The organism is Empedobacter sp. UBA7611 (assembly GCF_002484365.1).
Lineage (GTDB): Bacteria > Bacteroidota > Bacteroidia > Flavobacteriales > Weeksellaceae > Empedobacter > Empedobacter falsenii_B.
Window position 1 is genome coordinate 1 of sequence record NZ_DLJR01000069.1, and the last position, 89,193, is coordinate 89,193.

85 protein-coding genes and 2 riboswitches are annotated in these 89,193 nt (G+C 30.5%); of the genes, 36 read left to right on the forward strand and 49 right to left on the reverse strand.

What is annotated here, in order from left to right; genetic code table 11:
* Positions 1-289 precede the first annotated feature (289 nt).
* Together B3R94_RS11900 and B3R94_RS11905 are read right to left on the reverse strand one after the other, a co-directional pair.
* Complete coding sequence (locus tag B3R94_RS11900; protein WP_291101027.1) at positions 290-679, reverse strand: hypothetical protein; 390 nt, start codon at positions 677-679, stop codon at positions 290-292.
* 34 nt (positions 680-713) lie between these two features.
* The gene (locus B3R94_RS11905) at positions 714-968 is read right to left on the reverse strand and encodes a hypothetical protein (RefSeq protein ID WP_038334370.1); all 255 of its coding nucleotides are present in this window, start codon (positions 966-968) and stop codon (positions 714-716) included.
* 122 nt (positions 969-1,090) lie between these two features.
* On the opposite strand from B3R94_RS11905, the gene ligA reads away from it, so the two are divergent.
* Positions 1,091-3,085 (forward strand): NAD-dependent DNA ligase LigA, encoded by a 1,995-nt coding sequence (ligA, locus tag B3R94_RS11910; RefSeq protein ID WP_291101030.1) that lies wholly within the window; start codon positions 1,091-1,093, stop codon positions 3,083-3,085.
* Positions 3,085-3,642, forward strand: a complete 558-nt coding sequence (locus tag B3R94_RS11915; RefSeq protein ID WP_219034626.1) for a hypothetical protein — start codon at positions 3,085-3,087, stop codon at positions 3,640-3,642. The genes ligA and B3R94_RS11915 overlap by 1 nt, the downstream gene beginning before the upstream one ends.
* A 31-nt stretch (positions 3,643-3,673) precedes the next feature.
* Here B3R94_RS11915 and B3R94_RS11920 read toward each other — a convergent pair whose 3' ends face one another.
* Complete coding sequence (locus B3R94_RS11920) at positions 3,674-4,309, reverse strand: hypothetical protein (protein ID WP_291101033.1); 636 nt, start codon at positions 4,307-4,309, stop codon at positions 3,674-3,676.
* A gap of 254 nt (positions 4,310-4,563) precedes the next feature.
* Entirely contained in the window at positions 4,564-4,857 is a 294-nt protein-coding gene (locus B3R94_RS11925; protein WP_291101035.1) for a hypothetical protein, read from the reverse strand.
* Positions 4,858-5,218: 361 nt separating this feature from the next.
* Here B3R94_RS11925 and B3R94_RS11930 point away from each other — a divergent pair, with 361 nt between their 5' ends.
* The 7 genes from B3R94_RS11930 (at position 5,219) to B3R94_RS11955 (ending at position 13,062) form a co-directional block, all read left to right on the forward strand.
* Entirely contained in the window at positions 5,219-6,097 is an 879-nt protein-coding gene (locus tag B3R94_RS11930; RefSeq protein WP_291101037.1) for an IS982 family transposase, read from the forward strand.
* Positions 6,098-6,171: 74 nt separating this feature from the next.
* Positions 6,172-6,318, forward strand: coding sequence for a hypothetical protein (locus B3R94_RS14290; protein WP_407933552.1), 147 nt, complete (start codon positions 6,172-6,174; stop codon positions 6,316-6,318).
* Positions 6,319-6,378: 60 nt separating this feature from the next.
* Positions 6,379-6,549, forward strand: a complete 171-nt coding sequence (locus B3R94_RS11935) for a hypothetical protein (RefSeq protein WP_291101041.1) — start codon at positions 6,379-6,381, stop codon at positions 6,547-6,549.
* 145 nt (positions 6,550-6,694) lie between these two features.
* The gene (locus B3R94_RS11940; RefSeq protein ID WP_291101160.1) at positions 6,695-7,366 is read left to right on the forward strand and encodes a DUF4846 domain-containing protein; all 672 of its coding nucleotides are present in this window, start codon (positions 6,695-6,697) and stop codon (positions 7,364-7,366) included.
* 51 nt (positions 7,367-7,417) lie between these two features.
* Positions 7,418-10,864: an ATP-dependent helicase gene (locus tag B3R94_RS11945; protein WP_291101044.1), complete on the forward strand. Its 3,447-nt coding sequence runs from the start codon at positions 7,418-7,420 to the stop codon at positions 10,862-10,864.
* Positions 10,865-10,926: 62 nt separating this feature from the next.
* Positions 10,927-12,210: a glutamate-1-semialdehyde 2,1-aminomutase gene (gene hemL, locus B3R94_RS11950; RefSeq protein WP_291101047.1), complete on the forward strand. Its 1,284-nt coding sequence runs from the start codon at positions 10,927-10,929 to the stop codon at positions 12,208-12,210.
* A gap of 294 nt (positions 12,211-12,504) precedes the next feature.
* Positions 12,505-13,062, forward strand: a complete 558-nt coding sequence (locus B3R94_RS11955) for a hypothetical protein (RefSeq protein WP_038334399.1) — start codon at positions 12,505-12,507, stop codon at positions 13,060-13,062.
* 31 nt (positions 13,063-13,093) lie between these two features.
* Here B3R94_RS11955 and B3R94_RS11960 read toward each other — a convergent pair whose 3' ends face one another.
* Positions 13,094-13,408 (reverse strand): DUF4286 family protein, encoded by a 315-nt coding sequence (locus B3R94_RS11960; protein WP_125349519.1) that lies wholly within the window; start codon positions 13,406-13,408, stop codon positions 13,094-13,096.
* Positions 13,409-13,519: 111 nt separating this feature from the next.
* Between B3R94_RS11960 and B3R94_RS11965 the strand changes: the two genes are divergently transcribed.
* A complete protein-coding gene (locus B3R94_RS11965; RefSeq protein ID WP_038334410.1) occupies positions 13,520-14,902 on the forward strand; it encodes a dipeptidase in 1,383 nt (460 codons plus the stop codon).
* Between the two features lie 96 nt (positions 14,903-14,998).
* Complete coding sequence (locus B3R94_RS11970; RefSeq protein WP_291101053.1) at positions 14,999-16,150, forward strand: FAD-dependent monooxygenase; 1,152 nt, start codon at positions 14,999-15,001, stop codon at positions 16,148-16,150.
* Position 16,151: 1 nt separating this feature from the next.
* On the opposite strand, the gene B3R94_RS11975 is transcribed toward B3R94_RS11970, so the two are convergent.
* The 5 genes from B3R94_RS11975 to B3R94_RS11995 form a co-directional block, all read right to left on the reverse strand.
* On the reverse strand, positions 16,152-16,685 hold the full coding sequence (locus B3R94_RS11975; protein ID WP_260391972.1) for a dienelactone hydrolase family protein: 534 nt from the start codon (positions 16,683-16,685) through the stop codon (positions 16,152-16,154).
* Between the two features lie 28 nt (positions 16,686-16,713).
* Positions 16,714-17,241 carry a hypothetical protein gene (locus B3R94_RS11980; RefSeq protein ID WP_125349515.1) on the reverse strand — a complete coding sequence of 176 codons (528 nt, stop codon included), beginning with the start codon at positions 17,239-17,241 and terminating at the stop codon, positions 16,714-16,716.
* 25 nt (positions 17,242-17,266) lie between these two features.
* Complete coding sequence (locus B3R94_RS11985; protein WP_125349514.1) at positions 17,267-18,919, reverse strand: alpha/beta hydrolase-fold protein; 1,653 nt, start codon at positions 18,917-18,919, stop codon at positions 17,267-17,269.
* Between the two features lie 62 nt (positions 18,920-18,981).
* A complete protein-coding gene (locus B3R94_RS11990; protein WP_291101056.1) occupies positions 18,982-19,785 on the reverse strand; it encodes a helix-turn-helix domain-containing protein in 804 nt (267 codons plus the stop codon).
* Between the two features lie 16 nt (positions 19,786-19,801).
* Complete coding sequence (locus tag B3R94_RS11995; RefSeq protein ID WP_286473452.1) at positions 19,802-20,104, reverse strand: hypothetical protein; 303 nt, start codon at positions 20,102-20,104, stop codon at positions 19,802-19,804.
* A 169-nt stretch (positions 20,105-20,273) separates the two neighbouring features.
* Between B3R94_RS11995 and B3R94_RS12000 the strand changes: the two genes are divergently transcribed.
* The 3 genes from B3R94_RS12000 to B3R94_RS12010 all read left to right on the forward strand — a co-directional run bounded on the left by B3R94_RS12000 (position 20,274) and on the right by B3R94_RS12010 (position 22,583).
* The gene (locus tag B3R94_RS12000; protein ID WP_291066774.1) at positions 20,274-21,113 is read left to right on the forward strand and encodes an aldo/keto reductase; all 840 of its coding nucleotides are present in this window, start codon (positions 20,274-20,276) and stop codon (positions 21,111-21,113) included.
* A gap of 124 nt (positions 21,114-21,237) precedes the next feature.
* Complete coding sequence (locus B3R94_RS12005; protein ID WP_291101058.1) at positions 21,238-22,332, forward strand: hypothetical protein; 1,095 nt, start codon at positions 21,238-21,240, stop codon at positions 22,330-22,332.
* Complete coding sequence (locus B3R94_RS12010) at positions 22,320-22,583, forward strand: hypothetical protein (RefSeq protein ID WP_291101061.1); 264 nt, start codon at positions 22,320-22,322, stop codon at positions 22,581-22,583. Before B3R94_RS12005 ends, B3R94_RS12010 begins: the two co-directional genes overlap by 13 nt.
* Positions 22,584-22,830: 247 nt before the next feature.
* Here the strand turns inward: B3R94_RS12010 and B3R94_RS12015 are convergent, their stop codons facing one another.
* The 3 genes from B3R94_RS12015 to B3R94_RS12025 all read right to left on the reverse strand — a co-directional run bounded on the left by B3R94_RS12015 (position 22,831) and on the right by B3R94_RS12025 (position 26,717).
* Positions 22,831-24,897, reverse strand: coding sequence for a protein-disulfide reductase DsbD family protein (locus B3R94_RS12015; protein WP_291101064.1), 2,067 nt, complete (start codon positions 24,895-24,897; stop codon positions 22,831-22,833).
* The gene (gene tilS, locus B3R94_RS12020) at positions 24,891-26,198 is read right to left on the reverse strand and encodes a tRNA lysidine(34) synthetase TilS (RefSeq protein WP_291101067.1); all 1,308 of its coding nucleotides are present in this window, start codon (positions 26,196-26,198) and stop codon (positions 24,891-24,893) included. The genes B3R94_RS12015 and tilS overlap by 7 nt, the downstream gene beginning before the upstream one ends.
* Positions 26,199-26,309: 111 nt before the next feature.
* Positions 26,310-26,717, reverse strand: coding sequence for an RrF2 family transcriptional regulator (locus tag B3R94_RS12025; protein ID WP_038334449.1), 408 nt, complete (start codon positions 26,715-26,717; stop codon positions 26,310-26,312).
* A gap of 370 nt (positions 26,718-27,087) precedes the next feature.
* Between B3R94_RS12025 and B3R94_RS12030 the strand changes: the two genes are divergently transcribed.
* A complete protein-coding gene (locus B3R94_RS12030) occupies positions 27,088-27,522 on the forward strand; it encodes a hypothetical protein (protein WP_291101070.1) in 435 nt (144 codons plus the stop codon).
* Between the two features lie 4 nt (positions 27,523-27,526).
* Here B3R94_RS12030 and B3R94_RS12035 read toward each other — a convergent pair whose 3' ends face one another.
* The 3 genes from B3R94_RS12035 to B3R94_RS12045 form a co-directional block, all read right to left on the reverse strand.
* Complete coding sequence (locus tag B3R94_RS12035; RefSeq protein ID WP_291062864.1) at positions 27,527-28,165, reverse strand: LysE family transporter; 639 nt, start codon at positions 28,163-28,165, stop codon at positions 27,527-27,529.
* Between the two features lie 82 nt (positions 28,166-28,247).
* Positions 28,248-28,979 (reverse strand): alpha/beta hydrolase, encoded by a 732-nt coding sequence (locus B3R94_RS12040; RefSeq protein WP_291101073.1) that lies wholly within the window; start codon positions 28,977-28,979, stop codon positions 28,248-28,250.
* 105 nt (positions 28,980-29,084) lie between these two features.
* Positions 29,085-31,706, reverse strand: coding sequence for a valine--tRNA ligase (locus tag B3R94_RS12045; protein WP_291101076.1), 2,622 nt, complete (start codon positions 31,704-31,706; stop codon positions 29,085-29,087).
* A 171-nt stretch (positions 31,707-31,877) separates the two neighbouring features.
* Between B3R94_RS12045 and B3R94_RS12050 the strand changes: the two genes are divergently transcribed.
* Positions 31,878-32,243 carry a DUF1573 domain-containing protein gene (locus tag B3R94_RS12050; protein WP_221857201.1) on the forward strand — a complete coding sequence of 122 codons (366 nt, stop codon included), beginning with the start codon at positions 31,878-31,880 and terminating at the stop codon, positions 32,241-32,243.
* Between the two features lie 12 nt (positions 32,244-32,255).
* Here the strand turns inward: B3R94_RS12050 and B3R94_RS12055 are convergent, their stop codons facing one another.
* Both B3R94_RS12055 and B3R94_RS12060 read right to left on the reverse strand, forming a co-directional pair.
* The gene (locus tag B3R94_RS12055) at positions 32,256-33,857 is read right to left on the reverse strand and encodes an LIC_10190 family membrane protein (protein WP_407933553.1); all 1,602 of its coding nucleotides are present in this window, start codon (positions 33,855-33,857) and stop codon (positions 32,256-32,258) included.
* Positions 33,857-34,513: a metal-dependent transcriptional regulator gene (locus B3R94_RS12060; protein ID WP_291101084.1), complete on the reverse strand. Its 657-nt coding sequence runs from the start codon at positions 34,511-34,513 to the stop codon at positions 33,857-33,859. The genes B3R94_RS12055 and B3R94_RS12060 overlap by 1 nt, the downstream gene beginning before the upstream one ends.
* Positions 34,514-34,619: 106 nt before the next feature.
* Between B3R94_RS12060 and B3R94_RS12065 the strand changes: the two genes are divergently transcribed.
* The gene (locus B3R94_RS12065) at positions 34,620-36,674 is read left to right on the forward strand and encodes a TonB-dependent receptor plug domain-containing protein (protein ID WP_291101088.1); all 2,055 of its coding nucleotides are present in this window, start codon (positions 34,620-34,622) and stop codon (positions 36,672-36,674) included.
* Complete coding sequence (locus B3R94_RS12070; RefSeq protein WP_291101091.1) at positions 36,674-37,120, forward strand: thioredoxin fold domain-containing protein; 447 nt, start codon at positions 36,674-36,676, stop codon at positions 37,118-37,120. Before B3R94_RS12065 ends, B3R94_RS12070 begins: the two co-directional genes overlap by 1 nt.
* Positions 37,121-37,176: 56 nt before the next feature.
* Here the strand turns inward: B3R94_RS12070 and B3R94_RS12075 are convergent, their stop codons facing one another.
* The gene (locus B3R94_RS12075) at positions 37,177-38,358 is read right to left on the reverse strand and encodes a homoserine dehydrogenase (RefSeq protein WP_291101094.1); all 1,182 of its coding nucleotides are present in this window, start codon (positions 38,356-38,358) and stop codon (positions 37,177-37,179) included.
* A gap of 127 nt (positions 38,359-38,485) precedes the next feature.
* A riboswitch (SAM riboswitch) is annotated at positions 38,486-38,584 on the reverse strand.
* Between the two features lie 445 nt (positions 38,585-39,029).
* Positions 39,030-39,128, forward strand: a riboswitch (SAM riboswitch).
* A 43-nt stretch (positions 39,129-39,171) separates the two neighbouring features.
* Here B3R94_RS12075 and B3R94_RS12080 point away from each other — a divergent pair.
* The 3 genes from B3R94_RS12080 to metF all read left to right on the forward strand — a co-directional run bounded on the left by B3R94_RS12080 (position 39,172) and on the right by metF (position 44,127).
* Positions 39,172-40,170, forward strand: a complete 999-nt coding sequence (locus B3R94_RS12080; protein ID WP_180906737.1) for a homocysteine S-methyltransferase family protein — start codon at positions 39,172-39,174, stop codon at positions 40,168-40,170.
* Positions 40,158-42,821, forward strand: coding sequence for a methionine synthase (gene metH / locus B3R94_RS12085; protein ID WP_291101099.1), 2,664 nt, complete (start codon positions 40,158-40,160; stop codon positions 42,819-42,821). The genes B3R94_RS12080 and metH overlap by 13 nt, the downstream gene beginning before the upstream one ends.
* A gap of 349 nt (positions 42,822-43,170) precedes the next feature.
* The gene (gene metF / locus B3R94_RS12090) at positions 43,171-44,127 is read left to right on the forward strand and encodes a methylenetetrahydrofolate reductase [NAD(P)H] (protein WP_286476810.1); all 957 of its coding nucleotides are present in this window, start codon (positions 43,171-43,173) and stop codon (positions 44,125-44,127) included.
* 106 nt (positions 44,128-44,233) lie between these two features.
* Here metF and B3R94_RS12095 read toward each other — a convergent pair whose 3' ends face one another.
* The 3 genes from B3R94_RS12095 to B3R94_RS12105 form a co-directional block, all read right to left on the reverse strand.
* Positions 44,234-44,869 (reverse strand): tetratricopeptide repeat protein, encoded by a 636-nt coding sequence (locus B3R94_RS12095; protein ID WP_115000640.1) that lies wholly within the window; start codon positions 44,867-44,869, stop codon positions 44,234-44,236.
* A gap of 162 nt (positions 44,870-45,031) precedes the next feature.
* Positions 45,032-46,246 carry an MFS transporter gene (locus tag B3R94_RS12100; RefSeq protein ID WP_291101103.1) on the reverse strand — a complete coding sequence of 405 codons (1,215 nt, stop codon included), beginning with the start codon at positions 46,244-46,246 and terminating at the stop codon, positions 45,032-45,034.
* A 93-nt stretch (positions 46,247-46,339) separates the two neighbouring features.
* Positions 46,340-47,248: a helix-turn-helix domain-containing protein gene (locus tag B3R94_RS12105; RefSeq protein WP_291101106.1), complete on the reverse strand. Its 909-nt coding sequence runs from the start codon at positions 47,246-47,248 to the stop codon at positions 46,340-46,342.
* Positions 47,249-47,366: 118 nt separating this feature from the next.
* On the opposite strand from B3R94_RS12105, the gene B3R94_RS12110 reads away from it, so the two are divergent.
* A complete protein-coding gene (locus B3R94_RS12110; RefSeq protein ID WP_125349465.1) occupies positions 47,367-48,134 on the forward strand; it encodes a methyltransferase domain-containing protein in 768 nt (255 codons plus the stop codon).
* A gap of 42 nt (positions 48,135-48,176) precedes the next feature.
* On the opposite strand, the gene B3R94_RS12115 is transcribed toward B3R94_RS12110, so the two are convergent.
* Genes B3R94_RS12115 through B3R94_RS12125 form a run of 3 tightly spaced genes read right to left on the reverse strand, consistent with a single transcriptional unit; the run spans position 48,177 to position 51,630 of the window.
* Positions 48,177-49,364, reverse strand: a complete 1,188-nt coding sequence (locus B3R94_RS12115; RefSeq protein ID WP_125349464.1) for an aspartate aminotransferase family protein — start codon at positions 49,362-49,364, stop codon at positions 48,177-48,179.
* Between the two features lies 1 nt (position 49,365).
* Positions 49,366-49,917 carry a hypothetical protein gene (locus B3R94_RS12120; RefSeq protein ID WP_221856829.1) on the reverse strand — a complete coding sequence of 184 codons (552 nt, stop codon included), beginning with the start codon at positions 49,915-49,917 and terminating at the stop codon, positions 49,366-49,368.
* A gap of 39 nt (positions 49,918-49,956) precedes the next feature.
* Entirely contained in the window at positions 49,957-51,630 is a 1,674-nt protein-coding gene (locus B3R94_RS12125) for an OstA-like protein (RefSeq protein WP_291101109.1), read from the reverse strand.
* A 244-nt stretch (positions 51,631-51,874) separates the two neighbouring features.
* Between B3R94_RS12125 and B3R94_RS12130 the strand changes: the two genes are divergently transcribed.
* Positions 51,875-52,795, forward strand: coding sequence for a Dyp-type peroxidase (locus tag B3R94_RS12130; protein WP_115000647.1), 921 nt, complete (start codon positions 51,875-51,877; stop codon positions 52,793-52,795).
* Positions 52,796-52,856: 61 nt separating this feature from the next.
* Here B3R94_RS12130 and B3R94_RS12135 read toward each other — a convergent pair whose 3' ends face one another.
* Positions 52,857-53,309 (reverse strand): Fur family transcriptional regulator, encoded by a 453-nt coding sequence (locus tag B3R94_RS12135; RefSeq protein WP_038331681.1) that lies wholly within the window; start codon positions 53,307-53,309, stop codon positions 52,857-52,859.
* Positions 53,310-53,504: 195 nt separating this feature from the next.
* On the opposite strand from B3R94_RS12135, the gene B3R94_RS12140 reads away from it, so the two are divergent.
* Both B3R94_RS12140 and B3R94_RS12145 read left to right on the forward strand, forming a co-directional pair.
* Entirely contained in the window at positions 53,505-55,847 is a 2,343-nt protein-coding gene (locus B3R94_RS12140) for an ATP-dependent helicase (protein ID WP_038331678.1), read from the forward strand.
* 230 nt (positions 55,848-56,077) lie between these two features.
* Complete coding sequence (locus B3R94_RS12145) at positions 56,078-57,541, forward strand: alanine/glycine:cation symporter family protein (protein ID WP_291101112.1); 1,464 nt, start codon at positions 56,078-56,080, stop codon at positions 57,539-57,541.
* A gap of 53 nt (positions 57,542-57,594) precedes the next feature.
* On the opposite strand, the gene B3R94_RS12150 is transcribed toward B3R94_RS12145, so the two are convergent.
* The 11 genes from B3R94_RS12150 to B3R94_RS12200 form a co-directional block, all read right to left on the reverse strand.
* Positions 57,595-58,113, reverse strand: coding sequence for a YceI family protein (locus B3R94_RS12150; protein WP_125350085.1), 519 nt, complete (start codon positions 58,111-58,113; stop codon positions 57,595-57,597).
* A gap of 38 nt (positions 58,114-58,151) precedes the next feature.
* Positions 58,152-58,970 (reverse strand): 4,5-DOPA dioxygenase extradiol, encoded by an 819-nt coding sequence (gene ygiD / locus B3R94_RS12155; RefSeq protein WP_291101115.1) that lies wholly within the window; start codon positions 58,968-58,970, stop codon positions 58,152-58,154.
* A gap of 27 nt (positions 58,971-58,997) precedes the next feature.
* Positions 58,998-59,570 (reverse strand): YceI family protein, encoded by a 573-nt coding sequence (locus B3R94_RS12160; RefSeq protein WP_115000651.1) that lies wholly within the window; start codon positions 59,568-59,570, stop codon positions 58,998-59,000.
* A 216-nt stretch (positions 59,571-59,786) separates the two neighbouring features.
* Positions 59,787-60,086 carry a hypothetical protein gene (locus B3R94_RS12165; RefSeq protein ID WP_125350083.1) on the reverse strand — a complete coding sequence of 100 codons (300 nt, stop codon included), beginning with the start codon at positions 60,084-60,086 and terminating at the stop codon, positions 59,787-59,789.
* A 6-nt stretch (positions 60,087-60,092) separates the two neighbouring features.
* Positions 60,093-60,854 carry a type I methionyl aminopeptidase gene (gene map, locus B3R94_RS12170; RefSeq protein ID WP_115000652.1) on the reverse strand — a complete coding sequence of 254 codons (762 nt, stop codon included), beginning with the start codon at positions 60,852-60,854 and terminating at the stop codon, positions 60,093-60,095.
* Positions 60,855-60,990: 136 nt separating this feature from the next.
* Positions 60,991-61,248, reverse strand: coding sequence for a Txe/YoeB family addiction module toxin (locus tag B3R94_RS12175; protein ID WP_286473426.1), 258 nt, complete (start codon positions 61,246-61,248; stop codon positions 60,991-60,993).
* The gene (locus B3R94_RS12180) at positions 61,249-61,503 is read right to left on the reverse strand and encodes a type II toxin-antitoxin system Phd/YefM family antitoxin (protein ID WP_286473425.1); all 255 of its coding nucleotides are present in this window, start codon (positions 61,501-61,503) and stop codon (positions 61,249-61,251) included.
* 121 nt (positions 61,504-61,624) lie between these two features.
* Positions 61,625-61,921 (reverse strand): Dabb family protein, encoded by a 297-nt coding sequence (locus tag B3R94_RS12185; RefSeq protein ID WP_180906722.1) that lies wholly within the window; start codon positions 61,919-61,921, stop codon positions 61,625-61,627.
* 13 nt (positions 61,922-61,934) lie between these two features.
* A complete protein-coding gene (locus tag B3R94_RS12190) occupies positions 61,935-63,242 on the reverse strand; it encodes a DEAD/DEAH box helicase (protein ID WP_280045661.1) in 1,308 nt (435 codons plus the stop codon).
* A 27-nt stretch (positions 63,243-63,269) separates the two neighbouring features.
* Positions 63,270-63,803, reverse strand: coding sequence for an STM3941 family protein (locus B3R94_RS12195; RefSeq protein WP_291101119.1), 534 nt, complete (start codon positions 63,801-63,803; stop codon positions 63,270-63,272).
* An 85-nt stretch (positions 63,804-63,888) separates the two neighbouring features.
* Positions 63,889-65,652, reverse strand: a complete 1,764-nt coding sequence (locus tag B3R94_RS12200; protein WP_280045665.1) for an AMP-dependent synthetase/ligase — start codon at positions 65,650-65,652, stop codon at positions 63,889-63,891.
* Positions 65,653-65,773: 121 nt separating this feature from the next.
* Here B3R94_RS12200 and B3R94_RS12205 point away from each other — a divergent pair, with 121 nt between their 5' ends.
* On the forward strand, positions 65,774-66,160 hold the full coding sequence (locus tag B3R94_RS12205) for a hypothetical protein (RefSeq protein WP_125350079.1): 387 nt from the start codon (positions 65,774-65,776) through the stop codon (positions 66,158-66,160).
* 36 nt (positions 66,161-66,196) lie between these two features.
* On the opposite strand, the gene B3R94_RS12210 is transcribed toward B3R94_RS12205, so the two are convergent.
* Complete coding sequence (locus tag B3R94_RS12210) at positions 66,197-67,963, reverse strand: AMP-dependent synthetase/ligase (RefSeq protein ID WP_280045667.1); 1,767 nt, start codon at positions 67,961-67,963, stop codon at positions 66,197-66,199.
* A 105-nt stretch (positions 67,964-68,068) separates the two neighbouring features.
* A complete protein-coding gene (locus tag B3R94_RS12215; protein WP_291101124.1) occupies positions 68,069-68,722 on the reverse strand; it encodes a class I SAM-dependent methyltransferase in 654 nt (217 codons plus the stop codon).
* 107 nt (positions 68,723-68,829) lie between these two features.
* Here B3R94_RS12215 and B3R94_RS12220 point away from each other — a divergent pair, with 107 nt between their 5' ends.
* Entirely contained in the window at positions 68,830-69,411 is a 582-nt protein-coding gene (locus tag B3R94_RS12220; protein WP_291101127.1) for a DUF6642 family protein, read from the forward strand.
* Between the two features lie 206 nt (positions 69,412-69,617).
* Here the strand turns inward: B3R94_RS12220 and uvrA are convergent, their stop codons facing one another.
* Both uvrA and B3R94_RS12230 read right to left on the reverse strand, forming a co-directional pair.
* A complete protein-coding gene (uvrA, locus tag B3R94_RS12225) occupies positions 69,618-72,422 on the reverse strand; it encodes an excinuclease ABC subunit UvrA (RefSeq protein WP_291101130.1) in 2,805 nt (934 codons plus the stop codon).
* Between the two features lie 150 nt (positions 72,423-72,572).
* Positions 72,573-72,911, reverse strand: a complete 339-nt coding sequence (locus B3R94_RS12230) for a hypothetical protein (protein ID WP_280061379.1) — start codon at positions 72,909-72,911, stop codon at positions 72,573-72,575.
* A gap of 158 nt (positions 72,912-73,069) precedes the next feature.
* Between B3R94_RS12230 and B3R94_RS12235 the strand changes: the two genes are divergently transcribed.
* The gene (locus B3R94_RS12235) at positions 73,070-74,044 is read left to right on the forward strand and encodes a bile acid:sodium symporter family protein (protein ID WP_291101135.1); all 975 of its coding nucleotides are present in this window, start codon (positions 73,070-73,072) and stop codon (positions 74,042-74,044) included.
* A complete protein-coding gene (locus B3R94_RS12240) occupies positions 74,025-75,116 on the forward strand; it encodes a DUF3810 family protein (RefSeq protein ID WP_125350350.1) in 1,092 nt (363 codons plus the stop codon). Before B3R94_RS12235 ends, B3R94_RS12240 begins: the two co-directional genes overlap by 20 nt.
* Before the next feature lie 33 nt (positions 75,117-75,149).
* Here the strand turns inward: B3R94_RS12240 and B3R94_RS12245 are convergent, their stop codons facing one another.
* On the reverse strand, positions 75,150-75,818 hold the full coding sequence (locus tag B3R94_RS12245) for a head GIN domain-containing protein (protein ID WP_125350349.1): 669 nt from the start codon (positions 75,816-75,818) through the stop codon (positions 75,150-75,152).
* Between the two features lie 88 nt (positions 75,819-75,906).
* Positions 75,907-77,148 (reverse strand): peptidase T, encoded by a 1,242-nt coding sequence (pepT, locus tag B3R94_RS12250; protein WP_115000674.1) that lies wholly within the window; start codon positions 77,146-77,148, stop codon positions 75,907-75,909.
* A 64-nt stretch (positions 77,149-77,212) separates the two neighbouring features.
* Between pepT and B3R94_RS12255 the strand changes: the two genes are divergently transcribed.
* Together B3R94_RS12255 and B3R94_RS12260 are read left to right on the forward strand one after the other, a co-directional pair.
* Positions 77,213-78,079, forward strand: coding sequence for a hydroxymethylglutaryl-CoA lyase (locus tag B3R94_RS12255; RefSeq protein WP_115000675.1), 867 nt, complete (start codon positions 77,213-77,215; stop codon positions 78,077-78,079).
* Positions 78,080-78,215: 136 nt separating this feature from the next.
* Positions 78,216-79,586: a peptidylprolyl isomerase gene (locus B3R94_RS12260; protein WP_291101139.1), complete on the forward strand. Its 1,371-nt coding sequence runs from the start codon at positions 78,216-78,218 to the stop codon at positions 79,584-79,586.
* A 59-nt stretch (positions 79,587-79,645) separates the two neighbouring features.
* On the opposite strand, the gene B3R94_RS12265 is transcribed toward B3R94_RS12260, so the two are convergent.
* The gene (locus B3R94_RS12265; protein ID WP_219034590.1) at positions 79,646-80,188 is read right to left on the reverse strand and encodes a lipocalin family protein; all 543 of its coding nucleotides are present in this window, start codon (positions 80,186-80,188) and stop codon (positions 79,646-79,648) included.
* A gap of 125 nt (positions 80,189-80,313) precedes the next feature.
* Here B3R94_RS12265 and B3R94_RS12270 point away from each other — a divergent pair, with 125 nt between their 5' ends.
* Genes B3R94_RS12270 through B3R94_RS12285 form a run of 4 tightly spaced genes read left to right on the forward strand, consistent with a single transcriptional unit; the run spans position 80,314 to position 82,951 of the window.
* Positions 80,314-80,586: a DUF2089 family protein gene (locus B3R94_RS12270; protein WP_038331614.1), complete on the forward strand. Its 273-nt coding sequence runs from the start codon at positions 80,314-80,316 to the stop codon at positions 80,584-80,586.
* On the forward strand, positions 80,579-81,058 hold the full coding sequence (locus B3R94_RS12275; RefSeq protein WP_291101142.1) for a PH domain-containing protein: 480 nt from the start codon (positions 80,579-80,581) through the stop codon (positions 81,056-81,058). Before B3R94_RS12270 ends, B3R94_RS12275 begins: the two co-directional genes overlap by 8 nt.
* Positions 81,039-81,635 (forward strand): hypothetical protein, encoded by a 597-nt coding sequence (locus tag B3R94_RS12280; RefSeq protein WP_038331609.1) that lies wholly within the window; start codon positions 81,039-81,041, stop codon positions 81,633-81,635. The genes B3R94_RS12275 and B3R94_RS12280 overlap by 20 nt, the downstream gene beginning before the upstream one ends.
* Positions 81,632-82,951 carry a serine hydrolase domain-containing protein gene (locus B3R94_RS12285; RefSeq protein ID WP_291101145.1) on the forward strand — a complete coding sequence of 440 codons (1,320 nt, stop codon included), beginning with the start codon at positions 81,632-81,634 and terminating at the stop codon, positions 82,949-82,951. Before B3R94_RS12280 ends, B3R94_RS12285 begins: the two co-directional genes overlap by 4 nt.
* Positions 82,952-82,999: 48 nt before the next feature.
* On the opposite strand, the gene B3R94_RS12290 is transcribed toward B3R94_RS12285, so the two are convergent.
* The 3 genes from B3R94_RS12290 to B3R94_RS12300 form a co-directional block, all read right to left on the reverse strand.
* Complete coding sequence (locus B3R94_RS12290; protein WP_291101148.1) at positions 83,000-83,317, reverse strand: hypothetical protein; 318 nt, start codon at positions 83,315-83,317, stop codon at positions 83,000-83,002.
* A gap of 49 nt (positions 83,318-83,366) precedes the next feature.
* Positions 83,367-84,353 carry a lipoate--protein ligase gene (locus B3R94_RS12295; protein WP_291101151.1) on the reverse strand — a complete coding sequence of 329 codons (987 nt, stop codon included), beginning with the start codon at positions 84,351-84,353 and terminating at the stop codon, positions 83,367-83,369.
* A gap of 126 nt (positions 84,354-84,479) precedes the next feature.
* A complete protein-coding gene (locus B3R94_RS12300) occupies positions 84,480-86,339 on the reverse strand; it encodes a TonB-dependent receptor plug domain-containing protein (protein ID WP_291101154.1) in 1,860 nt (619 codons plus the stop codon).
* Between the two features lie 87 nt (positions 86,340-86,426).
* Between B3R94_RS12300 and B3R94_RS12305 the strand changes: the two genes are divergently transcribed.
* A complete protein-coding gene (locus B3R94_RS12305; RefSeq protein WP_291064375.1) occupies positions 86,427-87,908 on the forward strand; it encodes a PLP-dependent aminotransferase family protein in 1,482 nt (493 codons plus the stop codon).
* Positions 87,909-88,260: 352 nt separating this feature from the next.
* On the opposite strand, the gene B3R94_RS12310 is transcribed toward B3R94_RS12305, so the two are convergent.
* Together B3R94_RS12310 and B3R94_RS12315 are read right to left on the reverse strand one after the other, a co-directional pair.
* Entirely contained in the window at positions 88,261-88,716 is a 456-nt protein-coding gene (locus B3R94_RS12310) for a DUF4442 domain-containing protein (RefSeq protein ID WP_291064374.1), read from the reverse strand.
* 296 nt (positions 88,717-89,012) lie between these two features.
* A partial coding sequence (locus B3R94_RS12315) for a hypothetical protein (protein WP_291101157.1) occupies positions 89,013-89,193 on the reverse strand: 181 nt, incomplete at its 5' end.

Sequence of the window (89,193 nt, forward strand, 5' to 3'; positions counted from 1 at the left end):
ATACAAATGCACTACCGGTATATAATACAATATAAGATCAATAAATTATACAAGCATATTTTATTTATACTTAAATTATCTTCGAAAACGAATTATCATATTCGTAAAATAGAAGAAAATCAGTCCAAATTGGCATTATACAGAGGCTTTTGAAGAGTTTAAATTATTAATTAACTCAAAAAACAATATCATTATTAGGATAAAAATATTTAAAACACTGTAAAAATAAATTCTATCTAATCATCTTCGAGAGCAAATTATGAATATCGTAAACGAAAAAAGTCAAACTTTACAAAGTTTGACTTTTTAATTTATATTTCTTATAATGATGAATTAACACAAAAATGGACGAAAATAACCAAATCCAATAACCAAAAAGTGGTAAATCATATTCATGTATTTGTAAAATATTTATTCTTGTCAAATGATTAATTCCGTATAATGACATTTGAATAACAGCGATAATACCTAATATTAATCCTATTTTTTTCTTATAAAAAATCCAAGAAAATAATAATGTAAAGTTCCCTAACCAACAGATAAAATCAATTGGCAACTCTGATATCGTTATATATCCTAATATTAGATATGCAATTCCTAAATATTCTGCTTTAGACTCTCCAGAATAATATTCAACAAAATTAAAATTTAATAAATGAACAAGCAAAATTAAACTCACCAAATAAGTTAAAATACTTACAAATAAAAACAGATTACTTTTCCAATTTAGCTTCAAACTCTTCTATTTGCTTTTCCAGTTTTTTATTCTCTTTTTCCAATTTGTTTTGAGGACTAAACATTGCATAAACTAGCAAGCCTACTCCTACCCCCACAACAGCTCCAATTTTTTCGTTTTTGTTAATTGCTTTCGAAATTGCAATTCCTGCTGCTGCTCCAGTTGTTACGATAGAAACTGTATTTTCAAAACCTTTTGATTTTGTGTCCAAAACTTCCAATAAATTATTCATAGTTGATTATTTTTTTCAATAAACGTTGCAATAAATATTCCTAAATATAAATCATTCCAAATTATTTTAAAAATTGTTCGTATTAATTCAAGTGTTTATCTTTGTTCGGTAACATTTTTAGAATGGAAATACAAGACAAAATTTTAGCGCTTCGAGAAGAGCTTACTCAGCATAATTATAATTATTACGTTTTAGATAATCCGACAATTTCTGATTTCGAATTTGATTTGAAATTGAAAGAATTAAAACGATTAGAAGACGAAAATCCTATCTTTTTTGATGTTAATTCCCCTACACAACGCGTTGGTGGAATGGTTACAAAAAATTTTCCGACGATTACACACGAATTTAGAATGTATTCGTTAGACAATTCATATTCAGTTGAAGATTTACAAGATTGGGAAAAACGAATTGAGAAAACGTTAGGTGAAAAAGTAGAATTTGTTTGCGAATTGAAATATGACGGCGCTTCGATTTCTATTTTATACGAAAATGGTGAATTGACGCAGGCTGTAACGCGTGGAGATGGAACACAAGGTGATGAAATCACGAATAATATTCGTACGATACAATCTGTCCCTTTAAAATTGAAAGGAAATTATCCTGAACGTTTTTATATGCGTGGAGAAATTACAATTCCGCTCAATAAATTTGCTTCAATTAATGAAGAACGCGCTAATAATGGTTTAGAATTGTATGCAAATCCTCGAAATACCGCTTCTGGATCATTAAAATTACAAGATAATACCGAAGTTGCGAAACGTGGTTTACAATGCTTTCCGTATTATTTTATCGGAAATAATTTGCCTTATTCTACGCAATGGGAAATGCTACAAGCCGCTGATGAATTAGGTTTTAAGATTCCGCATACGTCAAAATTATGTACTTCTTTGGAAGAAGTTTTGGCTTTTGTAGATCATTGGGATATCGAACGCAAAAATTTACCTTACGAAACGGACGGAATTGTGATCAAAGTGAATTCTTTTTCGCAACAAGATGAATTAGGTTATACTGCGAAATCTCCACGTTGGGCAATGGCGTATAAATTTAAAGCTGAAGCTGCCGAAACCGAATTATTGAGCATCGATTATCAAGTTGGTCGTACTGGAGCGATTACGCCTGTTGCAAATCTTGCACCTGTTTCTTTGGCTGGAACAATCGTAAAACGTGCTTCTGTCCACAACGAAGATATTATTAAAAAGTTGGATATCCGCATTGGTGATATGGTTTATGTGGAAAAAGGCGGCGAAATTATTCCGAAAATTGTTGGTGTTAATACTGATGTTCGCAAACCTGGAACGGAAGAAATCGAATTTATTAAAAATTGTCCTTCTTGCGGAACAGAATTAATTCGTAACGATGGCGAAGCACAGCATTATTGTCCAAATGAGAATGGTTGTGAGCCACAAATTATTGGAAAATTAGAGCATTTTGTTTCTCGAAAAGCAATGGATATTGAGAGTATTGGTGGTGAAACAGCAGTTTTGTTACACAAAGCAAATTTGCTAAATAACATTGCTGATTTTTATACTTTACAAAAAGAAGATATTTTGCCTTTAGAAAGAATGGCTGAAAAATCTGCTCAAAATATTATTAATTCTGTCGAAAAATCTAAAGAGCAACCTTTCGAAAAGGTGTTGTATGCAATTGGAATTCGTCATGTTGGTGAAACGGTTGCAAAAAAATTAGTCAAACATTTTCAAACTATTGATCGTTTGATGAATGCAACAATGGAAGAATTGGTTTCTGTAACAGATGTTGGAGAAAAAATTGCAATTTCGATTAAGGAATATTTTAAAGAAGAACAACATCAAATTTTGATTCAACGTTTACGTGATTATGGATTGAATTTCGAGGTTGGTGAAGAAGCAAAACCTTTGTCAGATTCTTTGGAAGGCAAAACGTTTCTGTTTACAGGAACTTTGACAAAATTCAATCGAACTGATGCGCAAAAAATGGTGGAAGATCATGGCGGGAAAAATATTTCTGCAGTTTCTAAAAACTTAAATTTCTTGGTTGCTGGCGACAAAGCTGGAAGTAAACTGAAAAAAGCAGAAGAAATAGGAACAGTTGTCGTGTTGACGGAAGACGAATTTTTAAATATGATTAACGGCTAATGGAATCAGGATTAATTGCTGTCATTATATTCGGAATTGTATTATTGATTTTGATTCCATTTATCTATTATGGATTGCGAATGGCTGGCTACAACAAAGCTGCAATGATTGTATCACTTACGATATTTTTTATTGTGATGATTCCGATGATGAAATATGGTTACAGAAGTCAAATGTATTCCAACGATGATTTGAAAACCGATTTACATCAAGCTGGAATTGGTTTTAAAGGAAATTTAAAGATTGTATCGACAGATATTTCTGGAATTAAAAACATGAAACTAGAAACAGTTTTGATTATGGATTCTGCCGATGTCAATACAATTATTAATCGAATAGAAACTGATTCTCGCTTCAAAATTTCTCCAGAAACACTGAGTTTGAAAGAAGAGTTAGGCTCGAATGCAAAACATAAAACCAATAGAAATTATCGTTTCAAAGATAATTTTATTTTAGAAACTTACGGAATGTCTGATGATTACACGATTCGATATTCGGAACTGAAATTTAGAAAAGGAAATGACACAGTTTTCTTCAAAAAAGAAGAAGTGTATTAAAAAGATAAAATCCGTCAATTGACGGATTTTTTTATTCAAGATTATTTATTTCTGAGATATTAAAACTATGACTTTTTGAATTTTCAATTTTCCTTTTAATAATAGTGGAATCTACTTTCAATGTGTCAAAATTGAATGTTCGAGGTTCTAAATAATATAATTCTAAAATGGAATCTTTTCTATTTATTGTTCCGAATTTATATTGTTTATTAGTAATAGTATCAAAATATATTGTGTCATTTTTCAGATAGTATTTACCAACTTCTCGTGATGGGAAAAAACAAAACGAATTTACAATATAAATACTATCTGATTTAAAATGATAGCTGATACCGCAACTTGCGGTTCCTTCACTAAAAGCAAATAATTTATCCTTACCATAAATTGTATTATCAGTAATTATTCCTGATGGATATAGAAAAACTAAAGTCAAAAAAACAGTGCTAATAAAAACAGGTATTCCTTTTTTGAAATTTCTTTCAGCATCATCAAAATATTTATACAACTTTAGTATTGTAGAAATAATTAATCCTACGAATAAAATAAGCTCTATTAAATATAAAACAATCGCGAAAATTCCAGTTTCATGAATCCAAAAATGTTGTGTATTAATTAATAGAAACAATAACACTAAAGAACAAAAATGAAATGGATATAGTTTGAACATAAAACAAGTTAATCAAATTGTAATATAGCTATTATAAATCATTTATTTATAATTATTTTCCATCTTAATTATCTCATCAAATTCGTCCAAAGTATCTTTACTTTCAGTTTTGTAATTTTTAGATTTTCCTATAAAATGAATCAATTTTCTATCTTCAAAATAATAACGAAATTCTTCAATTTTCGATTTTTTATCATCAAATCCTTTCCAATATAAAGGAAAATTATAAGTGTATCTTGTTCAAAAACAAAAGACTATTTATCATTTAACAAATAATATTCGGCTAAATATTGACCTGATTCTCCAAATTTTCGAACCACAATTTTTTCTAATTTATCGTTCAAAAAATAATAATTAATAAAACCACCTTCGGTAGAATCATCAGTTTCAATTTCTTTTATTTTTGTCCAATTTTTAATTGAATTAATTCGACTAAAATTTGCTTTGTTTGTTTTGATTTCTTCACTTTTAATTTTGTCATTTTTCTGAGCAAAAGAAGTCATCACAGAAAATGTAACGACTGCGAAAAAGAATATTATTTTTTTCATCTAAATCAATATTTTATATAAACTATATGAGTAAAATTAGAGTATTTATTTTCGATATATTTTTACAAATCCTTTTATTAAGCTAAACACACCGATTATAAATCCTATGAGGATAAGAAGAAATCTAACAAGTAAAAAATATACATCATAATCATTTTTGTTATAATCCAAATTATAGCCATATCCAGTCGAGAATATTCCTATAATAAAAACACAGAGCGAACAGATAAAAAGTTTTGTATATCGATTTTGTTTGAACATCTTTAAATATTTCTACCCGTTGTGCATTTTGATTAATAAAGAATAAAGTTGTTCATTTGATTGAAAATCAGTAAATTGTTTTAACTACAAAACATTTACAATGAACAACTTACTTGCAAATTACGAAAGAATATTGGAAGTTCTACGAAAAATATCAACAGATACACTTTTAATTTATCAACGTAGAAGACCTAAACTTTTTGATTTAGAACTCATCAGTCTTGTCTTAACCGCTGAATTTATGGGTCTTGATAGTGAAAATCATTTATTTCGAAATCTTCCTAATGCGTTAAGTTGTAAAATTGAGCGTAGTATTTACAATCGTAGAAAACGTAGATTATCAGGGCAAATTAATAGTATTCGCCTCAAATTAGCGAAAGAATTTAATGAATTTGAAACTTGTTTCATCGTTGATAGTATGCCGTTGGAAGTGTGTAAAATAGCAAGAATTAATCGCTCGAAAATTTGCAAAGAACATCAGTATAGTGCACCAAATAGAGGTTTTTGTGCTTCTCAGCAAATGTCTTTTTATGGCTATAAACTTCATGCTATTTGTTCTTTAAATGGTGTTTTCCAGAGTATTGATATCAGTCCCGCATCTGTTCATGACATTCATTTTTTGAAAGATGTTAAAACTCAAATGTATGATTGTGTGCTACTTGGGGACAAAGGTTATTTGTCACAAACAATTCAAATTGACTTATTTAATGAAGCTAATATTCGATTAGAAACACCGAAAAGATCCAATCAAAAAGAGTATAAACCTCAGTTTTATCTCTTCAAAAAGTACCGAAAAAGAATTGAAACTTTATTTTCTCAACTATGCGATCAGTTTATGATTAGACGAAATTATGCAAAGACTTTCGAAGGGTTTAAAACCAGAATTTTAGCTAAAATTACTGCACTTACTGTGGTTCAGTACATTAATAAAACATACTTTAATCGAAATATTAATAATCTAAAAACTCAAATTATTTAAAATGCACAACGGGTATATTTCTATAAAATTCAATAAAATATACTAATTTTCAATCAATAATAATAGTGAATTTTATGCAATTTAGAGTCGCTCGACATACCAACCAAATCAATGAAATCAGGGATTTTTATATAAAAGTTTTAAGTTTTGAAATCCTTGGAAAGTTTAAAAATCACAATGGATATGATGACATTTTTATTGGAAAATCAGATTTAAGCTAGCATTTAGAATTTACAACAACTCACGAAAATATCGATCATCACTTTGATGAAGACAATTGTTTGGTATTTTATCCAACAACGCAACAAGAATATGACGAAATCGTTGAGCGTTTAGAACTTCATCAAATCAAACAAATAAAATCTAAAAATCCATATTGGAATAATAACGGAATTTCATTCTTAGATCCTGATGGATTTGTTGTCCTTGTTTCACCTTTGAGAATTAAATAATTTGAAAAAATATATCTGCTTCATATTGCCATTTTTCATTTTCAGTTGTAAAGATGAAAATTCTACGAATTCTAAAAATCATCAAGATTCAATTCAAAAAATTGTTGAGAAATAAAGTTTTATCAACGAAAAAGCGGATAAAATAATTGATCGATATTCAGTACCAAAAGGTTTTCAAAGAGAAAATTATAATCAAAATGAATTCGGATATTTTCTACAACATTTGCAATTGAAAGACTTTGGAACACTTGTAAAATTCTATAATGGAAACGAAAAACCTGTAAATAATGTGTACAATGCGGTGATTGATTTACCGATTGGAAACAAAGATTTACATCAATGTGCAGATGCAACAATGCGTTTGAGAGCTGATTTTCTCTACCAACAAAAGCGTTATGATGAAATCTCTTTCAACTTTTTATCGGACGGAAAACCACGCAAATTTACAGATTTTGCAAATGGAGATTATTCACCAGAAAATTATTGGAAGTATTTGGAATATGTTTTCAGTTATGCGAATACAGCTTCTCTAAAAAATCAATTAGAGTCGGTAAAATATAATCAAGTAAAAATTGGAGATATTCTTTTACAACAAGGAAATCCTTATGGACATGCTGTTATGGTAGTTGATTTAGCAAAAAATGAACAAGGCGAAAAAATTGTTTTACTCGCCCAAAGTTATATGCCAGCTCAAGAAATTCAAATTCTTAATAATCCAATGGATAAAAAATTAAATCCTTGGTATAAATTACAACAAGGTAAAATTAAAACTCCAGAATGGTTGTTTACAAGTGATGATTGGAAAACGTGGGATTAAACGTCTTTTTAATACAATATTTAGTCTTAATTTTACACCAAATTAATCGCCGTGAATCGAGAAGAAATAGGAAATCAACTGCTAAATGAAGTTTTACAAATTCAACTTGCCAATAAACCAATCAATTCTAAATATTTAGATTTAAAACGTTTGGTTGAAAATATTGCATTTGAGTTAACAAAAAACGAAGCTTTACAGTTTTCTAACTTTTTCTCGAAGCTATCTTTTATCTGTAATCAATACCAAGTTTCTACTAAAATTCATTCGTTTCGTAAAACTGCTCAACGAATTCTGAGCGAGAAATACGAACCGACAGAACACGAATATTTTACACATTATAAATATATTGCAGATTTTATTTCTTCGATTTATGAAGTAATGATTCCAGCAGAAATTATCTACTATTTTCCTGAAAAAGAATTTTATACAAACAAAATTCTTACTCGAAATCGGGTTAAAAAATTGCGTGTTCAAGTGATTGAAATTAAACGAGATTGTTTGATTTGCGATCATGAAGATAATGAAACAGAAGAAAATATTACAGTTCAAATTGATGAGGATGGCGTAAATGAAAACTTTACTTCTATTGAGGATTTTTGGGTTGGTGCACAATTAAATTTAGTCAATTCGACGATTGATGAAGAAGGAATTTATCATCCACGTTTTATCATTCTCGAACCAGATTATTTGGTTGATATTTCGGCAATTGCTGAATGTTTTCAGGATTATGGAACTTCTGAATTGCATTATATTCAGAAAAAATTTGAAGAAGCGCCAAATAGTAAACACATTCGTTTAGGGAATTTTGCCAATTCAGTAGTCGATCATTTTTCAACGGAAAACATTGAAAACACAGATTTTAATGATATTTTCAAGAATGATTTCAAAAATTATCCATTAGAATATACGGCTTGCAACGATCTAGCGAATCCACAAGACTTGAAAGATTATTATCTGGAAGCTAAAGGTCATTTTGACCGTATTCAAAAAGTGTTGACGGAGGATTTTCCTCAATATGATATTTCGTTGGATCGTGCATTAATAGAGCCTTCATTTTTGTGCGAACAATATGGTATTCAGGGTCGTTTGGATTTATTAGACATTAATCCCGAAGGAAAAAATAAAATTATCGAGTTGAAATCTGGTGGTGCACCTTTTCCTGATGACGGAAAAAGTGTCAAGCCAAATCATGCGACGCAACTCTTTTTATATTACCAAATTATTGGTGTTTTGTATGATTTAGAGTTTAAAGATGTCACAAAAAACACCGAAGGTTATATCTTCTATTCGAAAGTATATCAAGGAAATTTACGTTTTGATGTGCCAACTTTAGCGCGAGTTCAACGTATTTTTGATTTACGAAATCGAATAATTATCAATGAAAATCGGTTAGCAAATCATACATTAACCGATATTGAATCAACTATTTATTCGATTAAACCTGCCAATTTTATCAAACGAAAAATTAATCCTCGTTTCAAAGAAATTTTAGAAGAACAGTTGGATAAATTTATCTATCCGATCAAAAATAGTTCACCGTTAGAAAAAGCTTATTTTTATTCGTTTACGAATTTCATTGCGAAAGAGCAATATATGGCGAAACTTGGTTTGGGACAATCAACTTCTAACAACGGTTTGGCGAGTTTATGGCTGAATACTTTCGAAGAAAAAAACAATAATTTCGAGATTATTTATGATTTAGAAATTATAGAAAATCATATTTCTGATCCAAAACGTGAAATCAAGTTAAAAAGAACCAATCCTGCGAATGATTTTATTTCGATTCGCGAAGGTGATATTTGCATTCTTTATCCAAGAAATAATTTCAAAGATTCAGTTTTAACAAATCAGGTTTTTAAATGTACCATCAAAAGTATTTCGAGAGAATTTATTGTGTTACGTTTTCGTTATCAACAACCTAATACACGCTTTTTTGATTCGTTTGATTCATCAGGAAAATGGGCTTTGGAGCGCGATTTTATGGATTCTTCTTTTGTTTCGATGTACCGAAATCTGTATGGATTAATTCATTCTTCGAAAGCAAAAAAAGATTTGATTTTAACGCAATCTATTCCAAGAAATCAAATGGATTATGCGTATTTTAACTCAAATCTTTCGGATGAACAAAATCGAATCTTGAAAAAAGCGCTTTCTTCTAAAGATTATTTCTTGTTGAATGGACCTCCAGGAACAGGAAAAACATCGATTATCATCAAAGAGTTGGTAAAAGAAATCTACGAGAAACAAGATTGTAATATTTTGCTTTTGGCGTATACAAATCGTGCGGTTGATGAATTATGTGAATCGATAAATTCGGCTATTTCTGATCAAATTGAACAAAAATTTATTCGAATTGGAAACGAATTATCTACTTCTCCTGAATTCCATTCAAATTTATTGAATAAAATTATCGAGCAAAAAGATGCTGATTTAGAGCAAAAAGGAGAAAAATTTTCGAGAAAAACGATTCAAGATATTATTCGTAAACAACGCATTTTTGTTTCGACGGTTGCTTCAATTTCGAGTAAAAATGATATTCTGAAATTAAAGAAATTTGATACAATTATTATTGATGAAGCTTCACAAATTTTAGAACCACAAATTGTTGGAATTCTACCAAAAGCAGAACGTTTTATCATGATTGGTGATCACAAACAGTTGCCTGCAATTGTTTTGCAAAATCCTGAATTAGCAAAAACGAACAACGAATTATTAGAAAATATTGGTTTAATCAATCGTAAAAACTCAATTTTCGAACGTTTGTACGAATTTTGTGAACGAAATAATTACGAAAATGCATTTGATCAATTAACTTATCAAGGAAGAATGCATGCAGAAATCGCGGATTTTCCGAACAATTATTTTTATGATGGAAAATTAAATGTTGCTTATGATATTCCTAATTTGAATGATGAGGTTAAGCAAAGTTTAAATCGTCAACGTGCAGATTTACATTTCGAAAACTACAATCAATCAAATGATTTACAGAATTTTATCACCAATCATCGTTTTGCGTTTATCAATGTGGACGAAAATCCTTATTTGCCTTCAACAAATGAGCAAGAAGCCGATTTCATTGTCAAATTTGTACAAGAAATTATTCATTTATACGAAATCAATAAAAAAGAATTTGATCCGAAGAAAACGATTGGAATTATTGCACCTTTCCGTAATCAAATTGCATTAATTAAACAGAAATTAGAATTAGCAAATATTCCAAATCATGAACAAATTACAGTTGATACTGTTGAGCGTTACCAAGGAAGTCAGCGCGATATTATTTTGTATAGTTTTGCGGTAACATATCATTCACAATTGAATGCGTTGGTGAATATGAATGACCAAGGAAATGTTGACCGAAAACTAAATGTGGCGTTAACACGTGCAAAAGAGCAATTATTTTTGATTGGAAATCAAACGATTTTGAAAGAAAATCAATTGATTAAAACATTAATTGAGTATTTAGAAAATAAATCTTCACATAAACTTATAATCTAATCAAAATCACTTCATAATTCATTTAAGATTCAGTAAATTTGTGCAACTATTTTTGTAAAATTATGTTGTATCAAAGAAGTAGCGCATTATTCAAAGACGCGCAAGAATATATTCCAGGAGGTGTAAATTCTCCTGTTCGTGCATTTAAATCTGTTGGAGGAACGCCAATTTTTATCAAAAAAGCCGAAGGTGCTTATATTTATGATGAAGATGGACGTGCTTACGTAGATTACATCAATTCTTGGGGACCAATGATTATTGGGCATACAGATCCGCGTGTTTTGAATGCGACTGTTGAACAAATGAAAAATGGTTTTTCTTTTGGTACACCAACTGAATTGGAAACTGAAATTGCTAAGTTAATCACATCCGTTGTTCCAAATATCGACATGGTTCGTATGGTGAACTCTGGTACAGAAGCGTGTATGTCTGCAATTCGTTTGGCAAGAGGTTATACAAATCGTGATAAAATTGTAAAATTTGAAGGTTGTTACCACGGACATTCAGATTCATTTTTGATTAAAGCTGGTTCTGGTGCTGCAACTTTTGGAAATCCAAATTCTCCAGGTGTAACGCAAGGAACAGCGAAAGATACGTTGTTGGCAGAATACAATAATTTGGAAGATGTAAAAGCTTTATTCGAACAAAATAAAGATGAAATTGCAGCTATTATTGTTGAGCCAATCGCAGGAAACATGGGATGTATTGTTCCAGAAAAAGGTTTCTTAGAAGGATTAAGACAAATTTGTGATGCGAACGGTGCTTTATTAATTTTTGATGAGGTAATGACAGGTTTCCGTCAAGCGATGGGAGGTTCGCAAGAACGTTTAAATATCAATGCGGATATCGTTACATTTGGTAAAGTAATTGGTGGTGGTTTCCCTGTTGGAGCTTTTGCTGCTCGTCGCGAAATCATGAATCACCTTGCTCCTCTTGGTCCTGTTTATCAAGCTGGAACTTTATCTGGAAATCCAATTGCGATGCGTGCTGGTATCACAACGTTGAATATTATTAATAATGATAGAGCATTATTTAATCGTATTGATAATGCAACAGAAACTTTAGATAACGAGATTTCTAAAATATTTGCTGAGAAAGGAATTCCTGCACATATTAATCGTTTAGGTTCGATGATGTCTGTGTTCTTTACTGAACAAACAGAAATCAAAAACTTTACAGATGTAACGAAATGTAACCATGAAAGATTCAATAAATTTTTCCATCATTTGTTGACAAACGAAGTTTACATTGCACCTTCAGGATACGAAACTTGGTTTATTTCTGATGCGATTAAAGACGCTGAAATCAATAAAACGTTAGATGCTGTAAGAAGCTTCGAAGGTTAAACATAAACAAAAAATGCAGTAGAAAAACTACTGCATTTTTTTATTCTATTTTGGAACTACATTTTTGCGTCCATCAATTTTTCTGTTTTATCAGGTGATTTGCCCATTTTCATTTTAATAACAAACGCTTTGTTTGAATTATAATTTTTCGGAAGTAAAATATCGTAATAGGTATTTTTATCTAAATCGAAACCAATTCTGAAATAATTCAACTAAAGTCAAAAAAACATAAATCAAAAATTGATAACTAAACAAATCAATGAAATTATTATATTTACTAAAATTCATAATGATATGATTACAAATTACTTTAAACTACTACTTGCATCTAGTATAATTCTTATTAATTTTGGATGTAAAGATGATGATGGTTTTTCGGAAGAAGATGTAGTTGATACTTATAATATTGTATCCTATATAGCTAATATCCCAGTCGATTTAAACAATGATAAAAAAACATCAACTAATTTGATGGATGAAATTGAAATTCTTAATAAACAAGAGAACTTTTTAGAAGTTAGACCTAAAGTAAAAATAATATCCTTTAATTTTCCTCTAACTTTATTAAATTATGATTATCCAAGTATACCAGACGGTTATGCGAATTTTGTAAAATATGGTTTTGCAACATCTACAACATTATCGGATAAAGTAATGGTTATAAAAGATAGTAGTTATACAGAAAGCAACTATACTGGTAACAAGGAAAATAAAAAAAATGTTTCTATTGAAAATTTAAAAATTATAGACAACAACCATCTGTCTACAAATATTACAAAGTCCTATTATGATTTTAGCACCAAACAATGGATTGAATTGAATATTGAAGTTATTTTTCAAAAAAGAATATAAAAAAAGCTCGAGAAAATTCTCGAGCTTTTGTTTAATTATAATCCCCTATATGTTCCATTTCACTTTCGAAACTTAGTACTTTAGTCGCGTATTTTTGCAAACTTTTTTGTTTAATTTCTGATAAAAAATTATTCTTGAATTTATCTAAAGTCAATTCATCATTCACAAATAATTGCAAAGAATAAGAAACCGCCCCAGGTTCTATATGAGAAGTTATTTTTCCTAAACGAGCACCGATAAAACAATTTGATTTCAAATAATCATTAATATGCTCTTTATGAATCCACGCAAACCAATCGTCATGCACTTCTTGTTCAACAATAAAAGTTGTATTATATAATATCATTCTCTAATTTTTTGCAAAGATACAAAGGTTTTCGCATTATATTTTTCTTGAAAAAGAAAGTCTAATCAAGATTTTATTTTTAAATTTACCTATTATTCATAACAAACAAAGATGAACAATACGCAACAATTTATACAAGAGAATAAACAACGTTTTCTTGATGAATTAATCGAATTACTTAAAATTCCTTCAGTTAGTGCTGATCCAGCCTACACACAAGACGTAAATGATGCTGCCGAAATGGTTGCAAAATATTTAAAAGAAGCAGGTGCTGATAATGTTGAAGTATGCGAAACAGAAGGTTTTCCTGTTGTTTACGGAGAAAAAATAGTTGACGCTTCAAAACCAACTGTTTTAGTTTACGGACACTACGATGTACAACCAGCTGATCCTTTAGAATTATGGGAATCTGGACCATACGAACCAGTAATCAAAAAGACAGAAATTCATCCTGACGGAGCAATTTTCGCACGTGGTTCTGCTGATGATAAAGGTCAAATGTTTATGCACGTTAAAGCTTTTGAGGCTTTAAACAAATCAAACGAATTACCTTGTAACGTTAAATTTATGATCGAAGGTGAAGAAGAAGTTGGTTCTCCTTCATTAGTAAATTTCGTTAAAAACAATAAAGAGAAATTAAAAAATGATGTGATTTTGATTTCTGATACTTCTATGATTTCAAACGAACAACCCTCTATATCAGTTGGTTTACGTGGTTTATCTTATGTAGAAGTTGAAGTAAAAGGAGCTAATCGCGATATGCACTCTGGTGTTTATGGTGGAGCTGTTCCAAATCCAATTAATGTTTTAGCAACAATGATTGGAAAATTAATCAATGAAAAAGGTCACATTACAATTCCAGGTTTTTACGAGCCAATTCTTGAATTAACTGAAGATGAAAGAGCTGATTTAGCGAAAATTCCATTTGATGTTGAAGAATACAAAAAATCTATCGGTATTGCTGATATTCAAGGAGAAGAAGGTTTTTCTACAATCGAGAGAGCGTCTATTCGTCCTACTTTAGATGTAAACGGAATTTGGGGAGGATACATTGGCGAAGGTGCTAAAACAGTTATTCCTTCTCATGCTTATGCTAAAATTTCAATGCGTTTGGTTCCAGGACAAGACCCTGAGGTTGTAACAAAACAATTTGCAGATTATTTCCCAACATTAGCGCCATCTTCAGTAGAAGTTAAAGTAAAGCCACATCACGGAGGTAAACCTTATATTTTACCAACAAATCACCCAGGTTTTATCGCTGCTAAAAAAGCATTAGCTGAAACTTTTGAGAAAGAAGCGTTAGCTGAAAGAGCTGGAGGATCTATTCCAATTGTTGCTTTATTCGAAGAAGAATTAGGAACAAAATCTGTTTTAATGGGATTTGGGTTAAACTCTGACGTTATCCACTCTCCTAACGAACATTATGGTTTATTCAATTTCTATAAAGGAATCGAAACTATTCCATATTTCTACAAATATTTTAACGAACAATAATTTTCGACAAAATAACTTCTGAAAAGCGAATCAAATTGATTCGCTTTTCTTTTTGGTTTATAGTAGAATGATTAATTTTGAACTTTATTTTTATCAATGAGTAAAAAATTCTTAATCGCTGGTGCAGGAATTGCAGGTTTAACTTTAGCAAAAGCTTTGCAAGATTTAAATTATGACTACGAAATTTTCGAGGCTTCGCCAGAAGTTCGTGGAATTGGGGCTGGTTTTGGTTTGGCCTCTAATGCAATGAAAGCATTTGAAATTCTTGGTTTAGCGGAAGAAGTTGCGCCTTTGGGACATATGCTAGAAGATTTTGAAATTCAAGATTGGAAAGAAAAAACAATTTTAAAAGCCGATACCGAACGATTGAGAAAAAACTACAACAACGAAAATTTTGCCATTCATCGCGCAGATTTACATCATTATTTAGTTTCAAAAATTGATTCGAATAAAATTAAAACGTCAAAAAAAATAAAATTCTTTGAACAAAGTTTTGAAAAAGTTGTCCTTCATTTTGAAGATGGAACTTCTACAGAAGGTGATTATTTAATTGGTGCTGATGGGATAAATTCTACAATTCGTCAACAATTGTTAAAACAGTCGACACCTCGTTATGCGGGATATATTTGTTGGCGTGCCATTGTGGAAGATAAATCGTATAACTCAAAGAAAAGTATCGAAACATGGGGACCAAATGGTCGATTTGGTTTGACTCCTCTTATCAATCATCAAATATATTGGTACGCTTGTGTCAATACAAAACTAAATTCTGAAGTTTACAACTACGCTTTAAGTGATATTAAAAATCAGTTCAAAGATTATTCGGGACAAATCAGAAATACTTTACAAAAAACGAATCCAGAAAGTATAATTGCTACGCCAATTATGGATATAAAACCGATTAATAATTATGCATTTAATCGTGTTTTATTAATTGGAGATGCAGCACATGCAACCACACCAAACATGGGGCAAGGCGCATGCATGGCGGTTGAAGATGTTTGCGTTTTGTATGATGAATTAATCAAAAAAGATACTGATATTTTGTTAGCTTTTGAACATTATAATTTACGTCGTTTGAAACGAACACATTATATTATCGATACTTCTCGTTTGGCTGGAAAAGTTGCTCAAGTTGACAATAAGTTCTTAATGAATCTCCGAAATTTTGCTTTCCGAAATTTACCACAATCTTTGATGCAAAGTCCTTTAGAAGACTTATTGGAAGAAGATTTTATGAAGATTTAGTTTATTCCATTATTAATTTATCTAATAAGTTTTTCATTATTTCTGTTCCGTTTTCTTGGTAAACAAAACCATGATTACCCTTTTCTAATGATTCTAAATGCCAATTTTTGTTATGTTTTTTTAAATAAATTGATTCCACTTCCTCAAATTTAAAAACGTTGTCATCTTTAGCATTCAACATATAAAAAGGTTTTTTGATTTTAGAAAAGTCAATCTCTTCAATTTTTAATTTTGGATCTGCAGAAAAAGCATAAAAACCTTTAAACAAATTCGAATGATTTGTTGCAAACCAAAAAGTTGCTGAACCGCCATTTGACATTCCTCCAAGATAAATTTCTTTCTTGTTTATAGAATATTTTTTTTCAACTTCTTTTACAATCGATAAGACATTTTCAAAAGCTTTTTTTCCAAATGGATACAGAATAATAGCATTGTATTCATCTGCCAAAGAAAATATAGATTCTTGCTCTATTTGATAATTATTATGAGTAAAATTTTCTGTACTCACCACTCCTCCATGCAAATAAACAATCATTCTTGAAGGCTTTTTAGACGAATAACTTTTAGGAATTAAAACCAAATAAGGAACTTTGATAGAATCTACATTGTTTGTATATAAAGCAAATCCTGCATTTGGCTGATCTGTTTTTATTTTTTACTCTATTGTTACTTATACTTTTTAACCAATCTACATTTAATTTTTCTTCACGAAGTTCTTTTTCTTTTAACTTCTCTTTCATCACAGAAACTAAATTATTCCATTTAGGATCAGAATAAATCTTAGAAAAATTTTCATCATTAGAAAGATAATCAACTTCTTCTTTGGTAGAACCTAAACCTTTTTGAACTCCCATTTCTAACCAATCTAATGCTTGATTTGGTTTATTACAATTTACTGACGAGATTGCTCCATAATAAAAATCATAAGGGTTTCGATTTTCATTATTCAGAATTTGTTCAAAAATTTTATGTGCTTCACAATATTTTTTATCTTTTAACAATTCTTGAAGTATAATTGTTTTTTCCTCATAAGATTGAGCATTAATAAAAGTAAACAAAAAGAATATAATTAGTAAGAATATTTTTTTCATAATCATGTTTTTTTAGTGATGTTAATTATAATTCAAAATCAATATAATTAATCCAAACTTGTACTTTATCCATATTTTTATTGAAATTTTCTTTCATAAAAGATGGATTGTAATCTACTTTTTGACTGTATATCAATTTATTATTAGCATAGACTTTTAATTTTTTGTTCAGATTAATCATTTCAGGAGAAATATATAATCGAAATGATTTTACAGAAGATGTTTCAATATCAAATCTATTTTTGGAATAATTTACTTTGATTAAACCTGATTCACGAGGAAAATTAAAAGCCATTTTATCCACATCTTTTATTTGTAGACTATCATTATCATCATATTCTAACCATTTAGTTATTTTGAAATTATAGTTTTTTTGCCACTCTTTTTTAGATGAAATTGTATCCAGTTTTGTGATTTCTATCCAATCAACTTTTCCGTATTTCACATCATCTGTTTCCCAAATTAATTTATTCGGAAATGGATTTCTTTTTCTATTCAACAAATCATCAAACAAAATTTTATACGCAGGCTCTGAACCATTAAATTCTGGAAACCAATGCGGATAACCATTGTATCGATAATCTTTATAATCAATATGTAATGATTGCATCAATGCAGTTAAATCATCATTAGCTTGTGGTGGAAAATAATAATCTAAATCAGTAGAGAAATTTATATAAGAACGATTCAATGCATTTTGAATAAATGTTCCTCCTGTTCTTACAATTGGCTGCGTATTAAAGCCATAAAAACCTGCAAAATAAGTTGGTTGTTTTACTAAATAATTAAACGAACCAGTTGCTCCATTAGAATGTCCCGTTAAAAACATTTTATTATCATCTACATTAATTGTTGATTTTATTTGTCGAACAATTTCTGGAACCATATAAAATCCTTTTTCTGTCATCCAATTATAACGTTTATCAGCTTTAGGAAAAACTAAAATAAAATCATTCTGATCCGCATATTTAGTATAAAATCTATTCCAACCTTTCAAATCTTCATCAGTAGAAAATTTTTCAAATTCACTGAAAAATACAGCTCCATGAAGGAAGATAAGCATAGGATATTTTCTTTCTGGGTTATAATTTTTAGGTAAATGAATAAAATAAGATGACTTTAAAGTATCATTAATTGGAAAGAAAATAGAATAATTTTGTTCTTTTTTCGGTAAATAAGATGAAGAATTTTTCAAACTTTTATAAAGTTTTTTCTTATCTTTAATCTCTAAATTTGTTGATTTCTTAATTCTAAAAAACTCATCATTTGTCAATTGAATACTGTCATAAAATCTTTTAGATTTTTTATTTGAGGTTACTTCTAAATTCTGCCAACGTTTATCATTTAATAGATTTTTGAATTTCACTTTCGAATCTTTATCTAAAATAAAATACCAACCTGGGTATAGTTTCGGATTTCTCTGAATTAACTTTTCTAAAAAATAAAATGTTTGATTTGCTTGACCAATTATGTTAGAAAGTTCAGCCGCATCATATAAATCAAAATTATTGATACTGTCTTTATGTAGATTGAATGCTTTTGTATAATAATCTAAAGCTAATTCCTTCTTGTCTTCTTCAACTAACTTTTCAGCTTTTGAAATTAAACTAGAATATGTTTCTTGACTAAAAATTTGTGTGGATAGAAATAAGATAAGTATAAAGATATAATTTTTCATGGGTTGAATTTTGTGTAAAAATACCATCAACACCCCTAATAAACTTGTAAAATTGGGACATTTTAATCTTTATAAAATCTCCAAAAAGTATCTTCCTCTCCTATTAATTCTCCATTTTTATAAAATTGATTGGGTGATTCAGAAACAAATTTTTTATACAAACGATTAAAATGAGATTGATCCGTAAAATTTAATTTATGTGCAATCGACGTAAATGTCTCATCAGGATTATGTAACAATTTCTCTTCGATAGTTTTTCTAAATAAAACGATTTCATGAAAATTTTTAATGGAAACTCCAATATTTTCTTTGAAAACTCTATTGATATGTTTTCGACTAAAACCTAAATAATCAGCAAGTTGATTAACTGTAAAATCATCATAATGTTTAAAAATATAATCTATTGAATTTTCTATAATTACATTTTCAATTCTACTTATTTTATTCAATAAAATAGGCTCAATTATAGAAACAAATTCCTCAGATTTTATATGATTAAACAAATGATTACACTCTTCTTCATCAAAAAAGTTTAAATCATCTATAATACTTGAAAAATCTATATTAGTCAGAAATTGATTAATTCCAAAAGGTTTAAAAACCATTACAAAACGTTCAACAGAACCAATTTGTTGAATCTGTAAAACATCTGATCTTAATGGAGTAAAAATTTGAAGAGGAATTCCATTTTGTTTGTAAACAGAATTCCCCTTTATATATTGATGCGATTTATAAACTGAAATCGTATTGTTATAATGAGGAAAGCAATCGTATATAGTTAATGTATTATCATGTTTAATATCAACATAATAATAATCAATATACTTTTTTAAAACTTCTTTAGTAGGTTTAAATGTTGTGAACATTACTCTAAATAATCACCTACTTCAACAGCACATTGTCTTCTAATTCTTGCTTAGAAATTTGAAAATGTTTGTCAAATTCTTGCTCAAAAGATTCTAAATCCATTGTAATTTCCCAATCACCAAATTCATTTTCGAACAAATCAGTCATATGTTCTTTCAAATCTTCTAATTTTTGTTGAATAAATTCATTTTGCTGAATTTCTTCCTCTTCTTTTTTATCTAATACAACTTGTTGATTGATTTTTTTCAGAATCAAAGCATTGATAAATTCTTCATGCGTATTCATAAAATCCTCAATCGTACCTGTAAATTGTGTCATTTTTTTATATTTTTTCCATTCACATTTCGAGAATAAATATAGAACTATTTTATTAACAAACAATTAAATTTAAGATTTCTATAAATGAGTTTTAACAGAAGAATTAACGTCTACTAATTATTGAAATTGGTTGTTTTGAGATAAATTTGAATATATAAATATTGAAAAAATGGAAAACTTTAAACTATCAAACGGAATCGAAATTCCTGCAATCGGATTTGGAACATGGTTATTAGAAGGTGAAAAAGTTACAGAACCTCTAAAAATAGCGCTAGAAAAAGGATATACTCATATTGACACAGCAGCAATCTACAAAAATGAAAAAGAAATTGGCGCTGTTCTCAAAGCTGAAAATGTAGATCGTAGCAAATTATTTATAACGTCTAAATGTTGGAATACTGAGCGTGGTTACGAAAAAGCAATGGCTGCATTTGAGCAAACTTTAGCTGATTTACAGACTGATTATTTAGATTTATATTTGATTCATTGGCCTGCAAATGAAACGCAATTTCCTGATACTTGGGCAGAATTGAATGCTGGAACTTGGCGAGCTTTCGAGGAAATTTACAAATCTGGAAAAGCAAAAGCGATTGGTGTAAGTAATTTTAATATCAATCATTTAGAAGCTTTATTTGAAACGGCTGAAATCAAACCAATGGTTAATCAAATTGAGATTCATCCAGGACATTCGCAACCAGAATTAGTCGATTTTTGTAAACAACACGATTTGTTGGTTGAAGCATGGAGTCCACTAGGTTCAGGAAGAATTTTAGAGAACGAATTAATTGTTTCTTTGTCGGATAAATACAATGTTTCGGTTGGTCAAATTTGTATAAATTATTGTTTGGCGAAAGAAATTTTACCACTTCCTCGCTCCTCTTCAGAAAAAAATATTGAAGCGAATTTCACTTCAAATAATTTTAAATTGAGCACAGAAGATGTAAAAGCGATTGATGAAATGCCAGCTGATGGTTTTTCAGGATTGAATCCTTCAATGGTTGAATTTTAACAAGTTAAACAAATTCATTAAAATAAATTTTAAAAACCTCTGTTTTACAGAGGTTTTTTTCGTTTTAAATCTTCAAAAAATCAATACTTTTACTTTTTTAAATGATAAAATAAAATTATTCGATATGAGCCAAAATCCTGAAAATCTATTCAAAACTTATTTTGATCAAACCCTTGAAAGATGTGGTTTTGATGAAGATTTGAAAGCTGGTATTTTATTTTTTTTAGGTGAAAGTATTATTGCTGCGAACACTAATCAATTGATGAATATGTTTGTGGAAGAAGAAAAAATTCAACAAGAATTTCGTCGTTTGTTTACGTTGTATGCTACGCCAAATACTGACATCAATCCTTTTGAAGCTTTAGACACAGCACCAATCAAGCAAATTATTTATACATACAACGAAATTTATGTTAATGTAATTAGAAAGAAATCATTTGATTTTGATAAAGTTATCAATGATAATTTAAAGTCTGAGTTTAAGTTAGATTTTATTAAAGAATTTGAAAATAAACAATATAAATTAGTTACAAATCATAATTTAAATACTTCTTTTTTCAAACAAATTGGAGCGTATCTTAATCAGTTTGAATTGAGTTATGAGGATATTTATTTGGCTGGAATTAATTATTATCAAACGAATCAGAAAGTAGATTTTGAAGGAATAAATGTGTTGAATCTAAACATTATTGATAGTTTTTCGCCGTTGTACACAACATTGTTTCATTATCCATTATTGTACACATATTATCCAGCAAATCTGAACGCAAACCATTTGTTTAGTTCAATTTTGCAGTTCCTTTATTTACATACCAACACGGATATTGCGAAACATATTCACGCTTTTCACAATCATATTTTTTATGAAAATAACCCGAGAAGAGTTCGTAAAGGTTGGGAATTTGAAGAATTGGAACGTGGCGTTTTGATTTCGCAAACTTTTCATAATGCATTAAATATTCGTAAATCTCCAATTTTCGGAACTCGTGCAGACTTTTTAGCTTCGGATAATTATTTATTAAATGAATTGAAAGATCAAAATATTCCGTTAGAGAATTTTAAAGCCTTGATGACTAAAACAATTGAAGAATATTACGAGGCAGATATTGATGAAGTGGTTGCTGGAAAGCTAAATCATGCTGAATTTTTACAATTATTAGCGATTATTTTCTACGAAACTTCTGCTAATGCAATGATTATTAAATCATGGAAAAACTAACAATTAATCAAGAAAATAGAATCAAATTAGAAGAACATTTTGGTGAACTTTTGCCAAGATTACCTTTTGAAATAGTTTCATTTTACGAATCGAGTAATTCTTGGGAAGGACAAATTGAATATAATTTGAATTTGAAAACGGGAGAATTGACGTACAATACTATCGAAAATGTAAAACATCAAATCGAAATTTCGCCTGAAATGATGCAACGCATCGAAAGTGAAATTATCTTGATGTTAGAAAATTTATAAACTAATATTTTAAAATCTCACATTTGTGAGATTTTTTTTTCCTATTCATCCAATCCATCCAACTATTAATCTGTGTTTTGCTGATAAAAATAGCTTGTTCAGTTTCTGATTTTGTTTGAAGATGAATTTCAATTTTACTTAAATGAATATAAAATAAAAACAGTAGCAACTTGTTAGCTACTACTGTTTAATTTATGTATTTAATCTCTGAAAAATTGTATATATTTTTCAGGACGGGACAAAATAATTATTTCGCTTTATACTTCTCGATTCCATCTTGTAACCATTTTAAGTAAACTTCTACATCAAGTTCAGCTTCTAAAGGTTTAGAAAAACGATTCAAATCTTTATCAACCAAAATATAATAAGGTTGAGCATTTGCATTGAAATGTTCAATCTCGAAAGAAGTCCATTTGTTCCCAACCGTTTTCAAATTACGATCTAATGCTTTCGAAAATACTTTTTGATCTTCTGGTAATTCTTTTGCCTCGTCAACATATAAAGAAACTAAAACAACATCTTCAGCCAAAATTTTCTTCACACGCTCATCACTCCAAACACGTTCTTCAACTTTACGACAGTTTGCACACGCATGCCCAGTGAAATCTAACAACATTGGTTTTCCAACTTTCGTTGCGAAAGCCGCAGCCTGATCGAAATCTTTGAATGCAGGAATTCCATGAGGTCCAGCAACCATATTAGGATCATCAAATTTAGCTGTCGCTTGTTCACCGCCTACACCTTCGTGGAAACCTCGAGGCGCTTCAGAATAAGTCATTGGAGGTGTTAAACCACTTAGTAATTTTAATGGTCCACCCCATAAACCTGGAATCATATAAATCGCAAATGATACTGAAACCAATGCAAATAACATTCTCGGAACGCCAATTGTTTGTACAGGAGAGTCTAATTCTAATCTAAATTTACCTAAAAGATATAATCCTAAGAAGATAAAAATTGCAATCCAAAATGCTAAGAAAATTTCTCTTGGCAACCAATTCATTTGCCAAACTAAATCAGCATTTGATAAGAATTTTAAGGCAAAAGCTAATTCAATAAACCCTAAAGAAACTTTGATTGTATTTAACCATCCTCCAGATTTTGGCATTGAATTTAACCATCCTGGGAACATCGCAAACAATGTAAATGGAATCGCTAATGCTAAAGAGAAGCCAAACATTCCTACGATTAATGAATAATAGTTTCCTCCTTGCGTAGCTTGAACTAATAACGAACCAATAATTGGTCCTGTACAAGAGAATGATACTAATGCTAACGTGAATGCCATAAAGAAGATTCCAATTAATCCGCCTTTATCAGCACCTTTATCAGCTGCATTTACCCATTTACTTGGTAATGTTAATTCAAAAGCACCAAAGAATGAAATTGCAAATACAATAAAAATAGCAAAAAACGTTAAATTTACCCACGGATTTGTTGACATTTCATTTAGAACAGATGGTCCAAAAATAACTGTCGCCAATAAACCTAATGCAACATAAATAACAATGATTGATAATCCATAAATAAAGGCTTTTCCAACTCCTTCTCCTTTCGATTTACTTTGTTTTGTAAACATACTTACTGTCAAAGGAATCATTGGGAAAATACAAGGCATTAATAGCGCTGCCAATCCTCCTAAAAATCCTAAAGAAAAGATTTTCAATAAACCATTATCTTTCTTTTCGTTATCTGCTAATAAAGAATCATCAACTTTTTTGATTGTATCTTGTGTTGCCGCAACAACTGCTGTAGAATCTTCTTGAACAGAATCCTGCGTAATTTCAGTTACTGCTACTGTATCTTTTGCTTCTGTAGCATCTGCTGGCTTCGCCTCTTCTTTCGTTTCTTCAACTTTTGCAGACGGCGTTAATTTTATTGTTCCGCTTGTTTCATCTGGTGGCAAACAACGTTCAGCATCACACATCTGAAATTCGATTGTGTATGATACATTTACAGGTTTATCACCCGAAACTTTTACTTTTTGAACAAATTTTACTTGATTTTCGTAATATTTTTCATCTTGTTCAAAAATTTGGCTGTATTTATCTATACGTTTTCCTACTTCTCGCGCACCTCCAACTAATTTTGCATTTGCAGCTGGTTTAAATGATGCACTTGCTGGAATTCCAATTCCTCCATCAGGATGTTTCATTGAATAAAGGTGCCAACCTTTATCAATTTTTCCTGTTACCTCGATTTCAAACTCATTCTGTCCAACCTCCTTCACCGAACTCGACCATTTTGCAGGACTAAATAACTGTGCGTTGACTAAAATTGGAAACAAAAAAAGTATCCAAAGTTTCTTTAACATACTGTAATGTTTAAAAAGTTTTTACTTGTTTCTGTCGTTTTGAAACGTTCATCCAAACGATGATTTACCACCCAAATAATTTGATCTTTTTGGTCACAAAGCAACCAAACCTTCTCTTTTTCTAACTTAGAAAGTTTCAAATCTTTCATAAACTTACTCAACAATTTTTTTTGACCTTTCATTCCAATTGGATAAAAGAAATCTCCCTCTTTCACTTTTCTAAGTTTAAGCGGAAATAAAATTGATGTAAAGTCTACTATTTCAGTAGCGTTTTCGTGTGGATTTATCGATTTCACGAACTTCAAATTTAACGAATTCATTTCAATTAACTCATCAAAAATCGTTAATTCATCTTCATTTTCTTCTTCTATTTTTTGCAACAACAAATTTTCTCGATTTTTAATTAATCGATAAGTTGCTGATTTTATTTCACTTCCCGTTTCTGCATCCAAAAATTTTAAAATTTCTTTGCTCGACGAAAATCCATATTTTTCGAACAAATAATGTAAAAATGTTTCTAATGGTTGAAGTTTTTTTAATGCTGAAATTTCAATTTCAATCGGATTATCTCCTGAGAATAAATCACTTCTAACTTCTCCAACTTTATTTTGTACAATTTGATAATTATCATTGATATGATTTAAACTTGACAAAAAATTCTCATCAAATTGCGGATGAAGCTCTTTTAGAATTGGTGTAATGTGATGACGAATCTTATTTCTAGTATAATCATCCGTCGCATTCGTATAATCTTCTCGCCAATTTATTTCATTTGATTTTGCATATTCCAACAAATCATTTTTTGTAAAATTTAAAAGTGGACGAAAGATTTTTCCATTATCAATTTGCATTCCAACCAAACCTTTCAAACCTGTTCCACGAGAAAGATTAATCAAAAAAGTTTCAATATTATCATCCAAATGATGTGCTGTCACCAAAATATCCAAACGATTTTGTTGTTGAACTTGCTCAAACCACTCATAACGCAAATTTCGGCAAGCCATTTCGACCGAATAATTTCCTGTTTTTTGATAAGCCGTAACATCAAAACGAACTGAATGAAATGGAATATTATATTTTCCGCAATATTCTGTCACAAACATTTCATCACCATTTGCGTCTTCTTCACGTAACTGAAAATTACAATGCGCGACCTGAAAATTTGCAGTAGTTTGACGAAATAAATCTAACAAAACCATACTATCAATTCCTCCACTAATCGCCAATAAATAACGATGTGTAGAAAAAGAATGTTGCTCTAAAAGTTGCTTAAACTCTTGTTGTATAGATTTATTTTTCATGAAATATAAATGTTCGAAATTAGGAAGAATTCTCGAAAAAGAGTTATACTTTTATTCTTCGTTCTTATAAAATTTTCCAATAAAAAAGCCTGAAAAACTCAGGCTAAAGATTTATTTTAAACTTTCTAAAGATTTATTTTCAAGAATTTCTAAAGTCGAATCTCTCAATTCAACCATCACTTTATTCAATGTGCAAACGCCTTCGTTAGGGCAATCATCACATTTTTCGTAGTAATTTTTACTTACACAAGGCAAAAGCGCTATCGGTCCTTCTAAAACACGAATCAAAGAAGCTAAACTGATATCTTTCGCATCTCGCGCCAAATAATATCCACCTCCTTTTCCTTGTTTTGAATTGACGAAACCTAACTTTTTTAAATCCAATAAAATAGCTTCCAAGAATTTTTTCGGAATAACTTCTGTTTCAGAAATTTGTCCGATTAAAACTGGTTTGTTACTTTCTTGTCTAGCCAAATGAGCCATCGCTTTTAGTCCGTATTTTGTCTTTTTTGATAACAATTCTATAAGATTTAACTACAAAAATAACGTTGATTGTCGTATAAAACAAATATAAAATTAAATCGTTGAACCGAGATTTAAAAATATTTCATCAAAAAATCAATTACCTTTTGAGTTGTAGAATTATAAGGATAATTGAGAAATTTTGATGGCGCTAAAAAACGATTAACTTTTAAAATCGGTTTCATATATGAAAAACTCTTTCTAAATATATTTTTCGCTAATAAACAGCAAGATGACGAATATTTGCTTTATTCTTACATTGCTTATCATAAATCTCATCTATTTTCGTTTTAAAATCTGGCACATGAAAAATTTTGAACGTTAATTTACCACTATTTTGAGTATTTTTAATCCCAAAAAGCAACAAATGAAAAATAATCTTACTTTGATTGACAAATTAAATCACATCAAAAATTTATTTATTATTGGTAAAAGTGATGGTAATTTGAATGAAAAAGAGATTCAAATTATCTCTGATATTGCCAAATTTCATGAGCTTTCTGCCAAAGATGTAAGTTATATTTTGAACGAAAACACGAAGTTTGATTTTACGTTGCCAAAAACCTTTACTGATCGACTTTCTTTGTTGTATGACGCTGTTTTATTAATGGTTGTTGATTTGAATATTCATCAAAATGAAAAAGCAATTTGTATTGATTTAGCTAAAAAATTTGAATTTAATCCTCAAATTATTGATGAGTTAATTGAGGATATTTTGAGTTATATTTTAGAAGGTAAAGAATGCGATGAAGTGATGGAATATTTGGTTAAATACTCGCATCCAAAGCAAAATTTGAATTAAATTTTTATTGAAAAAGCTGATAAATCGTTAACAAAGAAATCACACTCGTCACTCCTCCAATTACATAGTTGATATTCTTTAAAATAAATGAATCTTCTTCTGATTTTGAGTTAAAAAATTTCAGATATAGACCAAAAATAATCATCGAACCAACTACAACTCCTAAAGCAAAAACTGAGCTGTTTGGCTGTCCAAAAACATTAACATTATACGAAACCAATGTTGCGCTTAAAAACACATAAAAAGGTATTGGAAAAACATTTATAGCGGATAACAATAACCCATAGATGAATTTATTTTTTTGTTTTACATCATCTTGTTTTTTTAGTTTTTTATTCTTCTTTTTTTGATCTTGTTTCTTGGCAAAAAAGAGAAAATAAATCGTAATAATTACAAAAACAGCTAATCCAACTTCCCTAAAAATTTTGGTAACTTCTTTATTAAAATCAATAAATTTTGCTAGAAAAATTGCCAAATAAACCTGAATTGCAATCGTAACCGCTGTTCCTGACATAAAAGTATATGCACTTTTAGTTCCTGCTTGTTTCCCAATTTTCACCACCGTCATATTCAACAATCCAGGAATGGATGATCCAATAAAAGCTGTGAAAATTCCAATTAAAAGTAGTTCTAAATACTGCATTAATTCTTTTTAAAAAGGTTTGCAAATTTAGACAAACTTGTTGGAGAAACCTATTGAAGTCAAATGAATCATTCAAAAAATATTACTTAAACGTCCATATTAAGGCTGATTCTATAGATGAATTGAAAATTGTAAAATGATTTTGCGAAGGATCATGTAAATAATTCCAATTTGATTTCAAGTTATCTTTTTCGCGTAATTTTTCTACAAATTGATCTGTAAACTTTGAAATTGAAATAGTTTTAGAACTTGAAATCCAAATCTTTTTATTTTCTAATAGATTAAAATCAAATTTTTCAAAATAAGAATCAAACAATTCGTGGTTATTCCACCAAAGCGAAGGATCAATTGCGATATAAGAATCAAAATAATGCGAAAAATAAAACAATATATCCATTACCAATAATCCGCCTAAAGACTCACCAACAATAGTTTTCGAATTATTTGTATAGTAATTTTTCGAAATATAAGGAAGTAATTCTAATACAATAAATTTCTCAAAATATTCTGCATTTCCATATTCTGGAACCCATTTTTTATCTTTTGCAATGTATGTATTTCTTGTAAAATCTAAATTTCGATTAATATTTTCAATTCCTACAATCATCAATGGTTGAATATGATTTGATATAATTAACTCATCAATTAGTTTTGATATTTGCTTAAATTTTTCATTAATTCCGCCATCTAATAAATACAAAACAGGCAAACTTTCATTTATAAAACGCTCTGGTATCCAAACAAAAATATTTCTTTCTTGGTTTAAAAAATCAGAATACAACTTTTTCTTTTTGTAATTTAATTCGCTTGACATTTATACTTTTTTGAGGCTTTATTAAAGTTAATCAAAAAAAATCAATAAAAAAACCACTCCAAAATTTGGAGTGGTTTTTCATATATTTTAAAAATTAAATTAAAATTACAAAGCTTGTAACTGCTCTTCAATTTGAGCAATTTTAGATAATGCATCAGCCTCTTTTTTACGTTCTGCATTAATCACTTGTTCTGGCGCACCAGCAACAAATTTTTCGTTTGATAATTTTTTACGAACCGAGTTTAAGAAACCTTGGTTGTAATCCAACTCTTTTTGTAATTTCTCACGCTCAGCTTCAATATCGATATTATCAGACATCGGAACCATAAATTCTAACGTACCAACACGGAAAGCAAAACCTTTTTCTGGTTTATCACCTGTATTGAAATTAGAAACATTTCCTAATTTAGAGAACACATCTACATAAATTTCATTCGCAGCTTGAGCATCAGCAAAAACTTCTAATGCTTCTTTTGGTGACATTCCTTTTTCTGAACGTAATCCACGAATAGCAGTTGTTGCTTCTTTTGTATTTTCAAAATTCTTGATAATCTCTTCATTGAAAGATGTTACTTCAGGATATTTAGAAATAATTAAGGCTTCGTTTTCTGTTCTTTCAGCAATTAAATGCCAAATTTCTTCTGTTAAGAAAGGCATAAATGGATGTAAAACTTTCAATACATTTTCTAAATAAGAAATTGTTGCTGCATAAGTTTTTGCATCAATTGGCTCACCAAAAGTAGGTTTAATTGCTTCTAAGTACCAAGAACAGAAATCATCCCAAATCAATTTATAAATTGCCATCAATGAATCAGATAAACGATATTGATCATAATTGTGTTCGATATCTGCTAATGCTTGTTGGAATTTATTTTCGAACCATTCAACCGCTTTTGTTTGAGCAGAAATTTGTTCTAAATCTTCTTTCACTTCCCAACCTTTTATTAGACGGAAAGCATTCCAAATTTTATTCGCAAAATTACGTCCTTGTAGACACAAATCAACATCGAAAGGTAAATCGTTCCCAGCAGGCGCTGTTAGCAACATTCCCATACGCGTAGCATCTGCACCATATTCGTTCATCAATTCGATTGGATCTGGTGAATTCCCTAACGATTTTGACATTTTACGCCCTTGTTTATCACGAACAATTCCTGTGAAATATACATTTTCGAAAGGTAATTCGTTACGATACTCATATCCAGCCACAATCATACGCGCAACCCAAAAGAAAATAATATCTGGACCAGTTACTAAATCTTGTGTTGGATAATAATAATTGATTTCTTCATTTTCTGGCTCATTGATTCCGTTGAAAACAGAAATTGGCCATAACCAAGAAGAAAACCAAGTATCTAACGCATCTTCGTCTTGACGTAAATCTTCGATTGTTAATGTAACATTTCCTGTTTTTTCCTGTGCTAATGGTAAAGCTTCTTCTTTTGTTAGAGCAACAACGAAATCTTCGTTTCCATCACCATAGAAAAATGCAGGAATTTGGTGTCCCCACCATAATTGACGAGAAATGTTCCAATCTGTTACATTTTCCATCCAATTACGATATGTATTTTTAAATTTCGCAGGATGAAATTTAATCGTATCATTCATTACATTTTCTAAAGCTGGTTTAGCTAAATCTGTCATTTTCAAGAACCATTGATTTGAAATTTTAGGCTCAATCACCGCTCCTGTTCTTTCAGATGTACCAACTTTATTATTATAATTTTCTACTTTTTCAAGTAAACCTTTTTCTTCTAATTCTTTCTCGATTTCTTTACGCGCTTTGAAACGATCTAATCCAGCATAATTTAATCCTAAATCATTTAATTTCGCATCATCCGTAAAAATATCAATAAAATCTAAGTTATGTTTTTTACCTAATTCGTAATCGTTCACATCGTGTGCAGGCGTAACTTTAAGACATCCTGTACCAAATTCGATGTCAACATATTCGTCTTCGATAATATTTACTTTACGACCAACGATTGGAACAATAACTTGTTTTCCTTTCAACCATTCATATCGCTCATCATTTGGATTGATACAAACTGCAGAGTCACCAAAAATTGTTTCAGGACGAGTTGTCGCCACAACAATATATTGATCAGTTCCGTCAACTTGATATTTTAAATGATATAATTTTCCATTTTTATCAACATGAATAACTTCTTCGTCAGAAATATTTGTCTTTGCTTCCGGATCCCAGTTTACCATACGGTATCCACGGTAAATTAATCCTTTATTATATAAATCAACAAAAACACGTTGAACAGATTCAGATAAATCTGGATCCATCGTAAATTTCGTACGATCCCAATCGCAAGAAGCTCCTAACTTTTTTAATTGGTCTAAAATAATTCCACCATGTTTATGCGTCCAATCCCAAGCGTGATTTAAAAATTCTTCACGACCAATATCAAATTTAGAAACACCTTCCTCTTTTAACTTCGCAACAACTTTCGCTTCAGTAGCAATTGAAGCATGGTCTGTACCTGGTACCCAACAAGCGTTAAATCCACGCATACGCGCACGACGAATTAAAACGTCTTGAATCGTATTATTTAACATATGTCCCATGTGCAAGACACCTGTTACATTTGGTGGTGGAATGACGATTGTGTAAGCTTTTCTTTCATCTGGAGTAGATTTAAAATACTTCTTCTCCATCCAGTATTCATACCATTTTCCTTCAACTTCCGTTGGCGTATATTTAGATGCGATTTCCATTATTTATATATGACTTAAAATAAATTTGGGCAAATTTACACAATCTGCCTTAAACTGCCTAGTATATTAAATATATATTATAAAATTGGAATGTTATTTGTAATAAATTCGAAAGTAATTTTATTTAAAGTAAAATTCTTTTGTACATTTGATTATAAATTAATTATCGTCATGAAAAAATTAATGTTTTTAGGTGCTTTTGCTTTAGGCGTTACAAGTTTATTTGCTCAAACACTTAGTTTAGAAAAAGAAGAAATTCAATTTGGAAATATAAAGTTGAATACTGAAGTAACAGCTAAGATGAAAGTAACCAACTCAGGTGATAAACCTTTAATTCTTAAAAGCGTTGTTGGATCTTGTGGATGTACAGTTCCTGAATATCCTACAACACCTATCGAACCAGGAAAATCTGCGGATATTACCATTAAATATTCAAGTGGAGGAGTTACTGGAGATTTTAATAAATCCGTAACAATCACATCTAACGATCCAGTTTCTTCTCGAAAAATTTTCAGAATAAAAGGAAAAGCAGAATAATAGTAAAGCAAGTTATTTAACTTGCTTTTTTTGTTCTTCTTTCAAAATGTTTAAAATCTTCTCTCTTTTTTTTCTGTCCATTTTTTCAAAATAAAAGCCTTTTTTTACATCAGTAGAATCAATTTGTTGTAGATAAATTTGATATTGTAGAAATTTTTCTAATTTGGTTTTACTTATATTTAAATTATTAATGTTCAATTCATTTTCTTTATAATTTCCTGGAATTAAAATTTGATCAAAATTTATACTTCTTATATAAGAAAATGATTTAATATTTTTGAAATAATCACCTTTAAAAATAGAAAATATTAAAATAAATGAAGTAATATATACAAATATTAAACTTAATAATTCTGAATATTTATTAAATATTTTTAAGTTAACTAATTTAAAAATAATTAATAAATCAATAATTAATACATCTAATAAAAATCTAAATTGATTAGAAAAAATTAATATTATTAATAATTTCACTATACAACAGAATATTAACGATTTTATAAAATAATTCTTTTTATAGAAGCCTATTAACAAATTGAAAATTGTTAAACAAATAATTAAAAGAAAAATTATTGTTCGAGAAGATGATTGAAAAAAAATAGCTTGAAAATATTCAGTTGTATTCATTCTAGCTACTTCTTCAAACGTAAACGAATCTTTAAGTGGAATAAATTTACCGTTCTGTGCAGATAATTCATATAAATGCTGTGGTGAAGCCCATTCCAAACCTTTTATTGAAGAAAATTCTAAAGGAAATAAAGGATTTGCTGAAACAATTATTCCTTTACAACAGAATAATAAAGCAATAAAAACGAGTAAAAATAAATTCTTATCTTTTAAACTCTTGTATTCTTTATTTCTTAGATATTCAATTCCAAAAAACAAAATTAAAATAATACTTATTGGTTTAATTACAAATAAAATAGTAGCGTAAAAAAGGTAATCAGATGCTTTATTTTTATAACGTAAATATTCATTGATTAATAGAATCGAAAGAACAAAAACAGGAAGATCTGGCGAAGGAGTATTTAGAAAAAATAAAAAAATGAGATTAAAAATGAGTAGTTTTTTCTGCTTCAATTCGAAAACATAGAGATTGAAGATTAAAAATATACAAAAATTCAATCGATAATAAATATCTAATGTTTCGTTAATCGAAGCTTGCAAAATATGCCAGAAACTATTTTGTGCCAAAACCCATTCAAAATTGGAAAGACCTTTTACAAAACCAGCAAAGTCTAACCATTTTATTGTTGGAATATAATAACCAAAATGATCTAAAATAAAAGGATATGTAACTGCAACCAACAATCCAACAAAAGTAAAAGCATAAAAATATCGCGATATATTTTTCAGTTTCAACAAACTTACTTTCACTTCGTTTCTATGATAAATTAACGATAAAATAGCAATTGAAATTAATACTACTTCGTATGTGAAGTTTAATGGAAGAAAAAATGCTACTAAAAAACTTATCAATCCTACTCCTATCATCCCATTTATAACTGTAAACGAAATAGTTGAGTTTATTCTAGGGAAAATTTTCTGAAATAAAAATCCAATCCCTAAAAAAAAGAGAAATAAGACGATTGATAAAAAAAACTGTAAAACCATTATTTACCTAACAATCTTGAAGTTACATGACTACTAAATGATTCAATTTCATTTGATTTTAGAAATTTAACTTTCATTGTTCCATCAAAATCTTCGACTGAAATGATTTCAATTTCATCATTCAAATGAATATTTTTTGAATTCAAATACTTCAAAAATTCATCCGAAGAACCAATAACAGCGCATATTTCTACTTTATCACCTTCTTTAAATTCGGCCAATTTTTTGTAATTGATAATTTCTATTTTTCCATTTTTATCTGGAATTGGAGAACCATGCGGATCTAATTTAGGAAAATTCAATAATTCGTCCATTTTATCGAAAAAAATTGGACTTTGAATATGTTCTATTTGCTCAGCAATTTCATGAACTTGTTCCCAACCAAATCCCATTTTATCTACCAAAAACATCTCTGTTAATCGGTGTTTTCTTACAATCAAAGAAGCTTTCAGAATTCCTTTATCAGATAACCGAAGTGGTTTATACGATTCATAAATCACCAATTCTTTTTCAGCTAATTTTTTCATCATACTGTTTACAGTAGGCATTTTTATTTCCAAATGCTTACTCAAATCCTTCACATTCACTTCTCCTTTCCCATTTTCAGAAAGATGAAATAATGCTTTTAGGTAATTTTCTTCGACCAATGAATTCATAGAAACAAATATAGTTGAAAATTAAGTAAAATTTAATAATTCATTTTTAATAATATTTTTGTTAGATTTGTCTAACTTTTTAATTTGATTATAAATTTTACTTGATATGAAAACAACATTTTATTTATTAATTGCTTTAACCTCCATTCTATCAAATGCTCAGGAACAAAAAGATTCTATTTTCGTGAAAGATCCTTCAGAAAATTTAGATGAGATTGTAGTTACAGGAACAATGAAAGCTGTAAGAAAATCTGATAGTCCAGTTCCAATTGAAATCTATACACCAAAGTTTTTTCAAAAAAATCCAACACCTTCATTATTTGACGCTGTACAATTAATAAATGGTGTTCAACCACAACTAAACTGTAATGTTTGTAACACAGGTGATATTCATATTAACGGAATGGAAGGTCCATATACCATGATTTTAATTGACGGAATGCCAATTGTTTCTTCTTTATCTACTGTTTATGGTTTGAGCGGAATTCCGAACTCTTTGGTAGAACGAATAGAAGTTGTAAAAGGACCAGCATCTTCCCTTTATGGAACAGAAGCCATGGGTGGTATAATTAATGTAATTACGAAATCTCCTAAATCTGCTCCAAAATTATCTTTGGATGCTTTTACAACTTCTTGGTTGGAAACCAATTTTGATGGAGGATACAAATACAATTTAGGAGAAAAGGTAAATAGTTTATTTGGTTTTAATTACTTTAAATATGGTAATAAGAAAGATAAAAATAACGACGGTTTTACGGATGTAACGTTACAAGATCGCATCACGTTATTCAATAAATTTGATTTTGAACGTCAAAAAAATAGAACAGCATCAGTTGCTTTACGTTATTTATACGAAGATAGATGGGGAGGTCAAATGAATTGGAAAAGAAAACTACACAGAGGAAGTGACGAAGTTTATGCCGAAAGTATTATGACAAATCGTTTTGAAGCGATAGGAATGTATCAATTACCTATAAAAGAAAAAATAATGACTCAATTTTCTTATAATTTTCATCAACAGAATTCATTTTATGGTCCAGAATCGTATCAAGGAAAACAACAAGTTGTTTTTGCTCAAGCTTATTGGGATAAAATAATTGGACAACATAGTTTACTTTTAGGAACTTCATTCAAGTATACTTATTACGATGATAACACAAGAGGGACTGGAGAATATGATGAAGATAATAATCTAATTAAGAATAACCCTATGAATACACCAATTCCTGGTATTTTTGTACAAGACGAATGGACATTAAACTCTGAAAATAAATTATTACTTGGTTATCGATTTGATTATGATAAAACACATAAAGGAATACATTCTCCAAGAGTAGCTTATAAATTTTCACCTTCATCTCATCATACTTTAAGAGCAAGTTTTGGTACAGGATTTCGTGTTGTAAATGTTTTCACAGAAGATCATCGTGCATTAACTGGAGCTAGACAAGTAGTTTTTGAAAATGAATTAAAACCTGAAAAATCATATAATGGAAATATTAATTATGTGTTCAAACTACCAACTTCTTTTGCAGCTCTAAATTTTGATTTCACAACATTCTATTCTTATTTCACAAACAAAATTATTGCTGATACAGATACTGACGAAACAAAGATTATCTATGACAATTTAGATGGACACGCAATATCTCAAGGAGTTTCTTTAAATATAGATGCAACATTTGACTTTCCTCTAAAAATAATGCTTGGCGCAACCTATATGGATGTTTACAAAAAAGAAAATGGCGAAAAAGAAGTTCAATATCACGCACCAAAATGGTCTGGAAATTTCTTAGCAAGTTATGCATTCAAAAAAGGTTTTACTATTGATTTAACCGCCAATTATAATGACAAAATGAAATTACCTCGCGTAGAAAATGATTATCGACCTGAATATTCAAAGCCAACTTTTATTGCCAATATTCAATTGAGTAAATCATTCAAAAATAATATTGAAATCTATGGTGGAGTAAAAAATATTTTTAATGTTTTACCAAAAGGCGATGTTATTGCTCGTTGGTGGGATCCATTCGGAGAACCAGGAAATGGCATTACTCCTCCTAAAGGAAGAAATGATGTTATTTTTGAGCCAAATGATTACAGCTACACACCTATGCAGGGAACAAGAGGTTTTATAGGTGTTCGATACAATTTACGTTAATGAAAATCTGGAACTTCATATTCATTTTATCATCATTGAATCTCCAAGCACAGATTTCATTAGAAAAATTTAATTCAATTTTTAATGAAAATCCTAAACCAATTCTGCTTTATTTTTCAACCAATTGGTGTAGTTACTGTATGATTCAAAAGAAACAATTAGAAAAAGATGATGAATTACTTCAAATTCTAAATAATGACATTTATTTTATTGAATTTGATGCAGAAACAAATGAATCTATTATTTTTTTAAACAAAAAATATGAACCTGAATCGAATAAAAAAACTCACCCATTTTTAGAAGAATTTATTGATAAAAACGAACAAATTAGTTATCCATATTGGGTTTTAATCTCTAAAGATTTTAAAATTGAAATGACTTATGCTGGATTAATTAAAAATAAACCACTAAAACTTTTATTGAAAAAGTATTTACAAAAACCTTAATTTTAGATTTACAAAAAAAGCCTCAATTAATATTGAGGCTTTTTAATCACAAAAATTTACTCAAACGCAATTATTGAAAGTTTTGGATTTTCAATAATCTCTTTTTGTTTGAGCTTTTCTATATCAATCACACCAACAATGTGATTGTAATTTTTACTTTGATAACGCTCTTCTATTTCATCAAAAATGCTTGAAACATCATCTGCTTGATTCTCAAAACCGATATAAATTCTCTTTTTTCCTGTTTGATTAAAAACTCCTTCTTCTTTATTTTCATATTTTCGAATCGAATATTGATAATCATATTTTAACGCAGAAATATCACTCAAAACAGCCGAAGAAGTTGGGAAACGCCCTGCTCCTTTTCCGTATAAAAATTGTTCATCCGAAAGCGAACTTCCAATCAAAACACCATTATATTCGTTGTTTACAAGCGCAATTGTTTTATTTAATTCAACAAAAGTTGGTAAAACTGTTGATGTAATTTCACCTGTTTGATGATTAATTTTAGAATTCGCAATCAACTTTATTGTATAATTTTTTTCTTTCGCGTATTTAAAATCTTCCACTTTCAATGAGGTAATTCCTTTTCGAATAACTTGCTCAACATCAATCTTTTTACCAAAAGCATGCAAGGTAATAATTGCTAATTTACTCGACGCATCAAAACCCTCCACATCAGCCGTTGGATCAGCTTCTGCAAAACCACTTTCTTGCGCTGCTTTTAAGGCATCTTGATACGACTCATTTTCATTTGCCATTTTCGTCAAAATGTAATTTGTTGTGCCATTTACAATTCCAGAAACATAATTCAATAAATCGTTATCAAAATATTCTTCTAAATTTCTAATAATCGGAACTGATCCACAAACAGATGCTTCATAAAGAAAAGAAACATTATTTTTTGCTTGCAAATCCAATAATTCTTTGTGATGATCGGCAATCAATTTTTTATTTGCACTTACCACATGTTTTCCTTTATTGAACGCTTTTATAATGATATCATGCGCCGCATCAGCATCCGAAATTAACTCAACAACAACATTTATTTCATCATCATTTAAAATATCATCCGCATTAGTCGAAAATAATTCAGACGGAGCATTTCTAGGTTTGGAATTATCTTTAATTACAATTTTTTTAATTGCAGCATTCAATTGTGGTTTTTCTTCTAAAACCTTGTAAATTCCTTCTCCTACAACTCCAAATCCGAACAATCCGATATTTATTTTTTTCATGTATTCTTTTGTTTTAATATTTTTTTATCAGAGAAAAGTGAAGAAAAAAAAATGGTTCAATCGCATAAAAACAATTGAACCATTTTGAATAAAGAATATTATTGAATGATTGGTTTACAGTAGTTTTTATTCATCTTTCCTATAAGGATGGATTTAGCACCTTGATTCGTTAATCAGGTTGCTAAAGTTTCTTTGGGCCATTTCCCTCCACTTTTCTTGATAAAATGTAAATTTTAATGAACTATTTCTGAGGACAAATTTAGGTGAAAGAATTCTATATATCCAAATTAATTTCATTGTTGTAATTTAATATTTTCCGTAATTAGTAATAAAAACATACAAATCATGAATTTTATTCTATAAATATAAATATGTAAAAATAATTTTCTAAAAAACACAATTAAAAGAAAAAACAAATCTTAATATTTTTTAATAAAAATAGGTTTTTATTAAAAATATTCTAAAAACAATTAGTTTTAACAATTGATTAAAATATTATTTCTTTAAAAATAGCATTTTAAAGAATAATTTTCTAAAATAAATTTCAAAAATGACCTATTAGAGATTTTGAACTATTTCAAACAAAAATTATTTCTATGAACCAAATTCTAAACTCGTTTTTTTCAATCTTGATTTTTTTATTTTCAATACTTTAAATAATTTTGCACATAGCTTTATAAAGAAAGATGGAGGGAATAGGCCCGTTGAAATCTTAGCAACCCAAAGTATAGTTGGGTGCTAAATCCTACTCAAATAGAGAAAGATAAGGACTCACCTCACACTTCTTCCCATAAAGCTTTTAAAATATTTAGAATGAAATTAGACGATATACTAAAAGAGCGTATTGTAATTTTAGATGGTGCGATGGGAACAATGATCCAAAAGCATAATTTACAAGAAGAAGATTATCGTGGAGAACGATTCAAGGATTTTCATACGTCTTTAAAAGGAAATAACGATTTATTGGTTTTAACGCAACCGCAAATTATCAAAGATATACACAGAGAATATTTGGCTGCTGGCGCGGATTTGATCGAAACAAATACGTTCAATGCCAATATTATTTCTATGGTTGATTATGATATGGTTGATTTGGTTGATGAATTAAATTACGAAGCCGTTCGTTTAGCGAAAGAAGCGTGTGAAGAGTTTTCTACGCCAGATAAACCTCGTTTTGTTGTTGGCTCTTTAGGTCCTACGAACAAAACTGCCTCTATTTCGCCACAAGTTAACGATCCAAGTTATCGCGATGTGGATTTTGATTTATTGGCAAATGTTTATTATCGTCAAGCAAAAACAATGTTAGAAGCTGGTGCCGATATTTTACTTGTTGAAACTATTTTTGATACTTTAAATGCAAAAGCTGCATTTTATGGAATTCAAGATGCGATAGAAAAAACAGGTATTAACGTTCCATTAATGGCTTCTGGTACAATTACAGATAAATCTGGACGTACGCTTTCTGGACAAACAACCGAAGCTTTCTTGATTTCATTAGAACATATTGATTTAATTTCAGTTGGATTAAATTGCGCTTTAGGTGCAACAGATTTGATTCCATATTTGGAAGTTTTAGCCGAAAAAGCTCCATTTTATGTGAGCGCATATCCAAATGCTGGTTTACCAAATGCTTTCGGTGGATACGATGAAACTCCTGAAATGATGCGAGATTTTATCAAACCCTTCTTGGATAAAAAATTGGTAAATATTTTAGGTGGATGTTGTGGAACTACACCAGATCATATCAAATTGATGGCAGATTTAGCAAAAGAATACGAACCTCGAAAAATTAATGTAGAATGTCAGGCGTAAAAATTCAACTTTCTGGATTAGAACCTTTAATTGTACGTGAAAATTCAAACTTTGTAAACGTTGGTGAACGTACAAATGTAACTGGTTCTAAAAAATTCTTGCGATTAATCAAAGAAGAAAAATTTGAAGAAGCACTTCAAGTTGCACGTGATCAAGTAGATGGTGGCGCGCAAATTATCGACATCAATATGGATGAAGGAATGCTTGATGGTGTTGCTTCTATGGTAAAATATTTGCGTTTGATTGCTTCTGAACCTGATATTTCGAAAGTGCCAATTATGATTGATTCTTCGAAATGGGAAATTATCGAAGCTGGTCTGAAAAATGTTCAAGGTAAAGCAATTGTGAACTCAATTTCTTTGAAAGAAGGAGAAGAATTATTTATTGAACATGCCAAAAAAATTAAGCGTTTTGGTGCTGCAACAGTGGTTATGGCGTTTGATGAAAAAGGTCAAGCAGATAATTATGAACGCCGAATCGAAATTGTAAAACGTTCGTATGATATTTTGGTGAATGAAGTAAATTTCAATCCAAGAGATATCATTTTTGATGTGAATATTTTCCCAGTTGCAACGGGAATGGACGAACATCGACGAAATGCCATCGATTTTTTTGATGCAACTAAATGGATCAAAGAAAATCTTCCTCATGCATTAGTTTCGGGTGGAGTTTCGAATGTTTCGTTTTCATTCCGTGGAAATAATGCGGTTCGTGAAGCGATGCATACGGCATTTTTGTATCATGCCATCAAACATGGAATGGATATGGGAATCGTCAATCCAGAAATGATTGAGATTTATGATGATATTCCAAAAGATTTATTAGAACACGTTGAAGATGTTCTATTAGATAGACGTGACGATGCAACAGAGCGTTTGATTGATTTTGCCGAACATCTAAAAGGTGTTACAAAAGAGAAAAAGAAAGATGATGCTTGGCGAGAATTACCTTTGGAAAAACGAATTGAAATTTCTTTAGTAAAAGGAATTACAGAATTTATTGACGAAGATACCGCCGAAGCTTTAGAAAAAATTGGTTCGCCTTTACGCGTTATCGAAGGTCCTTTGATGGATGGAATGAATGTCGTTGGAGATCTTTTCGGAAGTGGAAAAATGTTCTTACCACAGGTAGTTAAATCGGCGCGTGTAATGAAAAAATCTGTTGCTTATTTAACACCATTTTTAGAGGAAGAAAAACTTAGAAATAAAACAGATAAAGAGCCTTCTAAAATCTTAATGGCGACTGTAAAAGGTGATGTTCACGATATTGGAAAAAATATTGTTTCTGTCGTTTTAAGTTGTAACGGTTTCGAAATCATCGATTTAGGTGTAATGGTTTCTTCTGAAACGATTTTAGATGAAGCGCAAAAAAATAAGGTCGATGTGATTGGTCTTTCAGGATTGATCACGCCTTCGTTAGATGAGATGGTACATGTTGCCAAAGAAATGAAACGTCTTAATCTTGATATTCCATTGATGATTGGTGGTGCGACGACTTCTAAAGCGCATACAGCCGTTAAAATTGCACCAGAATATGATAAAGCTATTCATGTTTTAGATGCTTCTCGTTCGGTTACAATTTGTCAAAAATTGATTGGAAATCAACAAGCAGAATTGCTTACAGAAACAACTACTGATTATACAAAAATTAGAGAAGGTTTCTTAAATCGTGCTGTATCAAAAGAATATCTATCGATTGAAGATGCTCGAAAGAATAAATTAAAAGTTGATTTTGAAGAAAATAAACCTTTTAAACCAAATAAATTAGGTGTTTTCACGCATCAAACAACAGTTTCTGAATTAAGAGATTTTATCGATTGGACTCCATTTTTCAAAACATGGGATTTACACGGTAAATTTCCTGCAATTTTAGAAGATGAAATTGTTGGCACAAATGCCAAGGAATTATATGTCGATGCTTTATCAATGTTAAATAAAATCGAAACTGAGAATTTAGCAAAACCAAAAGCTGTTTTTGGACTTTTCAAAGCGAATACGGTAAACGATGACACGATTGAATTGTTTGATGAAAATGATAACAAAATCGAGGAATTCTATACACTTCGTCAACAAGCAAAAAAATCGAAAGAGCAACCAAATATTTCGATTGCTGATTTTATTGCGCCAAAAGATTCAGAAATTCAAGATTATATCGGAGCATTTGCTGTGACTGCTGGACAAGAAATTGAAGAAGTTGCCAAAGCTTACGAAACGAATTTAGATGATTACAATTCGATTATGGTAAAAGCAATTGCCGATCGTTTGGCTGAAGCTTATGCTGAATATTTGCACAAATATGTTCGTACAGAAGTTTGGGGCTATGCGAAAGATGAAACTTTATCGAATGATGAATTAATCTCAGAAAAATATAAAGGAATTCGTCCTGCTCCAGGTTATCCTGCTTGTCCTGATCATTTAGAAAAAGAAACAATTTTCAAGATTTTGGATGTAGAGAAAAATGCAGGAATTGAGTTAACAAGTTCGTTGGCGATGTATCCTGTTTCGTCTGTTTCGGGTTATTATTTTGGAAATCCAGAAGCAAAATATTTTGGAGTTGGAAAAATAAAAATGGATCAGGTTGAAGATTTTGCAAAACGTAAAAATATAGAACTCGATAAAGCTGAACGTTGGTTGAGTCCTAATTTGGCGTAAGGAATTGTACAATGTATTATGTAAAAAGTACATTGTGCTCTAGCTAAATGAAGAATCTCAGACTCCTCGACAAGCTCGGAATGACAGAAACCAAAGTCATTCTGAACTCGTTTCAGAATCGCACAAATTTAGATGAGTTGCTGATATAAATTTAGCAGGACAATACACGTAGAACAAAATTAAAAAAAGCGTTAGGGATTGCAGTGAAAATCCTTTTTTGTTGATTGAGCAGTGTCGAAATCAACAAAAAATATTGTAACGAAAAGCCCGCCCGAAGGGAACGCCCTTATAAAAGAAATTATATAATCGAAATTCGAGATTCGAACTTCGCTAAACGATAAAATAAAGAATGAAAGTTACCGAACATATAGAACGCGCAAACGGAAAACCGTTGTTTTCTGTGGAAATTTTACCACCTTTGAAAGGGCAAGATGTCAATGCGACGTTCAAAACTTTAGATCCATTAGTTGAGTTAAATCCAGCTTTTATCGATGTAACTTATCATCGTCAAGAGTATATTTACAAACAGAAAGAAAACGGGTTATTGAAGCGTTATCAGGTGCGAAAACGTCCTGGTACAGTTGCGATTTGCGCTGCGATACAGAATCATTATAAGATAGATGCAATTCCTCATTTGATTTGTGGTGGATTTACAAAAGAGGATACAGAAGATGCGTTAATAGATTTGAATTTCTTGGGAATTGATAATCTTTTGGTTTTGCGTGGAGATCCTATAAAATCAGAAAAGTCTTTTGTTCCAGAAGTTGGTGGACATGCGCATGCATCGGAATTGATTGAGCAAATTACGGCTTTAAATACTGGAAATTATTTGGACGACGAGCTACAAGAATCGCATGCAATGGATTTTTGTATTGGTGTGGCGGGTTATCCTGAAAAGCATTTCGAATCGCCGAATCTTGCAATGGATTTGTATTATTTGAAAAAGAAAGTGGAATTGGGTGCAGATTATATCGTGACGCAAATGTTTTTTGATAATCAAAAATATTTTGATTTTGTGAAGAAATGTCGCGAAATGGATATTAATATTCCGATTATTCCGGGTATAAAACCTATGACAACTTTCAATCAACTAACGTCGATTCCACAAAATTTCTATTTGGACTTACCAGAAGCTTTGGCAATGGAAGTTTTGAAGTCGAAAGATAAGGAACGAATCAAGGAAATCGGAATTGAATGGTGTATTCAACAATGTAAAGAGTTGATCGATTTTGGTGTTCCTGGATTACATTTTTATACAATGAGTAATTCTATAAATACAAAAAGAATCGCTGAGGCGGTTTATTAAATAGTAAAAATATGCTATCAAAAATCCGAGTCATCTATCGCTCGGATTTTTTTGGGTTTATTTATTTTATATTTTAATAATACGATGTTAACTACAGTTGTAATTTCTATTTTCCAATTATATTTAATAAATCATTAGATATTTCATTATCATTTTGCAATAGTAGGTGTCTTGCATTTTTAATTTCATTATTTTCTAGTGAAAGTAAAGCTAATTGATAATTGACTTGTTCGATTTCATATACGGAATATTTTTCGACTTGAGATTTTATCGTTAAAAAGATATTTTTAGCAATTTCTAAATTTTTCGGAATTCCTAAACCGTACAAATAATGAAATGCTAATTCGATAGGATACGCTTTATCTATTTCATAAACTTTATAAAGTAATTCAACTACTTTTTTATAATCACCAAGATCACGATATACAGTTGATAAATTAAATGCTGCAATACTATTATTTTCAGAAATTAATTCGTTGTATAGCTTAATTGCTTTTTCAATATCCTTTTTACAACCTAATCCTTCTGATAAATAATCAGCAACTCTTATTTTACAATATTTGAAATTTAGTCCAGTTAAATAATATTCAAAAGCTTTTTTATATTCTTGTTTAATTTCAAGACTATTTTCAAATTTTATCCCATCTTCATAAACTTGTGCAATTAATAAAATATCATCCTCAGACTTATCTTTTTTGGATAATAAATCATTCCAATCTTCAATGTTTTTGATTTGTCTCATTTGAGATAAGTTTGCTTTTACAATTGAAATTAACTGAAAAAATATCGCAATTACGAATAAATTAAATCAAGAAATCCAATACTTTTTCAACAATTCTAATTTAAAGAAAAAAACAATATAAAACTCTATTCACAAAAAATCCGAGCAAATGCTCGGATTTAATTATACGATTATAGCTTTTTTTCGAGCTGATTTTTTCATTCGATACATAAGGTAAATAATTAAAGACAATAGAAATGAAAAGATAAAATATCGAATTGCTAATCCATTTTGAGTATCAACTTTACCCGTGCTTGAGATTATAAAACTTGTAAGCGAGGTAATAATATATGTCATTCCTCCCATCAAACCCCCAGCAACACCAGCATTTTTAGGAAAAGCCATCATATTTGAAGTAAAGAATGATGTGAATAAAATTCCTGAACAAATATGAATGAAAAACGCAAAGAATAATAAAACAAATAGATTTTGAACAAAGAAACCTGTGATAATCAAAAGTAAAATCAAAATTAATTGTACAATAATAGGTAAAGCTATACTTTCTTTAAAGTCAAGATGCATTCTTTTCTTTCCGACAAATCCGCCAATCATCCACGAAAAACCTAAAATTAAAGTTGAATAACCAATCACAACAGAATTAAAATGATAGGTATTTTCAATTAAAAACGGACCAATAATATTGAAAATCATCACAATAGAATAAGCAACAGCTTGTATCATTATACCAACTATAAATAATTGATTTTTAAGCATCATTCTATACGTATCGATGACGTTTTTAAAATTTAATTTAGTTTTTTCAGTAATACTTTCTCCACTAAAAATCAATTCAAAAATTAAAATTAAAGCTGCATAAATTGCTAAAAAATAGAAATTTGCATGCCAATTAAACAATTTTTCTAAATATCCACCTAAAAATGGAGCCAAAATAGGTCCGCATGACCAAACAATCGTGAAATAACCTAAATAATGTTTCGCCTTTTCTGGTGTATGAATATCAATAAAAAGTGCTCGAGTTGCAATAACAATAATCGCAACTGAAATTCCTTGAATAATTCGAAGAAAACAAATCAACAAAATGCTATCTGTACTCGCGATAACTAAACTTGTGATTAATACGACAAATAATGCTACAATTTTTGGATAATATCGTCCAATTGCATCCAAAATACTTCCAATAAACAATTGAGATAAACCATAACTCAATAAAAAACAAGTCAGAGTTAATTGAATACTACTTTCTGGAACTATCAACGATTTTGCCATCGACGGAAATGACGGCAAATAGATATCTGTTACAAATCCCGAAATTGGAATCGAAAAGAAACCAAGTATACTTATAATTTTTTTCCTTTTTTCTGATGCTTCTCTCAACATAAATCATTTTTTACTATGCAAAAGTAAAATGAATGTGAAATTGAGGAATTAAAAAAGACAAATAAAAAATTACAAAAATCAAATAAATTAATTTTATTGTTTAAATTTTAATGGAGAAGTTAAAGTATGTTTTTTAAAAAAATTATTAAAATGAGCAGGTTCCTCAAAACCTAATGTATAACCAACTTGCGCAATATCCCAATCAGTATACAACAACAGGTTTTTAGCTTCTTCAACTATTTTCTGTTTAATAATTTGTGTTGTTGTTTGTTTAGTCACAGATTTCACCGATGAATTGAGATGATTTACATGAATATTTAATTGCGTTGCGAAATCAGCTGGTGTTTTCAAAACAAGTGGATGAGCAGGTGAATCTAGTGGAAATTGTTTATTTAATAATTCATCAAACTTCTTATACAATCTCACATTTGATGGCAATTCAACCGCATGTATTTCATCAACTTTTTGTTCTAGAACATAATGAAAAATAGCAGATAAATGATTACGAATACTAAAATATCTCAATTGATAATTGGATTGATTAAGACGATACATTTCCTGAAAATAAGACAAAATCAAAGGCAATTGTTCATCCGAAATCTCAATAAAAGGAGAACTCCAATCTTTAAACAAAGATGTTTTTTTGAAGACGTCAAACTCTTTATTTTCAGAAAAAAATTGTTGATTGAATAAACAAAAATAACCTTCTTGCAAACTCGATTTACATTCCCAAGTATAAGAAATATGCGGAGATGGAAGAAATAAAACTGGTTTAGAAATATATCTTTCATTATTTCCATATTTAAAAATTCCTTCACCAATCAACAAACTGATTTTGTAATAATCTCGCCGACTATATGGACTTTTAAAACTACAATATTTGCGCAAAGAAATATTAAAATGCGCTTTATCGTGTTCAAAGTTAGCAGAATTCATCAATTCGGCTTGTTCTAAACTAATTTTATTATAATAATCTGCAATAGTTTCTAATTCTTGACTCATCTTTATTCTTACAAAATTCAAATAAACGACATTTTAGAATAATTATATGTTAAAATCTATATTAATCATAAATATTATAAAATTTCATTAACTTTAATCACATTCAAAACTTAATAAAATGCCTTGGAATCCCGAACGATATAATCAATTCAAAAATATTCGTTATCAACCTTTTTATGATTTAGCGGATTTAATTTCTACTAATAATTTGAAAAATTGCATAGATGTAGGTTGTGGAACTGGCGAACAAACAGCAATTCTCGCTAATAAATTTGAACATGCTAATTTTTTAGGAATTGATTCTTCTAAGGAAATGCTTGAAAAGTCAAAAGAATTTGATTTAGCCAATCTTACATTTCAACAACAAACAATTGAAGGTTTTGCAAATTCTAATACAAATTGGGATTTAATTTTTAGTAATGCAGCGTTACAATGGTCGGATAATCATGAAGAATTGTTTCCTAAATTAATCTCAAAACTGAATGTTAATGGACAATTTGCAGTGCAAATGCCTTGTCAAAAAGATAATGTATTGAATGTTATTTTGAGTGATTTAGCACGAGAAAAACCTTTTACAGATTTTCTGAATAATTTTCATCGAGATTCACCTATGTTAACGATAGATGATTATGCGAAAATCATGTTTGATAATGGATTGAAGGATTTGAACATCAGCATGAAAGTTTATCCAATTTACGGAAATGACGAAACAGAATTTTATAATTTCATTTCTGGTTCTGCCTTGATTCCTTATATGGAACGTTTAACGACTGAACAACAAGAATTATTTACGACAGAATTTAAAACGAGAATTAAGAAATATTATAAGACTTTTCCTGCAATTTATTCCTTTAAGAGAATATTGTTATATGGAAGAAAAAGTTAAACAAAAGAGAATCAATTATGATTCTCTTTTGTTTATTAAAATTTAATCTAAATCGTCTAATACAGATTTTAAGATATCACAACCTTTTATAATATCTTCATCCGAAATATTAATTGGCGGTGTAATTCGTAAATTCTCGATGCTATACATCAAAAAGAAAAGAATCAAGCCTCTATTCATACATTCTTGCTGAACGCGCAACGTATATTCTGGAGAAGATAACTCAGGAGCTAACATCAAGCCTTTTCCGTGAATTTTCTTAATTTTTGGATGCTGAAGATTTTCTCTGAACAATTGTTCTTTACGATCAATATCATCCATTAATTTCTCATCTTCTATAACATTTAGTAATTCTAAAGCTGCAGCTGCAATCACAGGATTTCCTCCGAAAGTCGTAATATGTCCCAATTGAGGATTTTGCTTAAGAGAACTCATAATTTTATCAGAAGTCATAAACGCACCAACAGGTAAACCGCTTGCCATGCCTTTTCCCATTGCCACAATATCTGGTACAACTCCAAAATGCTCGAAACCAAACAATTTCCCTGTACGTCCAAATCCTGGCTGAATTTCGTCCATAATCAATAATGCACCAACTTCTTCGCAACACTTTTTCAACTTGATAAAGAAATCATTTTCTGGTAATCTAAAACCAGAAGCACCACGAATACTTTCTACAATAACACCAGCCGTTTCTTTGGTAATTTTTTGTAAATCTTCTTCGTTATTAAAATCGATGAAATAAACTTCTGGTAACAATGGTCGGAAAGCAGCTTTCTTACGTTCATCACCCGAAACACTTAATGAACCATGTGTGTTCCCATGATAGGCATTACGAAAAGAAATTAATTGACGACGACCTGTAAAACGTTTCGCTAATTTAAGCGAAGCTTCAATCGCTTCTGTTCCAGAATTCACCAAATAAACTTGATCCAATCCTTCTGGTGTTAAATCAACCAATCGCTTGCATAATTCGACTGGTTTTTCTTGCGCATATTCACCATAAACAGCGACATGCATATATTTGTTTACCTGATCTATAATCGCTTGATTGATACGCGGATGGCTATGTCCAAGTGTATTCACCGAAACGCCAGCCACAAAATCAAGATAGGCTCTTCCATCCTTTCCATAGATATAAGAGCCCTTTGCGTAATCGACTTCAAAACCAGATGCAAAATTTGTTGTTTGCGCCTGATATTTGAAAAATCCTTCTTTTAATGTTCCCATTTTATTTTAATAAAAAAAGCACAGCTGCACCGCCCATTGCATACGCTGCAACAGTAAGAGCATCTGATTTACCTTTCGAAAATTTTCTTATTTTGAACGATGAAATATCATTTTTATGAAACTTCAATTCTTTTTCTGTTCCTTTTACAACAGCATATAAGGTATCAGCTTTCCATTGCTTTGCCTCTATTGTATATTCTTTTCCTTGCGCATCTACTTTATAAAATTGATCGGGTTTGATAACATCCGAAATTTTAATTGTAGAAGGATCTATCACTACTTTCTCTTCTTTATTCTCTTGTTTTTTAGCTTTTAATGCAGCTAATTCTTCTTTACTTTCTGAAAGAGATGAACTAATTGCATTTTCATTAGCACTTTTGCGTTCTCTTCTCAATTCAGCAATATCAGCTCTGGAACGACTTCTTTCATTAGAGTTAGCCGTCTGATTATTGCCTTTAGACATTTCCAAAGCATATTCCTCAGGATCAAAAGCTTTGTATGTATAACAACTTGATAATAATAGAATAGATAATATGATAGATGTAGTTTTCATTTATAGTTTTAGAAATTAAACGATTAATTTATGAAAAGATTATTTCGATTCGATAAAAATATCTCGCCAAGTATTTAATCGCTCAGAAATTCGCCATTTAAAATCGGGTAAATAACGCATTTCTTCAGGAAATTTAGACAATGGATACATTTTTCCGTCCGATTTTATGCGACATGCAACCAATTCAACATCTTTTCCTACAACATCAACTTCTATAATTCCGCAATAAGAAATATTAACTCCATAACGTTCTTTCACTTTCGTTTTTTGATCCGTATCATCCATGTACGTCAACGCAACAGCGTTTTCTTCTACATTAATAAAATCAATTTTATCATCCTGAAATAGAACAGTTAAATATTTTCCTTTAATTTGATGATATTCATTTTCCACAAGCGAATCCACTTTAGCAATCACAAAAGCATTATTGAACACTTTCATCGAGTCTAATTTTTCTGTTTTTGCATTTGTATATGCTTCGATATAATCTCCCGTCACTTGATTATCACCAGAAAACAAAATTGGATCTTTATAAAATTGCATCAATCCTTTAGTTTGATTGTACACCAAAGAATCTGCTTTCCCATTCGCATTCGATTTGTAAAAACGCGCTTTATGAAACGCTTTCACCAATGAAGTCGAATCAACATCGTGACGTTTTACCGCCAACAACGTATCTGCACTAATGTAAAGCGAATCTTTGTCAAACGCTTTCACAGCATACGCATTCTTCGTTACAAAAGCCGAATCTAAGTATTTAAAAGCTTCTCCGTAATCTCCCTTCAAAAATCTTTTTTCTAAAGGATCATCCAAAAAAACATCCCCTTCACCTTTACCAAAACCTGTTTTATCGTTGAAATAAAGTTTTTTAGCCGTCAACGTTTTGTTTTGATAATAAACTTTTGAATTTCCTCTTAACCAAGCTTCACCCGTTTTTTTATTAAAATCTCCATCCGAAGTAATGATATATTGTGATGGATCATTTCGACGTGTAATTTTAGAATAATCACGGAAAGTAGTAATTCCCGTAATATCATTCGTCGTCATTTTTCTTGAATAAATCGTATAATCTTTATTCGTAATAAAAACTTCTGAACCAAAATTTGCCGATTTAGACTTTACATTATACACAACATTTCGTCCTTCGACCAAAGTTCCATCAGAACCAATTGTTTTGTAAGTATCATTTACAATAATATTTCCAGTCAATCGCTCGTAAATCATTTTTTCAGAACTGATTTGTTGCGTAGGCGTCTTCACTTCTACTTTCCCAATACCAGTCGCAATCTCAGTTGTACGATTATAATCCATATAATCTGCCGTAATACGAGAACTTGGATCAGTCAACACCACATCTTTGAAAGCTTTTGCAATTGTTGTGTTTCCGTCATACTCCATTTTATGCGCCGTAATTGTTTTGTCTTTACTCACCAAACGTGCATTCGACCAAACAACAGCCAAGTTTTTATCACGATATAAAACCGCACTATCAGCAGAAATTACATCACCTTTATATTCAATAACAACATTACCTGACAAAAATTCATTTCCTTCAAAAAGCTTTGGATTTTTTTCAGTTAAATCAGCATGTCTTAGAATAACTTTTTCTTTTTTAGGTTTTTGTTGCGCAAAAGCACTTATCGTTATAAAACATGAAAGTAAAAAAGCAACTTTCAAACCTGTTTTATTTTTATTTATATAATTAATTAACAATTATTTATTATTTTTATTTAATCTTTATTTCACTTCCGAAAAGTGTTAGCCAAAATTAGTATTATTTTTTTAGTCCTAAAAATTAATTATTACGTTAAAACATGCTTGAATACTTAAAATTTTCATAATGTTTTAATCAATATGATAGATTTTTAAGTCTTAATTTGATTAAAAAAATAACTATTATTCATAAAATTCAATTTTAAAATTCTTAACTTCATATTCAATTTTATAAATCTATTAAATGCCTCAATATCAAAATGTATTAGACAGTCCAAACACCAATACTATTTTTATGGTTTGGAATTTTAAGGAAAATACTGCTTACAAAGATGCTTTCAAAAAGCTTTGCGCTTTAATTATCAATCTCAATCATTCAGCCAATACACGTTTTCCGAAAACGCAATCGAGCGTTATTTTAGGAATTAGTTACGATGCTTGGATAAAATTAAATTTACCAAAACCTTTGCCGAAAGAATTAAAACCTTTTGTTGCCATTAAAGGAGAAAAGCATGAAGCCGTTTCTACAAAAGGCGATATTCATTTTCATATCCGCTCTACGCAACAAAGCTATTGCGTTGATATTGTTTCTAATTTGACTGATTTATTGAATGATGTTGCTACTTGTCAAGAAGAAATTCATGGTTTTAGATATTGGGATGGTCGTAGTATTTTAGGTTTTGTTGATGGAACTGAAAATCCACAAGGTAACGAAAGAATAAATTTTGGTTTGATTGGCAATGAAGATTCTGCTTATACAAATGGAAGTTATTTATTTGTGCAAAAATACATTCATGATATGCAAGCTTGGAAAGATTTACCAATTTCTGAACAAGAAAAAGTAATTGGAAGATCTAAAGTTGATGATATTGAAATGAATGACGATGAAAAACCCTCGAATTCACATTCTGCATTAGCAAATGTTGGAGATGACAAAAAAATTGTTCGCGATAATATGCCTTTTGGAAATATGTCGACAAATGAAATGGGAACCTATTTTATTGCTTATGCTAGAAAGTTTAGCATTGTAGAAGAAATGTTAGAACGCATGTTTGTTGGTGAACCTATCGGAAACTATGATCGAATATTAGATTTTAGTAAAGCTAAAACTGGAACTTTATTTTTTGTTCCTTCTTTTGATTTGTTAGATCAATTTTCTAATTAAAAATAACAAAAAAGACCTTTTACGAAATCGTAAAAGGTCTTTTGATTTTATAAAATCAAGGTTATTTATTCTTACGAGTTCCGTAAAAATATAATGAATGATTATCAATTTTGATATCAAAAATATCTTCTATCGTTTGTTTGATAGATTGGATTCTTGGATCACAAAACTCCAATACTTCTCCTGTATCAGACAAAATAATATGGTCATGATTTTTGTCGAAATATGATTTTTCGTAATGCGCTTGTTGATCTCCAAACTGATGTTTACGCACCAATTTTGCTTCCATCAAAAGCTCGATAGTATTGTATAAAGTAGCACGACTAACGCGGTATTTCTTATTTTTCATTTTGATATACAACATATCAATATCAAAATGATCATCTGTAAAATAAATTTCCTCTAAAATAGCATAACGTTCAGGTGTCTTACGATGTCCATTGTCTTCCAAAAAATTCGTAAACACTTGCTTTACTATTTCGTAATTACTTGATTTTACTGATTCGTCTGTCATATAAAAAATTTGTGTAAATATACAGAATATTTCCTTATCAATGTAACGAAACAACTTTCAATTCGTACGTTTTTTCTATCTCTTGATAGTAAATCTTTATAACAACGTATAATTAACAATATATCTATATAAGAAAACGTATAATCTTTCAAAATTATTTTATCCTTTACACCACAAAGGTTAACTTTGCACACGATGGAAGAAAATTATTTAGAAAAACTGAACGAACCACAGCGTTTGGCTGTAGAAGCTACCGAAGGTCCAGTAATGGTAATTGCGGGTGCGGGTTCTGGAAAGACGAGAGTGTTAACTTATCGCATTGCTCATTTACTAAATAAAGGAGTTGATGCTTTCAATATATTGTCTTTAACATTTACCAATAAAGCTGCCCGAGAAATGAAAGAACGTATCGGACATGTGGTTGGTGAAGCGAATGCAAAAGCACTTTGGATGGGAACCTTCCACTCTGTTTTTGCGCGTATTCTACGTGTTGAAGCTCCGCTTTTAGGTTATCCATCAGATTTTACAATTTACGATCAACAAGATGCAGTTTCTGTAATGACAAAGATTATTAACGAAATGCATTTAGATAAAGATATTTACAAAGCAAAACAAGTTTTGGGACGTATTTCTCAATACAAAAATAACTTGATTACAGTTAGAGCTTATCACAATAATCAAGCTTTAATTGAAGCAGATAATGAAGCAATGCGCCCTCGAATGGGTGATATTTACAGAGCTTATGTAGATCGTTGTTTCAAATCTGGTGCAATGGATTTTGATGATTTATTGTTACGTACCAATGAAATTTTGACGCGTTTTCCTGAGGTTTTAGCAAAATATCAAGAACGTTTCAAATATATTATGGTAGATGAGTACCAAGATACCAATCATTCTCAATATTTGATTGTAAAAGCATTGGCTTCTCGTTACGAAAACCTTTGTGTGGTTGGTGATGATGCGCAATCTATCTATGCTTTCCGTGGTGCAAATATTCGAAATATTTTATCATTCAAATCTGATTATCCTGATGCGAAATTGTATCCATTGGAACAAAATTACCGTTCGACGCAAATGATTGTGGAAGCTGCGAATCAGATTATCAAACAAAATCAAGATCAATTAGAAAAAAATGTTTGGACTGCGAATGAAACTGGTGAAAAAATAGCCGTTTATCGTGGACTTTCTGATGCTGATGAAGCGCGTTATATTGCAACGCAGATATGGGAAAGACAGATAAATGAACATCTTCAACCAAAAGATTTTGCTATTCTTTATCGTACAAATGCTCAATCTCGAGCATTAGAAGAAGCCTTGAGAAAAAGAGGAATTCAGTACCGTGTTTATGGCGGAACATCTTTCTATCAACGCAAAGAGATTAAGGATATGGTTGGTTATATGCGATTATTGATTAATCAAAATGATGAAGAAGCTTTATTGCGAACAATCAATTATCCGGCACGTGGAATTGGTCAAACGACTATTTCAAAACTTTTGGTTGCGGCAGATCAACATCAAATTAGTTTATTTTCTTTGATTGAAAATATTGCGATGTATGCTCCAACCATTGGAATAAATGCAGGAACATCAAACAAATTGAATGATTTTGTGTTGATGATTAAGCGTTTCCAAGTGATGCTAAAATCACATGATGTATATGAAGTAACAATGGAAATGGCTAAAACAACACAATTGTTGAATGCGTTGAAAGAAGATTCTACACCAGAAGGTGTTTCTCGCTTAGAGAACGTTCAAGAGTTGTTAAATTCGATCCAAGGTTATGTCGAAGAACAACAACAATTAGACGAAGGAGATGCTTCTTTAGGAGGTTTCTTAGAAAATATTGCTTTAGCAACTGATGCGGATAACGAAGAAGATGACGATAATAAGGTCAATTTGATGACGGTCCACTTAGCAAAAGGTTTAGAATTCCCTGTTGTATTTATTGCAGGTTTAGAAGAAAATCTTTTCCCTTCTATGATGAGTGTTAACACGCGCGCTGAGTTAGAAGAAGAACGTCGCTTATTTTATGTTGCCTTAACGCGCGCTGAGAAAGTGGCTTATATGACCTATTCTGTTTCACGTTTTCGTTGGGGAAAAATTATCGATTGTGAACCATCTCGTTTCTTAGAAGAAATTGATGATAGTTTCTTAGAATGGAAAAATCTGAATATTTCTGCAAGAGCTTCTAATAATAGTGGATTATCGGCTGATTTATTTGGAGATGAACCAACACCACAAAACTATCAACAACGAGAAAAATCAGTTGCAAGACCAAATCCAAGAGCTCGTGTAGAACCAGCTCAACCAAGGTCAAATTTCAAACCACTAAATCAAACAAAAAGTAACGCTTCATCAACAGCAAATGCACAAGGTTTGCAAGTTGGTCAAGTTGTTGTTCACGATCGTTTTGGACGAGGAATTGTGAAAGATTTGCAAGGAGAACCATCAGATATGAAAGCAATTATTCATTTTGATAATGCAGGAGAAAAAAAATTACTCTTAAATTTTGCAAAACTAAAAATCATTCGATCATAATAAAAAAACAGAAAAAGGTTACAGTAATTTGCAACCTTTTTTATTTGTATTTAACCAATTACACACCTTTTATCAAACTAAAGGTTTAAATAATATATCTTCAAAATTTAGAATAAAATTCTTGCTTGTATTTATTTTTTCGAATAAATAAACAGATTAAATCTTATAATTAAGATTTTTTTAGCATTTTAGCACCACAAATAAACACAAGAACAAAATTTTTTACTCAAATGGATGATATCATCAATCTAATAAGTAGCTACGTTTGGTCATATGCCTTGATTGGACTTTGCGCTTTAACAGGAATTTACTTCTCTATTCGCACCGGATTTTTACAAATAGTCTACATAAAAGACATGGTTCGCTTGCTATTTAGTGGCGAAAAATCGGACAAAGGAATCACTCCTTTCCAAGCTTTTTCTTTAGCAATTTCTGGTCGTGTCGGAACCGGAAACATTGTTGGTGTTGCAACCGCAATCGCAATGGGAGGCCCTGGAGCAATTTTTTGGATGTGGTTTATCGCATTTTTAGGAAGTGCATCTGCATTCATAGAATCTGCATTAGGACAGGTCTACAAGCAAGAAATCGATGGAGAATATCGTGGAGGTCCTTCATACTACATCGAAAAAGGTTTAGGAATCAAATGGTACGCGGTTTTGTTTGCAATCATTACAATTATGAGTTGTGGATTATTATTACCAGGCGTTCAGTCGAATAGTATTTCATCAGCTTTAAACAATGCGTTTGATATTCCTATTTATAATTTTGTTGGGATTCCAATCAACATTGTAGGATTCATCATTATTGGATTATTAGCCTTGATTATTTTTGGAGGTGTAAAACGTTTAGGACAAGCTTCTGAATTTATCGTTCCCTTTATGGCAGGCGCTTATATCTTAATGGCAATGATTATTATCGGAATGAATATTCATCAAGTTCCATCAGTTTTACGATTAATTTTTTCATCAGCTTTCAATCAAGAATCACTTTATAGTGGTGTTTTTGGATCTGCAATTGCTTGGGGAATAAAACGTGGAATTTATTCTAACGAAGCTGGTCAAGGAACTGCTCCTCATGCGGCTGCGGCTGCGGAAGTAAACCATCCTGCACAACAAGGTTTGGTACAAGCTTTTTCTGTTTACATCGATACATTATTTGTATGTACTGCAACTGCTTTTATGATTTTATTTACAGGAAAATACAATGTGAATCACCCAGAAAAAGCGGGAAGTTTCATTACTCAAAATCTTCCTGGAGTAGATTATACAGGTTTTACGCAAGCAGCTGTTTCAAGTCATTTTCCTTCATTCGGAAATAGTTTTGTTGCAATTGCTTTGTTTTTCTTTGCTTTTACAACGATTATGGCTTATTACTATTATGCTGAAACGAATATTACATACATTTTCAAGAAAGGAAATAGAAAAGTATATGTATGGATTTTACGTATTTGTTTTTTAGGTGCTACGTATTACGGAACAATCAAAACTGCTGAAACTGCTTGGGCAATTGGAGATATTGGTGTTGGTTTAATGGCTTGGGTAAATGTTATTGCTATTTTATTATTAAGCGGAGTTGGGCTTAAAGTCTGGAAAGATTATAAAGACAAACGTAAAAAAGGAATTAAAAATCCTGATTTTAATCCTACAGAAATCGGAATTAAAAATGCTACTTTTTGGGAGAACAAAAATAAATAACACAAAAAAAACCACTTCGTTTGAAGTGGTTTTTTTGCTATTAAAAATTATGATTATTGGGCTTGAGTAAACTCTAAATTCACCAATAATTTTACTTTATCAGAAACCACTAATCCTCCAGCTTCTGTTACTTGGCTCCATCCTAATCCGTAATCTTTACGGTTGATTTCTCCTGAAAATTCGAATCCAGCTCTTTGTAATCCCCATGGATCAGTGATAACTCCACCAAAATCTGCATTTAATGTAATTGGCTGTTTTTCACCACGAATTTCTAAAGTTCCATTAATTTTTCCGTTTTGAATACCTGAAGTACTTTCAAATTTCATTTCTGGAAATTGCTCAGCAGCAAAGAAATCAGCTGATTTTAAATGTCCATCACGATCTGCATTTTTTGTATTGATTGAATCTACTTTTGCATCAAATTCAAATTTTGCATCAGAAAAATCATCTGAATTAGCTTCTACATCAGCATTGAAATGATCAAAATTTCCTGTTACTGTAGAAATTACCATGTGTTTTACTTTAAATTGGACTTCTGAATGAGAAGGGTCTAAATTCCATTTTGTTGCCATAATGTTTTGTTTTTATTTGTTATTTAAATTGATTTTATTTATCCTATTTTGAATGATAACATTCCTAATGATCCATAAATTAGTTTATCATTAAAAAGTGTTAGCTCCTCTTCTTTTCCTTGTAATGCTAATGCGTAAATAGCTGGCAAATAATGTTCCATAGATGGTACGGCGAGATTAAATGCGCTACCTTTTTGTACAAAATTGAACAATTCGTCGTGATTACCTGTTTGAACAATATTCTTGAATGTATCATTCACTTCATAAGCCCAATCATAACCAGCATTTGGCTCGCTCCAATTTAATGCTCTCAAATTGTGTACAACATTCCCACTTCCTACTATTAATATCCCTTTACTACGCAAAGCGTCTAATTCCTTCGCTAATTCGTAATGCTCTTTTGGCGTTTTATAAACATCCAAACTCAGTTCTATCATCGGAACATCTGCTTCTGGATACAAAAATTTAATCACACTCCAAGAGCCGTGGTCAAATCCCCACATTTTGTCTAAATCGACATCTGTTGTTTTAATTAAATTTTTGACCTCTGTAGCCAATTCTGGATTTCCTGGTGCTGGATATTCAACATCGAATAAAGCTTGCGGAAAACCATAAAAATCGTGAATCGTTTTCGGTTGTTCTAAAGCCGTAACTTTAGTCCCTTTCGTTTCCCAATGTGCCGAAATACAAATAATCGCATTTGGTTTTGGGATTGTTTTTCCAATATTCTTCCAACCTTCTACAAAAATATTTTCTTCGATTGCATTCATCGGAGAGCCATGTCCTAAAAATAAAACTGGCATTTTATCAGTTGTAGAAAAACTTGAAGTTATAGATTTTAACGTATTGAAATTCAAGATTTTTATAGTATATTTTATTTATTATTATTTAGCTTTTGGAGCTGCAAATTCTAAGTTAGATGTTAAGGTAACAACATCACCTACAACAGCTTCTGGGAAATTACCACCGATGTTAAAATCACTTCTTTTTACATTTCCTTTTACTGTAAATCCGTACGTTTTAACTCCGTTATTATTGATACTTCCGTTGTAAACTAATTTTAACGCAACTGGTTTAGTTACTCCGTTTAATGTTAAATCACCAATCATTTTAAATTGATTTCCTTTAACACGTGTGATTCCTTTTGAAGAGAATTCTAATTTTGAATTTTTTGCTGCATTGAAAAAATCTGCTGATTTCAAATGATTATCACGTGCTTCAACTCCTGTATTGATTGAATTGATATCTGCAACTACATGAAATTTTGCATCGCTTAAATCTTCTTTTGTAAAGTTTAAATGAACATCAAAATTTTGGAATTGTCCTTCAACATCAGAAATTGTCATGTGAGAAACAGAAAAGCCTAATTTTGAGTGCGCTTTATCATTTGTATAATTTTGAGCAAATGCAGACATTGAAGCTGCTGATAACATTAACGTGAATAATAATTTTTTCATAACGAATGATTATTTGATTGTTTTTAATTAATTATTTATTTTGATAGGACAAATTTAGCTCAGTCATCAGCGAGATTTCATTGACATAAGATAAGAAATTAAAAAGCTTGATTTTTCATCTAATAAACGATCAAATTGTATCAATTAATATTCCAAAAAGTAAAGATTTTGAATTTGTTAGCAATAAAAAAAACACTTCAATAGAAGTGTTTAATATTATTTTACTGGACTAAAATACCAGTAGGTAGATGTTTTTTTATTCTCGATTTCCAAATATTCTGGAAATGCTTGCGGTAATAAATGTAATTCTTCCGATTTTTTCAAATCTGTTAGAATCTGACGCAAAGGATATCCTTTTTTACGGTCGTGAGGAAAATATCCTTTTTCAATTAAGAAAGGCATCATATCCTTAGTTTTTACACGTTCCAACTTATTTTCTGTTAAATAAGCCTGAATATCTTCGCTCATTTTTTTGACCACTTCGCGGTCTACTTTAATATATTCGTTTCTCTTCATATAATTTTACCAATTACCATTCATGTGCGTTAAAATCATAGGACCTTCAGAAGTAACCAAAACAGTATGTTCGTGTTGTGCAAAAACGCCAGGTGCATTTCCTATCATTGTCCAACCATCCGCTTGCTCAATTGCTTCGTAAGAATTTTCTGAAATAAAAGTTTCCAATGCAATAACTGAATTTTTACGGAATCGACGTTTATCATCAGGGTCTCTGAAATTCATCAAATCCAATGGTTCTTCGTGCAATGAACGCCCTACTCCATGACCAGTTAAATTCTCAATCACATGATAATGATGTTTTTTTGCTTCTTTCTCAATAATTCCACCAATATCAGCGATTTTAACTCCAGATTTTACAGCCGCAATTGCTTTTTGAAGCGCAGAAATAGATGCATCAACAATTTTTTGATAACCATTCACATCTTCTCCAACAACAATAGAACCTCCATTATCAGCCCAAAAACCACCTAATTCTCCAGAAACATCAATATTAATCACATCTCCGTCTTTCAAAATTTTATCGGCTCTTGGAATTCCGTGACAAATTTCTTCATTCACGCTTAAGCAAGTATAACCAGGAAATTGATACGTCTCGAAAGGAGCTGATTTGCAACCAAATTTGTGCATAATCTTCGCACCAAAATCGTCCAATTCTTTTGTTGACATTCCAGGTTTTACATAATCTTTCATCTCTTTAAGAGTAACGGCTACAGCTTCGCTGACTTTTTTCATTCCGATTAACTCTTCTTCTGTCTCTATAATCATTGCTTAAATTCTATTGATTTCCTTTTCAGAAATCATTTGCAAATTTACGGGTATTTGTAACGATTATTTGCTTATTTTGATAGAAATTCGTGATTATTGTATGATAGATTATATTGTTGATTGATAAAGAAGTATATCAATCATAATGAAAACGACATTTCGCGATTTGAATTTCATCTTCTACAACACGATATATTAACCGATGTTCATGATCTATTCTTCTCGACCAAAATCCTGCATATTTATGTTTCAAAGCTTCTGGTTTCCCCAGACCATCAAAAGGATTTCGAGCAATATCTTTAATCAATTCATTGATCTTTTTCAATTTAGATTTATCTGTTTTTTGCCAATACAAATAATCTTCCCAAGATTCATCAACAAAAACGATTTTCATCTATTCTTCAATTAACTCTTTTGTAAACGTTTTCTGAGTTTTTAATTTCTCAATTGCAGCATCCAAACGCTCTTCATTTTTGCGAGAAGAAAGCTCGTGATTCGTAGCCATTAGCGAATTATACTCTTCTAAAGACATAATAACAACACCGGAATTTTTTCCTCGATTAATAATCAATGTTTCAAAATTGTTCGTCACACGATCAAAATATTCTTTGATATCTTTTCTAAATTCAGAAATACTTGTTATCAACATATGTACAATATTTTGTACAAATATAAGTACAATTAATTATAAATAAACTTGATTTACAAATTTTTAGAAAATAAAAAAATCCGTCATTTGACGGATTTTAAACTTATATTTTTAGTAATTATTAATCTGCATCATAGATTAATACTCGTTTTGCTAATTTATTTGGACCATTCAAAAACTCGATATGTTGTGGATGTTTTTGATATGTTTCAAATTGTTCCATCGTTTCGAAAGCGGCAAACAAAGAAAACGAATACGAAGCGTCGATAACATCTCTTTCGATATTTGCTGGTGTCCCAACATGAAAAAATGCTGAAGGAGCAATTGGTTCTAAATCTTTCAAAGCTTGATGAAATGTATTCACTTCAGCTTCTGTAGCGTCATCTTTTAACCAAAATAATACGTGGTGTGCTAACATAAAATTCTATTTTTTAGTATGCAATTTGCATTTTTACTTTCTTATTTTTTACTTTTTGACCGTTCAATTTTTTCAATAAGTCCGGAACTTTTTTACGGTTAATCGCAACATACGAAGTGGTATCTTTTACCTCAATAATTCCGACATCGTTTTTTTCTAAACCTCCTTTTTTGAACAAAAATCCAACAATATCAACTTTGTTTACTTTGTCTTTTTTTCCTGCAGAAATATAAATCGTTTGGTAAGGAGTACGTTCTGGAATTTTATATGTTCCACCTAAATTTTCGATTGGTAAATTTTCATTTACAAACGGAAAATGCTCTTCATTACTGATAATTAAATAAACAAAACCCTTCGCATTCATACGCGCTGTACGTCCATTACGGTGAATAAAAGCAGCTTCTTTTGCAGGTAATTGATAATGAATAATCGAATCTACTTCTGGAATATCCAAACCACGCGCAGCCAAATCTGTTGTAATTAAAACTCGAACCGAATCATTTCTGAATTTCAGTAACGCACGTTCACGTTCGTCTTGTTCCATTCCTCCATGAAAACTTTCGCGTGCAATTCCTTTTTCATGCAACAAATTGCTAATACGATCAACTGCATCGCGGTGATTACAGAAAATCAACATGCGTTTGCTTCCAATTTTACAAATCAAATTGAACAATGTATCCAATTTTTCTTCAGAAATGGTATTCACCACTTTCATGTGTAAATCTGGTTTTACCTCGATTTGTTTCAGATAACTCACAATTTTTTCGTCATTCAATCCAACAAATTCTGGAATATTTTCCATTTCTGTAGCAGAAGTCAAGATACGTTGTTTTAAGCCAGAAAGTTGCTCAACAATAAAGCTCATGTCTTCTTGAAAACCTAATTCTAAGGCTTTATCAAACTCATCCAAAATTAAAGTTTGAACAGTGGAAGGATCAAAATTTTCGTTACGCAAATGATACGCAATACGGCCTGGAGTCCCAATTAAAACAGCCGGAGCTTCTAACAAAGTATTTTGCTCAACTTTTGTATTATGTCCACCATAACAACACGTTACTTTATAATCAGATTTCATCGATTTGAAAACTGTTTCGATTTGTAAAGCTAACTCACGCGCAGGAACTAAAATTAAGGTTTGAACACCTTTTACATCTGGATTTAAATCTCTTAAAGTCGGAAATAAAAACGCCAATGTTTTACCAGAACCTGTTGGTGATAATAGAATTAAATCTCGTTGATTTTCGGACATTTTGAATGCTGAACGTTGCATTGCATTCATATCTTTGATGCCCAAATTTTTATAAAGTAAATCGATTTGCATACTGCAAAAATAGTCTATTCTTTCGAATTAATCATTTTTTGACGCTGTAGAAATCTTATAATCTTCCATAAATTCATCAAAAAGATTCATGATTTCGAAGTGATTTTTATCTAATGTATTTGCATCAAACGAAACAACAGCACCATACATTTTATTCCAAAATCTCATGCGTGCTTGTAAGAATTTTTGAGATTCATTATTAATAAAATCATCAGCATCAACAACTTTTATATTGATAACACGTTGACGAGGTAATTTCAGTTCTTCAATTTCCAAAATTTTTCCCCATTCAATATAATTCAATTCATCAGAAGGTTTGTAAACGATTCCTTTTTTATCGATCAATAAAATCAATTGTTTTTTCATCAACTTTTTGATTGAAATTATGATAAATAGTAAACTTGGAACAAATAAAATTCCACTTAAAACTTTTGCAGTTTGCGGAGAATTAACTTGATTGGCGTTTAAAAATAAATAAATTGAACAAGCAAAAAATAAAAGACTACCGAATAATAATCCCCAATTGCTTGTTTGTTTTGCGTAAACTTTAACTGAATTCAATTGATTTTGTTTTTACAAAAATATAGATTTTAATCTTAATTAAAGGTTATAAAAAAGAGTCTCAAAAAACTGAGACTCTTATTAATTATCCAAAAATTTCTTGGTATTGTTTCTTGTATTTTTCTAAAATAATTTTACGTTTAAATTTTAACGTTGGCGTTAATTCTCCACCTTCTACGGTCATTTCATTTGGAATAATTGCAATCTTTTTGATTTGCTCCCAATGTCCGAAATGATTATTCAGTTGATTGATTTCATCTTCTAATTTCTTTTTGACAACATCACTTTTCTGAAATTCATCATGAGGAAGATTTACAATTTCAGAAGCATTTGACTGCGCCCATTTTTTGAGATTTGTATAACTCGGAACCACAAAAGCTCCAGGAAACTTCTCGCCTTCTCCAACAACCATCAATTGCTCGATGAATGGCGATTCTACCATTTTCATTTCGATTTGTTGTGGAACAATATATTTCCCTCCCGAAGTTTTGTACATTTCTTTTTTACGGTCAACAATTTTCAAGAATTTATTGTCTATCCATTCTCCAATATCACCCGTGTATAGCCAACCATCTTTGATTTCTTCGGCAGTTTTTTCTGGTAAATTATGATAACCCATCATCACAATATCACCTTTCACTAAAATTTCGCCATCATCAGCCAATTTTACTTCAACACCTTTCAACGGAGGTCCAACAGTTCCTATCTTTTTACCTCGACGAAAACAATTCACCGCAATTACTGGCGAAGCTTCTGTCAATCCATAACCTTCATAAATTGGAATTTCGGCAGCTAAAAATACGCGAACAATTCGTTGTTGAATCGCTGCACTTCCCGTTACAATGGCTTTTAATTCGCCACCAAGTCCTTCGTACCATTTGTGTAAAACTAATTTTCGGGCAATTGCTAATTTCAAATTATAAATTGTAGAACGCTGATCATCTTCTAACACAAACTCATCGCCAACTTTTACAGCCCAATCAAAAATAGATTTCTTAAAACCTGATAATTGCGCTCCCGTTTGCATGATTTTTTCATACACTTTTTCAATCACACGAGGAACAGCCGTAATCATATGCGGTTTGATTTCTTTTAAATTATCGCCAATCTTCTCCATCGATTCTGCAAAATATATCGAAATTCCCATGTACACATACAAGTACTGAATTGTTCGCTCATACGCATGACAAGCTGGAAGAAAGGTCAAAGCACGATCGTAAGGATCAAGTGGTGTTGAATATTCGCAAGCCATAACATCTGCAATAATGTTTTTATGCGACAACATCACACCTTTCGGATTTCCTGTTGTTCCTGACGTATAGATTAAAAAAGCTAAATCTTCGTGCTTTACATTTGCGGCACGTTTATCTATTTCTTCTTGTTGAATTGTTTTTCCTTTTTCGATTAAAACATTCCAACTTTCGGTATTTTCAAACTCATCAATCGAGTACAATTGCTCTAATGAAGGCAATTTTGTTTTTAGTTGATTGATTCGCGTGTACAAATCGAGATTACTTGTAAAACACAATTTTATAGCCGAATCGCTAAAAATATATTCGTAATCGTTGTCAGAAATATTCGGATAAATCGCTACCACAACAGCTCCGATTTGTTGTATCGCATAATCTATTATATTCCATTCGACACGATTTTCTGAGATTAATCCCACTTTTTCACCTGGCTGAACTCCACAAGCGATCAATCCTTTTGAGATTGCATTAACATGTTCTAAAAAAGTTGTGGTTTTCATCGGTTTCCATTCTCCATTTTGTTTGGATACAAACATGGATAAATCAGGAAACTTCTCCAGCTGACGTTTTGGTAAATCAAAAATTCTGGTTGCTTCCATAGCGCACTTATAGTTTTGTAATTTTGAAAAGAATTCGTCGAAAATAGCATAAAATGATGAGTTTTTCAAAAATTTTATCTTCAACTTAAAAAGAATTATTTTCGTCATAAATATTACAATTATGAAATATCTAATTTTATTTCTACTATTATTTTACTCTTGCAGCTCTGATTTTAAAAAGTCTTATAAAATTAGAGATATTAAATTATATGAATTACAATGTTCTGGACACTATTATTTGAGCACTGATAATTGTGATTGTAAATATTTACCAACTAATTATTTTATTCCAAAAGGTGGAAATGATTCATTTTTTGAATTATTCTTAAAGGAGAATAAAGGAAAACTTCAAGTTAATTCACTTTATAATGAATTTGAAACTCATGGAAATATCAAAGAGAAAGTAGATTTTATTCTATATACCGATAACGCTTCTTTTAGTGATAGTATAAGTAAAGTAAATTATACTGTGATTCGAGGATATTCCAATGGAAGAATGAATCCATAAAAAAAACCTCAATTCATCATGAATTGAGGTTTTTTTTTATGGATAAATTTCGTCAATTTCTTTTTTATATTTTTCTGAAATGATTTTACGTTTCATTTTCAAAGTTGGCGTTAATTCTCCCGCTTCAATTGTGAATTCATAAGGTAATAAATGAAATTTTTTAATTTTTTCCCAATTTCCAAAATTGACATTTAATTTATTGATTTCATTTCCTATCAATTCATAAATTTTTGGATGCGTTAAAAATTCTTCAAGAGGTAAATTAATCAATGAAGATTCATTTGCTTTTGTCCAATCAATGCAGTTTTCATAAGAAGGAATAACCAAAGCTGCTGGGAATTTTCGTCCTTCTCCAACTACCATAATTTGTTCGATATAATTAGATTCGGAAAGAATTTTCTCAATTTGTTGTGGCACAACATATTTTCCTCCAGAAGTTTTGAACATTTCTTTTTTACGATCGATAATTTTTAAGAATTTATCATCAACCCATTCACCAATATCGCCCGTATACAACCAACCATCTTTCAAAACCTCAGCCGTCGCCTCAGAATTTTTATAATATCCTTGCATGATATTTTTACCTTTTGCTAAGATTTCTCCATCTTCAGCTAATTTAATTTCAATATCAATCAAAGGAATACCTACAGTTCCGATTTTCATTCCACGTTTGATACAATTTACAGATAAACAAGGTCCAGCTTCTGTTAAACCATAACCTTCGTAAATTGGAATTCCGGCTGCTAAATACAATTTTAATAAACGAGTTTGTAAAGTTGCACTTCCCGATGCAATTCCTTTGACATTACCGCCAAGCGCCGCTTTCCATTTCGAAAAAATTAATTTTCGAGCAATGTTTAATTGAAATTTATACCAAGCCGAAAGCTTTGATTCATCTAAATCATACTGTTCTCCTAACGAAATTGCCCAAAAGAATAAAGCTCTTTTTACTCCTGTCAATTGTTCGCCAGTCGCCATTATTTTATCGTAAACTTTCTCTAAAACACGTGGAACAGCCGAAAAAATATGTGGTTGAACTTCTTTCATATCTTGCCCAATCGTATCCATTGATTGTGCAAAATAGATTGGTAATCCCATTTTGATGTACACGTATTGAAAGACGCGTTCATACGCATGACAAGCAGGTAAAAAAGACAACGCTTTATCATACGCTTTTACAGGAAAAGAATATTCGGAACTATTGACATCAGCCAATAAATTTTCGTGAGAAAGCATAACGCCTTTCGGGTTTCCTGTTGTTCCAGAAGTATAAATAAGAGTTGCTAAATCAGTTGGTTTTACATTGTCCATCTTCGTTTGTAAAACCTCATCAGAAATAGAAATTCCTTTCGAAATTAGCTCAATCCAATTTGGTGTATGCGGATAAGTATTAAATGTATAAACTTGTTCAAGATTTGGAATACGATCTTTGATTCCTAATAATCGTTGATACAACGCATCATTGCTCACAAAACAAAGTTTGATTTCGGCATCATTTAGAATAAATTCGTAATCATTATCCGAAATATTGGGATAAATTGCCACAACAACAGCTCCAATTTGCTGAATTGCAAAATCTACTAAATTCCATTCTAAACGATTTTCGCTGATTAACGCAACTTTATCATTTTGTTGAACACCATTTGCAATCAAACCTTTCGAAATATTATTTACTCGATTGATAAAATCTGTTGTAGAAATTCCCTTCCATTCTCCTTTTTCTTTGTAATTAAAAATCGAAATGTTAGGTGTATTTTTTTCTTGAAATCGAGATAAATCGAATACTCTTTGTGGTTGTTTCATATTCTTGAAATAAGGATACAAATTTCTGCTAATTCTTTCTACTTTAGAAATTATTTACTCATTCTTTTCTCAAAAAAATTAAGTTTATTATCAATAAAAATCATTTTATTTTTTTGCAATAATTATACTATACTCTCTTTCAACTTTTTCGCCAGCTTTGCTAATTACACTTTCTGAAAATGTTTTTCTATTTTCAATAGAAAATTTAGCTGATTTCAATAGTTTTATCACTTCGTCTTCTGTGTATAAATTGAAGCCAAATTGAGTAAAAGGTAAAGTTTCCATAAATTCCTTTTTAGCAAAAGTAAGAGCAAATTCCCCATTGAATTTCAAGACTCTATAAATTTCACTCAAGAAAAATTTAGGATTTTTCCAAAAATAGATTGTATTCACTGTGAAAATTTTATCAAAACGTTTTTCATAAAAATGAATTCTTTCATCCATAATTATTTCAAATCTAATATTTGCATTCAAATAATCAGAATTGTTCGTGATAGCACTATTTTTCATGACCTGTGAAAGTTCTAAACCAATATATTCTAAACCATTTGCTTGATTCAATACATAAGGTAAATGCTTACAATTTCCATGACCTAACTCCAAAATTTGTTCTTGATTTTGTAATTGTAAATGATCTATTGTCGTTTTCGTCATGCCAAAATTACTTTCATTCATTTGCTCACCAACTTCAATCCCTTCGTCTCCATTTGGACAACTCAATTGTTCCGCAAGACTTTGTAAATCAATATTATTTTTCATTAAATTTATTTATATAGAATAATTCTAAATTATTAAATATTAATCATTATACGCGTGATTTTAATCATTTAAAAATTACATCTTACCTTTGAAAAATAGTAAAATAGATGACGGATATTATACGAACTGAAGACGAAGATGATTTCAAACTGTTTTGTTTGGAATCTGTAGCAGATATTGAAGAGCAAAATGATTCGCAATTATTGGAATTTTTGGAACATTTGGCGCGAGAATTTCAGATTACGAATGTTTATAAAACGACTGATAGCTTTGAAGGTTTCGAGGAAAGTTTGACCAATCTTCTTTATCATGATAAATATTTTAGAGATTATAAAATCATTTATTTAGTTTTTGAAGGACAAGGAAATCAAATTCAAATTGATGATTATTACTATAGTTTGGAAGAAGTTGCTGAGATTTTTCAAGGAAAATTAACTGATAAAATTGTTCATTTTTCGAATACAATGAATTTGGATTTGGAAGACGAAAGTTTTCAATATTTTATTGATGTGACGGGCGCAAAAGCTTTGTCTGGATATGTAAATCCTTCTCCAATTTTGAGTACGATTTTGGATCAATATTATTTTTGTTTAGCGAAAGAAATTGATGACGAAGAAGAGCTTGTACATGCGTTGTTTGATAAACATGCAAATATATGCCTGAAATTAGGTTTTAGATTGTATCATTAAAACTAAATTAACTACACAAAAAACTTGGAGATATAATCCTATAGTTAAAATGAAAAGTGCGCACTTATATACAATTTAAAATTATAGAGATAGAAACTGCAAGATTTAATTCTTAAAAATAATGTATAAAATTACATTAATATAAACTTAAACAATTCATTTATATATTTTAAGATAAATGCTATATCATTTTTTTAATTTTATTATTATTTCAATTTATCTTTCAAGAATTGTGCAGTATAGGATTCTTTTGCTTTGACAAAATCTTCTGGTGTTCCTTCAGCAACTAAATAACCACCTTTTTTTCCTCCTTCTGGACCAAGATCAATTACCCAATCGGCTACTTTGATAATATCCATATTATGCTCGATTACAAAAACCGAATGTCCCAAATCAATCAAAGCACGTAACGCTTTAATCAATTTCTGAATATCATGGAAATGCAGACCTGTAGAAGGCTCATCGAAAATAAACAAGGTTTTGTTTGTTGTTTCTCCTTTCGTCAAGAAAAAAGCCAACTTCACACGCTGCGCCTCTCCACCAGAAAGTGTATTTGACGATTGCCCAAGTTTTACATACCCCAAACCAACATCTTGCAATGGTTTTAGTTTTTCGACAATTTTATTTTGTTGATGCGTTGCAAAAAAGTCAATTGCTTCATCAATTGTTAGATTTAAAACATCTGAAATCGATTTTCCTTCAAACTTAACTTCTAAGATTTCTTTCTTGAAACGTTCTCCGTGACAATCTTCACAAATCAGCTCTACATCAGCCATAAACTGCATTTCGATGGTAATCGTTCCTTCTCCTTTGCACGTATCACAACGACCGCCATCTACATTAAACGAAAAATGTTTTGGTTGAAATCCCATCACTTTACTTGCTTTCTGATTGGCAAATAAATTTCGGATATCATCGTAAGCTTTTACATACGTCACAGGATTAGAACGCGAAGATTTCCCGATTGGATTTTGATCGATTAACTCAATTCCTTCCAATTGTTTTAAATCTCCAACTAACTCATCAAAATCACCGATTTTATTTCCAAAAATCTCGAAATGACGCTGAACAGCTGGTGCTAAAATATCTTTCATTAAGGTAGATTTCCCTGAACCCGAAACACCTGTAATAACGGTTAATTCGTTCAGAGGAAATTTAACATCAATATTTTTTAGATTATTTTCTCTTGCTCCAATAATTTTCAAATAATTAGGAGATTTTAGACGTTTTTTAGGAACTTCAATTTCTAATTTTCCGTTCAAATATTTAGATGTTAATGTATCACCTTTTAATAATTCATCATAGGTTCCTTCAAAAACTACTTCACCTCCATTTGTTCCTGCTTCTGGACCAATATCGATGATATAATCAGCAGCTTTCATGATATCTTCATCATGCTCTACCACAATCACTGTATTGCCTAAATCGCGTAAACGATGTAAAATTGTAATAAATTTAGCTGTATCACGCGAATGTAAACCAATCGAAGGCTCGTCTAACACATACATCGAACCAACCAAACTACTTCCCAAAGAAGTTGCTAAATTGATACGTTGTGATTCTCCTCCAGACAACGTATTCGAAGCACGATTTAGCGTTAAATATTCTAAACCAACATCTAACAAAAACGTTAAACGCGACTTAATCTCATATATAATTCGACCCGCAATTTGCTGATCATATTCGTTAAATGTAATACTTGTAAAGAAATCATTCAACTCATTCAAAGGTAAATCAACCAAATCATTAATCGATTTATCCGCAATTTTCACGTAATTCGTTTCCTTACGCAAACGCTTTCCTTTACAAGTTGGACAAGTTGTTTTACCACGATAACGAGACAACATTACACGATATTGAATTTTGTATGTATTCTCCTCAACCATTTTGAAAAAGCCGTCCAATCCTTCCCAGTCGTTATCTCCGTGCCACAAATAGTCTTTTTGCTCTTCGGATAATTCAAAATAAGGTTTATGAATTGGAAAATCTACTTTTTGAGAAAGTTTGATAAAATGATTTTTCCACTCGCCCATTTTCTCGCCTTTCCAAGCTACAACCGCATCTTCGTAGATTGACAACGATTTATTTGGAACGACAAGATTTTCCTCAACTCCAATTACTTTCCCGTAACCTTCGCAAGTTGGACAAGCTCCATAAGGATTATTGAAACTAAAGAAATGAATAGTTGGTTCATTAAAAATCAAACCATCTGATTCAAATTTATTTGAGAAATATTTTACCGTATTATCTTCTACATTTACAATCGCTATTTCTCCTTTTCCTTCGAAAAAAGCCGTCTCGATAGAATCTGCCAAACGATGATAAAAAGATTCTTCGTCCTCTGTTGGCAAAGCGATACGATCAATGACAAGATGAATATCATTTTCGGGTTGAGGTTCAAAATTAAATGAAATTAAATCTTCAATTTTCACTTGATTTCCATCGACACTCAAACGTGTAAACCCTTGCTGTTGAAGAATATTCAAATGTTCTGCAAACGAACGCTCTTCTGGCACAACCAATTTTATTTGAAGAATAAATTTAGTTTCAGCCACAAAAGTTTTTAGATAATCAATCGCATCCGTTACCGAATCTTTTTGAACTAATTCTCCTGTAATCGGTGAATATGTTTTTCCAATTCGTGCGTACAACAACTTTAGATAATCATAGACTTCTGTTGTTGTCCCAACTGTAGAACGTGGATTTGTTGAATTTACTTTTTGCTGAATCGCTATTGCTGGCGCTATTCCTTTGATATAATCAACTTGTGGTTTATCCAATTTTCCTAAAAACTGACGCGCATAAGACGACAAACTTTCGACATAACGACGCTGACCTTCTGCATACAACGTATCAAAAGCCAAAGTAGATTTCCCAGAACCAGACATCCCAGTAATCACGACCAATTTATTTTTTGGAATCGCTAAATCAATGTTTTTTAAGTTGTGCAATTTTGCACCTTTAATCAGAATAAATTCTTTCGGATCAAGTTGATTAATATCTTTTTTCATCGTTGAACAAAGGTAAGTTATTTTAGAAAGTTAAACTTAATTCACACAAAAATTAGTCGTAAAATATAATGTATAAAAAAACAGATTTGATAGAAAATATAAAAGCGCATCAACATGTTGACGCGCTTTTTTCAATAAAAAAATAAAAATTTATTCCTGAAATAATAAATAATTTTCTTCGTTTAACTCTTGATATCCAACATCGTACACATAAAAAATCGTGCCATTTTTTGATTCATCTACATTCGTAATGTATTTAAAATCAAAGTTTCTCAAACTCAATTCGTTTTTATTTACCGAACGAGCGCCTTCATCTAATAAGGTTTTCAATATACGATTATTCTTTCTTAATCTGTTATTAATATTACGAACAATTTCAACTTTGTCGCGATTAAGATTATTATTATAAGAATTTCGACAAAAATCGTTGCAGAATTTTTTGTCTTTTCGACCAAATAAAGTTTGGTTACATTGAAGACACGTATTCATAAGATAGATTTTAGGTTATTTAAATACAAATATAAAAAAAAGTTAATCAATTTACAAATACTTAACATTATACCCTTTTCTACTTTAAAACGAAAGTATTAAATATTTAGTAAATGTTTATCATCTTATTTATTATTTTTGTTTAAATTTTATTGATTTTGAAAATTCTAAATAAATTACCCGACCCTTTTATTCTGTTTTTATTCGTTGCCATTGTTGTCGCATATTTTTTCCCAGATATTAGTTTGTGGTCTTACAAGGATTTCAATCTGAATACAATGATTGATATTGGAGTTATCTTAGTATTCTTTTTTTATGGATTAAAACTTAATTGGAAAGAAGTTTTTAAAGATTTAGCAAATTGGAAAATGCATGTCTTGATTCAATCCATCACATTTATATTTTTTCCATTATTAGTCTTGTGTTTCTATCCTTTCATAAAAAATTACCCAATTTATTTTACTCTGTATGTCGCAATATTTTATTTAGCCGCGTTACCAAGTACAGTTTCTTCGTCAGTTGTAATGGTTTCTATTGCGAAAGGAAATATACCAAGTGCTATCTTTAACGCAAGTATTTCTGGACTAATAGGTATTGTTGTTACACCGCTTTGGATGAGTTTGTTTTTATCAAAAAGTAATGGTGAATTTGATTTATTAGGAACTTTTTTGGATTTAGTTCTTAAAATTATTTTACCTGTTTTTATCGGAGCTCTTCTTCAACCTTATTTAGGGTTCTTTTACAATAAATATAAAAAGCAATTCGGTAATTTAGATAAACTAACCATTGTACTTATTGTTTACAACAGTTTTAGTCATACTTTTTTGGATGGATTATTTACAAAATTAGGCGTTCTTCCGTTGTTGGCAGTTTTCATAATTGTAGTTGCGTTATTCTTTTTCTTTTTCAAACTTTCAAAATGGATTGGTAAGAAAATGAATTTTAATCGAGAAGATGATATCACAATTCAATTTTGTTCGACTAAAAAATCATTGGTTCATGGCTCGGTAATTGCAGCAGTTATTTTTACGGGAGATATCGGTATTTATTTGATTCCGATTATGCTTTACCACACCTTTCAGTTAATTTATATCAGTTATATCGCCAATCAATATGCTAAAGAAGTTGAATAAAACTTATCGAAGTATCCTTATTTTTCTATTTCAAATTATTTTATTTTCGATACTATTTTCAATCGAAAGCGTTGATGATTTCATCGTCAATCATCTTACATTTCCAATTTCAGGATTTATTGCAAAAATTACGAATTCAGTTCATTTTCCTGTTGGAGAATTGTTTTATTTAATCATTGGAATAATCGGTTTTGTATTGATTTTTAAATTGATTCGAAGTTTTTTCAAATCGAAAGAAAAAGTTTCGCATTCAATTTATTGCATTATGATTTTTGTAAACTGTATCTATTTTATTTACACGTTTGCTTGGAGCGTGATGTACAAAAAACAAACGTTAACTATTGACAAAGAAAAAATCATTATTCAACCTAAAATTCTGAAAGAAATCTATTGCTACGAACTTGATAAAGCAATATCAGCAAGAAATTTAATCGAACACAATGATTCAACAACAACGATAAAATTCAAATCTAATTTAAAAGATTATAATCAAGAATTTTTTGCTTTACAACACCAAGTAAATAATGTAAAATGGTTAAAAAATTATCGATTATTAAAAGATACACAATACAAATTATCTTGGATTTCGGAAATGCAAAATTATATGGGTATTTTGGGATACTATAACCCTTTTACGGCAGAAGCAAATCTGAACAGATACAATACAAATTTGAAACAACCTGCAACACTTTTCCACGAATATGGACACCAAATGGGATTTGCATCAGAAAGTGAAGCTAATTTTTTAGCTTATTATTTAGGTACAAAATCTAGAAATCCTGAAATTAATTATTCGTTTTATTATAAAAGTATTTATACGCTTTTAGGTGCTATTTACAAATCTGATCCGTATTTTGTGAAAATGGAATTGGATAATATGCATTCTAAAATAAAGCAAGACAGAAAAGCCGAATTAAAACATTATTTGAAATATGAAGGTGTTACGAGCGATACTTTTTCTGAGTTAAATAATCAGTTTTTGAAGGCTAATAATCAAGAAGGAACTATAAGTTATAGCAAATATGTCGAATTGATTTATTTGTTATATCAGACAAAAAAAGCAACGAATTAATCGTTGCTTTTATATTATTGTTAAAGTTCTAAATCATTTAAAATTAATTTTTCCACCAGCTAATTTTTTCTGATTACGTTGCGTTGGATTACCATAAATATCAATCACTCCTCCTGCTCTAGTTTTTGCATCTACAGATTTCTCCGCTCTCGCTTCTATTACTCCTCCTGCATTTGTTGTTAAACTTGCTGTATCAGAATTTAATGTTTTCGAATAATATTTCCCTCCAGAATTTGCAATTACAGTCTGAAATTCAGTATCACCAGTTAAAATTACTTCAGCACCAGAATTTATTTTGACTTCTAATTTTGATGTTTCGATTGGTAATTTGATAGATGAACCTTCGTTAGATGTCAAATACAATGCTTGTGATTTTACAACATCATCAGAATAAATGCGAGAACCTTGACTTGCCTGAATTTCGTATAATGATTTGTAATAAACCTTAACCGTTGCTTCTCCTCCTTGCATCAATTTGGTTCCTGTCATTTTCAATTTCAGTTCACCTTTGTTATTTTCAACTTGAACATCGCTCGCATTAACTCCATCTACTTTCACTAGGTTTTCGTTTGATGAAATTAATTCAACTGGAATTTTATCATAAACTTTTAAGATATTAAAATCTCCAACATTTATCTCTTCTTGCGCAAATGCAAAAGTTGAACAAAATATAGCGGCTGCTGATAATACGATATTTTTCATAAAAAAAGTTTTCTAATTTGATTTGAAATTATGCAAAATTTAAACCAAAAAAGAAAACTTAAGTTATTTTTAAGATATATTGTAAGAATTATTTCGCTCCTTCAGCTGTTAATTCTGCAATACGTACAATAATTTCTGTTGCTTTTTCCATAGATTCTACCGGAACATATTCGTAAGGTCCGTGGAAATTATGACCTCCAGCAAAGATATTAGGACAAGGTAATCCCATAAAAGATAAACGAGCACCATCTGTACCTCCACGAATTGGTTTGATGTTTGGCGTAACTCCACAATCTTTCAAAGCTTGTTCAGCAATTTCAACAGATTGGAATTTCTCTTTTACTTTCTCAATCATATTAAAATATTGATCAGAAACTTCTGCTGTAATTACTTCATGATCAAAACGCTCTTGAATATCAGCAGCAATTTGTAAAAATAAAGCTTTACGCGCTTCATATTGCTCCATATCGTGATCACGGATAATGTAAACCATTTTTGCTTCAGATACATTTCCTGTAATTTTAGCTAAATGAAAGAATCCTTCGCGACCATCAGTTAATTCAGGAACTTCGTCGTTTGGTAATTGTGCAGCAAACTCCATTGCAATATTAGATGCATTAATCATCTTATCTTTTGCATAACCTGGGTGAACAGATTTACCTTTGATTGTAACAATACCAGATGCAGCATTAAAGTTTTCGTACTCTAATTCTCCAATTTCAGAACCATCCATTGTATACCCCCATTCAGCTCCAAATTTCTCTACATTAAAGAAATCTGCTCCACGACCAACTTCTTCGTCAGGTGTAAATCCAATAGCGATACGTCCGTGTTTAATTTCTGGATGAGCAATCAAATACTCAGCAGCTGTTACAATTTCTGCAACACCAGCTTTATCATCAGCACCTAATAATGTTGTACCATCAGTCGTAATGATAGTTTGACCTTTATATTGAGATAATTCAGGAAATTCGTTTGGTGATAAAATCATTGATTCGTTCAATTTGATATCTCCACCATCATAATTTTCCCAAATTTGAGGTTGTACATTTTCTCCAGAAAAATCTGGTGATGTATCCATATGAGAAACAAACCCAATTGTAGGCACTTCATGATCAACTGTAGAAGGTACATATCCGAAAACATAACCATTTTCATCAATAGAAACGTCTTCTAAACCGATTTGTTTTAACTCCTCAACCAAATAATTTGCTAAATCCCATTGACGATCTGTACTTGGAAATTTATCTAAAAAAGCCTCACTTTCAGTGTAAGTTTTAACATATTTCAAAAAGCGTGTTACCAACTTTTCTCTCCATTCTGTTTGCATTGCGTTTTAATTTTTGTCAAAATTACTAAATTATCTACCTTTAAGGCGCAAATAAACCAAAAAAATGAGTGAGCTAACTTTTAAAATTATTGAATGTCCACGTGATGCGATGCAAGGACGCAAAGATTTTATACCAACTGACAAGAAAATTGATTACTTAAATCGTTTATTGACTGTTGGTTTTGAAGCGATAGATTGTGGAAGTTTTGTTTCGCCAAAAGCGATTCCACAGATGGCGGATACGAAAGAAGTTTTAGATAATATTGATAAAACCAATTCAAAATCGAAATTGTCTGTTGTTGTTGCCAATAAAAGTGGCGCAATAAAAGCTGCTGAACACGAAAAAGTTGATATTATTGGATTTCCTTTTTCTATTTCAGAGAATTTTCAGCAATTCAACACGAATAAAAGTCGTGAAGAAGCATTTGAAATGGTGAAAGAAATCAACCAAATTGCAAATGATAATGGTAAACATATGTTAATTTATTTATCGATGGCGTTTGGAAATCCTTATGGAGAAACTTGGAATGAAGAAATCGTAAAAGAATGGTCGAAAAAAATGGCTGATATCGGAATTTCTTCAATCAATTTATCAGATACAATTGGCGTTGCAGACGAAAAAACAATTGTTGATTTGTTTCAAAATTTGATTCCTCATTATCCAGAAATTGAATTTGGCGCACATTTTCATACCGTTTATACCGAATGGCATTCCAAAGTACAAGCCGCTTATGATAATGGTTGTCGTCGTTTTGATGGCGCTATAAAAGGTTTGGGCGGATGTCCAATGTCAAAAAGTGATATGGTCGGAAATATGCCAACCGAGAAATTAATTAGTTTCGCAAATGAGCACAAAGAAAAACATGGTTTGAATCTTTTTGATTTCGAATCTGCTTGGAATGTTTCTTTGCGTACATTTGGCTTAGTTTAATCTTAACAATAAACTAAAAAATCAATTCTTTTGTTAAAGGAAATTAAAATATGTTGGACTTTAACAAAAAAAGTTAAATTTGCTCATCGGTAAGTTTTTTTATCGAGCTTAGAATATTAAAATGAAATTAAAGTATATGAAATTTAAATCGAGTATGATGTTGCTAATTGTAGCATTATTTACGGTAAATACTTTTGCACAAACAGCAAAACCAACACCAAAACGTCTTGCTAAAGTAGATGGTATAGCTGCTGTTGTCGGAGATCAGATTGTTTTAGAGTCTGATGTAGATCGAGATTATTTAATGTCAAAACAACAAGGGATGCAAGTCGAAGATAAATGTGATTTCCTAAACGACATTATGTTAGACAAAATGTTGGTTGATCGTGCAAAACAAGATACTTTAATCAAAGTGACACAAGATGAGGTAACTCGTCAATTAAATAGCCAAATCGAAGGTTGGATTGCTCAAGCTGGAGGAGAAAAACAAATTTTAGACTATTTCGGATTCCGTACAATGGCGGAAATGAAAAACGAAACTAAATATATCGTTGAAGATAATATTTATGCGCGTAACAAAAGAGAAATGGTTGTAAAAGGTGCTGATGCAACACCAGAAGAAGTTCGTATGTTTTTCGAAAAACACCAAGGTGAATTACCAGACGTGAAAGACGAAGTTTCGATTAGCCATATTGTAACTTATCCTGAAGTTTCACAAGAAAATCAACAAAAGATTATCGATCAATTAAAAGAAATCAAAAAAGAAATTGAAGAAGGTGCCTCTTTTGCAACGAAAGCAATTTTATATTCAGAAGATCCAGGTTCCGCAAGTAACGGAGGTGAATACAAAAAAGTTTCTCGTGGTAAAATGGTAAAAGAGTTTGATGCGGTTGCGTTTAACTTACAAGAAGGTGAAATTTCTGATCCATTCAAAACTGATTTTGGATATCATATTATTAAGTTAGAAAAACGTCGTGGACAAGAATTAGATTTGCGTCATATCTTGATTACGTTGAAACCAACGGAAGAAGAAATAAAAAAGGCTTATAATAAATTAGATTCGATTCGAGTTTTAATTAACGACGGAAAAATGACATTTAAAGATGCTGCATTAAGATTTTCTGATGATAAATACACAAAATTTAACTCAGGAAATATCATGAACCAAAATTCTGGTGACGATCGTTTCGAGAAAATGGCTTTGCCTCTACCAATGTTTACAGCAATTGCAACATTAAATGAAGGAGATATTTCTCAAGTTTTCGAAGATGATTTTGATAACAGAAAAGCTTTAAGAATCTTAAAAATCAATAAATTTTATCCAGAGCATAAAATCAATTATCAAGATGATTACTATAGAATTCAGAAATTTGCGGTTCAAGATAAAGAACGTACATTGTTGATGGATTGGGTAAAACGTCAAGTTGGTGATGCTTACATTAAAATTGGAAAAGAATACCAAAGTTGTAATTTCCCGATCGATTGGGAAAAGAAAAACCAAAAATAATAAAACAAAAAACCTCGAGAAATTCTCGAGGTTTTTTTATGTCTTAAAAATAAATAATCTTATTTCGCAATCGGAACTTGAGAAGGCCAAATTAACTTACTTGGATCAAATCCTACTTTCTTTGCCGAATCAAAAAATCTGTCTTTTACCTTATCCGAAATCTCTTTCTTACGCGATAGAATCCATAACTTTTTATAATCTTCACTTGCAACTAATACATTATTGTAATCTTTATCAAAATCGATTACATATAATTTTTTTGCTAAAATTGGTAAAAACGTTGTCGAGAACAACCCAACATTTTCGATATCTTGTGCTGCAATTCCTTCAATCTTTTCCCACCCTTTTTTCTTCGCATTGTAGCCGCGCACAATCACTTCCAATTGCCCATTTTCTTCGTTCAAATTAAAACGATGCGTCACATTTGTTTGTCCTTTTTGTGCTTTATTTTCCAAACGTGCAATCTCGTACCAACGCCCTAAAAATCCACCTAAATCAAAATTTTGAGCAGGTTTATATTTTACATTTTTCTTATTGTGATTAACGATATATGCTGTTGTCCCTAACGCCAATGCTGCAAGGGCTAATTTCTTAAAATTCATTTTACTAAAACTTAGGTTGCAAATGTATCAATAATATTAAAGTTGAAAAAATATGATTTCAAATTTTGAATTAATTAAACTTTCATTTAACTTTATTAAAATTAATTTTAATATTATTTAACCAAATGAAAAAACTTCCTGTTATATGTCCCAGCTGTGCCGAAGAATTAGCGGTCGAAAAATTAATTTGCAACCATTGCGAAACACAAGTTGTAGGAAACTATGAACTTCCTTTATTTCTGAAACTTACAAATGAAGAACAAGCATTTATTATGCAATTCTTTGTCAACTCAGGAAGTTTAAAAGACATGGCGAAAGAATTTGAAGTCAGCTATCCAACCATGCGAAATAAAGTAGATGATTTGATTAATAAAATAAAAACAATGTCCGATGAATAAAGAATTTTCAGTATCGATGTCGCTATTTTTTAAGGTTACAACTACAATTTTAATCATATTAATAATCTTAATTGGAGGAATATTGTTTAAAGAAACAGAAGTATATGTTGCGGTGATTTATGCAATCATTATTTATCCATTGTTTGCGTATTATTATTTAATCTCATTAAATAAAATTAAAGTTGATTTGAATAATATTTATTTTATTTCAAAAATTAAAACGAATATTATTCCGATAAATGAAGTAAAAATTATTACAAGAAAATCTCAAAATAATTTGATAATTGTTGGATGCAGAGGATTTATGGGATTGATAGGAAGATCTATGGACAATTACAGATGCAATATAAAAAATCGCACAAAACTTGTTGCTATTGAATTAGAAAATGTAAAATATTTGGTAAGCTGCGACAAACCTGATGAATTTGTTAACACAATAAATACACTAAAAAATGATAAAGAAACTCCTTAATCCATTTGCATATTTCGATGAAAAAATACTGTTCATTATTGGGCTATTTTCGCATTTCTTTTTCACATACATCGCTAAAATAACGGAATCTTTTTTCCCTGATTTTTTAAGCATCAAGAAAAATGGAATTTCTTATTCTTATCTCGATTTGTTGTATCAGAACACAAGAAATTTAGCGATTGCCATCCTCCTATTTTACATTTTAGGAAAAATCATCAATAACAGAACGCGAATTATAGACATTGTAAACGTCGTTTTAATCTCAAGAATCGCTTATTACATTGTATTTATTACCGATTTTATTCCAATTGTCAACAAAAGTATGGACAAAGTTCTAAAAGGAGTTACAACAAATAATCTCGAAGTTTTGCACGAAGCTTCTACAATGATTGTCATTGTAATTGTAGCTTTTATCGCAATATTTTTCTTGTGCGTAATGTTTTACTACCTGTACATTGGTTTCAAAACGGTTACTAATATGAAAAGCATCAAACAAGTTCTTGCTTTTATTGCTGTCTTGTTATTCATCATTGTTTCAACCTCAATATTATCATTATTAATCCCACAAAATATATGAAAAAAGTTTTATTAGCAGTGGCTTTTACAGTTACTACGAGTGCATTTGCGCAACAAATTAACAAACCAGCTTTGGATAGTTTATTTCTTTCTTTACATGAACAAAAAATTGGTGCAGGAAGTGTTTCTATTTTCGAAAATGGAAAAGAAATTTATTCTAATTCTTACGGAAATCGTGACTATGAAAGTAATCTTGTCAATAATAAAGATACAAAGTTTAGGATTGGTTCCATCACAAAGACATTTACAGCAACTTTGATTATGAAAATGATCGAAAATGGCAAATTAACGCTTGATACAAAACTTTCAAAATTTTATCCGAAAGTTAAAAATGCAGATAAAATCTCGATTCAAAATTTATTGCAACATCAATCTGGAATTAATAATATTACAAGCAACAAAGAATTTCTTGAATGGTATTTGCAAGATTTAACAAAAGAACAATTGCTAGAAAAAATCTACCCATTAAAATCTGATTTCGAACCCAATACAAAAGAAGGATATTCGAATACAAATTATATTTTGTTAGGTTTCATTTTAGAAGATGTTTCAAAAAAATCATTTCAAGATTTGATCGAAAATATCATTATTAAACCTTTAAAGTTAAAGAACACAAAAGTTGGAGGAAAAATATTAATAAATCAAAACGAAGCAAAATCTTACAATTATTTCAATAATACGTATCATTTATTACCAGAATCATCAATGACAATTCCTCTTGGAGCAGGTATCATGGTTTCTACACCAACAGATTTAAATACATTTATTTATTCGCTTTTAAATGGTAAAATAGTTTCTGAAAAATCTGTCAAACAAATGACAACTATTAATGATGAATTTGGTTTTGGATTATTTTATGATAAAATAAATGACACAAAAGGAATTGGACACAACGGCTCTATTGACGGTTTTAGTTCTTATACTTTTTGTTTTGATCATACTGCTTTCTGTTATGCTATTACTCAAAATGCAAATGAAATTTCAAAAGAATTACTTAAAACTAATTTATACAATGCTACTCATAACAAAAAAATAGAGTTTCCTAAAAAAGTTATTTCAATAGATGTTTCTTCAGAAATTTTAGAAAAATATTCGCACGAATATTCTTCTAATGAACTTCCTATTGCAATTAAATTTTTCGTAGAAGATGGAACTTTTATGGCACAAGGAACAGGACAATCTGCATTTCCGCTAACAGCAATTTCCACAACCGAATTTGAATTTGCTCCTGCAAAAATTAGAATTAATTTTAATGAAAATGGTTCAGAAATGAAATTAATTCAAAATGGAAAAACCTTTAATTTTAATAAAAAATAGTATAATCATAAAAGACAAAGCAAATTGCTTTGTCTTTTTATTTAAGAATTAACAAGCTGTTCCTCCTTCAAAATTTATCATTGTAGTTTTTTTATCAGATTTTCGAGTAATTGTCATTGTTCCATTAGCTAAAACTGAATCAGATTCTACATTTTGTTCTCCAATTTTTGCATTAATTTCGATAATATAATCATCATTCTCTAAACGCAACGTATATTCGTTTTCAGTAGATTTAGTATCGTCATTTTTAGAAGAAAAACTTCTTTTTTTCCATTTATAGTAGCTACTGGAATTGATTTTTAATAGAAAACACATTTTCTCAATCGGAAATTGGCGCCCATGATTCTTTATGAATCTATATTTCATCGACCTTTCTTGGAGAAAATGCTGATTGCTTTTTTTAAGATATCACGTTCTAGTTCAGTATCTCTAAAATTTCGTCTACTGTAACCTTTCCAAAATAATCTGTTACATCAATAGAATTCAGAACTTTTGTAATTTCTTCTTCGTTATGTTTAACACCAATTAGTTTATTTTCTAAACCTTCAATCGGTTCTGAAGCGAAGAAATCACCAAATATTTTAGCTTTTTCAATTATTCCGCCTCGCTCTACATCCAAGTGAACTTCAATAAAACCTGCTGGAATTTTCTTTGCATTTTTGAAATTATATTTTGGTGAAAAACCAAAATTCCAATCCCATGTTTGGTATTTTTCTTCAATCAATTTCGCAATACCATTCAAATCTTCGATTGTTAAATGATAAATTGTCGCTCCTTCATTTGTTTCTAACATTTCATCAATCAACAAAGCTTTCAACTCGTCCGTCGTCATTTCATTTGGAAAATATTCGATCAAATTAATCACACGTGCACGATTAGATTTGATGGCTTTATCCACATATTTTAATGGATTAATTTTTAATGCATCGCCTAAAACTGACATGTCCGAATTAAAAAGTATCGTTCCGTGTTGAATCATTTTTCCATTACGAGCCAATTTTGCATTTCCACTAAACTTTTTACCATCAACTAACAAATCGTTTCTTCCTTCCAATTTTGCAGGAACATTCAAATCGTTTAACAATTTGACAACAGGTTCTGTAAAAGTCGAAAAATCCATAAAATCATTCTGTCCCAATAAAGTATGGAAAGAAAAATTTAGATTCCCTAAATCGTGATAAACAGCTCCACCACCCGACATACGACGAACAACTTTGATGTTATTTTCAGTTACATAATCCAAGTTAATTTCGGCCAATGTATTCTGAAATTTCCCAACAATAATTGACGGCGCATTGATATACAACAAAAAAATATCTTCCGTTGGATAATGGTACAATAAATATTCTTCTAAAGCTATATTGAAATACGCATCGTGAGATGGCGAATCGATGATAATCATACAAATTATTTTTGCAAAGTTAGGAAGAAATTTATGGAATCAAAAAGAGACAACTTTCCTAAAAAAGTTGTCTCACCGCATTTATAATATAAACTATTAAAGAGAATATTAAATGTTTGTCATCATCTAAATCCCTGTAAATTTAATTCCTAAACTCATCCAAGTTGTTGGCAACGGAATGGCTCCAGCTTCGTTATACGTAGTATTAAAAATGTTTTGTGCATCAAAATAAATACTCAAATTATTTTTGAATGAATGATTAATTCTTGCATCAGTAATCCAATAAGATTTATATGATTGACGTGTATTATAACGATTCGCTAAACTTAAAGTAGTTTTTCCGATTGCATAATCTATTGTATTGATTAACTGATGTTTTAAACTTTCTATTTTATATTTAGAATTGTATTGATCATCAACATTTTTAAACTCAGGATCAAGATAAGAATAGCTCAAAGAAAATTTCAAACTCTGGTTCGCAGAAAGGTTTGCTAAATATGAAACCTTCGTATTAAATCCATGTGTTCTCAAATCTCCAAAATTTTGCGCTTGCCAAGGTTCATTAGATGTTAAACGTACCCAATCGATAAAATCTGTGATCGAACGATAAAAATAATAGGCATTAAACGTCCAATTTCTTTTGTTGTATTTGAAACCAATTTCTGTTTGAAATGCCTTTTCAGATTCAACATTTGCATTCCCTATATTTCCTGGTCGTTGATCCAAATATAAATCTGTAAACGAAGGAATTCGCTGGCTTGTACCTGCATTTACCATTAATTTCAAGTTCGAATTTACCGCATAACTCGCATCAATTCCTGGAAATGCTTGCCAACCATATTGAGAATTATAGTTAACATACGTTCCTATATTTACATTCAGTTTTGGTGTAATATCCGTTTTATATTCCGCATAAAATCCAACATTATCGCGTGTATGATTTTTGATACTTGTGGATGAAATTTGCTCATTTCGGTATTCAACTCCTACTCCAATTTGCCCTTTATTCAATTGATACGTAGAATTCACTTCTCCCGAAATAGAATTTGAATAATGCAGAGAACGCGCTTTGTTCAAATCATTTTTATAATAACGATAATCATCAAAATTGTAACGATAACTCACACGTGGTGCTAACGAAATTCGATCCGATAATTGATGTTTTGACTGAATATTAACTAACGTTGTTTCAACTAATTCTTTCGAATTTTTATCACCCGGTGAAGCATAAAAACCATTTGCTCCAAATCCATTTTTCACATAACCATACGAAGCAACTAAACTATTGGCATCATCAAACTGAAAATTCCCTTGGTAATACAATTTATTGTTCTCGTAAGCCGTATTGTATCGGTATCCATTTCCCCAATCATGGCTCACATACAGTTGATGTTGATGCGTTTCTTTTGCCAAATTCGCACCAAGCTGCACACCTCTACTAGTGTAGGTATCGCCAGTATCTTCGGTATCTTTCTTAAAATTTGTTCCAAAATAGGTATTCGCATAAACGCCCGTTTTCTTTGGTTGACGCGTTACAATATTAATAACACCTGTCAAACTATTATTTCCATAAACACGAGCAGCCGGACCACGCACCACCTCAATTCTGTCGATCGCTTCTAATGGAATGGGAAGATTTAGCGCATTATGAGCCGTTTGATGATCCATAATTTTTACACCATTCAACAAAATCAACGTTTGCTCAAAACTTCCGCCATCCATCGAAATATCAGCTTGCGTTCCAAACGGTCCTCGTTGACGCAAATCTATTCCAGATGCATACTGCAACACATCTTGAAAAGAACGTGCAGGTAATTTGTTTATTTCTGATTTACTTAACACATAAATGTTTCTATTTTCTTTAGAAAGTGGCGTATTCAGACGGTTATCTAATATAGATACTTCTCCTATCGCAATGGTATCATTCGCATTTTGTGCAAAAATACTTTGTGCAGCTAAACACAATACCATAGTAATCTTCTTCATTTTTGACTAATTATTTAATTAATTGAGTTAAATCTGATGCGAAAGTAGTACCTTTCCGACCTATCAAAATATACCAGTTTACAAATAATGAATAGTCCGGCTGAAATACCATACAAAAGTTTTATCGAAATCGAACGCAATTCGGATACACCGATTTATCTTCAATTAGCGAATCAACTGGCTAAAGCAATACAATTAGGCTATATTCCAAGTGGAACAAAACTACTAGGAACTAGGCAATTAAGTGAGATTTTAACGCTTCATCGCAATACAATTGTCAATAGTTTTCAGGAACTTGAAGCCCAAGGTTGGATAGAAATCGTTCCAAATAAAGGAAGTTATGTATTGAGTCAATCTTCTCAAAAGTTTCAGAAAACCATTGTTCCAAAGCAATTTTCAATCAATTTGTATCCTGATAAAACAGGTTTTCAATTTGAACAATCGATACTTTTGGATAATCCGTACGAAAATTTTAATCAACGCTTATATTTAACCGATGGAACAATCGATCATCGGTTAGCAGAACTAAAACTTCCTGCTAAATTATATTCAGCTATTTTAAAAAGAAAAACGTCAATTTCAAAGGTAAATCAGTCCAAAAATGAGTACTTTTTAAAGAATTTAGCAAATTATCTCAATTTGACAAGAGGTTTACATATTTCGAAAGAGAATATTTTAGTGACGAGAAGTTCGGAAATTTCACTTTTTTTAATTGCAGAAATTCTACTGAAACAAAATGATGTTGTTGCGGTTGCAAATTTAAGTTATTATAAAAGTAACATGATTTTTCAGACACAATTCGCTAAAATCAAACAAATAAAAACGGATGAATTCGGAATTGATACCGACGATTTAAGAAAATTATGCGAGCAATTTCCAATACGAATTGTATATGTTACACCCCATCACCATTATCCGACAACGGTTACGCTAAGTTCACAAAGGAGAGTTGAATTACTACAACTTTCGCAGGAATTTGGATTTGCGATTGTGGAAGATGATTACGATTTTGATTTCCATTATAGCAATCATCCTATTTTACCTTTGGCAAGTTCGGATCAAAATGGAATGGTTGTTTACACGGGAAAATTTGGTCATTATCTTGCTCCAGGATACCGAATTGGATTTATTGTAGCGCCAAAAAATCTAATTCTCGAAACCAAGAAACATTTGTCCATTCTTGATCAGCAAGTTGATCCATTTATCGAGCAAGTTTTAGGTGAAATGATTAGCGAAGGTGAAATTAATCGAATTCTAAAAAAACATCGTAAAACTTATCGAGAACGCCGCGATTATTTTTGTCAGAAATTGAAAACTGAATTAAATGATTTCATCACTTTTACGAGTCCAAATGGAGGTTTAGCGGTTTGGATTAATTTTAATCAACCTATAAATTTGATGGAATTAAAACGAAATTGTGCAAAATATGAATTGTTTATTCCGCAAACAATTTTATATCAAACCCAACATCAAACTGAAATTCGCCTTGGATTTGCACATCTAAATTTTGAAGAAATAGATGAAGTGGTTTCAATTTTGAAACAAGAAATCACAAAAAAAGCTGAATAAATCTCAGCTTTTATATTTTATGTAGGATTGATTACAATTAACCTAAAATCAATGTAATAATTAATTCCGATAAAATAAATCAACGCTAAAAAAGCATAAATTATAGCTTGTTTTGATGGTATAATTTTGATTTTTTTTAGCAGAATTCCAACCAAAAAATTAAGTATAATCAATTGTAAAATAACCAATAATGATTAGTGAATTATAAAATACATAACACTAGAAAAATTTACAATACGAATTGAGCCGTAACTATTGTAGGATTCGTGAAGAAATAATGCTAAACAACTTACAAAAGAAACAATAAAACTAAATAGTACAGAAATTAAAAATGTTTTAAGTATTGGGTTTATTATTTTTTTTCTCTCAACTTGAATGTCCACGTAAATTGAAATTCTGAAACAACATCTCCTTCCTCGTCTACACCTCTACTTGTCACATTTAGTGATACACCTTTCTTGGTTTCAATCGCTTCTTTTATAGCCGCATCTATTTTTTCTCCATCTTCGCACGTAAATACAATTTTACCAATAGCTTTTTTCAAATACTTCGATTGCATTCCCAAAACCAACATCGAAATATCTTCTCCTGATTTCGAAATCTTAGCATTTGCCATCAAACCAGAAGAAAATTCTGCTGCCATTCCTTGCACTGCCCAAAACATACTTTTGAATGGATTTTGATTAAGGAATCCATATTTTACTCGTGTCGAAACTTTATTTTCTTCCCACGACTCCAAACGAACACCCGCAATCCACGCAATCGGAATTTGAGTTGTCAATATATTTTTAAAAAGTTCTTTGTTCATATTTATAGATACTTGTGATTTTATTAAAAATCCAATATAAAAATAAATCTTGAAATTGAGAACTATAATTAAAACAGATTTTAAGTATTCCTATAAATTCAGCATCTTTTTCAATTTACTAATTGAATTTCTACTTACTTTAAAATGTTTGGCAACAGTTGAATTGGATAACTTATGCTCTTTTTGATAATTCAACATATATATAATATCTGATTTTTCATAGGCTCTATGTTTTTGATTTTCATGATCAATATTGTACGAAGTATCAAAAATAATCTTGTTTACACGTATAATATCTATTGAAGAAAAACTTTCTTTTTCAAAAAAAAATTCACAAATTTTAATTTAGTTGGAAACTTCTCTACCACCAGATCAAAGTATATTTGTTTGTAGTTAGGTGCTATTTTTGGTATTTCTTGATCCATTTGTATAAGGTAGTTTTGGGTATTTTGTATTCTGGATATCCCCCTGAATTTT

What these genes read in the sequence shown, in the direction of transcription:
- B3R94_RS12280 (WP_038331609.1), top strand. Translation starts at nt 81,039, where the DNA reads ATGATAAAGAAACTCCTTAATCCATTTGCATATTTCGATGAAAAAATA.
- B3R94_RS12145 (WP_291101112.1), top strand. Translation starts at nt 56,078, where the DNA reads ATGGATGATATCATCAATCTAATAAGTAGCTACGTTTGGTCATATGCC.
- B3R94_RS12055 (WP_407933553.1), bottom strand. Translation starts at nt 33,857, where the DNA reads ATGGTTTTACAGTTTTTTTTATCAATCGTCTTATTTCTCTTTTTTTTA.
- B3R94_RS12060 (WP_291101084.1), bottom strand. Translation starts at nt 34,513, where the DNA reads ATGAATTCATTGGTCGAAGAAAATTACCTAAAAGCATTATTTCATCTT.
- B3R94_RS11920 (WP_291101033.1), bottom strand. Translation starts at nt 4,309, where the DNA reads ATGTTCAAACTATATCCATTTCATTTTTGTTCTTTAGTGTTATTGTTT.
- metF (WP_286476810.1), top strand. Translation starts at nt 43,171, where the DNA reads ATGAAAGTTACCGAACATATAGAACGCGCAAACGGAAAACCGTTGTTT.
- B3R94_RS12130 (WP_115000647.1), top strand. Translation starts at nt 51,875, where the DNA reads ATGCCTCAATATCAAAATGTATTAGACAGTCCAAACACCAATACTATT.
- B3R94_RS12165 (WP_125350083.1), bottom strand. Translation starts at nt 60,086, where the DNA reads ATGAAGAGAAACGAATATATTAAAGTAGACCGCGAAGTGGTCAAAAAA.
- B3R94_RS12000 (WP_291066774.1), top strand. Translation starts at nt 20,274, where the DNA reads ATGGAAAACTTTAAACTATCAAACGGAATCGAAATTCCTGCAATCGGA.
- B3R94_RS12040 (WP_291101073.1), bottom strand. Translation starts at nt 28,979, where the DNA reads ATGTCAAGCGAATTAAATTACAAAAAGAAAAAGTTGTATTCTGATTTT.
- B3R94_RS12150 (WP_125350085.1), bottom strand. Translation starts at nt 58,113, where the DNA reads ATGGCAACAAAATGGAATTTAGACCCTTCTCATTCAGAAGTCCAATTT.
- B3R94_RS12265 (WP_219034590.1), bottom strand. Translation starts at nt 80,188, where the DNA reads ATGAATTTTAAGAAATTAGCCCTTGCAGCATTGGCGTTAGGGACAACA.
- B3R94_RS12140 (WP_038331678.1), top strand. Translation starts at nt 53,505, where the DNA reads ATGGAAGAAAATTATTTAGAAAAACTGAACGAACCACAGCGTTTGGCT.
- B3R94_RS11985 (WP_125349514.1), bottom strand. Translation starts at nt 18,919, where the DNA reads ATGAAAAATTATATCTTTATACTTATCTTATTTCTATCCACACAAATT.
- B3R94_RS12015 (WP_291101064.1), bottom strand. Translation starts at nt 24,897, where the DNA reads ATGTTAAAGAAACTTTGGATACTTTTTTTGTTTCCAATTTTAGTCAAC.
- pepT (WP_115000674.1), bottom strand. Translation starts at nt 77,148, where the DNA reads ATGCAAACAGAATGGAGAGAAAAGTTGGTAACACGCTTTTTGAAATAT.
- B3R94_RS12135 (WP_038331681.1), bottom strand. Translation starts at nt 53,309, where the DNA reads ATGACAGACGAATCAGTAAAATCAAGTAATTACGAAATAGTAAAGCAA.
- B3R94_RS12005 (WP_291101058.1), top strand. Translation starts at nt 21,238, where the DNA reads ATGAGCCAAAATCCTGAAAATCTATTCAAAACTTATTTTGATCAAACC.
- B3R94_RS11995 (WP_286473452.1), bottom strand. Translation starts at nt 20,104, where the DNA reads ATGACACAATTTACAGGTACGATTGAGGATTTTATGAATACGCATGAA.
- B3R94_RS12295 (WP_291101151.1), bottom strand. Translation starts at nt 84,353, where the DNA reads ATGATTATCATCGATTCGCCATCTCACGATGCGTATTTCAATATAGCT.
- B3R94_RS12215 (WP_291101124.1), bottom strand. Translation starts at nt 68,722, where the DNA reads ATGAAAAATAATATTGATTTACAAAGTCTTGCGGAACAATTGAGTTGT.
- B3R94_RS12050 (WP_221857201.1), top strand. Translation starts at nt 31,878, where the DNA reads ATGAAAAAATTAATGTTTTTAGGTGCTTTTGCTTTAGGCGTTACAAGT.
- B3R94_RS12075 (WP_291101094.1), bottom strand. Translation starts at nt 38,358, where the DNA reads ATGAAAAAAATAAATATCGGATTGTTCGGATTTGGAGTTGTAGGAGAA.
- B3R94_RS12290 (WP_291101148.1), bottom strand. Translation starts at nt 83,317, where the DNA reads ATGAAATATAGATTCATAAAGAATCATGGGCGCCAATTTCCGATTGAG.
- B3R94_RS12035 (WP_291062864.1), bottom strand. Translation starts at nt 28,165, where the DNA reads ATGCAGTATTTAGAACTACTTTTAATTGGAATTTTCACAGCTTTTATT.
- B3R94_RS12285 (WP_291101145.1), top strand. Translation starts at nt 81,632, where the DNA reads ATGAAAAAAGTTTTATTAGCAGTGGCTTTTACAGTTACTACGAGTGCA.
- B3R94_RS12185 (WP_180906722.1), bottom strand. Translation starts at nt 61,921, where the DNA reads ATGTTAGCACACCACGTATTATTTTGGTTAAAAGATGACGCTACAGAA.
- B3R94_RS12105 (WP_291101106.1), bottom strand. Translation starts at nt 47,248, where the DNA reads ATGAGTCAAGAATTAGAAACTATTGCAGATTATTATAATAAAATTAGT.
- B3R94_RS12260 (WP_291101139.1), top strand. Translation starts at nt 78,216, where the DNA reads ATGAAATTTAAATCGAGTATGATGTTGCTAATTGTAGCATTATTTACG.
- B3R94_RS12045 (WP_291101076.1), bottom strand. Translation starts at nt 31,706, where the DNA reads ATGGAAATCGCATCTAAATATACGCCAACGGAAGTTGAAGGAAAATGG.
- B3R94_RS12240 (WP_125350350.1), top strand. Translation starts at nt 74,025, where the DNA reads ATGCTAAAGAAGTTGAATAAAACTTATCGAAGTATCCTTATTTTTCTA.
- B3R94_RS11915 (WP_219034626.1), top strand. Translation starts at nt 3,085, where the DNA reads ATGGAATCAGGATTAATTGCTGTCATTATATTCGGAATTGTATTATTG.
- B3R94_RS12115 (WP_125349464.1), bottom strand. Translation starts at nt 49,364, where the DNA reads ATGGGAACATTAAAAGAAGGATTTTTCAAATATCAGGCGCAAACAACA.
- B3R94_RS12255 (WP_115000675.1), top strand. Translation starts at nt 77,213, where the DNA reads ATGAGTGAGCTAACTTTTAAAATTATTGAATGTCCACGTGATGCGATG.
- hemL (WP_291101047.1), top strand. Translation starts at nt 10,927, where the DNA reads ATGTTGTATCAAAGAAGTAGCGCATTATTCAAAGACGCGCAAGAATAT.
- B3R94_RS12310 (WP_291064374.1), bottom strand. Translation starts at nt 88,716, where the DNA reads ATGAACAAAGAACTTTTTAAAAATATATTGACAACTCAAATTCCGATT.
- metH (WP_291101099.1), top strand. Translation starts at nt 40,158, where the DNA reads ATGTCAGGCGTAAAAATTCAACTTTCTGGATTAGAACCTTTAATTGTA.
- B3R94_RS11975 (WP_260391972.1), bottom strand. Translation starts at nt 16,685, where the DNA reads ATGATTGTTTATTTGCATGGAGGAGTGGTGAGTACAGAAAATTTTACT.
- B3R94_RS12200 (WP_280045665.1), bottom strand. Translation starts at nt 65,652, where the DNA reads ATGGAAGCAACCAGAATTTTTGATTTACCAAAACGTCAGCTGGAGAAG.
- B3R94_RS12245 (WP_125350349.1), bottom strand. Translation starts at nt 75,818, where the DNA reads ATGAAAAATATCGTATTATCAGCAGCCGCTATATTTTGTTCAACTTTT.
- B3R94_RS12275 (WP_291101142.1), top strand. Translation starts at nt 80,579, where the DNA reads ATGAATAAAGAATTTTCAGTATCGATGTCGCTATTTTTTAAGGTTACA.
- B3R94_RS12220 (WP_291101127.1), top strand. Translation starts at nt 68,830, where the DNA reads ATGACGGATATTATACGAACTGAAGACGAAGATGATTTCAAACTGTTT.
- ligA (WP_291101030.1), top strand. Translation starts at nt 1,091, where the DNA reads ATGGAAATACAAGACAAAATTTTAGCGCTTCGAGAAGAGCTTACTCAG.
- B3R94_RS11925 (WP_291101035.1), bottom strand. Translation starts at nt 4,857, where the DNA reads ATGAAAAAAATAATATTCTTTTTCGCAGTCGTTACATTTTCTGTGATG.
- B3R94_RS11955 (WP_038334399.1), top strand. Translation starts at nt 12,505, where the DNA reads ATGATTACAAATTACTTTAAACTACTACTTGCATCTAGTATAATTCTT.
- B3R94_RS11930 (WP_291101037.1), top strand. Translation starts at nt 5,219, where the DNA reads ATGAACAACTTACTTGCAAATTACGAAAGAATATTGGAAGTTCTACGA.
- B3R94_RS12110 (WP_125349465.1), top strand. Translation starts at nt 47,367, where the DNA reads ATGCCTTGGAATCCCGAACGATATAATCAATTCAAAAATATTCGTTAT.
- B3R94_RS12190 (WP_280045661.1), bottom strand. Translation starts at nt 63,242, where the DNA reads ATGCAAATCGATTTACTTTATAAAAATTTGGGCATCAAAGATATGAAT.
- B3R94_RS12205 (WP_125350079.1), top strand. Translation starts at nt 65,774, where the DNA reads ATGAAATATCTAATTTTATTTCTACTATTATTTTACTCTTGCAGCTCT.
- B3R94_RS11905 (WP_038334370.1), bottom strand. Translation starts at nt 968, where the DNA reads ATGAATAATTTATTGGAAGTTTTGGACACAAAATCAAAAGGTTTTGAA.
- B3R94_RS12180 (WP_286473425.1), bottom strand. Translation starts at nt 61,503, where the DNA reads ATGTTGATAACAAGTATTTCTGAATTTAGAAAAGATATCAAAGAATAT.
- B3R94_RS12100 (WP_291101103.1), bottom strand. Translation starts at nt 46,246, where the DNA reads ATGTTGAGAGAAGCATCAGAAAAAAGGAAAAAAATTATAAGTATACTT.
- B3R94_RS14290 (WP_407933552.1), top strand. Translation starts at nt 6,172, where the DNA reads ATGCAATTTAGAGTCGCTCGACATACCAACCAAATCAATGAAATCAGG.
- B3R94_RS12300 (WP_291101154.1), bottom strand. Translation starts at nt 86,339, where the DNA reads ATGAAGAAGATTACTATGGTATTGTGTTTAGCTGCACAAAGTATTTTT.
- map (WP_115000652.1), bottom strand. Translation starts at nt 60,854, where the DNA reads ATGATTATAGAGACAGAAGAAGAGTTAATCGGAATGAAAAAAGTCAGC.
- B3R94_RS12030 (WP_291101070.1), top strand. Translation starts at nt 27,088, where the DNA reads ATGAAAAATAATCTTACTTTGATTGACAAATTAAATCACATCAAAAAT.
- B3R94_RS12080 (WP_180906737.1), top strand. Translation starts at nt 39,172, where the DNA reads ATGAAATTAGACGATATACTAAAAGAGCGTATTGTAATTTTAGATGGT.
- B3R94_RS11960 (WP_125349519.1), bottom strand. Translation starts at nt 13,408, where the DNA reads ATGATATTATATAATACAACTTTTATTGTTGAACAAGAAGTGCATGAC.
- B3R94_RS11970 (WP_291101053.1), top strand. Translation starts at nt 14,999, where the DNA reads ATGAGTAAAAAATTCTTAATCGCTGGTGCAGGAATTGCAGGTTTAACT.
- B3R94_RS12210 (WP_280045667.1), bottom strand. Translation starts at nt 67,963, where the DNA reads ATGAAACAACCACAAAGAGTATTCGATTTATCTCGATTTCAAGAAAAA.
- B3R94_RS12120 (WP_221856829.1), bottom strand. Translation starts at nt 49,917, where the DNA reads ATGAAAACTACATCTATCATATTATCTATTCTATTATTATCAAGTTGT.
- B3R94_RS12270 (WP_038331614.1), top strand. Translation starts at nt 80,314, where the DNA reads ATGAAAAAACTTCCTGTTATATGTCCCAGCTGTGCCGAAGAATTAGCG.
- B3R94_RS11980 (WP_125349515.1), bottom strand. Translation starts at nt 17,241, where the DNA reads ATGAAAAAAATATTCTTACTAATTATATTCTTTTTGTTTACTTTTATT.
- B3R94_RS11965 (WP_038334410.1), top strand. Translation starts at nt 13,520, where the DNA reads ATGAACAATACGCAACAATTTATACAAGAGAATAAACAACGTTTTCTT.
- B3R94_RS12070 (WP_291101091.1), top strand. Translation starts at nt 36,674, where the DNA reads ATGAAAATCTGGAACTTCATATTCATTTTATCATCATTGAATCTCCAA.
- B3R94_RS12305 (WP_291064375.1), top strand. Translation starts at nt 86,427, where the DNA reads ATGAATAGTCCGGCTGAAATACCATACAAAAGTTTTATCGAAATCGAA.
- B3R94_RS12160 (WP_115000651.1), bottom strand. Translation starts at nt 59,570, where the DNA reads ATGAAAAAATTATTATTCACGTTAATGTTATCAGCAGCTTCAATGTCT.
- tilS (WP_291101067.1), bottom strand. Translation starts at nt 26,198, where the DNA reads ATGAAAAATAAATCTATACAACAAGAGTTTAAGCAACTTTTAGAGCAA.
- B3R94_RS12065 (WP_291101088.1), top strand. Translation starts at nt 34,620, where the DNA reads ATGAAAACAACATTTTATTTATTAATTGCTTTAACCTCCATTCTATCA.
- B3R94_RS12230 (WP_280061379.1), bottom strand. Translation starts at nt 72,911, where the DNA reads ATGAATACGTGTCTTCAATGTAACCAAACTTTATTTGGTCGAAAAGAC.
- B3R94_RS11990 (WP_291101056.1), bottom strand. Translation starts at nt 19,785, where the DNA reads ATGTTCACAACATTTAAACCTACTAAAGAAGTTTTAAAAAAGTATATT.
- uvrA (WP_291101130.1), bottom strand. Translation starts at nt 72,422, where the DNA reads ATGAAAAAAGATATTAATCAACTTGATCCGAAAGAATTTATTCTGATT.
- B3R94_RS12010 (WP_291101061.1), top strand. Translation starts at nt 22,320, where the DNA reads ATGGAAAAACTAACAATTAATCAAGAAAATAGAATCAAATTAGAAGAA.
- B3R94_RS12175 (WP_286473426.1), bottom strand. Translation starts at nt 61,248, where the DNA reads ATGAAAATCGTTTTTGTTGATGAATCTTGGGAAGATTATTTGTATTGG.
- B3R94_RS12095 (WP_115000640.1), bottom strand. Translation starts at nt 44,869, where the DNA reads ATGAGACAAATCAAAAACATTGAAGATTGGAATGATTTATTATCCAAA.